At 60.3% G+C, this 114209-nt stretch carries 106 protein-coding genes, 2 tRNA genes, 1 other RNA gene, 3 pseudogenes and 1 riboswitch (1 of these 113 running past the window's edge); of the genes and pseudogenes, 50 read left to right on the top strand and 62 right to left on the bottom strand.

Annotated features, from left to right (window positions below; translation table 11 throughout):
• Together AC1DKH_RS15930 and AC1DKH_RS15925 are read right to left on the bottom strand one after the other, a co-directional pair.
• A protein-coding gene (locus AC1DKH_RS15930; RefSeq protein ID WP_477798628.1) for an FUSC family protein crosses the window boundary here: on the bottom strand, positions 1–110 show its start. 2083 nt of this gene lie to the left of the window's left edge; 110 of the gene's 2193 nt are visible here — the first part of the coding sequence; its start codon is at positions 108–110; its stop codon lies beyond the left edge, outside the window.
• A gap of 138 nt (positions 111–248) precedes the next feature.
• Positions 249–1748, bottom strand: coding sequence for an efflux transporter outer membrane subunit (locus AC1DKH_RS15925; protein ID WP_477798627.1), 1500 nt, complete (start codon positions 1746–1748; stop codon positions 249–251).
• A 191-nt stretch (positions 1749–1939) separates the two neighbouring features.
• On the opposite strand from AC1DKH_RS15925, the gene AC1DKH_RS15920 reads away from it, so the two are divergent.
• From AC1DKH_RS15920 to AC1DKH_RS15890, 7 genes are all read left to right on the top strand, one after another.
• A complete protein-coding gene (locus AC1DKH_RS15920; protein WP_477753193.1) occupies positions 1940–2908 on the top strand; it encodes a LysR family transcriptional regulator in 969 nt (322 codons plus the stop codon).
• A gap of 387 nt (positions 2909–3295) precedes the next feature.
• Positions 3296–4456: an efflux RND transporter periplasmic adaptor subunit gene (locus tag AC1DKH_RS15915; protein ID WP_477798626.1), complete on the top strand. Its 1161-nt coding sequence runs from the start codon at positions 3296–3298 to the stop codon at positions 4454–4456.
• Positions 4453–7554 carry a multidrug efflux RND transporter permease subunit gene (locus tag AC1DKH_RS15910; protein ID WP_477798625.1) on the top strand — a complete coding sequence of 1034 codons (3102 nt, stop codon included), beginning with the start codon at positions 4453–4455 and terminating at the stop codon, positions 7552–7554. Before AC1DKH_RS15915 ends, AC1DKH_RS15910 begins: the two co-directional genes overlap by 4 nt.
• Positions 7555–7563: 9 nt before the next feature.
• Positions 7564–8241 (top strand): heavy metal response regulator transcription factor, encoded by a 678-nt coding sequence (locus AC1DKH_RS15905; RefSeq protein WP_477798624.1) that lies wholly within the window; start codon positions 7564–7566, stop codon positions 8239–8241.
• The gene (locus AC1DKH_RS15900; RefSeq protein ID WP_477762658.1) at positions 8231–9595 is read left to right on the top strand and encodes a heavy metal sensor histidine kinase; all 1365 of its coding nucleotides are present in this window, start codon (positions 8231–8233) and stop codon (positions 9593–9595) included. Before AC1DKH_RS15905 ends, AC1DKH_RS15900 begins: the two co-directional genes overlap by 11 nt.
• A gap of 248 nt (positions 9596–9843) precedes the next feature.
• The gene (locus AC1DKH_RS15895) at positions 9844–10068 is read left to right on the top strand and encodes a hypothetical protein (protein ID WP_477760640.1); all 225 of its coding nucleotides are present in this window, start codon (positions 9844–9846) and stop codon (positions 10066–10068) included.
• A gap of 247 nt (positions 10069–10315) precedes the next feature.
• The gene (locus AC1DKH_RS15890; protein WP_477798623.1) at positions 10316–11818 is read left to right on the top strand and encodes a diguanylate cyclase; all 1503 of its coding nucleotides are present in this window, start codon (positions 10316–10318) and stop codon (positions 11816–11818) included.
• Between the two features lie 70 nt (positions 11819–11888).
• On the opposite strand, the gene lpxC is transcribed toward AC1DKH_RS15890, so the two are convergent.
• From lpxC to rsmI, 18 genes are all read right to left on the bottom strand, one after another.
• The gene (lpxC, locus tag AC1DKH_RS15885; RefSeq protein ID WP_007939852.1) at positions 11889–12800 is read right to left on the bottom strand and encodes a UDP-3-O-acyl-N-acetylglucosamine deacetylase; all 912 of its coding nucleotides are present in this window, start codon (positions 12798–12800) and stop codon (positions 11889–11891) included.
• Between the two features lie 112 nt (positions 12801–12912).
• On the bottom strand, positions 12913–14106 hold the full coding sequence (gene ftsZ / locus AC1DKH_RS15880; RefSeq protein WP_477762656.1) for a cell division protein FtsZ: 1194 nt from the start codon (positions 14104–14106) through the stop codon (positions 12913–12915).
• A 73-nt stretch (positions 14107–14179) separates the two neighbouring features.
• Complete coding sequence (ftsA, locus tag AC1DKH_RS15875; RefSeq protein WP_007989901.1) at positions 14180–15439, bottom strand: cell division protein FtsA; 1260 nt, start codon at positions 15437–15439, stop codon at positions 14180–14182.
• A 15-nt stretch (positions 15440–15454) separates the two neighbouring features.
• On the bottom strand, positions 15455–16324 hold the full coding sequence (locus AC1DKH_RS15870) for a cell division protein FtsQ/DivIB (RefSeq protein WP_477753058.1): 870 nt from the start codon (positions 16322–16324) through the stop codon (positions 15455–15457).
• A 4-nt stretch (positions 16325–16328) separates the two neighbouring features.
• A complete protein-coding gene (locus tag AC1DKH_RS15865) occupies positions 16329–17312 on the bottom strand; it encodes a D-alanine--D-alanine ligase (RefSeq protein WP_477798622.1) in 984 nt (327 codons plus the stop codon).
• Positions 17309–18769, bottom strand: a complete 1461-nt coding sequence (gene murC, locus AC1DKH_RS15860) for a UDP-N-acetylmuramate--L-alanine ligase (RefSeq protein ID WP_150727953.1) — start codon at positions 18767–18769, stop codon at positions 17309–17311. The genes AC1DKH_RS15865 and murC overlap by 4 nt, the downstream gene beginning before the upstream one ends.
• Positions 18762–19832: an undecaprenyldiphospho-muramoylpentapeptide beta-N-acetylglucosaminyltransferase gene (murG, locus tag AC1DKH_RS15855; RefSeq protein ID WP_477798621.1), complete on the bottom strand. Its 1071-nt coding sequence runs from the start codon at positions 19830–19832 to the stop codon at positions 18762–18764. The genes murC and murG overlap by 8 nt, the downstream gene beginning before the upstream one ends.
• Entirely contained in the window at positions 19822–21039 is a 1218-nt protein-coding gene (ftsW, locus tag AC1DKH_RS15850) for a putative lipid II flippase FtsW (RefSeq protein ID WP_477753055.1), read from the bottom strand. The genes murG and ftsW overlap by 11 nt, the downstream gene beginning before the upstream one ends.
• Complete coding sequence (gene murD / locus AC1DKH_RS15845) at positions 21036–22382, bottom strand: UDP-N-acetylmuramoyl-L-alanine--D-glutamate ligase (RefSeq protein ID WP_477798620.1); 1347 nt, start codon at positions 22380–22382, stop codon at positions 21036–21038. Before murD ends, ftsW begins: the two co-directional genes overlap by 4 nt.
• A gap of 6 nt (positions 22383–22388) precedes the next feature.
• Positions 22389–23471, bottom strand: coding sequence for a phospho-N-acetylmuramoyl-pentapeptide-transferase (gene mraY, locus AC1DKH_RS15840; protein WP_007998264.1), 1083 nt, complete (start codon positions 23469–23471; stop codon positions 22389–22391).
• Positions 23471–24838 carry a UDP-N-acetylmuramoyl-tripeptide--D-alanyl-D-alanine ligase gene (locus AC1DKH_RS15835; protein WP_477798619.1) on the bottom strand — a complete coding sequence of 456 codons (1368 nt, stop codon included), beginning with the start codon at positions 24836–24838 and terminating at the stop codon, positions 23471–23473. Before AC1DKH_RS15835 ends, mraY begins: the two co-directional genes overlap by 1 nt.
• A complete protein-coding gene (locus tag AC1DKH_RS15830) occupies positions 24831–26294 on the bottom strand; it encodes a UDP-N-acetylmuramoyl-L-alanyl-D-glutamate--2,6-diaminopimelate ligase (protein ID WP_477798618.1) in 1464 nt (487 codons plus the stop codon). Before AC1DKH_RS15830 ends, AC1DKH_RS15835 begins: the two co-directional genes overlap by 8 nt.
• Positions 26294–28033 (bottom strand): peptidoglycan D,D-transpeptidase FtsI family protein, encoded by a 1740-nt coding sequence (locus tag AC1DKH_RS15825; RefSeq protein ID WP_223459011.1) that lies wholly within the window; start codon positions 28031–28033, stop codon positions 26294–26296. Before AC1DKH_RS15825 ends, AC1DKH_RS15830 begins: the two co-directional genes overlap by 1 nt.
• Positions 28033–28326 (bottom strand): cell division protein FtsL, encoded by a 294-nt coding sequence (ftsL, locus tag AC1DKH_RS15820; protein WP_477798617.1) that lies wholly within the window; start codon positions 28324–28326, stop codon positions 28033–28035. The genes AC1DKH_RS15825 and ftsL overlap by 1 nt, the downstream gene beginning before the upstream one ends.
• Positions 28323–29270, bottom strand: coding sequence for a 16S rRNA (cytosine(1402)-N(4))-methyltransferase RsmH (gene rsmH, locus AC1DKH_RS15815; protein ID WP_477753051.1), 948 nt, complete (start codon positions 29268–29270; stop codon positions 28323–28325). Before rsmH ends, ftsL begins: the two co-directional genes overlap by 4 nt.
• The gene (gene mraZ, locus AC1DKH_RS15810; protein ID WP_221731512.1) at positions 29267–29722 is read right to left on the bottom strand and encodes a division/cell wall cluster transcriptional repressor MraZ; all 456 of its coding nucleotides are present in this window, start codon (positions 29720–29722) and stop codon (positions 29267–29269) included. The genes rsmH and mraZ overlap by 4 nt, the downstream gene beginning before the upstream one ends.
• A gap of 355 nt (positions 29723–30077) precedes the next feature.
• Positions 30078–30431: RNase P RNA component class A (gene rnpB / locus AC1DKH_RS15805), an RNA gene on the bottom strand.
• A gap of 75 nt (positions 30432–30506) precedes the next feature.
• Positions 30507–31412: a 16S rRNA (cytidine(1402)-2'-O)-methyltransferase gene (gene rsmI, locus AC1DKH_RS15800; protein WP_162130270.1), complete on the bottom strand. Its 906-nt coding sequence runs from the start codon at positions 31410–31412 to the stop codon at positions 30507–30509.
• A gap of 177 nt (positions 31413–31589) precedes the next feature.
• Between rsmI and AC1DKH_RS15795 the strand changes: the two genes are divergently transcribed.
• From AC1DKH_RS15795 to AC1DKH_RS15780, 4 genes are all read left to right on the top strand, one after another.
• Positions 31590–33401 (top strand): penicillin-binding protein activator, encoded by a 1812-nt coding sequence (locus AC1DKH_RS15795; protein ID WP_477798616.1) that lies wholly within the window; start codon positions 31590–31592, stop codon positions 33399–33401.
• A complete protein-coding gene (locus tag AC1DKH_RS15790; protein ID WP_008045939.1) occupies positions 33401–33763 on the top strand; it encodes a YraN family protein in 363 nt (120 codons plus the stop codon). The genes AC1DKH_RS15795 and AC1DKH_RS15790 overlap by 1 nt, the downstream gene beginning before the upstream one ends.
• 104 nt (positions 33764–33867) lie before the next feature.
• Positions 33868–34461, top strand: coding sequence for a phosphoheptose isomerase (locus AC1DKH_RS15785; RefSeq protein ID WP_477753048.1), 594 nt, complete (start codon positions 33868–33870; stop codon positions 34459–34461).
• The gene (locus AC1DKH_RS15780) at positions 34458–35036 is read left to right on the top strand and encodes a BON domain-containing protein (RefSeq protein WP_477753047.1); all 579 of its coding nucleotides are present in this window, start codon (positions 34458–34460) and stop codon (positions 35034–35036) included. The genes AC1DKH_RS15785 and AC1DKH_RS15780 overlap by 4 nt, the downstream gene beginning before the upstream one ends.
• Before the next feature lie 160 nt (positions 35037–35196).
• Here AC1DKH_RS15780 and AC1DKH_RS15775 read toward each other — a convergent pair whose 3' ends face one another.
• The 7 genes from AC1DKH_RS15775 to rplM form a co-directional block, all read right to left on the bottom strand.
• Positions 35197–35610, bottom strand: a complete 414-nt coding sequence (locus tag AC1DKH_RS15775; protein ID WP_007998247.1) for a ClpXP protease specificity-enhancing factor — start codon at positions 35608–35610, stop codon at positions 35197–35199.
• Positions 35611–35626: 16 nt separating this feature from the next.
• On the bottom strand, positions 35627–36244 hold the full coding sequence (locus AC1DKH_RS15770) for a glutathione S-transferase N-terminal domain-containing protein (protein ID WP_060539471.1): 618 nt from the start codon (positions 36242–36244) through the stop codon (positions 35627–35629).
• A 150-nt stretch (positions 36245–36394) separates the two neighbouring features.
• Positions 36395–37177 (bottom strand): cytochrome c1, encoded by a 783-nt coding sequence (locus AC1DKH_RS15765; RefSeq protein ID WP_477753046.1) that lies wholly within the window; start codon positions 37175–37177, stop codon positions 36395–36397.
• On the bottom strand, positions 37177–38388 hold the full coding sequence (locus AC1DKH_RS15760) for a cytochrome b (protein ID WP_310053977.1): 1212 nt from the start codon (positions 38386–38388) through the stop codon (positions 37177–37179). Before AC1DKH_RS15760 ends, AC1DKH_RS15765 begins: the two co-directional genes overlap by 1 nt.
• Positions 38388–38981, bottom strand: coding sequence for a ubiquinol-cytochrome c reductase iron-sulfur subunit (gene petA / locus AC1DKH_RS15755; RefSeq protein WP_477760572.1), 594 nt, complete (start codon positions 38979–38981; stop codon positions 38388–38390). The genes AC1DKH_RS15760 and petA overlap by 1 nt, the downstream gene beginning before the upstream one ends.
• 267 nt (positions 38982–39248) lie before the next feature.
• Positions 39249–39641 (bottom strand): 30S ribosomal protein S9, encoded by a 393-nt coding sequence (gene rpsI / locus AC1DKH_RS15750; protein WP_003228056.1) that lies wholly within the window; start codon positions 39639–39641, stop codon positions 39249–39251.
• 14 nt (positions 39642–39655) lie between these two features.
• Positions 39656–40084 (bottom strand): 50S ribosomal protein L13, encoded by a 429-nt coding sequence (gene rplM / locus AC1DKH_RS15745; protein ID WP_007917032.1) that lies wholly within the window; start codon positions 40082–40084, stop codon positions 39656–39658.
• Positions 40085–40329: 245 nt separating this feature from the next.
• On the opposite strand from rplM, the gene AC1DKH_RS15740 reads away from it, so the two are divergent.
• Positions 40330–41370: an NADP(H)-dependent aldo-keto reductase gene (locus AC1DKH_RS15740; protein ID WP_477798615.1), complete on the top strand. Its 1041-nt coding sequence runs from the start codon at positions 40330–40332 to the stop codon at positions 41368–41370.
• Positions 41371–41473: 103 nt separating this feature from the next.
• Here AC1DKH_RS15740 and AC1DKH_RS15735 read toward each other — a convergent pair whose 3' ends face one another.
• The gene (locus AC1DKH_RS15735) at positions 41474–42610 is read right to left on the bottom strand and encodes an acyl-CoA dehydrogenase family protein (protein WP_046041911.1); all 1137 of its coding nucleotides are present in this window, start codon (positions 42608–42610) and stop codon (positions 41474–41476) included.
• A 221-nt stretch (positions 42611–42831) separates the two neighbouring features.
• Here AC1DKH_RS15735 and AC1DKH_RS15730 point away from each other — a divergent pair, with 221 nt between their 5' ends.
• Entirely contained in the window at positions 42832–43752 is a 921-nt protein-coding gene (locus tag AC1DKH_RS15730; RefSeq protein WP_477753065.1) for a GlxA family transcriptional regulator, read from the top strand.
• A gap of 133 nt (positions 43753–43885) precedes the next feature.
• Here the strand turns inward: AC1DKH_RS15730 and zapE are convergent, their stop codons facing one another.
• The 3 genes from zapE to AC1DKH_RS15715 all read right to left on the bottom strand — a co-directional run bounded on the left by zapE (position 43886) and on the right by AC1DKH_RS15715 (position 47080).
• The gene (zapE, locus tag AC1DKH_RS15725; RefSeq protein ID WP_095943473.1) at positions 43886–44980 is read right to left on the bottom strand and encodes a cell division protein ZapE; all 1095 of its coding nucleotides are present in this window, start codon (positions 44978–44980) and stop codon (positions 43886–43888) included.
• 90 nt (positions 44981–45070) lie between these two features.
• Positions 45071–46426, bottom strand: a complete 1356-nt coding sequence (locus AC1DKH_RS15720; RefSeq protein WP_477753042.1) for a tryptophan--tRNA ligase — start codon at positions 46424–46426, stop codon at positions 45071–45073.
• Positions 46427–46450: 24 nt separating this feature from the next.
• Positions 46451–47080 carry an alpha/beta hydrolase gene (locus tag AC1DKH_RS15715; RefSeq protein ID WP_477760570.1) on the bottom strand — a complete coding sequence of 210 codons (630 nt, stop codon included), beginning with the start codon at positions 47078–47080 and terminating at the stop codon, positions 46451–46453.
• Positions 47081–47224: 144 nt separating this feature from the next.
• On the opposite strand from AC1DKH_RS15715, the gene AC1DKH_RS15710 reads away from it, so the two are divergent.
• Positions 47225–47659, top strand: a complete 435-nt coding sequence (locus AC1DKH_RS15710; protein WP_007989833.1) for a Z-ring associated ZapG family protein — start codon at positions 47225–47227, stop codon at positions 47657–47659.
• 260 nt (positions 47660–47919) lie between these two features.
• Here the strand turns inward: AC1DKH_RS15710 and AC1DKH_RS15705 are convergent, their stop codons facing one another.
• The 7 genes from AC1DKH_RS15705 to AC1DKH_RS15675 form a co-directional block, all read right to left on the bottom strand.
• The gene (locus AC1DKH_RS15705; protein ID WP_477798614.1) at positions 47920–48660 is read right to left on the bottom strand and encodes a YiaD family glycine zipper/OmpA-like lipoprotein; all 741 of its coding nucleotides are present in this window, start codon (positions 48658–48660) and stop codon (positions 47920–47922) included.
• Between the two features lie 103 nt (positions 48661–48763).
• The gene (locus AC1DKH_RS15700; protein ID WP_108215462.1) at positions 48764–49405 is read right to left on the bottom strand and encodes an MBL fold metallo-hydrolase; all 642 of its coding nucleotides are present in this window, start codon (positions 49403–49405) and stop codon (positions 48764–48766) included.
• An 86-nt stretch (positions 49406–49491) separates the two neighbouring features.
• Positions 49492–52230, bottom strand: coding sequence for a winged helix-turn-helix domain-containing protein (locus AC1DKH_RS15695; RefSeq protein WP_477798613.1), 2739 nt, complete (start codon positions 52228–52230; stop codon positions 49492–49494).
• 175 nt (positions 52231–52405) lie between these two features.
• Positions 52406–53770, bottom strand: coding sequence for a DUF1329 domain-containing protein (locus AC1DKH_RS15690; RefSeq protein WP_477760568.1), 1365 nt, complete (start codon positions 53768–53770; stop codon positions 52406–52408).
• 28 nt (positions 53771–53798) lie between these two features.
• On the bottom strand, positions 53799–55700 hold the full coding sequence (locus AC1DKH_RS15685; RefSeq protein WP_477756219.1) for a DUF1302 domain-containing protein: 1902 nt from the start codon (positions 55698–55700) through the stop codon (positions 53799–53801).
• A 339-nt stretch (positions 55701–56039) separates the two neighbouring features.
• On the bottom strand, positions 56040–57722 hold the full coding sequence (locus AC1DKH_RS15680) for a fatty acid--CoA ligase (protein WP_477756220.1): 1683 nt from the start codon (positions 57720–57722) through the stop codon (positions 56040–56042).
• A 243-nt stretch (positions 57723–57965) separates the two neighbouring features.
• Positions 57966–58595: a LysE family translocator gene (locus AC1DKH_RS15675; protein ID WP_477798612.1), complete on the bottom strand. Its 630-nt coding sequence runs from the start codon at positions 58593–58595 to the stop codon at positions 57966–57968.
• Positions 58596–58686: 91 nt separating this feature from the next.
• On the opposite strand from AC1DKH_RS15675, the gene AC1DKH_RS15670 reads away from it, so the two are divergent.
• The 3 genes from AC1DKH_RS15670 to AC1DKH_RS15660 all read left to right on the top strand — a co-directional run bounded on the left by AC1DKH_RS15670 (position 58687) and on the right by AC1DKH_RS15660 (position 61533).
• Positions 58687–59652, top strand: coding sequence for a 2-hydroxyacid dehydrogenase (locus AC1DKH_RS15670; RefSeq protein WP_477798611.1), 966 nt, complete (start codon positions 58687–58689; stop codon positions 59650–59652).
• Positions 59653–59684: 32 nt separating this feature from the next.
• Complete coding sequence (locus AC1DKH_RS15665) at positions 59685–60683, top strand: methyltransferase (RefSeq protein WP_477798610.1); 999 nt, start codon at positions 59685–59687, stop codon at positions 60681–60683.
• A gap of 51 nt (positions 60684–60734) precedes the next feature.
• Positions 60735–60859: riboswitch (yybP-ykoY riboswitch) on the top strand.
• A gap of 89 nt (positions 60860–60948) precedes the next feature.
• Positions 60949–61533 carry a TMEM165/GDT1 family protein gene (locus AC1DKH_RS15660; RefSeq protein ID WP_223461170.1) on the top strand — a complete coding sequence of 195 codons (585 nt, stop codon included), beginning with the start codon at positions 60949–60951 and terminating at the stop codon, positions 61531–61533.
• A 146-nt stretch (positions 61534–61679) separates the two neighbouring features.
• On the opposite strand, the gene AC1DKH_RS15655 is transcribed toward AC1DKH_RS15660, so the two are convergent.
• Complete coding sequence (locus tag AC1DKH_RS15655) at positions 61680–62498, bottom strand: M48 family metallopeptidase (RefSeq protein ID WP_477798609.1); 819 nt, start codon at positions 62496–62498, stop codon at positions 61680–61682.
• Positions 62499–62770: 272 nt separating this feature from the next.
• Here AC1DKH_RS15655 and AC1DKH_RS15650 point away from each other — a divergent pair.
• Together AC1DKH_RS15650 and AC1DKH_RS15645 are read left to right on the top strand one after the other, a co-directional pair.
• Positions 62771–64057, top strand: a pseudogene (locus AC1DKH_RS15650) (methyl-accepting chemotaxis protein); the annotation flags it as partial.
• Positions 64058–64069: 12 nt separating this feature from the next.
• Positions 64070–64912 (top strand): methyl-accepting chemotaxis protein, encoded by an 843-nt coding sequence (locus AC1DKH_RS15645; protein WP_405046320.1) that lies wholly within the window; start codon positions 64070–64072, stop codon positions 64910–64912.
• Between the two features lie 107 nt (positions 64913–65019).
• Here the strand turns inward: AC1DKH_RS15645 and AC1DKH_RS15640 are convergent, their stop codons facing one another.
• From AC1DKH_RS15640 to AC1DKH_RS15630, 3 genes are read right to left on the bottom strand one after another with little or no spacing between them, the layout of a single operon-like run.
• Entirely contained in the window at positions 65020–65643 is a 624-nt protein-coding gene (locus AC1DKH_RS15640; RefSeq protein ID WP_108214888.1) for an SOS response-associated peptidase, read from the bottom strand.
• A gap of 35 nt (positions 65644–65678) precedes the next feature.
• Complete coding sequence (locus tag AC1DKH_RS15635) at positions 65679–65939, bottom strand: putative signal transducing protein (RefSeq protein ID WP_477755328.1); 261 nt, start codon at positions 65937–65939, stop codon at positions 65679–65681.
• A 9-nt stretch (positions 65940–65948) separates the two neighbouring features.
• A complete protein-coding gene (locus AC1DKH_RS15630; protein ID WP_218426687.1) occupies positions 65949–66131 on the bottom strand; it encodes a CPXCG motif-containing cysteine-rich protein in 183 nt (60 codons plus the stop codon).
• A gap of 139 nt (positions 66132–66270) precedes the next feature.
• Here AC1DKH_RS15630 and AC1DKH_RS15625 point away from each other — a divergent pair, with 139 nt between their 5' ends.
• Positions 66271–67437 (top strand): 1-acyl-sn-glycerol-3-phosphate acyltransferase, encoded by a 1167-nt coding sequence (locus AC1DKH_RS15625; protein WP_477798608.1) that lies wholly within the window; start codon positions 66271–66273, stop codon positions 67435–67437.
• 150 nt (positions 67438–67587) lie between these two features.
• Here the strand turns inward: AC1DKH_RS15625 and AC1DKH_RS15620 are convergent, their stop codons facing one another.
• Positions 67588–67866 carry a hypothetical protein gene (locus tag AC1DKH_RS15620; RefSeq protein WP_477755326.1) on the bottom strand — a complete coding sequence of 93 codons (279 nt, stop codon included), beginning with the start codon at positions 67864–67866 and terminating at the stop codon, positions 67588–67590.
• Between the two features lie 190 nt (positions 67867–68056).
• On the opposite strand from AC1DKH_RS15620, the gene AC1DKH_RS15615 reads away from it, so the two are divergent.
• Positions 68057–68263: a hypothetical protein gene (locus AC1DKH_RS15615; protein ID WP_085613384.1), complete on the top strand. Its 207-nt coding sequence runs from the start codon at positions 68057–68059 to the stop codon at positions 68261–68263.
• A 124-nt stretch (positions 68264–68387) separates the two neighbouring features.
• On the opposite strand, the gene AC1DKH_RS15610 is transcribed toward AC1DKH_RS15615, so the two are convergent.
• Entirely contained in the window at positions 68388–68972 is a 585-nt protein-coding gene (locus tag AC1DKH_RS15610; RefSeq protein WP_007973847.1) for a YajG family lipoprotein, read from the bottom strand.
• A gap of 205 nt (positions 68973–69177) precedes the next feature.
• On the opposite strand from AC1DKH_RS15610, the gene AC1DKH_RS15605 reads away from it, so the two are divergent.
• Both AC1DKH_RS15605 and mqo read left to right on the top strand, forming a co-directional pair.
• Positions 69178–69417, top strand: a complete 240-nt coding sequence (locus tag AC1DKH_RS15605) for a hypothetical protein (RefSeq protein ID WP_477798607.1) — start codon at positions 69178–69180, stop codon at positions 69415–69417.
• A gap of 738 nt (positions 69418–70155) precedes the next feature.
• Positions 70156–71664: a malate dehydrogenase (quinone) gene (gene mqo, locus AC1DKH_RS15600; protein WP_477762644.1), complete on the top strand. Its 1509-nt coding sequence runs from the start codon at positions 70156–70158 to the stop codon at positions 71662–71664.
• A gap of 67 nt (positions 71665–71731) precedes the next feature.
• On the opposite strand, the gene AC1DKH_RS15595 is transcribed toward mqo, so the two are convergent.
• From AC1DKH_RS15595 to AC1DKH_RS15580, 4 genes are all read right to left on the bottom strand, one after another.
• Complete coding sequence (locus tag AC1DKH_RS15595; protein ID WP_218426680.1) at positions 71732–72019, bottom strand: PA4642 family protein; 288 nt, start codon at positions 72017–72019, stop codon at positions 71732–71734.
• A gap of 63 nt (positions 72020–72082) precedes the next feature.
• On the bottom strand, positions 72083–72568 hold the full coding sequence (locus AC1DKH_RS15590; protein WP_477760567.1) for a hypothetical protein: 486 nt from the start codon (positions 72566–72568) through the stop codon (positions 72083–72085).
• A gap of 129 nt (positions 72569–72697) precedes the next feature.
• Complete coding sequence (locus tag AC1DKH_RS15585; RefSeq protein ID WP_477756264.1) at positions 72698–73171, bottom strand: WbuC family cupin fold metalloprotein; 474 nt, start codon at positions 73169–73171, stop codon at positions 72698–72700.
• 3 nt (positions 73172–73174) lie between these two features.
• Positions 73175–73732, bottom strand: a complete 558-nt coding sequence (locus tag AC1DKH_RS15580; protein WP_008045996.1) for a hypoxanthine-guanine phosphoribosyltransferase — start codon at positions 73730–73732, stop codon at positions 73175–73177.
• A 174-nt stretch (positions 73733–73906) separates the two neighbouring features.
• Between AC1DKH_RS15580 and upp the strand changes: the two genes are divergently transcribed.
• Both upp and AC1DKH_RS15570 read left to right on the top strand, forming a co-directional pair.
• Entirely contained in the window at positions 73907–74545 is a 639-nt protein-coding gene (gene upp / locus AC1DKH_RS15575) for a uracil phosphoribosyltransferase (protein WP_007997094.1), read from the top strand.
• A gap of 2 nt (positions 74546–74547) precedes the next feature.
• Positions 74548–75822, top strand: coding sequence for a uracil-xanthine permease family protein (locus AC1DKH_RS15570; RefSeq protein WP_477756262.1), 1275 nt, complete (start codon positions 74548–74550; stop codon positions 75820–75822).
• Between the two features lie 123 nt (positions 75823–75945).
• Here the strand turns inward: AC1DKH_RS15570 and hemH are convergent, their stop codons facing one another.
• Together hemH and AC1DKH_RS15560 are read right to left on the bottom strand one after the other, a co-directional pair.
• Positions 75946–76968: a ferrochelatase gene (gene hemH / locus AC1DKH_RS15565; RefSeq protein WP_477798606.1), complete on the bottom strand. Its 1023-nt coding sequence runs from the start codon at positions 76966–76968 to the stop codon at positions 75946–75948.
• Positions 76969–76981: 13 nt separating this feature from the next.
• Positions 76982–77884, bottom strand: a complete 903-nt coding sequence (locus tag AC1DKH_RS15560) for a TIGR01777 family oxidoreductase (RefSeq protein ID WP_477762642.1) — start codon at positions 77882–77884, stop codon at positions 76982–76984.
• A 196-nt stretch (positions 77885–78080) separates the two neighbouring features.
• On the opposite strand from AC1DKH_RS15560, the gene AC1DKH_RS15555 reads away from it, so the two are divergent.
• The 7 genes and pseudogenes from AC1DKH_RS15555 to AC1DKH_RS15525 all read left to right on the top strand — a co-directional run bounded on the left by AC1DKH_RS15555 (position 78081) and on the right by AC1DKH_RS15525 (position 83875).
• Positions 78081–79067 (top strand): NAD(P)/FAD-dependent oxidoreductase, encoded by a 987-nt coding sequence (locus tag AC1DKH_RS15555; protein WP_477756333.1) that lies wholly within the window; start codon positions 78081–78083, stop codon positions 79065–79067.
• Between the two features lie 158 nt (positions 79068–79225).
• The gene (locus tag AC1DKH_RS15550) at positions 79226–80185 is read left to right on the top strand and encodes a YbgA family protein (RefSeq protein ID WP_477798605.1); all 960 of its coding nucleotides are present in this window, start codon (positions 79226–79228) and stop codon (positions 80183–80185) included.
• Positions 80185–81126 (top strand): MerR family transcriptional regulator, encoded by a 942-nt coding sequence (locus AC1DKH_RS15545; protein ID WP_477798604.1) that lies wholly within the window; start codon positions 80185–80187, stop codon positions 81124–81126. Before AC1DKH_RS15550 ends, AC1DKH_RS15545 begins: the two co-directional genes overlap by 1 nt.
• Positions 81127–81147: 21 nt before the next feature.
• The gene (phrB, locus tag AC1DKH_RS15540; RefSeq protein WP_477760536.1) at positions 81148–82590 is read left to right on the top strand and encodes a deoxyribodipyrimidine photo-lyase; all 1443 of its coding nucleotides are present in this window, start codon (positions 81148–81150) and stop codon (positions 82588–82590) included.
• Between the two features lie 2 nt (positions 82591–82592).
• A pseudogene (locus AC1DKH_RS15535) lies at positions 82593–82691 on the top strand (transcriptional regulator); the annotation flags it as partial.
• Entirely contained in the window at positions 82688–83470 is a 783-nt protein-coding gene (locus AC1DKH_RS15530; RefSeq protein ID WP_477798603.1) for an SDR family NAD(P)-dependent oxidoreductase, read from the top strand. The pseudogene AC1DKH_RS15535 and the gene AC1DKH_RS15530, both read left to right, overlap by 4 nt.
• A 99-nt stretch (positions 83471–83569) precedes the next feature.
• A complete protein-coding gene (locus tag AC1DKH_RS15525; protein ID WP_007981864.1) occupies positions 83570–83875 on the top strand; it encodes a YkgJ family cysteine cluster protein in 306 nt (101 codons plus the stop codon).
• Between the two features lie 141 nt (positions 83876–84016).
• Here the strand turns inward: AC1DKH_RS15525 and AC1DKH_RS15520 are convergent, their stop codons facing one another.
• From AC1DKH_RS15520 to hemA, 6 genes are all read right to left on the bottom strand, one after another.
• The gene (locus AC1DKH_RS15520) at positions 84017–84535 is read right to left on the bottom strand and encodes an acyloxyacyl hydrolase (RefSeq protein ID WP_477798602.1); all 519 of its coding nucleotides are present in this window, start codon (positions 84533–84535) and stop codon (positions 84017–84019) included.
• A gap of 124 nt (positions 84536–84659) precedes the next feature.
• Positions 84660–85451 (bottom strand): glutamate racemase, encoded by a 792-nt coding sequence (gene murI / locus AC1DKH_RS15515; RefSeq protein ID WP_477788575.1) that lies wholly within the window; start codon positions 85449–85451, stop codon positions 84660–84662.
• Positions 85444–86199 (bottom strand): molybdopterin-synthase adenylyltransferase MoeB, encoded by a 756-nt coding sequence (locus AC1DKH_RS15510; RefSeq protein ID WP_477754147.1) that lies wholly within the window; start codon positions 86197–86199, stop codon positions 85444–85446. The genes murI and AC1DKH_RS15510 overlap by 8 nt, the downstream gene beginning before the upstream one ends.
• Positions 86193–87023, bottom strand: a complete 831-nt coding sequence (gene prmC, locus AC1DKH_RS15505) for a peptide chain release factor N(5)-glutamine methyltransferase (RefSeq protein ID WP_477754148.1) — start codon at positions 87021–87023, stop codon at positions 86193–86195. Before prmC ends, AC1DKH_RS15510 begins: the two co-directional genes overlap by 7 nt.
• The gene (prfA, locus tag AC1DKH_RS15500) at positions 87024–88106 is read right to left on the bottom strand and encodes a peptide chain release factor 1 (RefSeq protein WP_477798601.1); all 1083 of its coding nucleotides are present in this window, start codon (positions 88104–88106) and stop codon (positions 87024–87026) included.
• Positions 88103–89392, bottom strand: coding sequence for a glutamyl-tRNA reductase (gene hemA / locus AC1DKH_RS15495; protein WP_429389579.1), 1290 nt, complete (start codon positions 89390–89392; stop codon positions 88103–88105). Before hemA ends, prfA begins: the two co-directional genes overlap by 4 nt.
• Before the next feature lie 302 nt (positions 89393–89694).
• On the opposite strand from hemA, the gene AC1DKH_RS15490 reads away from it, so the two are divergent.
• The 8 genes from AC1DKH_RS15490 (at position 89695) to ychF (ending at position 96612) form a co-directional block, all read left to right on the top strand.
• Positions 89695–91419 (top strand): tetratricopeptide repeat protein, encoded by a 1725-nt coding sequence (locus AC1DKH_RS15490; RefSeq protein WP_477754150.1) that lies wholly within the window; start codon positions 89695–89697, stop codon positions 91417–91419.
• A gap of 4 nt (positions 91420–91423) precedes the next feature.
• The gene (gene lolB, locus AC1DKH_RS15485; protein WP_477754151.1) at positions 91424–92041 is read left to right on the top strand and encodes a lipoprotein insertase outer membrane protein LolB; all 618 of its coding nucleotides are present in this window, start codon (positions 91424–91426) and stop codon (positions 92039–92041) included.
• Between the two features lies 1 nt (position 92042).
• On the top strand, positions 92043–92894 hold the full coding sequence (gene ispE, locus AC1DKH_RS15480; RefSeq protein WP_477754152.1) for a 4-(cytidine 5'-diphospho)-2-C-methyl-D-erythritol kinase: 852 nt from the start codon (positions 92043–92045) through the stop codon (positions 92892–92894).
• A 36-nt stretch (positions 92895–92930) separates the two neighbouring features.
• A tRNA-Gln gene (locus tag AC1DKH_RS15475) sits at positions 92931–93005 on the top strand.
• Between the two features lie 46 nt (positions 93006–93051).
• Positions 93052–93993, top strand: coding sequence for a ribose-phosphate pyrophosphokinase (locus tag AC1DKH_RS15470; protein ID WP_003208392.1), 942 nt, complete (start codon positions 93052–93054; stop codon positions 93991–93993).
• A 142-nt stretch (positions 93994–94135) separates the two neighbouring features.
• Positions 94136–94735, top strand: coding sequence for a 50S ribosomal protein L25/general stress protein Ctc (locus AC1DKH_RS15465; protein WP_008046051.1), 600 nt, complete (start codon positions 94136–94138; stop codon positions 94733–94735).
• A 169-nt stretch (positions 94736–94904) separates the two neighbouring features.
• Positions 94905–95489 (top strand): aminoacyl-tRNA hydrolase, encoded by a 585-nt coding sequence (gene pth, locus AC1DKH_RS15460; protein WP_008153430.1) that lies wholly within the window; start codon positions 94905–94907, stop codon positions 95487–95489.
• A 22-nt stretch (positions 95490–95511) separates the two neighbouring features.
• The gene (ychF, locus tag AC1DKH_RS15455) at positions 95512–96612 is read left to right on the top strand and encodes a redox-regulated ATPase YchF (protein ID WP_223501897.1); all 1101 of its coding nucleotides are present in this window, start codon (positions 95512–95514) and stop codon (positions 96610–96612) included.
• A gap of 187 nt (positions 96613–96799) precedes the next feature.
• On the opposite strand, the gene AC1DKH_RS15450 is transcribed toward ychF, so the two are convergent.
• On the bottom strand, positions 96800–98017 hold the full coding sequence (locus AC1DKH_RS15450) for an MFS transporter (protein WP_477754155.1): 1218 nt from the start codon (positions 98015–98017) through the stop codon (positions 96800–96802).
• 332 nt (positions 98018–98349) lie between these two features.
• On the opposite strand from AC1DKH_RS15450, the gene AC1DKH_RS15445 reads away from it, so the two are divergent.
• Complete coding sequence (locus AC1DKH_RS15445) at positions 98350–100407, top strand: methyl-accepting chemotaxis protein (protein ID WP_477798600.1); 2058 nt, start codon at positions 98350–98352, stop codon at positions 100405–100407.
• Between the two features lie 15 nt (positions 100408–100422).
• Here the strand turns inward: AC1DKH_RS15445 and AC1DKH_RS15440 are convergent, their stop codons facing one another.
• Complete coding sequence (locus tag AC1DKH_RS15440) at positions 100423–101328, bottom strand: LysR substrate-binding domain-containing protein (RefSeq protein ID WP_477798599.1); 906 nt, start codon at positions 101326–101328, stop codon at positions 100423–100425.
• Between the two features lie 228 nt (positions 101329–101556).
• Here AC1DKH_RS15440 and AC1DKH_RS15435 point away from each other — a divergent pair, with 228 nt between their 5' ends.
• The 6 genes from AC1DKH_RS15435 to AC1DKH_RS15410 all read left to right on the top strand — a co-directional run bounded on the left by AC1DKH_RS15435 (position 101557) and on the right by AC1DKH_RS15410 (position 107170).
• On the top strand, positions 101557–102675 hold the full coding sequence (locus AC1DKH_RS15435; protein WP_477798598.1) for an ABC transporter ATP-binding protein: 1119 nt from the start codon (positions 101557–101559) through the stop codon (positions 102673–102675).
• Positions 102676–102690: 15 nt separating this feature from the next.
• A complete protein-coding gene (locus AC1DKH_RS15430) occupies positions 102691–103611 on the top strand; it encodes an ABC transporter permease (protein WP_477762628.1) in 921 nt (306 codons plus the stop codon).
• Positions 103611–104417, top strand: coding sequence for an ABC transporter permease (locus tag AC1DKH_RS15425; protein WP_007981818.1), 807 nt, complete (start codon positions 103611–103613; stop codon positions 104415–104417). Before AC1DKH_RS15430 ends, AC1DKH_RS15425 begins: the two co-directional genes overlap by 1 nt.
• A 27-nt stretch (positions 104418–104444) precedes the next feature.
• Complete coding sequence (locus AC1DKH_RS15420; protein ID WP_477788578.1) at positions 104445–105491, top strand: ABC transporter substrate-binding protein; 1047 nt, start codon at positions 104445–104447, stop codon at positions 105489–105491.
• A 60-nt stretch (positions 105492–105551) separates the two neighbouring features.
• Positions 105552–107006 carry an amidase gene (locus tag AC1DKH_RS15415; protein ID WP_477798597.1) on the top strand — a complete coding sequence of 485 codons (1455 nt, stop codon included), beginning with the start codon at positions 105552–105554 and terminating at the stop codon, positions 107004–107006.
• Positions 107007–107093: 87 nt separating this feature from the next.
• Positions 107094–107170 (top strand) — tRNA-Met (locus AC1DKH_RS15410).
• A 154-nt stretch (positions 107171–107324) separates the two neighbouring features.
• Here AC1DKH_RS15410 and AC1DKH_RS15405 read toward each other — a convergent pair.
• Positions 107325–108428, bottom strand: a complete 1104-nt coding sequence (locus AC1DKH_RS15405) for a DUF2817 domain-containing protein (protein ID WP_477798596.1) — start codon at positions 108426–108428, stop codon at positions 107325–107327.
• Between the two features lie 166 nt (positions 108429–108594).
• On the opposite strand from AC1DKH_RS15405, the gene ggt reads away from it, so the two are divergent.
• Positions 108595–110427 (top strand): gamma-glutamyltransferase, encoded by a 1833-nt coding sequence (gene ggt, locus AC1DKH_RS15400; protein ID WP_477798595.1) that lies wholly within the window; start codon positions 108595–108597, stop codon positions 110425–110427.
• Between the two features lie 79 nt (positions 110428–110506).
• Here ggt and ddlA read toward each other — a convergent pair whose 3' ends face one another.
• On the bottom strand, positions 110507–111601 hold the full coding sequence (gene ddlA, locus AC1DKH_RS15395) for a D-alanine--D-alanine ligase (protein ID WP_477798594.1): 1095 nt from the start codon (positions 111599–111601) through the stop codon (positions 110507–110509).
• A gap of 165 nt (positions 111602–111766) precedes the next feature.
• Between ddlA and AC1DKH_RS15390 the strand changes: the two genes are divergently transcribed.
• Both AC1DKH_RS15390 and AC1DKH_RS15385 read left to right on the top strand, forming a co-directional pair.
• Positions 111767–112576 (top strand): AraC family transcriptional regulator, encoded by an 810-nt coding sequence (locus AC1DKH_RS15390; protein WP_477798639.1) that lies wholly within the window; start codon positions 111767–111769, stop codon positions 112574–112576.
• Positions 112577–112652: 76 nt separating this feature from the next.
• Complete coding sequence (locus tag AC1DKH_RS15385) at positions 112653–113021, top strand: cupin domain-containing protein (protein WP_477762622.1); 369 nt, start codon at positions 112653–112655, stop codon at positions 113019–113021.
• Positions 113022–113033: 12 nt separating this feature from the next.
• On the opposite strand, the gene AC1DKH_RS15380 is transcribed toward AC1DKH_RS15385, so the two are convergent.
• On the bottom strand, positions 113034–113633 hold the full coding sequence (locus tag AC1DKH_RS15380) for a flavin reductase family protein (RefSeq protein ID WP_477756074.1): 600 nt from the start codon (positions 113631–113633) through the stop codon (positions 113034–113036).
• 223 nt (positions 113634–113856) lie between these two features.
• Positions 113857–114036, bottom strand: a pseudogene (locus AC1DKH_RS15375) (phospholipase); the annotation flags it as partial.
• Between the last annotated feature and the right edge of the window lie 173 nt (positions 114037–114209).

The raw sequence follows: 114209 nt of genomic DNA, 5'->3' as shown, positions 1-114209 counted from the left end.
ACCTTGAAGATGTAGACCCAGGTCACGCCGTCGCTGCGTGCCCAGTCGAAGAAACCCCGGCGCCATTCCAGGGAGTACAGCCAGCGCAAGGGTGCGGGCAAGGGAGTCATCAAATCCTGCTCAATAAATTCCAGTGAAACCCGGAACCTGTGGGAGCGAGCTTGCTCGCGATAGCGGAGTATCAGCCGGCATCAATGTTGGATGTGCCGCCCTCATCGCGAGCAAGCTCGCTCCCACAGGTTTTGTGTTCAACGCAAAAGGCTCGGGGTTTTCGGTGCTGCTGTCTGGCTGTCTTTCGGCACATCGTTGCCCGCCCCCAGACCGCCGCCCAACGCCGTCACCAGCTCTGCATGAGCACTCAACCGCGCCGCCTGAACCTGCTGCTGCACTTGCTGCTGCTTGAACAGCAGGGTCTGGGCGTTGAGCACGTTGAGGTAGTCGGTCAGGCCACGCTGATAGGCGATCATCGCGATGTCGTAGGTCTTCTGCGCAGTGGCCACCGATTCGGCGGCGAAAGCCTGCTGCTTGTCCATGGACTCGCGACGGATCAATTGGTCGGAAATGTTTTTCAGCGCGTTGACCAGGGTCTGGTTGTACTTCGCCACGGCTATGTCATAACCCGCCGAGGCTTCACCCAACTCCGCACGCAATCGCCCACCATCGAAGATCGGCAACGAAATCGCCGGCCCCACGCTGTAGTTGAGTTTCTTGCCGGTCAAGAACTCCATTGCCCCACCGCCGGTTGCCATGTAGCCGAGGCTGCCGACCAGGTCGACGTTCGGGTAGAAACCGGCATGAGCGACATCGATGCCCCGCGCCTGCGCCGCCACTTGCCAGCGACTGGCGACCACATCCGGGCGTTGGCCGAGCAATTGCGCCGGCAGCGACGACGGCAGTTTCAGCGGCGCACCCAGTGACAGCGTTGGCCGCTGCAACTGCGCGCCCTCCCCCGGGCCCTTGCCGGCGAGGGCGGCGAGCTGGTTGCGGCTCAAGGCGATTTCTTCGTCGAGGGCGTCGATCTGGCGATGGGTTTCCGGCAGCGGCGTCTCGGCCTGACTGACCTCGAAATGAGTGCCGATACCCCCGCTCAGGCGTTTTTGCGCCAGCTCAAGGATCTGCTGTTGCTGCTTCAAGGTCGCCTCGACGATGTCCCGCTGGGCGTAATGCAACGACAACTCGATGTAGACCCGTACGATGTTGTCCTGCAATTCGAGCTGGGCCTGGCGCGCTTCGGCGACGCTCATGTGCGCCATGTCCAGGGCGCGCTCGGTGGCATTGCTTTCGCGGCCCCAGAGGTCGAGGGCATAACTGAAACCCAACGCCGCGTTATTGTCCCAGGTGGTGCTGTTGGCCAGCTCGCCGGGGCCGTAGAACTGGTCGGTCGGCCAGTTGTGGCGTTTGAGGGTGGACTCGCCATTGATCTGCAGCGACTCGGCCGCTTCGGCCACGCCGGCCATGGACTTGGCTTGGCGTACCCGGGCGGCGGCCATGGCCAGGGTCGGGCTGCCTTGCAGGGCGAGGTCGATCCAGCGATTCAGTTGCGGGTCGCCATAGGCTTGCCACCAATGCGCGGTGGGCCAGTGCGCATCCTGCGCGGCGCTGTGGATCGCTTCGTCGGTGGCCAGTGAATTGGCCTCCAGCGCCTTGCCCTGCGGGGCAATACCTCCGGTTCCGATGCAGCCGCTGATTGCCAGGGTTAAAGCCAAAACACTGAGCGGCTGAAGCGCTCTGCTGATGCGACGCGGCACTGCTGCGATTTCCTGAGGTGGGGTGTTCTTGAGGTGAGCGCAATTCTATGGGGCGGCCGGAAGGGCGATAAGCTGGGATTCCTGTGAATCTTTGTTACCGTTAACGAGATAATCCGTAGGTAGATCCTTAGTCGCCTGTAAATAAACAGAAACTTCGTGTCACAATTTGTCATTCGACGAGAGAGCACCCCATGGACACTTTGCAAAACATGCGCGCCTTCAGTTACGTGGCCGAAGCCGGCAGCTTCACCGCCGCCGCCGTACAACTGGACACCACCACGGCCAACGTCTCGCGCGCGGTCTCCAACCTGGAAGCCCACCTGCAAACCCGTCTGCTCAACCGAACGACCCGCCGTATCGCCCTGACCGAAGCCGGCAAGCGCTACCTGTTGCGCTGCGAACAGATCCTGGCCTACGTCGAAGAAGCCGAAGCCGAGGCCAGCGACGCCCACGCACGCCCGGCCGGGCAACTGAAAGTGCACACCATGACCGGCATCGGCCAGCACTTCGTGATCGACGCCATCGCCCGCTACCGCAAGACCCACCCGGACGTGACTTTCGACCTGACCATGGCCAACCGCGTGCCGGACCTGCTCGACGAAGGCTACGACGTGTCCATCGTCCTCGCCAGCGAACTACCGGATTCGGGTTTCGTCTCCCAACGCCTGGGCATCACCTACAGCATCGTTTGCGCCTCGCCGGCCTACGTCAAAGCCAACGGCTGCGCACAAAAACCCAGCGACCTGCTCAACCACGCCTGCCTGCGCCTGGTCAGCCCGGTGATTCCGCTGGAAAAATGGGCCTTCGACGGTCCTGACGGCCAGGAAATGGTCACCATCAACAGCTCACCCTTCCTGGTGAACTCCGCCGACGCGATGAAATCCGCGATCATCAGCGGCATGGGCGTTGGCGTCCTGCCGCTGTACGCCGCGATAGAAGGCCTGCGCAACGGCACGCTGGTACGCATGATGCCCAAATACCGCTCGCAGGAACTGAACCTGTACGCCATCTACCCGTCGCGCCAGTACCTGGATGCGAAGATCAAGACCTGGGTCGAGTACTTGCGCGGATCGTTGCCGGAATTGCTGGCGGCGCATCAGGCGGAACTGGCGGCGTATGAATTGAGCGGGAGTCTGGGTGGGGTTCGGGTGGCGAATTGACAGGTCCCACGTAGGGGCTGTCGAGTGAAACGAGGCTGCGATCTTTTGATTTCAAGATCAAAAGATCGCAGCCTTCGGCAGCTCCTACCAGGCCGGGTGTCAGCTCGCCTGCAGCTCTTGATCTTGATCTGTACGCCCCCTTCGAGAGGCCGAGCGGAGGTTCTGCGTAGTGGGCAACCCGGCATGGATGGGCGGACCATAAGCCGCCATTACCGGAGAAACGGATATGTACTCGGTCAACCAACAACCTGGTCGGCCCAGAGGCCGCCAAGACCAGGCCAAACCCCAAACTGACAGCGCCGTCAGTTAGCCGTCACCCTCCTGACCGGCAAACAGGTTTATAAAGGAAAATACCAACCGTCTACCCAGCCCCGGCGCCCCACTCGCATGCGAATCCAGAAAAAATCCGCCCTGCTCGTCGCCCTTCTGATCGTCCTGGCAGCGCTGGGCCTGTGGTACGCCAACAAACCGGCCAAGGCCAAACTCGCCACCCCCACCGCCATCCCCGTGCGCGTGGTCGCCGTCGCCGAAAAAGACGTGCCGCGCTACGTCAGCGGCATCGGCTCTGTGCTGTCCCTGCACAGCGTCGTAGTCCGCCCGCAAATCGACGGCATTCTCACCAAAATCATGGTCAAGGAAGGCCAACTGGTGAAAAAAGACGACCTGCTGGCCACCATCGACGACCGGTCGATCCGCGCCAGTCTCGACCAGGCCCGGGCACAACTGGGCGAAAGCCAGGCGCAACTGCAAGTGGCGCAAGTCAACCTCAAGCGCTACAAGCTGCTGAGTGTCGACGACGGCGTGTCCAAGCAGACCTACGACCAGCAACAAGCCCTGGTCAACCAACTCAAGGCCACCGCCCAAGGCAACCAGGCCTCGATTGATTCCGCCGAGGTACAGCTTTCCTACACACAAATTCGCTCACCGGTCAGCGGCCGTGTCGGTATTCGCACGGTGGACGAAGGCAACTTCCTGCGCATGACCGACACCAAGGGCCTGTTCACTGTGACCCAGATCGACCCGATCGCCGTGGAGTTCTCCCTGCCGCAGCAAATGCTGCCGACCCTGCAAGGCCTGATCAACGACCCGCAACACACTCAGGTAAAGGCCTACATCGGTGCCGACACCGACGGCGAAACCGGCAACCTGCTCGGCGAAGGTCACCTGACCCTGATCGACAACCAGATCAACGCCAACACCGGCACCATCCGCGCCAAGGCCGAATTCGACAACGACGCACAGAAGCTCTGGCCGGGCCTGCTGGTGACGATAAAGATTCAGACAGCCCTGGATAAAGATGCGCTGGTGGTGCCGCCGACAGTCGTACAACGCGGCCTCGACCAGCACTTCGTGTACCGGGTCAATGGCGACAAGGTCGAAGCCGTGCAGGTGCAGATGGTCTATCAAGGCAGCGGCCAGGACATCATCAAGGGTGTGAAACCGGGTGATGTACTGGTCAGCGATGGTCAGTCGCGGCTCAAGCCCGGCGCTACCGTGCAAGTGCTGACCGAGCCGCCGCAAGTGGTGCGATCGGAGGCGGCGCAATGAAGGGCCATGGTTCGGTTTCAGCCTGGTGCATCGACCACCCGGTGGCCACGGTCCTGCTGACGTTCGCCCTGGTGCTGCTGGGTGTCATAGCGTTTCCGCGCCTGCCGGTAGCGCCGTTGCCGGAGGCAGAATTCCCGACCATCCAGGTGGCCGCGCAACTTCCCGGCGCCAGCCCGGAAACCATGGCTTCCTCGGTGGCCACGCCCCTTGAAGTGCAATTCAGTGCCATTCCCGGCGTAACCCAGATGACCTCGAGCAGTGCACTGGGCTCGACCAACCTGACCCTGCAATTCACCCTCGACAAAAGCATCGACACCGCCGCCCAGGAAGTGCAGGCGGCGATCAATACTGCCGCGGGCAAGCTGCCCAAGGACATGCCGAACCTGCCGACCTGGCGCAAGGTCAACCCCGCGGACAGCCCGGTGCTGATCCTCAGCGTCAACTCCTCGCTGATGCCCGGCCCGGAGCTCAGTGACCTGACGGAAACCCTGTTGTCCCGTCAGCTCAGTCAGGTCGACGGTGTAGGCCAGGTCGTCATCACCGGTCAGCAGCGTCCGGCGATCCGCGTCCAGGTTTCGGCGGACAAGCTCGCGGCCATCGGCCTGACCCTCGCCGACATCCGCCTGGCGATCCAGCAGACCAGCCTCAACCTGGCCAAGGGTGCGCTGTACGGGGAGTCGAGCATCTCGACCCTGTCCACCAACGACCAGTTGTTTCACCCGGAGGACTACAGCCAGCTGATTGTTTCCTACAAGGACGGTGCACCGGTTCATCTGCGCGATGTCGCCAAAGTCGTCAACGGTTCGGAAGATGCCTACATCCAGGCTTGGGCGGGCTCGCAACCGGGGGTCAACCTGGTGATCTTCCGCCAGCCTGGCGCCAACATCGTCGAGACCGTGGACCGCATCCAGGCCGCCTTGCCGGCACTGGAAGCGATGCTCCCCGCCTCGGTGCAGGTCAAGACGCTGATCGACCGCACCCAGACCATCCGTGCCTCGCTGCATGAAGTGGAAATCACCCTGCTGATTGCAATCATGTTGGTGGTGGCGGTAATGGCACTGTTCCTGCGCCAACTGTCGGCCACACTGATCGTGTCGGCAGTGCTCGGCGTGTCACTGATCGCCAGTTTTGCGCTGATGTATGTGATGGGCTTCAGCCTGAACAACCTCACGCTGGTAGCGATTGTGGTCGCCGTGGGGTTCGTGGTCGATGATGCGATCGTGGTGGTGGAGAACATTCACCGCCATCTCGAGGCCGGCGAAGGCATGCGCGAGGCCGCGATCAAAGGCGCTGGCGAGATCGGATTTACCGTGATTTCGATCAGCTTCTCGCTGGTGGCAGCGTTCATTCCGCTGCTGTTCATGGGCGGCGTGGTCGGGCGACTGTTCAAGGAGTTCGCCCTGACCGCCACTTCCACCATCATGATTTCAGTGGTGGTTTCGCTGACGTTGGCACCGACCCTCGCTGCACTGTTCATGCGCGCGCCAGTGCATCATGCCCACGACAAACCGGGTTTCGGTGAGCGCCTGTTGGCGTGGTACGAAAAAGGCTTGCGTCGTGCCCTCGCCCACCAGAAGTTGATGATCGGCGTGTTCGGCCTGTCGCTGGGGTTGGCGGTCGCCGGTTACATATTTATCCCTAAAGGTTTCTTCCCGATCCAGGACACCGGTTTCGTCCTCGGCACCACCGAAGCCGCTGCTGACATTTCCTACGGCGACATGGTGAAAAAACACCTGGCGATGGCCGAAATCGTCGCTGCCGATCCCGCAGTCGAAACGTTTTCACATTCCGTCGGTGTCTCGGGCAGCAACCAGACCATCGCCAACGGCCGCTTCTGGATCACCCTGAAAAAACGCAGCGACCGCGATGTCTCCGCCAGCCAGTTCATCGACCGGATTCGTCCGCAACTGATGAAAGTGCCGGGTATCGTCCTGTACCTGCGCGCCGGCCAGGACATCAACCTCAGCTCCGGCCCGAGCCGCGCCCAGTATCAATATGTGCTCAAGAGCAACGATGGCCCGACCCTGAGCACCTGGACCCAGCGCCTGACGGAAAAACTGCGCGCCAACCCGGCCTTCCGCGACATTTCCAACGACCTGCAACTGGGCGGCAGCATCACCCACATCAGCATCGACCGCAGCGCCGCCGCACGTTTCGGCCTCACCGCCAGCGACGTCGACGAAGCCCTGTACGATGCCTTCGGCCAGCGCCAGATCAATGAATTCCAGACCCAGGTCAACCAGTACAACGTGATCCTGGAGCTGGACACCAAGCAACGCGGCAAGGCCGAGAGCCTCAATTACTTCTACCTGCGCTCGCCCCTGAGCGGGGAAATGGTGCCGCTGTCGGCCCTGGCCAGGTTCGATGCGCCGACCATCGGCCCGCTGTCCATCGCTCATGACGGCATGTTCCCGGCGGCCAACCTGTCGTTCAACCTGGCCCCCGGCGTGGCGTTGGGCGATGCGGTGATCATGCTCAACCAGGCCAAGGCCGACATCGGCATGCCGACCGCCATCAGCGGCAACTTCCAGGGCGCGGCCCAGGCGTTCCAGAGTTCGCTGGCCAGCCAGCCGTGGCTGATTCTGGCGGCACTGGTGGCGGTGTACATCATTCTCGGCGTGCTCTACGAGAGTTTCGTGCATCCACTGACGATCATTTCGACCTTGCCTTCGGCGGGCCTCGGCGCGGTGATCATGCTGTGGATTTGCGGCCAGGACTTTTCGATCATGGCCTTGATCGGGCTGGTGTTGTTGATCGGTATCGTCAAGAAAAACGGCATCCTGATGATCGACTTCGCCCTCGAAGCGCAGCGCAATGGCGGGCTGTCGCCTGAGGAAGCGATCTTCAAGGCCTGTATCACGCGTTTCCGGCCGATCATCATGACCACCCTCGCCGCCCTGCTCGGCGCCCTGCCGCTGATGCTCGGTTACGGCACCGGCGCCGAACTGCGCCAGCCCTTGGGGATCGCGGTGGTCGGCGGCTTGCTGGTGAGCCAGGCGCTGACGCTGTTCACCACGCCGGTCATATACTTGTGGCTGGAGCGGCTATTCCATCGGCCTAAAGCAGCACCGGATCCGGCGCTGGCGACCACAGACTGAGGCGGGGTCATGCGCGTTCTGATTATCGAAGACGAAGAAAAAACCGCGGACTATCTGCATCGCGGCCTGACGGAACAGGGTTTCACCGTGGATATGGCCCGCGATGGTGTGGAAGGCCTGCACCTGGCGCTGGAGAGCGACTACGCGGTGATCGTCCTCGACGTGATGCTGCCGGGCCTCGACGGCTTCGGTGTGTTGCGCGCCCTGCGTGCGCGCAAGCAAACCCCGGTGATCATGCTCACCGCCCGCGAGCGTGTGGAAGACCGCATCAAGGGCCTGCGTGAAGGCGCCGATGACTATCTGGGCAAACCGTTTTCCTTCCTTGAACTGGTGGCACGCCTGCAAGCGCTGACCCGGCGCAGCGGTGGTCATGAACCAGTGCAAGTGAGCATCGCCGACCTGTGGATAGATTTGATCAGCCGCAAGGCGACCCGAGGTGGCGCACGGCTGGATCTGACTGCCAAGGAGTTCTCGCTGCTCAGTGTGCTGGCCCGGCGCCAAGGTGAAATCCTCTCGAAAACCGCCATTGCCGAAATGGTCTGGGACATCAATTTCGACAGCGACGCCAACGTCGTCGAAGTCGCGATCAAACGCCTGCGGGCCAAGCTCGACGGGCCGTTCGAAGAGAAGCTGCTGCACACCATTCGTGGCATGGGTTATGTGCTGGAGAGCCGTGGTGTCCGGTAACTCGATCGCGCTGCGTTTAAGCGGGATGTTTACGCTGGTGGCGCTTCTGGTCTTTCTGTTGATCGGCTGGGCTTTGTACCAACAGGTCGACAAAGGCCTGGGCCTGTTGCCGGAAGCCGAACTGGATGCGCGCTACAGTGTGCTCGAATCCACGGTGGGTCGTTACGGCACGCCCGAGCATTGGGTGAAGATCAACAACAAGCTCAATCTGCTGAGCGAAGAAGACAAGCGCATCAGTTTCTGGATCATCAGCGGCGATCCACACTACGAATACGGCAACCTGACACCGCAAATCCGCGCCTTTGCCCAAGGGCCGCTGGGCACCCGCGACATGCATCTGCCGGATCACCCCTATCCGCTGAAAGTGCTGGTCAGCGAATTCCCGGCCAAGGATCAGCGCCCAGCGCTGCGCTTCATGATCGCCATCGATACCGAGACGTTTTTCCACACCCAGCATCAATTGCTGATCGCGCTGATCAGCCTGGCGATTGTCGGCGTGCTGCTGGCCTCGGCACTGGGTTACTGGGTGGCTCGGATCGGGCTCAAGCCGCTGATCAAACTGTCCCAGGAAGCCCAGCGCCTGGCCCCGCCGTTGCGCTCGGGGCGCTTGCGATTGTCACCGTTGCCGCCGGAACTCGATCAATTCGTCAGCTCGTTCAACTCGACCCTGGAACGGGTCGAGCAAGCCTACTCGCGCCTTGAATCGTTCAACGCCGACGTCGCCCACGAACTGCGCTCGCCACTGACCAACCTGATCGGCCAGACCCAGGTCGCGTTGACCCGCGGACGCTCCGCCGAGCATTACTTCGAAGTGCTGCAATCGAACCTCGAAGAGCTTGAGCGACTGCGTTCGATCATCAACGACATGCTGTTCCTCGCCAGCGCCGATCAGGGCAGCAAGGCGACCAAACTCACCTCAACCTCGCTGGCTGATGAGGTGGCCACGACCCTGGAGTATCTGGATTTCATTCTCGAGGACGCTCAGGTCCGGGTTGAGGTCAGTGGTGACGCACAAGTGCGGATCGAGATCGCTCATCTGCGCCGGGCGTTGATCAATCTGCTGAACAACGCGGTGCAGCACACCGCGCCCGGGCAGGTGATTCTAGTGCGGATCGAAGCCCAGGAGCATCAAGTCAGCATCGGCGTCGCCAACCCCGGTTCGCCGATTGCCCGTGAACACCTGCCACGGCTGTTCGAGCGCTTCTACCGGGTCGATGCCTCGCGCAGCAACAGCGGCCACAATCACGGATTGGGGCTGGCCATCGTCAAGGCGATAGCGTTGATGCACGGCGGCGATGTGTTCGTGCGCAGTGACCATGGGATGAATACCTTCGGGATTCATCTGCCCGTCTGAAACCCCATTCCCTTGTGGGAGCGAGCTTGCTCGCGATACAGGCGACTCGGTGCAACTTCGGAACCGAGGTGATGCTATCGCGAGCAAGCTCGCTCCCACATTGGATTCAGGTGCACTTAAATGTGTGCTCAACCCACTATTGCTAGTACCGCAACAGTCCTTTCATGAATCCGCTCTTTTTCCCCTCGCCTCATATCCTTATCTTTGCCCGCACCAAACAGCACTTGCCAAGCAAGAAGGTTTTAAAGATGTCCAACAGTATGGGTATTGCCAGCGCTTTCGTTTTGTCCTCTTTGTTCCTGTCGCCCTTGGCGATGGCGGAAGAATCGCAGACTTTCGTCGCGCATAACGCTGCACGCGCTGCGACGTTCGGAGAGCATCAGATCGAAATGACCGCCAAGGCTGCGCAAGACGCCCAGGCCCCGCAAGCATCCAGCACTCAGGCGCAGCCACAGGCCGAGAAAGACAGCTGATCTGCACCGATCACTCCCGTTTCCCTCGACACTTTTCTTCGGCTCTTCCCTTTGAAAAGTTGTCTTCAAGGCCGCTGCTGTCAGCGGCTTTTTTTATAGTGGCGACTCAACCTTCATTGCAATTTTTGCAACGAAACTCACTGACGCCCACGCCATCGATCAATCGTTCGAGCAACAGGAACGATTCACTCGGCTGCTACGTTTATGCAACTACGCTTACAACGTCCCTCTAGCAGACGTCAGCCCTATGACCGCAAGCCGCACCCCGCATTTTCAAGGCCCGCCCGGGCGACCCGAGATCATGGTGATCCTCGGCAGCACCCTGACTGTCATCTCGATCCTGTGCATCGTCACTTACCTGCTGATCCGCGAACACGCCTACGCCCAGCAGACCGCCACACGCAGCGCGACTACCATTGCGCAACTGATCGATGCCGATGTCCTGCGTACGGTCGAGCTCTATGATTTGACCTTGCAGGGTCTGATCGCCGCCGCCCAACGGGACGACCTGAAACAGGTTTCGCCGCAGATCCGTCATCTGGTGCTGTTCGAGCGCTCCACCACCGCGCGCTACAAGGGCGACATCCTGCTGCTGGACAAGCACGGCGACGTGCTGGCCGACTCATCATTGATCGAGCCGAAACCGGGCAACTTCGCTGACCGCGATTATTTCCTGGCCCATGTCTTCAATCGCGGCACCGGCATGTTTATCAGCCGACCGTTCAAACCGCGCTGCGACTGCGATGACAACGACGAATGGCGCATCAGTTTCAGCCGGCGCATTTCCTCTCCCACGGGAGAGTTTCTGGGGGTCGCGGTGGCGTCGATGCGCATGAGCTATTTCGACCAGCTGTTCAGCAGCCTCGACATCGGCACCGGCAGTACGCTGGGCATCATCAACGATGACGGGATTCTCCTGGCGCAGAAACCGTACCGGGAAAAAAACGCCATCGGCAAAAGCTTCTCCAGCCGCCCCAACGTCGTACGCATGCTGCAGGAGCGCAGTGGTACCTTCGAAAGCGTGTCGAGTGTCGACCATCAACAACGCCTGTACACCTTTTCCCGGGTCGGCAACCTGCCGCTGACCGTCATCGTGGCCCTTTCCATCGATGAAGTGTTCGCCACCTGGAACCGCACTGCCTATGTGATCAGCGGTGCTACCGGGGTTTTGTGCATCGGTTTGTTATGGCTGACCTGGCTGCTCTGCCGCGAGCTGCGCCTGCGCCAACATGTCGAGCAGGAATTGGCGCAGTTGGCGGCCACCGATGCCTTGACCGGCGTGGCCAACCGTCGATCCCTCGATCAGACCCTGCGCCATGAATGGTTTCGTGCGCAGCGCAGCGGCAAGCCGTTGTCGTTGCTGATGATTGATGCCGATCACTTCAAGGCCTTCAATGATCGGCACGGGCATCAGGCCGGCGACGATGCCTTACGGGCATTGGCCGAGGTTATCCGCGCCAATGTCCATCGCCCGGCAGACCTGGTGGCTCGCTATGGTGGCGAAGAGTTTTCAGTGGTCCTGGCCGAAACTGGCAGTGAAGGCGCGCAGCAGATCGCCGAACATATCCGCGAGGCGGTGCAAAAACTGCCACTGGTGGACGCCGGCGAGCGACCGATGAGCGTGAGTATCGGTATTGCCACCTGGACGGCGGGCAGCGATATCAACCTGGAGCAATTGCTGTTCAGTGCGGACAAGGCGTTGTATCAGGCCAAGGAAGGGGGGCGTAATCGGGTTGTTTGTGCGGATTAAAGCAAAGATCTTTTGCTTCATAAAAAAAGGCCACCCGAAGGCAGCCTTTAAAAACTAGAGAGGTTTTTACTTACACGGCCGCAACCGGACGCATGTAAGAGATCGGTGCAGTGCTGGCGTCTTCGAACGTCACGACTTCCCAGGCATCTGTCTGCTCAATCAACTTGCGCAGCAGCTGGTTGTTCAGTGCGTGGCCGGACTTGAAGCCCTTGAACTCACCAATCAGGCTATTGCCCAGCAGGTAGAGGTCACCAATTGCATCGAGAATCTTGTGCTTCACGAATTCGTCTTCATAGCGAAGGCCGTCTTCGTTCAGTACGCCATCGGCGTCGACCACAATAGCGTTTTCAACACTGCCGCCGAGTGCGAGGTTGTGCTTGCGCAGGTACTCGATGTCACTCATGAAACCAAAGGTACGGGCGCGGCTGACTTCTTTTACAAACGAAGTGCTGGAAAAATCCACGCTTGCACTTTGGGTGCGGTCACGGAAAACCGGGTGATCGAAATCGATCTCAAAGCTCACCTTGAACCCTTCGAAAGGGACGAAAGTGGCGCGCTTGTCGCCGTCTTCCACTGTCACTTCACGCAGGATGCGGATGAACTTCTTGGCAGCGTCCTGTTCTTCCAGGCCAGCCGATTGAATCAGGAATACGAAAGGTCCAGCGCTACCATCCATGATCGGGACTTCGGACGCGGAGAGCTCGACGTAGGCGTTATCGATGCCCAGGCCTGCCATGGCCGAGAGCAAGTGCTCTACCGTGTCCACTTTGACGTCACCGTTAACGAGCGTGGTCGACATAGTGGTTTCACCAACGTTTTCCGCGCGGGCAGGAATCTGCACCACGGGGTCGAGGTCGGCGCGACAAAACACAATGCCGGTGTCGACGGGCGCTGGCTTGAGGGTCAGGTAGACCTTCTCCCCGGAGTGCAGGCCGACACCTGTGGCACGGATAATATTCTTCAGGGTGCGTTGTTTAATCATGGCATGGGCCGCTTCAGCGCAAATTGCGAACTGGTATCAACAAAGGCTGGCGATGATAGCAGACCAGACCTTTGCTGAACACCAATCACCCTAATACCCCTGATACATTTCATCAATCGGCCTGACGACGCAGGAATGCCGGGATGTCCAGGTAGTCCAGGTCATCTTGCGGATTCATCTTCGCGGCAGTCGCAGCACCGGCCTGAGCCTGGTTGCGCATGACGGTCGGACGGTCCAGGTCACGGTAGTTCACCGCTGGAGCTTCCTGACGAACAGAGGTCTGTTGTTGCGGCTGGGAAGCCATCGACGTGTGCACGGTATTGTCGATGATCTTCACCGGCTTCTCGATTTTAGCGCCTAAACCTGTGGCAACGACAGTCACGTGCAGCTCGTCGCGCATGTCCGGATCGATAACGGTACCGACCTTGACCATGGCGTGCTCGGAAGCGAACGCCTCGATGATGCTGCCCACGTCGGAGTATTCACCCAGGGACAGATCCGGACCGGCAGTAATGTTCACCAGGATGCCGCGAGCGCCTTGCAGGTTCACGTCTTCGAGCAACGGGTTGCGAATGGCCGCTTCGGTGGCCTCACGTGCACGGTTCGGACCGCTGGCGCAGCCAGTGCCCATCATCGCCATGCCCATTTCGCTCATCACGGTACGCACGTCGGCGAAGTCGACGTTGATCATGCCCGGACGCTTGATGATGTCGGAGATACCGCGAACAGCACCGGCCAGTACATCGTCGGCCTTGGCGAAAGCCGACAAGAGGCTTGCGTCTTTACCGAGGATGGTCAGCAGCTTCTCGTTGGGAATGGTGATCAACGAGTCGACGCTTTCAGACAGCAGACGGATGCCTTCGTCGGCGATCTGCATGCGCTTGCGACCTTCGAACGGGAACGGACGAGTCACCACCGCAACGGTGAGAATGCCCATTTCCTTGGCCACTTCAGCAATGATTGGCGCAGCACCGGTACCGGTACCACCGCCCATGCCCGTGGTGATGAACACCATATTGGTGCCCTGCAGGACTTCGGCAATGCGCTCACGATCTTCCAGAGCGGCCTGACGACCTACTTCAGGGTTGGCGCCAGCGCCGAGACCTTTGGTCACGCCGGTGCCCAGTTGCAGGATGGTCCGCGCGCCGATGCTTTTCAGCGCTTGGGCATCAGTGTTGGCGCAGATGAATTCAACGCCTTCAATGTTGCTCTTGACCATGTGGTTGACAGCGTTGCCGCCGCCACCGCCGACACCGATAACTTTGATTACCGGGCTTGCGGGGATGTTGTCTACGAGTTCGAACATTTTCCCTCTCCTTTACATTCTCTAGTTTTTTCGCCTACTGCGTGCTTCGGTGTAACGGTGTTGCGGTAAATCTTCAGAAATTGCCCTGGACCCACTTCTTCAGGCGGTCCAGCAGCGGAGCCTGTGGCTCTTCGTTGCTGTAGCTGTCGCGGCTGCCGATGCCCGAGAACGAGATGCCGTCGGACTGCTTCTGCAGGCCGTACATCAACAGGCCGACGCCGGTGGAATAGATCGGGTTGCGCACCACGTCATCCAGACCTTTCACGCCGTGAGGCACGCCCAGGCGCACCGGCATGTGGAAGATTTCCTCGGCCAGTTCAGTAGCGCCTTCCATCTTCGACGTACCGCCGGTCAGCACGATGCCGGCCGGGATCAGGTCTTCGTAGCCGCTGCGGCGCAGTTCGGCCTGGATCAGCGTGAACAGTTCGTCGTAGCGCGGCTCGACCACTTCGGCCAGGGCCTGGCGGGACAGCTCGCGTGGTGGACGGTCGCCAACGCTTGGCACCTTGATGGTTTCACCGGCACCGGCCAGTTTGGCCAGGGCGCAGGCGTAGCGAATCTTGATTTCTTCGGCGTACTGGGTCGGAGTGCGCAACGCCATGGCGATGTCGTTGGTCACCTGGTCACCGGCAATCGGGATCACTGCGGTGTGACGGATCGCGCCTTCGGTGAAGATCGCGATGTCGGTGGTGCCGCCGCCGATGTCCACCAGGCACACGCCCAGCTCTTTCTCGTCATCGGTCAGTACCGAGTACGCGGAAGCCAGTTGCTCGAGAATGATGTCGTCGATTTCCAGGCCACAACGACGCACGCATTTTTCAATGTTCTGTGCGGCATTGACGGCGCAGGTGACCACGTGGACCTTGGCTTCCAGACGCACGCCGGACATGCCCAGTGGCTCGCGGACGCCTTCCTGGTTATCGATCACGTAATCCTGCGGCAGGGTGTGCAGTACGCGCTGGTCAGCCGGGATCGCCACGGCCTGGGCCGCGTCGAGTACACGCTCAAGGTCCGCCGAGCTGACTTCGCGATCACGAATCGCCACGATGCCGTGGGAGTTCAGGCTGCGGATGTGATTGCCGGCCACACCGACGAACGCCGAGTGAATGCGGCAACCCGCCATCAGCTGCGCTTCTTCGATGGCGCGCTGGATCGATTGCACGGTGGATTCGATGTTCACCACCACGCCTTTTTTCAGGCCACGGGACGGATGGGTACCGATCCCGACGATTTCCAGCGTGCCGTCGTCCGCGACCTCGCCCACCAGCGCCACCACCTTGGAGGTGCCGATATCGAGACCGACGATCATTTTGCCGCTTTGCACGTTTGCCATGGGTCCTGCCTCTTCTTAATTCTTCGCGACAGCGGGTTGGGCTGCCGTGGGCGCTACAGGTTCCCGCCAGCCAACAGCGAGGCCGTTGGCGTAGCGCAGATCGATGCGCGCAATGTTCGTAATCTGTTCTTTGAGCGTCTTGTCATAGATGGCGATGAAACGGCGCATCTTTTCCACCTGGTTGCCGCGTCCCAGCAGCAGTTCGATCCCGGGACCCGCGCTGCCGGGGCCGGTGGTCAGGAACCAGCTGCCACGATCACGCAGTTCCAGGCGTGCAATCGAGAAGCCCAGCGGCCTGAGCATCTGGCTCAGCACCTGGTATTGCTGCATCACTTGCTGTTGAGCCCGCTGCGGGCCAAACAGCTGAGGCAAGTGTTCGTAGTTCGCCAGCTCGCGCGGGGTGAAGGCCTGGCCCTGGTTGTTCAACAGCGACTCGTCACCCCATCGGGCCACCGGCAGTTGTTCTTCCAGGCGGATCACCACTTGATCCGGCCACACCCGGCGCACTTCGGCGTGGGCAATCCATGGCATCGTTTCCAGCTCGGTGCGCATGCTCGCCAGGTCGATGGTGAAGAAGCTCGACGCCACGTACGGGGCGATCCGCTGCTGCACCGCTTGCTGGCTGATGTAACTCAAGTCGCCCTGCACGTTGATCCTGGTGATCGGCCGGTCGGCATACGGCAACAGCCGTGTCGCGCCTTCGTAAGTACCGAACCCCAAAGCCACCAGCACTACCGGCCAGAACAACGCTTTGAGAAAACCGAAGTTGGCTTTCGGCAGGCGCGCGGACATCGGCTCTTTGGCCACCATTCGGCTGGCACCCCGCGGCACCGGCTTGCGGCCGGGCGATGCGGGGGGCTGATGTCTGAGCTGAGCGCCTTGCATGGCCTTAACCTCTCGTCGACTCTTGGTTACCGGCAGTGTTGCCGGCAACGCTCTCGGCCAGAATGGCCAGAACCAGTTGCTGGAAATTCAGACCGGCAGCACGGGCCGCCATCGGCACCAGGCTGTGATCGGTCATGCCCGGTGCGGTGTTGACTTCCAGGAACCAGAACTGCCCGTCGGCGTCCTGCATCACGTCTGCCCTGCCCCAACCGGCGATACCCAGCGCTTCACAGGCTTTCGCCGTGAGGTCCATGAGTTCCTTTTCCTTGGCGCTGTCCAGACCGCACGGAATGCGGTACTGGGTATCGTTGGCGATGTACTTGGCGTCGTAGTCGTAGAAGCTGTGCGTCGTGCCCAGGGCAATCGGTGGCAACACCTGGTCACGCAGGGTGGCGATGGTGAACTCCGGACCGTGAATCCATTGCTCGACCAGCACTTGCGAATCGTAGGTACTGGCCGCTTTCCATGCGTCGATCAATTCGGACGCGGAACTCACTTTGGCCATACCGATACTTGAACCTTCATGGGCCGGTTTGACGATCAAAGGGAAGCCCAGTTCCGTCGCCGCCGAAATACAATCGGCCTCGCTGCTGAGTACCGCGTGACGTGGGGTCGGAATGCCCAGGCTGTGCCAGACCTGCTTGGTGCGCAGCTTGTCCATGGCCAGGGCCGAAGCCAGGATGCCGCTGCCGGTGTACGGAATGCCCAGGCATTCGAGCAGGCCCTGCATGCTGCCGTCTTCACCGCCACGGCCGTGGAGGATGATGAAGGCGCGGTCGATTTTTTCGCTCTGCAAACGCTGCAGCAGGTCATCGCCCACGTCGAGGCCGAACGCGTCCACACCGGCGCTTTGCAGTGCGTCCAGAACGGCGTTACCCGACTTCAGGGACACTTCACGCTCGGCACTCTTGCCGCCGAACAGCACGGCGACGCGGCCGAAGTCTTTCGGCGCGATCGTGGAGACCAGGTTGGCGTAGGCAGCAGTCATTTCAACTTCCCCTTCTCCGGCGCGGCAACGGCACCGGCGAACAACTCACTTTTCAACAGTTTTGGTGCGAGACCGCCGATATCGCCGGCGCCCTGGCACAGCAGGATGTCGCCGGCGCGCAGCAGCGGCTTGACCACTGGCGCAAGGTCGACACCACGCTCGATGTAGATCGGGTCGAGCTGGCCACGCTGACGGATGCTGTTGCACAGCTTGCGGCTGTCGGCGCCCGGGATCGGCTCTTCGCCGGCCGGATAGACTTCCATCAGCAGCAGTACGTTGGCGTCGGCCAGTACATTGACGAAATCGTCGTACAGGTCGCGGGTGCGGCTGTAGCGGTGCGGCTGGTAGACCATCACCAGGCGGCGCTCCGGCCAGCCACCGCGTACGGCCTTGATCACTGCCGCGACTTCCGTCGGGTGGTGACCGTAGTCATCGACCAGCATTACATTGCCGCCGTCTACCGGCAGTTCGCCGTAGACCTGGAAGCGTCGGCCGACACCCTGGAACCCGGACAGGCCCTGGACGATGGCTTCATCGCTGACGCCTTCGTCGGTGGCGATGCAGATAGTCGCAAGGGCGTTCAATACGTTGTGGTTGCCCGGCATGTTCACCGAAACATCCAGTGGCTCGCGGTCGGGACGCAGTACGGTGAAGAAGGTCTGCATGCCTTGCTGGCGCACGTTGATCGCACGTACGTCGCAGTCTTCGCCGAAGCCATAGGTGACCGTCGGACGTTTGACCTGCGGGAGGATTTCACGCACTACCGGATCGTCCAGGCACACCACCGCCAGACCGTAGAACGGCAGGTTGTGGAGGAATTCGACGAAGGTTTTCTTCAGCTTGTTGAAGTCACCGTCGTAGGTCGCCATGTGATCGGCGTCGATGTTGGTGACCACGGCCACCAGCGGCTGCAAGTGCAGGAAGCTGGCGTCGCTTTCGTCGGCTTCAGCAATCAGGTAACGGCTGGTGCCGAGCTGGGCATTGGTACCCGCGGCATTCAGACGGCCACCGATTACGAATGTCGGGTCCAGGCCACCGGCGGCGAACACCGACGCGATCAGACTGGTGGTCGTGGTTTTGCCGTGGGTACCGGCAACGGCGATGCCGTGGCGATAGCGCATCAGCTCAGCCAGCATCTCTGCACGCGGCACCACCGGAATACGGCGTTCCAGTGCGGTTGCGACTTCCGGGTTGGACGTGTTCACGGCACTCGACACCACCAGCACGTCGGCGGCAGCGGCGTTCTCGGCGCGGTGGCCGATGAAGATCTGCGCGCCGAAGGACTCCAGGCGCTCGGTGACCGGCGAAGCCTTCAGGTCGGAACCGGACACTTCATAGCCCAGGTTCAACAACACTTCAGCAATCCCGCACATGCCCACACCGCCGATACCAACGAAGTGGATGCGACGGATGCGGCGCATTTCCGGTTGTGGCATGGCTTTCTGATTCTCAACCATGGGCCACCTCCAGGCAGCTATCGACCACGTTACGGGTGGCATCGGGTTTGGCCAGGCGGCGTGCCGCAGTAGCCATTTCGTTGAGTCGTTGTGGTTGCATCAGGACCTCTGTCAGGCGAGCGGCAAGATCCGCTGCACCAGTCGTTCTTTGCGGCATCAGGAAGGCTGCGCCTTCACGGGCCAAATATTCGGCGTTGCGGGTCTGGTGATCGTCGATGGCATGAGGCAAAGGCACCAGCATCGAGGGCAGACCGGCGGCGGCCAGTTCACTGATGGTCAGCGCGCCTGCGCGACAAACCACCAGGTCGGCCCAGCTGTAGGCTTGGGCCATGTCTTTGATGAAGGGCTGCACCTGCGCCTCGACGCCAGCCGCGCGATAGCGCTCTGCAGTCACTTCATCGTGGTTTTTGCCGGCCTGATGGAACACTTCCGGACGCAAATCGGCAGCGACTTGCGACAGGGCTTCAGGCAGCAACTTGTTCAACGGTTCTGCGCCCAGGCTTCCGCCCAGGATCAGCAAACGCGCCTTGCGACCAGCCAGGGCAGGTCGCGATGTCTCGAGGAACAGCTCGGTGCGCACCGGATTACCGGTGGTCCGGCGGCTGTCCGACAGGGTAAAGGTGTCGGGGAACGCTTCACAGACTCGGGCGGCCAACGGCACCAGCAACCGATTGGCGGTACCGGCCACGGCGTTCTGTTCGTGAACGATCACCGGCACGCCGGCCAGTTTGGCGGCAACGCCACCAGGACCGGTCACATAACCACCAAAGCCAACCACGCAGACCGGCCGCAGCCGACGAATGATCGCCCGCGCCTGCCAGACCGACTTGAGCAACATGAACGGCGCCTTTAACAGGGACAGCTTGCCCTTGCCGCGCAGACCGCTGGCATTGATCCGGTGCAACTCGATACCGGCCGCCGGCACCAGATCGTTCTCGATGCCACGCGGAGTGCCGAGCCAGTGCACGGTATAGCCGCGTGCCTGGAATTCGCGGGCACAGGCCAGTGCCGGGAACACGTGGCCACCGGTGCCGCCAGCCATGATCATGACGTTAGCGCCCATGGTTCGGCTCCTCGGCGAAGTCGCTCTCATGGAACTCCATCTCTTCACTGCCCAGGTGGGTTCGACTTTCCCACTCGATGCGCAGCAACAAGCCGAGACAGGCACAGCAGATCACCAACGAACTACCGCCATAACTGAGGAACGGCAAGGTCAGACCCTTGGTCGGCAGCAGACCGACGTTTACACCAATGTTGATCAGGAACTGACCAATCCACAGGAACGACAGACCGTAGGCCACGTAAGCCGCGAAAAACTGCTTGGCCTTTTCAGCCCACAAACCGATGTACATGCCACGAATGCACACGAAGACGAACAGTGCCACGGTGCACAACGAACCCACCGCCCCCAGCTCTTCGGCCAGGACCGAGAACACGAAGTCAGTGTGGGCTTCCGGCAGGTAGAACTGTTTCTGCACGCTGTTGCCCAGGCCGACGCCCAGCCATTCACCGCGACCGAAGGCGATCAACGCCTGGGACAACTGATAGCCGGCGCCGAACTGGTCGGCCCATGGATCGGCAAAGTTGGTCAGGCGCGCCATTCGATACGGCTGCATTTGAATCAACAGCACCACCGCGCCGACAGCCAGCACCACCATCAGGGAAAAGCGGAACAGCCCGACGCCGCCAAGGAACAGCATCGCCGCCGCGGCACCCATCATCACGACGGTGGCACCGAAGTCCGGTTCCATCAGCAGCAGGCCCGCCATTGGCAGCAGCACGATGAACGGCTTGAAGAAGCCCATCCAGCTTTCGCGCACTTCTTTCTGGCGGCGCACCAGATAACCGGCGAGGTAGATCACCACGAACACCTTGGCGATCTCGGAAGGCTGAACGTTGAAGAAACTGAAGCCGATCCAGCGCATCGAGCCGTTAACCTCACGGCCGATCCCCGGAATGATCACCATCACCAGCAAGCCGAACGCACCGAGCAGCATCAGCCAGCCCAGCCGTTGCCAAGTAGCGATCGGGATCATCATGGTGACGATGCAGGCACCCAGGCCCAGCACCACGTAAATAAGGTGGCGAATCATGTAATACAGGGCGCTGCCCGACTGCACGGCCGCCACTTCGGTCGATGCCGAGGCAATCATGATCAGCCCCAGGCCGAGCAACGTCAGGCAACCGGCGAGCATCGGGAAGTCGAGGTCGATACCGCGCCCGGTGATGATCGGCGAAGGGTATGGCTTGATGATGTCTCTCAGGCTCATGCCAGATCCTCCACGGCTTGGACGAACTGGTGACCACGGTCTTCGTAGTTCTTGAACATGTCGAAACTGGCGCAGGCTGGCGACAGCAGCACCACGTCGCCCGGCTGGGCGGCGGCGCGGCATTGCTCGACGGCCTCGGCCAGGGAGCCGGCGCGGATCAGCGGTACGGCGTCGCCGATAGCCTCGCCGATCCTGTCGGAGTCGCGCCCCATCAGCACCACGGCGCGGCAGTTGGCCGCCACCGGATCGTGCAGGTCCTTGAACTCGGCACCTTTGCCATCGCCACCGGCGATCAGCACGACTTTGCCGTCGATGTCTGCGCCCAAACCTTCGATGGCCGCCAGTGCGGCGCCGACGTTGGTGGCTTTGGAATCGTTGTAATAGCCCACGCCGTCAAGATCGCGGACCCATTGGCAGCGATGCTCGAGACCGGCGAAGGTGCGCAGGCTCGACAGCATGGCATCGAACGGCAGGCCGACCGCATGGCCCAGGGCCAGGGCTGCCAGGGCGTTGGACTGATTGTGGGCGCCGCGAATCTTCAATTCGCGCACCGGCATCAGGTTCTGGAATTCGAAGGCCAGGTATTTCTCGCCGTCTTCTTCACGGATACCAAACGCCTTGAAATCGGGTTTGCTCAGGCCGAAGGTCCAGCATGGCTGCCCTTCGCCCATCAACGGACGACTCAGGGCGTCCTGGCGATTGACCACGAACTGCCTGGCGCCACGGAAGATCCGGTGCTTGGCCAGGTGATAGGCCGGCAGACCGCTGTAACGGTCCATGTGGTCTTCGCTGACGTTGAGCACGGTCGCCACTTCGGCATTGAGCTGATCGGTGGTTTCCAGCTGGAAACTCGACAGTTCCATCACGTACAACTCGATGTCGTCGCTGAGCAAGTCCAACGCCGGGGTGCCGAGGTTGCCACCGACGGCAACTCGCTTGCCGGCTGCAGCCGCCATCTCGCCGACCAGCGTGGTAACGGTGCTTTTCGCGTTGGAGCCGCTGATGGCCACGATCGGCGCCTTCGCGTTACGCGCGAACAGTTCGATATCACCGGACAATTTCACGCCACGGGCGGCGGCGGCCTGCAGGGCCGGGGTCGCCAGCGCCAGGCCGGGGCTGACGTAGAGCTCGTCGGCACGGCACAGGAATTCGACGTCCAGCTCGCCACAACGCACTTCCACATGCGGATAGTCACACTTGAGCGTGGCCAGTTCCGGTGGGTTTTCCCGCGTATCGGCCACTGCAAACGCCACGCCCCGGTTCGCCAGGAAGCGAACCAGGGACATGCCGCTCTTGCCGAGGCCGACAACGATGCGGAAGTGGTCAGAAGCGATCAGAGACACGTATTTCTACCTCAGCTTCAGGGTGGCAAGGCCAATCAGCACGAGAATCACGGTGATGATCCAGAAACGGACGATCACGCGCGGCTCGGGCCAGCCCTTGAGTTCAAAGTGGTGGTGAATGGGCGCCATGCGGAATACGCGGCGACCGGTCAGCTTAAAAGAGGCAACCTGAATGACGACTGACAGGGTTTCCATCACGAACACGCCGCCCATGATGAACAGGACGATTTCCTGACGGACGATCACCGCGATGGTGCCCAGGGCCGCGCCCAGCGCCAGTGCGCCGACGTCGCCCATGAAGACTTGTGCCGGATAGGTGTTGAACCACAGAAAGCCCAGGCCTGCTCCGATCAACGCGCCACAGAACACGATCAGCTCGCCTGCGCCCGGCACATAAGGAATCAGCAGGTATTCGGCGAATTTCACGTTACCCGACAGGTAGCAGAAAATGCCCAGGCCGCCGCCCACCATCACCGTCGGCATGATCGCCAGGCCGTCTAGGCCGTCGGTCAGGTTGACCGCGTTGCTCGAACCGACAATCACGAAGTAGGTCAGGACGATGAAGCCGGCACCCAGTGGAATGCTGTAGTCCTTGAGCATCGGCAGGATCAGTGTGGTTTCCACCGGCGTGGCAGCGGTCACATACAGAAAGATCGCCGCGCCCAGGCCGAACACCGATTGCCAGAAATATTTCCAGCGGCTCGGCAAGCCACGGGAGTTTTTCTCGATGACCTTGCGGTAGTCGTCGACCCAGCCGATGGCGCCGAACAGCAGGGTCACCAACAGTACGACCCAGACGTAACGGTTGCTCAGGTCAGCCCAAAGCAGGGTGCTGACACCGATGGACGACAGAATCAGTGCGCCGCCCATGGTCGGTGTACCCGATTTGGACAGGTGCGACTGCGGGCCGTCATTGCGAACGGACTGACCGATCTGACGGTTCTGCAGGGTGCGGATCATCCACGGGCCATAGCACAGCGACAAAACCAGCGCGGTCAGTACACCGAGAATCCCGCGCAGGGTCAGGTACTGGAAGACCGCGAAGCCTTTGTAGAACTGTTGCAGATACTCCGCTAGCAGCAGCAGCATTAATGTTTCTCCAGACTGGACCCGCACAAGGCGGCGACGACGTTTTCCATCGCAGCGCTGCGCGACCCCTTGATCAAAATGGTGGTGTTTGTGTCTTGTTCGGCGTCCAGGGCCTTGATCAGCTCAGCCTGTGTGCTGAAGTGAAAAGCCTGTGGACCGAATGCGTTCACGGCGTGAGCCATCATTGGCCCGACGGCGTACAGAGCAGAAACCTTGCCACGGGCGTACTCGCCCACGTCGCGGTGCCCCTGCTCCGCCCATTCGCCCAACTCGCCGATATCCCCGAGCACCAGGACGGTGCGACCGGAAAAGCCGGCCAGTATATCAACGGCAGCGCACATGGAGGTGGGATTGGCGTTGTAAGTGTCATCGATCACGCGCATGCCATTGCTGGCCAATTGCGCAACGGTGCGACCCTTGACCGGTTGCACCGCGCCAAGGCCGGCGGCGATACCGAACAGCGACACACCCAGGGCATGGGCGGCAGCGGCGGCGGCCATGGCATTGGCGACGTTGTGGGTGCCGAGCAGGTTCAGTTGAACGCGCGCCACACCTTCAGGGCCGTGCAGGTTGAACGCCGGGCAGCCGCGAGCATCGGTGGCCAGGTCACTGGCATGGAAATCGGCGCTGGCGTTGCTCAACGCAAACGTCAGCACTTTGCGGTCACCGGCGCGCGCCTTCCAGATACCGAATGCCTTGTCGTCGAGATTGAGAACGGCGACGCCATCGGCATCCAGCCCTTCGATAATCTCGCCCTTGGCTTCGACGATTTTTTCCGGACCGCCGAACTCGCCGACGTGGGCGGTCCCGGCGTTATTGAGAATGGCTACGTGCGGCTTGGTCATGCTCACGGTGTAGGCAATTTCGCCCAGGCGCGAGGCACCCAGCTCGATCACTGCGGCAGCGTGTTCCGGCGCCAGTTCAAGCAAGGTCAGCGGCACGCCGAGGTCGTTGTTCAGGTTGCCACGGGTGGCCAGCACCGGACCACGGGTGCGCAGGATGCTCGCAAGCATTTCCTTGACCGTGGTCTTGCCGCTGGAACCGGTGATGGCCGCGACCGGATGGGTGTAGGCGGCGCGATTCAGCGCGCCCAACTGGCCCAGGGCCTGGCGAGTGTCGCTGACCAGCAATTGTGGCAGCGTGCTGTCGGCGACTTCACGCTCGACCAGCGCGGCCACGGCACCCTTGGCGGCGACTTCATTCAGATAATCATGACCATCGAAGCGCGGACCGGCCAGCGCGATAAACAGTTGACCAGGCTTGATTGCGCGGCTGTCGATGCTGACACCGTCGAAACTGGCATCGGAGGACACCAGGCGAGCATTCAGCGCACCGGTCAGTTCGCTCAGTTTCAAGGCCTTAAGCATGGGCCACCTCCCACGCGGTCAAGGCATGATCGGCCTCGACCAGATCGGAAAAGGCATGACGCTCGCCGTTGATTTCCTGATAGTCCTCGTGACCTTTACCGGCCAGGACAATCACGTCATCCACCGAAGCGCTGGCGATCAGTTGGGCAATCGCCTGGCCACGACCGGCAACGAACTCCACTTTATCCACAGCCGTGAAACCGGCGCGGATGTCATCGAAAATCACTGCCGGGTCTTCAGTACGCGGGTTGTCATCGGTCACCAGCACGCCATCAGCCAAGCGCTCGACCACTTCGGCCATCAACGGGCGCTTGCCGCGATCGCGGTCGCCGCCACAGCCGAACAGGCACAGCAACCGACCCTTGGCGTGTGGACGCAGGGCCAGCAATACTTTTTCCAGGGCATCCGGGGTGTGGGCGTAATCGACCACCACCAGCGGCTGCGAACCACCGCCCAGACGCTGCATGCGACCGGCAGGGCCTTCAAGCTGCGGCAGCACCTTGAGGATTTCGTCCAGGGCGTAATCAAGACCGAGCAACGCGCCGACCGCCGCCAGGACATTGCTCAGGTTGAAGCGACCGAGCAAGGTGCTGCGCAAGAGGTGCTCGCCCTGCGGCGTGACCAGTGTGGCGCGCACGCCTTCGTCGTCGAATTGCGCCTGGCGGCAATACAGGTAAGCACTGGAATTTTCCAGGCTATAGGTGATCAGCCGCGATTCGCACTTGTCGGCAGCCAGTTGCCGGCCGAACTCGTCGTCGAGGTTGACCACGCGGCATTTCAAGTCATTCCAGGCAAACAGCCTGGACTTGGCTTCGCCGTAAGCCTGCATGGTGCCGTGGTAATCCAGGTGATCGCGGGACAGGTTGGTCATCACCGCCACATCGAAGGCCAATGCGGTCACGCGGCCCTGGTCCAGGCCATGGGAGGAAACCTCCATCGCCACGGCTTTGGCCCCGGCCTTTTTCAGGTCCGCCAAGGTCGCTTGCACGGCAATCGGGTTTGGTGTGGTGTGCAGGCCGCTTTCCAGCGCGCCGTAGAAACCGCAACCGAGTGTGCCGACCAGGCCGCAGTGCTGGCCGAGCAGGTCCAGTGCCTGGGCGACCAATTGCGTCACGCTGGTCTTGCCGTTGGTGCCGGTTACGCCCAACAGGTTCAGGTGATGACTCGGCTCGCCATAAAAACGCCCGGCGATGTCCGACAGTTGAGCCGCCAGGCCCTTGACCGGAATCAGCGGCACTTCAGTGATCGGCAGGATCGTGGCGCCTTCTACTTCATAGGCCACCGCAGCAGCACCGCGCTGCAAGGCGTCGGCAATATGCGCGCGCCCATCGAATTTCCCGCCCGGCACGGCGAGGAACAGATCACCCGCGCGCACATTGCGGCTGTCCAGGGCGAGTTCGCGAATCAGCAGATCGTGGCCGGCGTGAGGGAAAATCTTGTTCAGGCTCAGAGACATCAGCCGCGCCCTCCATTGGCTTTCAGCGGAACGACCGGTGTTGCGTTCGCTTGTTGAGTAGGTGGCAGGTTGTCCGGCGTAATGTTCATCAGGCGCAGAGTGCCCGACATCACACGACTGAACACCGGCGCGGAAACCAGGCCACCGAAGTAACCGGCCTTGGTCGGCTCGTCGATCACCACCACGATGGCGTAACGCGGATCGCTCATCGGGCCGAAGCCGGCGAACAGCGAACGGTAGGAGTTCTCGGCGTAGCCCTTGGTGCCAACCGAGGTTTTACGCGCAGTACCCGACTTGCCGCCCACGTGATACGCCGGCACCTGCGCACGGAACACACCGCGCGGGGCCTCGATCACTTGTTGCAGCATGCCTTGCATGGTTTTCGCGACGGCCTCCGGCAACACCTGGGTGGTTTGCGGTGCCTTGTCGGTCTTGATCAGGGTCAGCGGTGCGAGGCGACCGTTGTTGGCCAGGGCCGAGAAAGCGTGGACAAGCTGGATTGCGGTCACGGAGATACCGTAGCCGTAGGACAGCGTGGCGGTTTCTGCCTTGCGCCATTCGCGGTAGTTCGGCAGGTTGCCGACGCGCTCGCCCGGGAAGCCCAGGCCGGTGTCCTGGCCGAGGCCGACTTTCTGCGCGAGACGGAAAATGGTTTCGCCGCCAATGTCGAAGGCAACCTTGCTCATGCCGACGTTACTGGAGTTGATCAGGATGCCGGTCAGGTCGAGTACCGGGCCTTCGGTCTTGGATACGTCCTTGATGGTGTACTTACCAATCTGCAAGGATCCCGGATACACCTCGACGGTGTCGCTCGGTTTCCAGCGGCCGGTTTCGATCGCAGCGCTCATCGAAATCGCTTTCATGGTCGAACCCGGCTCGAACACGTCGATCATCGCGCGGTTACGCATCATCGCCGGTTGCAGGTTGCGACGGTTGTTCGGGTTGTAGGTCGGCTGGTTGACCATCGCGAGAATCTCGCCGGTCTTCACGTCCATGATCACCAGGCTGCCGGCCTTGGCGCCGTTCTCGATGATCGCGTTGCGCAATTCGCGGTTGGCCAGGTATTGCAGGCGCAGGTCAATGGACAACGCCAAGGGCTTGCCGGCCTTGGCGTTTTTGGTGACCTGGACATCCTTGATCAGCCGGCCGCGCCGGTCCTTGATCACCTGACGCTTGCCAGGGACCCCGGCCAGCCATTCGTCGTAGGCCAGTTCGACGCCTTCACGACCGTGATCGTCGATGTCGGTAAACCCGACCATATGAGCAGTGACTTCGCCGGCAGGATAAAACCGCCGAAACTCTTCGATGCCATAGACACCCGGCACCTTCAGGTCGAGCACGGCCTGACCCTGCTCAGGCGTCAGCCCGCGCACCAGGTAAATGAATTCTTTGTTGGCCTGGGCTTCAAGACGCTCGGTCAGGGCTTTGGGATCTTGTCCCAGTGCAGCGGCCAGTGCTGGCCACTTGTCTTTTTCCAGCTGCATTTCTTTGGCGTTGGCCCACAGCGTGGTCACCGGGGTGCTGACGGCCAAAGGCTCGCCGTTACGGTCGGTGATCAGACCACGGTGAGCCGGAATCGGAATATGACGAACGCTGCGCGCATCGCCCTGACCTTTAAGGAAGGCACGATCGACCACTTGCAGGTCAATGATGCGCCAGGCAATCGCGGCCACCATGACGCCAAGCAAACCCAGCACCACGCGGAATCGCCAAGGAAAGAGTGCACCTTCGAGTTTCATCATGGCGCCACCATCTTCACGTCAGCGGCACCGGGGATGTGCATTTTCAATTGTTCGGTGGCCAGCACTTCGATACGGCTGTGGGCGGTCCAGGTGCTCTGCTCCAGAATCAACCGGCCCCACTCGGCTTGCGCCTTGTCGCGCACGCTCAATTCGTTGTACAGCGAATTCAATAGCTGACGGTTCCAGTGCGCGCTGTAGGACACGCCGATGGCCGACACGAGCACGCCGACAAATAACATCAGCATGAAGAAGCTTCCGCCGGGCAATGGCTTGGCGAAAAGCTTGCTCACCGCAGCTTCTCCGCCACACGCATGACAGCACTACGGGAACGTGGGTTGGCTTTGAGTTCGGCGTCGGAGGCCGTCTGCGCTTTGCCATGGACTTTGATTTTCGGTTCGAAGGCGACATGCCGAACCGGCAGGTTGCGCGGCAGGTTGTCGGCTTCGCCTTTCACCAGCTTGCGCATGAACAGTTTGACGATACGGTCTTCCAGCGAATGGAAGCTGATCACCACCAGGCGACCGCCCACTTCCAGGCACTCCAGCGCGGCTTCGAGGCCGGTCTGCAGATCACCCAGTTCGTTGTTTACGTGAATGCGCAATCCCTGGAAGGCGCGGGTTGCAGGGTTTTTTCCCTTTTCCCATGCCGGGTTGGCGACCTTCAGGACTTCTGCCAGGTCACCGGTGCGCTCGAATGGCTTGATGTCTCGGCGCTCGGCCACGGCACGGGCCATGCGACCGGAGAAACGCTCTTCGCCGTATTCCTTGAACACCCGTGCGATTTCTTCCACGGGCGCGGTGTTGACGAATTCGGCGGCGCTGATGCCACGGGACGGATCCATGCGCATGTCCAGCGGGCCGTCGTTGAGGAAGCTGAAGCCGCGCTCAGGGTCGTCGAGCTGTGGCGAAGACACGCCCAGATCCAGCAATACGCCGCTGACCTTGCCGTTCATCCCGCGTTCGGCGACTTCCGAACCGAGCTCGGCAAAGCTGCGCTGCACAACGACAAAGCGGCCGTCTTCGGCCGCTAGCGTCTGCCCGGTGGCAATCGCTTGTGGATCTTTATCGAATCCGAGCAACTGACCATCGGGACCGAGCTGGCTGAGGATCAACCGGCTGTGTCCGCCGCGCCCGAACGTGCCGTCCAGATAGCAGCCATCAGGACGTACGGCGAGAGCCTCGACAGCTTCGTCAAGCAGTACGGTGATGTGGTTAAAGCCGCTATCAATAGTCACAGGATCAAATCACGCAGTTCATCAGGCATCGCGCCCGGTTGTTGAATGGCAGCCAGGTCAGCGGCAGAAACCGCGTTCCAGGCATCCTCGTCCCACAATTGGAACTTGTTCAGTTGGCCTACCAACATCGCGCGCTTATCCAACTTGGCATATTCACGAAGACGCGGCGGAACCAGAAAACGACCACTGCCATCGAGCTCGAGGTCGACGGCATTACCAATCAATAAACGTTGCAGGCGGCGGTTCTCTTCGCGAAGCGAAGGCAGTGCGCGCAGTTTGGTTTCAATAATTTCCCACTCATCGAGGGGGTAAACACACAAACAAGGATCAACGGCATCAATTGTCACGATCAATTGACCGGAACTGCGCGATTCGAGCTCGTCACGGTACCGGCTCGGCATTGCGAGACGGCCCTTTGCATCGAGACTGATAGCGTTGGCTCCGCGAAACACGTCAGCGTTTCTCCAAATTCTAGCGTTTTGAGTTCAAAAAACCCACTTCATGCCACTTTCCGCCACTTGCGCACACTATAGGAATGCGCCCACCACACCGTCAAGGCGCGGAGCAAAGGAAAACCCTTACAGAACTGAGATTTAGGAGCATTAACGGAGAGGCAACGAGAATCCGGCAGATGAAACTGATCGATAACTTGAATCAGCACAGAAGGCTGCGTTCGAAAGTTAAAGTGATTTATTAAGAGTAAGATTTTTTTGGTATTACAAAAGAGGTTCTGCTGATGATTGTGTAAGGAGGGAAATTGCTATCACTTGCCCCCTGCTCAATGATTCAAGCAGAGGAAAGAAAAAGGTGGAGAGTCGATCTGTAAGCCGGGTTCTGTCTTGAACAGTCATTCGTCTACGATGGCCATCACTGGACATCTTTAGCAACCTACCCGGTCCCAGCGCGGGCCACGCCTTGGGACCCTATTTGGTCTTGCTCCAAGTGGGGTTTACCTAGCCACGAACTGTTGCCAGACGTGCGGTGCGCTCTTACCGCACCTTTTCACCCTTACCGGCGCCGAAGCGCTTAGGCGGTTATTTTCTGTGGCACTTTCCGTAGGCTCACGCCTCCCAGGCATTACCTGGCACTTCGCCCTATGGAGCCCGGACTTTCCTCCCCCCCCTAATTTTCATAGAGGGCAGCGACTGTCCGATCGACTCTCCGCCGCGAAGGTTACCGGCACAGCGCCCGAAGAACAAGCGCCAAGCGCCATTGAGCACGCCTGTGCGTCGGGTTTTACTCGCCCTTCTGCTGATCCAGCGCGATCTGGTACAGCACATTCTTTCGTTCGCCGGTGATTTGCGCCGCCAAAGCCGCCGCTCGCTTGAGCGGCATTTCTTCGAGCAACAGGTTGAGGATGCGCATCGCCTCACTGCTGACGGCGCCCTCCTCCTCGGGCGCAGACCAGCCCGCCACCAGCACCACGCACTCGCCGCGCTGCTGATTGCTGTCCGACTCGACAAACTCGCGCAGCTCAGCCAGCGGCAGCCCCTTGAGAGTCTCAAACGTCTTGGTCAGCTCACGGGCAAGCAGCGCCGGGCGCTCGGGACCGAACACCAGTTCCATGTCTTGCAGGCACTCCAGGATGCGATGTGGGGCCTCATAGAAGATCAAGGTGCGAGGTTCTTCCTTTACCTGTTCGAGACGCGCACGCCGCCCCACCGCCTTGGCCGGCAGAAAACCTTCGAAAATGAATCGATCGGAAGGCAGCCCTGCTGCCGACAGCGCGGCAATCAACGCGCAGGCACCCGGAACCGGCACCACATTGATGCCCGCCGCCCGGGCCTGCCGCACCAGGTGATAGCCCGGATCGGAAATCAGCGGCGTCCCGGCATCCGAGATCAACGCCACGTTGTCACCGGCAAGCAGGCGAGTGATAAAGCGGCTACCTTCATCCCGCTCGTTGTGCTCATGGCAGGCCGCCAATGGCGTCGAGATGCCGAAGTGCTGCATCAAACGCTGGGAATGACGGGTGTCTTCCGCGGCGATCAAGGCCACTTCACGGAGAATCTTCAGCGCCCGCGCACTGATGTCATCCAGGTTGCCGATGGGCGTCGCCACCACATAAAGCGAGCCAGCAGCGGAATTCAAAGCACCTGGAGCAGTCAAAGCGCACACCTCATGATCGGTAAAAGTCGCCATTGTAGCGCGTAGCGAGGTTCACGATACGCGCAACCAATGGAGGTCTCGGCGACTGTTTGTGCGCTGGCGCAACATTTACACCAGCTAAATTGATCGATTCACACCAGTAACATCGCGCCCCGGCCAGTGCTTGGGTACAATTCCACGCTAATTTGATCGAGTATCAGGAACGCTTACATGATCGCTTGCCTGCGGCTGTTATCTGCCCTCTGCCTCGCTGCCTTGCTGGCGGCTTGCGCCAGCTCGCCCTCCTCCAGCCTTGGCGAACTTCCACGGACACCGGATGCCAGTATCGAGCAACTGCTTGAGAAGGCCTCCCAAAGCAAATCACCGGAAGATGCCGCCCTGCTGCGCTTGAGCGCTGCCGACCTGGCCTATCGCCAGGGCAATGCCGGCCAGTCCGCGCAAATCCTGCAACAGGTTCCGATCGAACAGCTCAAGCCGGGCCCACAGGTTTTCGCCAGCACCCTGGCGGCTGAACTGGCCATGACCCGCAACCAGCCCAAGGCCGCGCTGACGGCCTTGAGCCATCCGAGCATGCAACGCTTGAGCGAACTGCCCATCGAACAACAGGTCCGCACCGGCACCGTTCACGCCCGTGCACTTGAAGCCGATGGCCAGACCCTCGCCGCCGCTCGCGAGCGCATTTTCATCGCCCCGATGCTAAAAGGTGAGGCCGCGAGCAAAAACCACGAAGCCATCTGGACCCTGATCGCTTCGCTGCCGACCGAGCAATTGCAACCGAACACCACCGACGATCTCGGCGGCTGGATGGCCCTCGCGCTGGCCGTGAAATCCGCCGGCACCCTGGAGCAGCAACAAGCCGCCATCGACAAATGGCGCGCGCAGAACCCGAAACACCCGGCAGCCATTCAATTGCCGCAGCCACTGACCCAACTCAAGGAACTGGCCAGCCAGCCCCTGAGCAAGATCGCCCTGCTGCTGCCTCAGGACGGCCCGCTGGCCTCGGTCGGCAAGGCACTGCGCGACGGCTTCATGGCTGCTCACTACCAGGCACAACAGGCCGGGCAGAAACCACCCGCCATCGAGTTCTATGACAGCTCGCGCCTGACCTCCATGGACGAGTTCTACCGCAAGGCCCAGGCCGATGGCGTGCAACTGGTCGTCGGCCCACTGGAGAAGCCGCTGGTCAAACAGCTGAGCGCTCGCCCGCAATTGCCGATCACCACACTGGCACTGAATTACAGCGAGGGCGATCAAGGCCCGGCGCAGTTGTTCCAGTTCGGTCTTGCCGCTGAAGACGAAGCCCGCGAAGTGTCGCGCCGCGCTCGCGCCGACGGCCTGCATCGCGCAGCCATCATGGTGCCGAAAGGTGAATGGGGCGACCGCGTGCTCAAGGCATTCAGCCAGGATTGGCAAGCTAATGGCGGCACCATCGTCGCCACCGAACGCGTCGATCAGCCGGTCCAGTTGGCCCAGCAGATTGCCGACATGTTCCAGCTGCGCCAGAGCGAAGGTCGCGCCAAGAGCCTGCAAAGCACCGTTGGCTCGCAAGTAGCTGCCCAGCCATCGCGCCGCCAGGATATCGAGTTCATTTTCCTCGCCGCAACACCACAACAGGCCCAGCAGATCAAACCGACCCTGAACTTCCAGTACGCAGGCGATGTTCCGGTCTACGCCACCTCCCACGTGTTCAGCGCCAGCGGTGACGTCAACCAGTACAACGACATGAATGGCATCCGCTTCTGCGAAACGCCATGGCTGCTGGAGGCCAACGATCCACTGCGCCGCCAGGTCACCGCCCAGTGGCCACAAGCCGCCGGCAGCCTGGGGCGCCTGTATGCCATGGGTGTGGACGCTTATCGCCTGGCGCCACGCCTGGGCCAGCTCAAGTCACTGCCAGACAGCCGCATCGACGGTGAATCGGGCAGCCTTGGCATGTCTCAGAGCCAGCGGGTCGTGCGCCAGTTGCCATGGGCCCAGTTCGCCAATGGCCAGGTCCAGCGCCTGCCGGACACCGCTCGCTGATGCCCGACAGGTCACGCCAGCAAAGCGGCAAGGATGCCGAGCGCCATGCGCTCGAGCATCTTCAACAACAGGGTCTGCGCCTGCTGGCGCAGAACTGGTTGTGTAAACGCGGCGAGCTTGATCTGGTCATGCTAGATGGCGATACAGTAGTATTCGTTGAGGTCCGCTACAGAAAAAACACTCAATGGGGTGGCGCGCTCGATAGCATCGATGAGCGCAAACGGCAAAAACTGATTTTCGCCGCGCAATATTTTCTTCAGCGCGAGCCGCGCTGGGCCAATTCCCCTTGCCGCTTCGACGTGATTGCCATCGACAGCAACCTCGATCAATTGAACTGGCTACAGAATGCCTTCGACGGCTGATCGCCGGCATTGCGAACCGGACACTATCACCCAACACTTTTGCTCTTTGCTTTGCGGGCTGCACATTCACGTGCCGAACAGCCGCGCCACTTAAGGTCACACAGATGGACATGCAATCCCGAATTCGCCAGCTTTTTCAGGCCAGTATCGACACCAAGCAACAGGCGATGGAAGTACTTGCACCGCACATCGAGCAAGCCAGCCAGGTCATGGTCAACGCCCTGCTCAACGAAGGCAAAATGCTTTCCTGTGGTAACGGCGGCTCTGCCGGCGACGCCCAGCACTTCTCGTCCGAGCTGCTCAATCGCTTTGAGCGCGAGCGCCCGAGCCTGCCAGCCATCGCCTTGACGACCGACAGCTCGACGATCACCTCGATCGCCAATGACTACAGCTACAACGAAATCTTCTCCAAGCAGATCCGCGCACTCGGCCAACCGGGCGATGTGTTGCTGGCTATCTCCACCAGCGGTAACTCGGCCAACATAATTCAAGCGATCCAGGCCGCACATGATCGCGAAATGATTGTCGTAGCATTGACCGGTCGTGATGGCGGCGGCATGGCGTCACTGCTATTGCCCGAGGACGTCGAGATTCGCGTACCGGCCAACGTCACTGCACGCATTCAGGAAGTCCACCTGCTGGCGATCCATTGCCTTTGCGATTTGATCGACAGCCAAATATTCGGGAGTGAAGAATGACCCCTAATCGCCTGGGCCTTCTGGCCTTGACCCTGTGCCTCGGCATCAGTGGCTGCACCTCGGTGGTGACTGCCAGCCGTGAAGCACCGATTGAAGATGACCGCGGCACCCGCACACTGGGCAGCAAGATCGACGACTCCCTGATCGACACCAAGGTTGGCGTGAACGTCGCCAAGGCCGACCCAGCCCTGGATAAGGACTCGCACATCGTCGTCACCAGCTTCAACGGCGTCGTGCTGCTCGCCGGGCAAACGCCACGCGCAGACCTCAAGGCCAAGGCCGAACAGGCCGCCGCCGCGGTCCAGCGCGTGAAGCAGGTGCACAACGAGCTGCAGGTCCTGCCACCCTCCAGCTTCCTGGCCCGTCAGAACGACACCTGGCTGACCTCCAAGATCAAAGCCCAGATGCTCGCCGACGCCAACATCCCCGGTTCGCGCATCAAGATCGTCACTGAAAACGGCATTGTCTACATGCTGGGCCTGCTGACCAAACAGGAAGCTGCGCAGGCGACCAACCTGGTGCAAGGCGTTTCCGGCGTACAGAAGATTGTGAAGCTGTTTGAGTACATCGACTGATCTGCACACCGCTTACCTATCTGCACGCGGTGTAGGAGCTGCCGAAGGCTGCGATCTTTTGATCTTAAAAAGCCAAATCAAAAGATCGCAGCCTTCGGCAGCTCCTACCCGTTTGAAGGTGGTGAATAAAAAAGGCGATCCGTTCGGATCGCCTTTTTTATTACTTCACCACCTTCAAACTGGGTCGACCGCTTGGACGCGGCGGCTCGCTGTCGGGTGGTGGAAGATCGTCATCGGGCTCGATCTCGTCATCCTCGCCCATCGGCGATTCCAGATCGAACACCATGCCTTGGCCATTCTCCCGGGCGTAGATACCCAGGATCGAAGCAATTGGCACGTACAAGGTGTGCGGCACGCCACCAAAGCGCCCCTCGAAACTGACCGCCTCGTTGTCCATGTGCAGATGACGCACAGCCTGTGGCGACACATTCAGGACAATTTGTCCGTCACTGGCAAAACCCTGAGGCACCTGGACCGACGGATACTCGGAATTGACCAGCATGTGCGGGGTGCAATCGTTGTCCACAATCCACTCGTAGAGCGCGCGGACCAGATAAGGTCGACTGGAGTTCATAGCGGCTCCTTAAGCCTTAGCGCATATCGCGTTCGACACCAGACAGACTCGCCTGGAAAGCCTCACGCGCAAACGAGCGCTCCATGTAATCAAGCAGCGGCTTGGCAGGCCGCGGCAGTTCTATACCCAAAATCGGCAATCGCCAGAGTATTGGCAGTAGGCAGCAGTCCACCAGACTTTGTTCCTCACTGAGGAAAAACGGCTTGTCGGCAAACAGTGGCGACACACCCGTCAGGCTTTCGCGCAACTCTTTCCGAGCCACGGCACGGGCCGCCTCCTTGGTCCGCGAATCCAGAATCAGATCCACCAGGCCACACCAGTCACGCTGAATACGATGAATCAGCAGACGACTGTTGGCACGCGCCACAGGATAAACCGGCAGCAAGGGCGGGTGCGGGTAACGCTCATCCAGATATTCCATCACCACAGTCGACTCCCACAACGCCAGGTCGCGATCGACCAGGGTGGGCAAGCTGCCGTAAGGGTTCACCTCAATCAGTTTAGGTGGCTGACGCCCAGCTTCCACGTAAATGATCTCGGCGCTGACACCCTTCTCTGCCAGTACGATGCGCACTCGGTGGGAATAGTGGTCGGCGGGGTCGGAGTAACAGGCCAACCGATTGGTCACGCCCATGGCGATCCTCCTCGCTTGTAGAAATTATCGAACGCGGAAAAACGAGCGCGCCCAGAGGACGCCTCCCGTAACGACTGGATAACCAGGCTCGCTACATCTTCAGAGGCGCCCTTGGGCGCGCGCGATTAACAGCAATAGCTTGAAGCTTTATCAGTGCACGTCTTTCCAGTATTCGCGCTTGAGCAGGTAAGCGAAGACGAAGAAGAACGCCAGGTACAACAATACGTACGTACCGATGCGCTGATGTTGCAGCTTAACCGGGTTAGCCGAGTAAGCCAGGAAGGTTACCAGATTCTTGACCTTCTCATCGAACTGCTCTTCAGTCAGAGCACCGCTTTTCGGCACGATGGTCAGTTGATCGCATGCTTCATGAGTCAATGGCGTACCGGTCAGCGGATCAAATTGCTTTTTGCCGCCTTCGACGATCTGAACCTGTTTGCAACCAACCACCTGGCGACCTTGCAGGCCGGCCAGGACGTTTGGCATGCCCACGTTCGGGAAGACCTTGTTGTTCACACCCCATGGACGCGACGGATCTTCGTAGAACGACTTCAGGTAACCGTAGAGCCAGTCGGTACCGCGAACACGAGCAACCAGGGTCAGGTCCGGCGGAGCGGCGCCAAACCAGGCCTTGGCGTCCGCTGGCTGCATGCCGATGCTCATGTGGTCGCCGATCTTGGCGCCAGTGAACATCAGCTTCTCCAGCATCAACTCATGGGGAATGCCCAGGTCGTCGGCAACTCGCTCATAGCGTTGGAACTTGGCACTGTGGCAACCCATGCAGTAGTTGGCGAACGTACGTGCACCATCCTGCATGGCTGCTTTGTCGGAAACGTCAACGTCGACTTTTTCCAGCTCGGGGCCACCGTGCTCAGCTGCGAAAGCGAACACTGGCAACGCAGCAAGCATCAATACAGCAAATAGTTTTTTCATCAGCCAGTCACCCTTTCCGGAACCGGTTTGGTCTTCTCGAGCCGGGTGTAGAACGGCATCAGAATGAAGTAGGCGAAGTACAGGAAGGTACATACCTGCGACAGCAACGTACGCTCAGGGGTTGGCGCCAATACGCCCAGCACACCCAGAATCACGAACGCGATGCAGAACACCCAGAGCCAGATCTTGCTCAGCCAGCCTTTGTAGCGCATCGACTTGACCGGACTGCGGTCGAGCCATGGCAGGACGAACAGCACAGCAATGGCCGCGCCCATGGCGATCACACCGAAGAGCTTGTCCGGAATCGCGCGCAAGATGGCGTAGAACGGGGTGAAGTACCAGACCGGAGCAATGTGCTCTGGGGTCTTGAAGGCGTTCGCCACTTCAAAGTTCGGCTTTTCGAGGAAGTAACCGCCCATTTCCGGGAAGAAGAACACGATCGAGCAGAAGATGAACAGGAACACCACCACACCGACGATATCTTTCACGGTGTAGTACGGGTGGAAGGCAATGCCATCCAGCGGTATGCCGTTTTCGTCCTTGTGTTTCTTGATGTCCACGCCGTCCGGGTTGTTCGAACCGACTTCGTGCAACGCCAGGATGTGCAGCACCACCAGACCCAGGATAACGATCGGCAGGGCAACCACGTGCAAGGCGAAGAAGCGGTTCAGGGTAATACCGGAAATCAGGTAGTCACCACGAATCCACTGGGTCAGGTCGTTACCGATGACCGGGATCGCACCGAACAGCGAGATGATCACCTGGGCACCCCAGTAGGACATCTGCCCCCACGGCAGCAGGTAACCCATGAAGGCTTCGGCCATCAGCGCCAGGTAGATCAGCATGCCGAAGACCCACACCAGCTCACGCGGTTTCTGGTACGAACCGTAGAGCAGGCCACGGAACATGTGCAGATAGACCACGATAAAGAACGCAGAGGCGCCGGTGGAGTGCAGCAGACGCAGGATCGAGCCGTACTCGACGTCGCGCATGATGTATTCGACGGAGGCAAACGCCTCTTCCGCCGACGGGTTATAGCTCATGGTCAGCCAGACGCCGGTAACGATCTGATTGACCAGAACGAGCAGCGCCAGGGAGCCAAAGAAATAGAAGAAGTTGAAGTTCTTCGGAGCGTAATACTTGCTGAGATGGTCTTCCCACATCTTGGTTGCGGGAAAGCGTGCATCAACCCAATCCATGAATTTGCTCATCACGCCTTCTCCGTATCGACGCCAATGACAATGATGTCGTCGGTCTCATAGGAATGCGGGGGAACTGGCAGGTTCAAAGGCGCAGGTTGCGACTTGTAGACGCGACCAGCCAGATCGTAGTGGGAACCGTGGCAAGGGCAGAAATAACCGCCTACCCAGTCTTTCCCCAGATCCGCAGGTGCCACTTCGGGACGGAAGGTCGGCGAGCAACCCAGGTGCGTGCAGATACCGATCAGCAGCAGAACCTCAGGTTTGATCGAACGGGTTTCCGGATCAACGTAAGTCGGTTGTGTCGAGTTCTTGGAGGTCGGGTCAACAAGCTGGCCCTCGATCTTCTTCAGATTCCCCAGGATTTCCGGCGTACGGCGGACGATGAACACCGGCTGGCCGCGCCACTCAGCAATCATCTGCTGGCCTGGCTCGACTTTGCTGACATTCACTTTCACCGGTGCACCTGCGGCTTTCGCCTTGGCACTGGGAAACCATGACCCCACGAACGGGACCGCAGCCCCCACCGCTCCTGCAGCACCCACCACGGATGTGGCTGCTACCAAGAAGCGACGCCGGCCTGCATTCACGCCGTCATTGCTCATTCAGTCCTCTCCATCAGCTTTGTGGCCTGTTAAATCAGGCGTCTACTAAGTAAATCTATGTACTTATAAAAATTTTGCCGAATGGTAATGAAAAGCCCCAATTCTGACAAGGTAATTACCGGAGCCCATCATCCCCAAGCCTTGTAGTATAGGGCGCCTGCGGATGTGGCAAGTTGTCACAGCGCAATTCTTTGATAAATCGCAGACACAAAAAAACGCCCAGCTCCGTGAGGAAACTGGGCGTTCTTTTTTGAACGTGAAAGCGAATTAACGCTTCGAGTACTGCGGACGCTTACGCGCCTTACGCAGACCGACTTTCTTACGTTCAACTTCACGAGCATCGCGGGTTACGAAGCCGGCTTTACGCAGGGCGCTGCGCAGAGTCTCGTCGTAGTCCATCAGAGCGCGAGTGATGCCGTGGCGGATTGCGCCAGCTTGACCACTTACACCACCGCCGATCACGGTGACGTAGATGTCGAACTTCTCGACAGTCTCAGTCAATTCCAGCGGCTGACGAACTACCATGCGGGCAGTTTCGCGGCCGAAGAAATTATCCAGCGAACGGTTGTTGATGGAGATGTTACCAGTACCCGGACGCAGGAAAACGCGTGCGGTTGCGGTCTTGCGACGGCCAGTGCCGTAATTTTGAGTCGCCGACATAATGTACTATTCCGTTAAAACTTCAGTTCTTGGGGCTGCTGAGCAGTATGTGGGTGTGCAGCGCCCGCATAGACTTTCAGCTTACGGTACATGTCGCGACCCAGCGGGTTCTTAGGCAGCATGCCTTTGACCGCGGTCTCGATCACGCGCTCAGGGGCCTTGGCGATCAGCTTTTCAAAGTTGATCGACTTGATGCCGCCCGGGAAACCGGAGTGGGAGTAGTACATTTTGTCAGTGGTTTTAGCACCGGTAACACGGATCTGCTCAGCGTTGATTACGACGATGTAGTCGCCGGTGTCAACGTGAGGAGTGTACTCAGGCTTGTGCTTGCCACGCAGACGGCTCGCGATTTCGGTGGCCAGACGACCCAGGGTCTGACCAGCAGCGTCGACGACAAACCAGTCGCGCTTTACTGTTTCCGGTTTAGCAGTAAAAGTTTTCATTCTTTATAGCCTCAGGGGCCGCCCTGTAAATTAGACGGCGGATCTTACTGAATAGTGCGTACTTTGACAAGTCAAAGGCAGCCGGATACAGACGCTTTCGGGGGCTCGGGTCGGCGCGTCCGTTCAACGGCAAGATTCTTCGGCGGCGGCGCATCACTTCCACTGCAGAAAGAGGTGCGCAATTATGCAGATTGCGAAAAATAATTCAACCTGCTTTTATGATTGTTTTGCCCAAGGAGCACCCGATGGACTATCGCCAGCTAGGCCGAACCAATCTGAACGTGAGTGCCCTCTGCCTCGGAACCATGACCTGGGGCGAGCAAAACAGCGAGGCAGACGCCTTCGCCCAGATCGAGCGGGCCAAGAGCGCCGGAATCAACTTCATCGACACCGCCGAGATGTACCCGGTGCCACCCAAGGCTGAAACCTACGCCACCACCGAACGCTACATCGGCAATTACTTCAAGAGCCGCGGCGACCGCGCCGACTGGATCCTGGCCAGCAAGATCGCCGGCCCCGGCAACACTATCGACTACATCCGCGATAAAAACCTGCGCCACAATCGCCAACACATTACTGAAGCGGTTGATGCCAGCCTCAAGCGCCTGCAAACCGACTACATCGACCTGTACCAGTTGCACTGGCCGGAGCGCAGCACCAACTTCTTCGGTCAACTCGGCTACAAGCACAAGATCGAGGCCAACCTGACCCCGCTGGAGGACACCCTCGAAGCGCTGGACGAGCAGGTCCGCGCCGGCAAGATCCGCCACATCGGCCTGTCCAACGAGACGCCATGGGGCACCATGCGCTTTCTGGCCCTGGCCGAAGCCCGAGGCTGGCCGCGTGCCGTGTCGATCCAGAACCCGTTCAATCTGCTCAACCGCTGCTTTGAAGTCGGCCTGGCGGAAATCGCCATCCGCGAGCAGTGCGGCCTGCTCGCCTATTCGCCGCTGGCGTTCGGCTTCCTTTCAGGCAAGTACGAAGGTGGCGCCCGCCCGCCAAAAGGTCGCCTGAGCCTCTACAGCCGCTTCAGCCGCTATTTCAACGCGCAGTCGCAAGCTGCCTGCAGCCGTTACGTGGCCCTGGCTCGCGAGCACGGCCTGGACCCGGCGCAAATGGCCCTGGCATTCGTGACGCAGCAGCCGTTCGTGACCAGTAACATCATTGGCGCGACCACGATGGAGCAACTGGAGAGCAACATCGCCAGTTTCGACTTGAAACTGTCGGAGGAAGTGCTGGAAGGGATCGAGGCGATTCACAAGGATCATCCGAATCCTGCTCCATAACCCCCACTTGTAGGAGCGAGCTTGCTCGCGAAAAACCTGAGCACACCGTTGGGTGTCAGGTTTTCAACGTTATCGTTGACGACCATCGCGAGCAAGCTCGCTCCTACAATGACCTGGCGATGATCTCCTTCATGATCTCGTTCGTCCCGGCATAGATCCGCTGCACCCGCGCATCCGCCCATGCCCGCGCGATCGGGTACTCCCACATGAACCCGTAACCACCGTGCAACTGCACACACTCGTCGAGCACCTTGCATTGCAGGTCGGTGCCCCAGTACTTGGCCATCGCCGCCGTCGGCACGTCGAGCTTGCCTTGCAGGTGCAGTTCCAGGCAGCGGTCGACAAAAACCCGGCCGATCTGGATTTCCGTGGCCATCTCCGCCAGTTTGAACCGGGTATTCTGGAAATCCGCGATCGACTTGCCGAACGCCTTGCGCTCGCGGGTGTAGTCCAGCGTCCATTGCAGCGCCGCTTCAGCTGAAGCCAGCCCGCCAATGGCCACCGTCAGGCGCTCTTGGGGCAATTCCTGCATCAGGTAGGCAAAGCCCATCCCGGCCTGGCCCAGCAGGTTCTCCTTGGGTACACGCACGTCCTGGAAGAACAGCTCCGAGGTGTCCTGGGCTTTCATCCCGACCTTTTCCAGGCGCTTGCCCTTGTCGAAGCCTGGCGTATTGGCTTCCACCAGAAACAAACTGGTGCCCTTCGCGCCGGCCTTCGGATCGGTCTTGGCGACGACGATCACCAGATCGGCCAGGTAGCCGTTGGTGATAAAAGTCTTGGAGCCGTTGATCACATACTCATCGCCATCGAGCACGGCCGTGGTTTTCACCCCTTGCAGATCGGAACCGGCGCCCGGTTCAGTCATGGCGATCGCGGTAACCATCTCACCGGACACCAGCTTCGGCAGGTATTTGTGCTTCAGCGCTTCACTGCCGTAATGCAGGATGTACGGCGCCACGATGTCCGAATGCAGGGAAAAACCGATGCCGGTCAGGCCAAGTCGCCCCACTTCTTCGATCACCACCGCACTGTAGAGAAAGTCCGCCCCCAGACCGCCGTACTCCTCCGGCAAGTGTGAGCACAGCATCCCCGCCTCCCCTGCCTTGTTCCACAGTTTGCGGTCGATATAGCCCTGTTTTTCCCATTGCCCATGGAACGGCACCGCCTCTTTTTCGAGGAACGTTCGCACGCTGTCGCGGAAAAGCTCGTGCTCGGAACTGAACAGGGTTCTGGGGATCATGCGGCACCTTTTCTTTGTTTTTAGAAGGAGTTGACCTTCAGAGACTATGCCTCGCTTCCGATACAGGACACTGGACACATCCGACAAAAAATAAGACGATCCAGCCGTCTGGTGACCACTTCCCCCTATAAAAATAAAGTTGAATTATGTCTAACCAAGCCTCCACGCCCCTGCGGCGCGTCAGCATCCTGGCCATTGACCGGGTTTTCGCTTCCACCCTCATGCAAGCCAAGGATTTCTTCCACCTCGCCAGCCTGCGCTACGGCAAACAGCTGGGCCATGGCCTGACACCGGCGTTCGAAACCCGCCTGGTCAGCCCCGATGGCAAACCGGTCAACACCTTCAGCGATGTGCTGATTCCAGTGGATGGCGGGCTGGAAAACGCCGACATCATCGTTCTTCCCGCGTTCTGGGACGATTTCGACAGTCTCTGCAAACGTTACCCGCAAGTCCTGCCCTGGTTGCGCCAGCAACATGCGCGCGGTGCCGTACTGTGCGGCGAGGCCACCGGTGTTTTCTGGCTGGCCGAAGCCGGGCTGCTCAATGGCAAGGAAGCGACCACCTACTGGCGCTTCTTCAATGCCTTCGCCGAACGCTTCCCCCAGGTCCAGCTCAATCAGGACAAGCACCTGACCGACGCCGATAACCTGTACTGCGCCGGCGGCACCACCTCGGCGTGCGATTTGTACATCTACCTGATCGAGCGCTTCTGCGGCGCCAATGTGTCCCAGGCCGTAGCGCGGGACATTCTGTATGAGGTGCAACGCAGCTACGCGCCTGGACGCATCGGGTTTGGTGGCCAGAAGCTGCACCAGGACGTGATCATCCTGCAGATCCAGCACTGGCTCGAAGAACACTTCGCCGACAAGTTCCGCTTCGAAGACGTCGCCCGCGAACACGGCATGAGCATCCGCAACTTCATGCGCCGCTTCCAGACCGCCACCGGCGACAAGCCACTGCATTACCTGCAACGCCTGCGCATCGAAACCGCCAAGGGCTTGCTGTCCGGCAGCCGCAAGAGCATCAAGACCATCAGTTACGAAGTCGGCTACGACGATGCGAGCTTCTTTGCACGGCTGTTCCGCCAACACACGGAGTTGTCGCCAAACCAATATCGGCAGCAGTTTCAGCAGGCAGCTTAAAAGATCGCAGGCTTCGCCAGCTCCTACAGAATGGTGTGTACCTGTAGGAGCTGGCGAAGCCTGCGATCTTTTGATCTTCGGCGCACAAAAAAAGGCCTGCAATCGCAGGCCTTTTTTTATTTCCAGAATCGTCCTACGGCTTGTGCGCCCGGGCCAGGAATTCGTGGGATTGCATTTCCAGCAGACGACTCAAGGTACGCTGGAACTCGAAGTTCAGGCGGCCACCCGTGTACAGGTCTTTAAGCTCGACTTCAGCAGAAATGATCAGCTTTACGTTACGGTCGTAGAACTCGTCGACCATGTTGATGAAGCGTCGGGCGATGTCGTCGGTGGTGACGCTCATCTGCTCGACATCGCTGAGCAACACGGCGTGGAAGATCTTGCCCAGCTCGATGTAGTCGTTCTGGCTGCGTGGGCCGTCGCATAGTTCGCGGAAGTTGAACCAGGCCACGTCATCGCAGGTGCGCAGGGCACGGATTTCACGGTTCTCGATCATCAGCACGTCATTTTCGACCGCCGCCGTGCATTCCGGTGTCAGCGCACGGAAGCTCTTGCGCAGGCTTTCGTTGGCGGCTTCGTCGAGTGGATAGTGGAACAGCTCGGCTTGTTCGAGGTGACGCAGACGATAGTCGACGCCGCTGTCGACGTTGACGATCTCGGTGTTCTGCTTGATCAGCGCAATGGCCGGCAGGAAGCGCGCGCGCTGCAGGCCGTCCTTGTACAGGCCGTCCGGCACGATGTTCGAGGTGGCGACCAGGGTCACACCGTTCTTGAACAGTTCTTCCATCAGCGTGCCGAGGATCATGGCGTCGGTGATGTCGGAGACGAAGAATTCATCGAAGCAGATGACCCGGGCTTCGGTGGCGAAGCGCTTGGCAATGATGGTCAGCGGGTTTTTCTCGCCGCCCAGGGTCTTCATCTCTTCGTGCACGCGCTTCATGAAGCGGTGGAAGTGCGTACGGGTCTTTTCCTTGAAGGGCAACGCTTCGAAGAAGGTGTCCACCAGGTAAGTCTTGCCGCGACCTACGCCGCCCCAGAAATACAGGCCCTTGACCGGGGTCTGATCCTTCTTGCCAAACAACTTGCCCAGCAGGCCCGGCTTGTTTTGCTCGGCCGCGACCAGATCGTCGTACAGGCGCTGCAAATGACGCACGGCGGTTTCCTGCGCGGCGTCATGGAAGAATTCCGGGCGTTTCAGATCAGCTTGATATCGTTCTAGGGGCGTCATAATTCGTTAGCAAGGCAACAAAAACGGGCCGACACTGTAGCGACGGCCCGCAGGAATGGCAATCGGCCCTTGGTCGGGCCGAGCCGTTGATTATTCCTGAATCGGCGTCAGGGCAATGCGCAAGGCCTCGATAGCCGCGTCGCGTGCGGCGCTGTCGGCGAAGGTCGGGCTGTCGGCAACGCATTGACCTTCGAGCCAGACGCTGAAGCCCAGATCTTCACTGCGCACGTCCAGATCCTGGCCCGCTTGCAGTTGCTTGGTCACCTGCCCCGCGGTTTTACCGTCGGCGAAGTTGCGCGACAGCAGCAGTTGTTCGCCATCGGCCGCCAGCAGACGGAAGCGGAAACTGCCGTCGTCTTCACGGAAGCTGACAAACCGCGCAGCCTTCACGACTTTCTTCTTGGTGGTCGCAGCCACTTGAGTCTGGGCAACGAAGGAGCGCAGGCCTACCGCTTCACGCAGTTCGTTGAGGAAGGGTGTCGCCACCGCGCGGGCCTTTTTCGCGCCGTGTTGCAGGATGTCTTCCAGATCCGCCGGGCGCTCGATCAACAGGTTATAACGCTCGCGGGACTCGCCCAATTCGTTGTCCAGTAGCTGGAACAGACGACTCTTCGCCTCGCCCCAACCCAGACCCTGCAACAGTTCGCTGCGGAACTCGTCGGACTGCGCCGGGGTGGCGAACGCCTGGAACAAGGTGAACAGGTGTGAATTGTCCGGATCCTTGGCTTCGCCCGGCGCGCGGGAGTCGGTGACGATCCGTGAAATCGCATCCTTCATTTCTTTGGCGCTGCTGAACAGCGGAATGGTGTTGTCGTAGCTCTTCGACATCTTGCGGCCATCCAGGCCCGGCAAGGTGGCGACGCTCTCTTCGATCAACGCCTCGGGCATGGTGAAGAACTCTTTGCCCTGGCCAAACAGATGGTTGAAGCGCTGACCGATGTCCCGCGCCATTTCCACGTGCTGGATCTGGTCACGACCGACCGGCACCTTGTGCGCATTGAACATCAGGATGTCCGCGGCCATCAGCACCGGGTAGCTGTACAGGCCCATGGTGATGCCGGCGTCCGGGTCTTCACCGGTCTCGACGTTCTTGTCCACCGAAGCCTTGTAGGCGTGGGCGCGATTGAGCAGGCCCTTGGCGGCAACGCAGGTCAGCAGCCAGGTCAGTTCGGGGATTTCCGGGATGTCGGACTGGCGGTAGAAGGTCACGCGATCGACATCCAGGCCACCGGCCAGCCAGGTCGCGGCGATTTCCAGACGCGAGCGCTGGATGCGCAGCGGGTCATCGCACTTGATCAGGGCGTGGTAGTCGGCCAGGAAGTAGAACGAATCTGCATTGCTGTCACGGCTGGCGACGATCGCCGGGCGGATGGCGCCAGCGTAGTTGCCCAGGTGCGGCGTGCCGGTGGTGGTGATGCCGGTGAGGATACGGGTACGAGTCGTCATGGGTAATCGCTTGTCAGACTGCAATCAATTCGAGAGACGCGGCAGGATCAGATCCTTGAGATCGGTCAGCTTGCCATGAAAAAAGTGTCCGCATTCTGCCACTTTCAGCAGCTCATGGGGGCGTTCGAGCTTATCGGACCATTCGTAAACCAGCTGCGGATCGATCACTTCATCGGTTTCCGGCTGGATCAGGGTCAGTTCGCCCTGCTGTGGCAGTGGGTCCTGAGCGCCGAGGCGCATGACTGCCGGCGCGACCATGAACAGGTGCTCGACCTGCTCACCCTTGGCCTCAAGGCGTCCGCCGAGACTTGCGGCAACAAAACCGCCGAAGGAGAAACCGAACAGGGTCAGCGGCAATTGCGGGTGTCTGGCGCGAAACCATTCGGCGACAGCCTGGGCATCATCGACTTCACCGGTGCCCATGTCGTGGGAGCCTTCGCTGGCGCCGACGCCACGGTAGTTGAAGCGCAGGGTGATCAAGCCTGCATCGCGCGCAGTGCGCTGCAGGGTCGAGACCACTTTGTTGAGCATGGTGCCGCCCTGCACCGGATTCGGATGGCAGATCAGTGCCAGGCCGCGAGGCTGCTCATTATCCAGATAAAGAGCTTCCAGTTGGCCAACAGGGCCATCAATCACTACAGGGGTTTCACGCATAAGCAAGGAAGGAACTCCGTGACCTCGAATCGGGTCGACTCGTCTAGCAAATTGTCTGTGGCTGTCTATTGCGAGTGAATCGCGGTATACAGCGCAGGTTCGAGCCGTTAACGTAAAGCAAAGCCGTTTATAGAGGAAGGACTCGTGGAACACTCGCTCTTAGTTTGGTTGTTACCGACTCTTGCCCTGGTTGTGGGTGTCGCCATTGGGTTCCTGATCGCCCGCGTTGCACCGAACGCCGCGCCGAGCCGCACGCAGCGTCAGCTGGACGATATTCAGGAACGTTTCGACAGTTATCAGAACGAGGTGGTGACCCACTTCAACAGCACCGCGACACTGGTCAAGAAACTGACTCAGAGCTATCAGGAAGTGCAGGACCATCTCGCCGAGGGCGCCAACCGCCTGGCCCTGGACGAACAGACTCGCCAACGCCTGCTGGCCTCCCTGCACGCCGATGCAGCTCAGGCTCCACGGGAGCGCCTGACGCCGCCACGCAATCAGGAACCGCCTCGCGACTACGCACCGAAAGCCCCGAACGCGCCGGGCATGCTCGATGAGCATTACGGCCTGAAGAAGTAAGCAGGCCCGCACGCAAAAGCCCCCGGACAGGTAATTGTCCGGGGGCTTTTTTGTTTCTGATCCTGTATCTCTGCTGCCCACACTGGCCTCTTCGCGGGCAAGCCCGCTCCCACAGTTTCCGAGGTCGACCCAGAACCCTGTGGGAGCGAGCTTGCTCCGGGCGGCGTTCCGACGATGGGACCGGAACTGATGACAAAAAAAACCGCCCGATCTGTAGAGGATCGGGCGGGCCTTTTTACGCCTGGGGTTCAATCAGACGATCAAGGGTACTGCTGAACCTGACCTTGTTGCTGGGCACCATACTGCTGGCCCGGAATCGCCTTGAGGTTAACCTCGACACGGCGGTTCTGCGCACGGCCATTGACGTCAGCGTTGCTGGCAACCGGGCCATCCGGGCCGGCACCGCGAGCGCTCAGGTTGGCACCGCCGACACCTTGCGAGGTCAGGTAGGTTGCCACGCTCTGGGCACGACGCTGGGACAGGTCCATGTTGTGCTGGCGGCTGCCGGTGCTGTCGGTATAGCCGACGATCTCGATCTGGTTCTGGTTGAACTCTTTCAGCGAGCCCGCCAGGTTGTTCAACGGCTGATAGAAACCTGGGGCAATGTTCGCCGAATCGGTAGCGAACGTGATGTTGCCCGGCATGATCAGCTTGATCTGGTCGCCCTGGCGCTGTACTTCAACACCGGTGTTGGCCATGCTGGCGCGCAGCTTTTTCTCTTGCTGGTCGGCGTAGTAGCCGTAGCCGGCGGCGGAAGCACCGACCACTGCGGCACCGATCAGCGCGCCCTTGCCACGGTTATCGTGGTTGATCGCAGCACCGGCCAGCGCACCGGCCAGAGCGCCGAGGCCACCGTATTTCGCGGTCTTGCTCATGCCTTCGGAGCCGCTATCCGCCTGGCCCTGGGCCTGGCCTTGACCACCGTAAGGGTTAGGCGAGGCGCAACCGGACAAAACGGCCACAGCCGTAGCGACAATAATCAAACGACGCGTGGTGAACATGTAAAGCTCCTACTTTTTTGCATTCTGTGGTGCAACGGGCCAAGGCATCAGCCTTTGCGGGCGTTGGATCATGTTAATGGGTAAAAATTCCGAATGTTACAAATCAGCCCCGAACAAAGGGGTTCTCGCGCATTTCGTCGCCCAGACGGGTATCCGGACCATGCCCGGTCACCACCGTCGCCTCTTCGTCGAGGGTGTACAAACGCTGCTTTATCGAACGCACGATGGTGGCCTGGTCGCCCCCCCACAAATCCGTGCGCCCGACGCCGCGACGAAACAGCGTATCACCGGCAATCAGCAACTTGGCCTCTGAAAACCAGAAGCTCATGGAGCCTGGCGTATGACCCGGCGTGTGCAGCGCCACGCCACATCCGCAGGCCAGTTCTTCATCATCGGCCAGCCAGCGATCCGGGGACGGCACCGGGGTATAAGGAACGCCGAACATCTGGCACTGCATTTCCAGGTTGTCCCACAGAAACTGGTCTTCCTTGTGCAGATGCAGCGTCGCGCCGGTTTTCTCCTTGAGTTGACCGGAAGCCAGGAAATGATCGAGGTGCGCATGGGTGTGAATGATGCTGACCACTTTCAGCCCCAGGGCATCGAGACGCGCCAGGATCAGTTCATGATTGCCACCCGGATCGACGACGATGGCCTTTTTCGTCACCGGATCGCCGATGATCGTGCAGTTGCACTGCAAAGGACCGACGGGGAAGGTTTCGCGGATGAGGGTGGGTTGCTGGGACATCGGGGCCTGCTCGATAAACGGGGACGAGCGATTTTCGCACAATTGAGTATCCAGCCAATGGCCGCGATGTGTAACGTGAAAAATCCTTAACCCAGCACCCCCAATTCCTTGGCCCGCGCCACGGCCTGCGTGCGCCGCTCGACCCCGAGTTTGCTGTTGATGTGGCTGGCGTGGGTCTTGACCGTGTGTAAGGAAATAAACAGCTGATCGCTGATTTCCTGGTTCGAACAGCCCTGGGCGATCAATCGCAGGACCGCCAATTCCCGCGTGCTGAGCTGCTCCGCGGCCGCGCAGGACTCCAGTCCGGGACGGGCAGCCAATGCCGGCAGTTTTTCACTGAGACTCAGGGAAACAGGGGTTGGCGGGCAAAGTTGAAGTTGCCCACGCAGCCAGTCCGGATGCTCGGCCAGCAGGCCCTCAAAGGGTTGCAGCACCCCTCCGCCAGCAGCATCCAGCGCCTGAGCCAGTGCCTTGCGGGCTTCCGGCTCCCTTCCGCTGCCCAGCAATAACGCCACTTTCTGGGTCAACGCCATGGCACTGAGCATCTGCCGGCCGCTTTGCTGGCCATGTTCGAGCAGCGCATTCAAACGCCCTTCGGCCAGCATCGGTTGGCCCTGGATGACGTCGAGCAAGGCTTGTTGCAATTCGATATGCAGCGGCAATTGCGGGTGGAATTCCGGTGGTGCCGCCCCGTTTTCGCCGTTATAGGTCTGCCCCAGGCGCGACAGCCAGGCTTCGGCCAGATCGGTGCGCCCCTGGGCCAGCCAGAGTTCACATTTGACCAGGGTGATCATGGCCAGGTAGTAGATGGGTGGCACGTCCCAGATGTGCATGAGCCGTTCAGCTTCAGCAAGTTCGGCAAAGGCTTTGGCGAACTCGCCGCTGCTGCCTTCCAGCCTGGCAATCACACAATGGCCGATCAGCACGCTGATGTCACGACAGGCGCGCGCCTCGCTCAAACCGGCCTGCAATCGCAGCCGCGCCGCCTGCGGCTGCATGCGCAGGGCCAGCAGAAAGCCTTCATACAAGGTCAGCCGGGCTCGAACTGCATACAGCCGCTGCGCAGACAAGCTCTGCAGGCGTTGCATCCCCTGACGGACCTCCTCCAGCGCCCGACAGATTTCTCCGCGCGCTTGCAGAACCCGGGCGCGGTCGTAGTGCGCCAGCGCTTCGAACAACGGGTTGCCGACCCGTTGCGCCAGCTCCAGCGATTCGCGGTTCAGCCCCCGCGCCCGCCACAAATCACCGTCGGCAATGGCCAGGTTGGACAGGGTCGAGAGGCACATCAGGCGCTGGCCGTAACGCTTGGACGGAAGACTGTCCAACGCTTCGCGGCAGTACTGCAGCGTCAGTTCGCGGTTGCCGCGCCCACGGGCAATGATGCCGCTCAACGCCAGCCATTGAGCGAGCATGGACTTCTGGGCGGTGGCCGACGGCGCAGGCAGGAAACGGCTCAAATGGCTGGCCAGCTCCTCGGCGGCATCCAGCTGGCAAGCCATCCCCAGCGCCCAGCTATAGAGCACAATCAGTCGCGGCGTGCTGATCAGCAAGCTGTCAGGCAAGTCCATTTTCCAGCGCAGCAACATGCCGACGTTCTGCTCGGCCAGCAGTTGCTCTTCGGAGAGGTTCTGCACCAGGTTCGCCGCGACGTCCAGGTGACCGGCACGCAAGGCCTGCTCCACGGCCTCATCGAGCAATCCCTGGGCATTGAACCAGCGGCAGGCACGCAAGTGCAGGCTGGCGGCCGGCACCATCGACTGGGAAGCAGGCCGTGTGCGCAACAGATCGGAAAACAGGTGGTGGTAACGATACCAATGGCCATGCTCGTCCAGTGGCACCAGGAACACCTGGTGGGCAAGCAGGAAGCGCAGGATCTCCCCGCTGTCATGGGCGTCGCGAACGGCGTCGCACAGTTCGCTGCAAAATCGTTCCTGGGGTGCCGTGTCGTAGAGGAACGACTGGACCTCGGCAGGCAGGCAATCGATGACTTCTTCGAGCAGATAATCGCGGATCAGCCCTTCCCCACCGTGCAACGATTGCGGCAGCGCGCCATCGGTGCCTGCCTCGGAGGCGGCCAGCAGCCAGAAGCGCAACCCAGCGACCCAGCCTTCGCTGCGCTGGATCAGGTTTTCCAGCGCTTCGCCACGCAAGGAACTGCTGTGGCGATCAAGCAGGCTCAAGGCTTCGTCGTGGGTCAGGCGCAGATCCTGTTCATGCAACTCAAGTAGTTGCCGTGACAGCCGCAGCCGCGCCAGATGCCAGTCGGGACGTTGGCGACTGGTGACCATCACCAGCAAGCCATCGGGAAGATGATTGAGGAAAAACTGCAGGCAGCGGTCCAGCACCGGCCCTTGGGCCAGATGGTAATCATCCAGCACCAGCAGTAATGGCGTCGCTGTAGACAGGTGCACGGCCAGTTCGTCAAGCAGGCCGTCCAGCCACTCTTCGAACGCGAACGGCTGATGGCGCTGGCGCATTTTCAACAGCCCGAGGGATTGCCTGCCCAGATGCGGGAAATAGTCCTGAAGACCTTCCAGCAGGCGCTCGAGAAAACGCCCCGGGTCACTGTCGCGCGGGCTCAACCCCAGCCAGAGACTTTGCCAATGCGCCGGCAACCCCTGACAAAACTCCACCGCCAACGAACTCTTGCCGAACCCTGCCGGTGCGCTGACCAGCAATAACCTGCCGCCGAGCCCGGCACTCAGTCGTTCGCACAAACGTGGACGCAGCACATGGCCGTCGGGCAACGGCGGGCGGAAGAAGCGCCCGTCGAGTGTCGCGACGGCGATGTTTGCAGAACCTGGGGATGTAGACAAATCAGTCATAGCCGGCTCTTGTTTGAATTGCGGGTGGCGGCGTTGCAGATGTCCGCAGACTAGCCGTAAACGGATAGGGAATGAAGGTAGTTGCTACAAATGGCTACAAAAAGTCTACAAACAAAAAAAACGCCCCGAACCAGTCGGGGCGTTTTCAGAGGGTGCGGCCTCTACTCAGTTCACCTTAGCGAACACCATCCTGACGCAAGGCGGCCGGGGTGAAGTCGCTGGTGGTGGCAGTGAAGCCGAAGTCATAAGCCGACTTCTCTTCGTTCTTCATGCCCAGCGCCAGGTAACGTCCCGATTGCAGGTCATACAAGGCTTCGAGGGCATACCACGGCACTTGCTTGTCGTAGTAGTTCTCGGCGTGGGCCTCGGCGACGCGCCACAGTTGACCGCGACCGTCGTAATGGTCGATGACCGCTGCTTGCCAGGTGTCTTCGTCAATGTAGAAGTCACGCTTGGCGTAGATATGACGCTGGCCTTCCTTCAGGGTTGCAACCACATGCCACACACGGCGCAACTCGTAACGAGCCAGGTCCTGGTTGATGTGACCGGCCTTGATGATGTCGGCGTACTTGAGCTTCGGATCGTCGAGCTTGTAGGCATCGGAGCCGATGTACATCTCTTTCTTGCCTTCGAGCTTCCAGTCGTAACGATCCGGTGCACCATTGAACATGTCCAGGTTGTCGGAAGTACGCAGGCCGTCGGCTGCAGTACCCGGGCCGTCATAGGACACTTGCGGTGCACGGCGCACACGACGCTGACCGGCGTTGTAAACCCACGCCGAGCGCGGCTCCTTGACCTGATCGAGGGTTTCGTGAACCAGCAGCACACCACCGGCCAGACGTGCCGGCGCGGTCACTTTCTGCTTGAAGTAGAACAGGATGTTGCCCGGATTTTTCGGGTCGTAATCCTTCATCTTGTCGCGGAACACGAACTGGTCCTGGAAGTACACCAGGCTGAACGAACCGTTCGGCTGTGGTGTGGCCTGTGTCACCAGGCGGGTCACGCTACCGCCGCGATAACGGGTGATGTGGTTCCAGATGACTTCCACGCCGCTTTTCGGAATCGGGAACGGAATGGCGGTTTCAAAGTTCTCCAGACCGTTACCGCCAGACACCAGATTGGTGTTGGTGGCGTTGCGCTTGATGGCGGCGAACACGTCATCCGGCACAGTGGCACCGCGGTGGGACGGATACACCGGCATCTTGAAGGTTTCCGGGTAGCGCTTGAACATCGCGTACTGGCCCGGGGCGAGCTTTTCCTTGTATTGGTCGACGTTCTGCGCCGTGATGGTGAACAGCGGTTTTTCACCCGGGTACGGATCGGACAGGAAGCCTTTGCTGTCGACGCTGCCGGCGTTCTTCGGCAGCGGTTTCCAGGCCGGGATCGAACCGTCGGCGTTACCCGCCATTTCGGCGCCCATCGGGGTCAGGCTCTTGCCCAGTTTGTCGGCCTCGGCCTGAGGAACCGCTGCGATGACGCTGGTCGCCAGCAGCGAAAGACCCAGAACACCGGCGTGGAACAGACTCTTTGTTATTTTCATTTATGCGTTCGTCCTGAAAATACTGTGCTTAGAAGTTCACGCCGAGGCTGAGCGCAACGAAGTCGCGGTCATCCACGGTGGTGTACTTGCCGTCGAAGAAGTTGGTGTAAGCCAGGCTCGCGGTGTAGGTGTTCTGGTACTCGGCGTCGACACCCAGGCTCACCGCCTTGCGGCCTTCCTCGAAGTTGCCGCCAGGGCCAGGGGAGTAACCGCTCACGTCATGGGACCAGGCAACGTTCGGCTTGAGGTTCACACCGGCAAACACGTCGTTGTATTCCCAGATGGCGCGACCGCGGTAGCCCCACGAAGTCGGGGTGGTGAAGCCTTCGTTGGTGCAGTTGCGGCTGCGGTTGTTGGTCGGCGTACCCGGGCCGGCACCGTTGATGGTGCTGGTGTTGAGCGCCACGCAGGTATCGAGCGCGCCAGAGGCTGGCAACTCACCCGGGCCGTAGACCGGATCGCGGCCATAACGAACGTCGGAAGTGCTTTCCAGGCCGCCAACGTGGGTCACGCCCACCTCACCCACCAGGGTCAGACGGCTGGCGCCCATGACCTGATCGAAGAAGTGCGTCAGGGTAGTCTGGAACTGGGTGACTTCCTTGCGACGATACCCGTGCAGGTCTTGACCCGGCACGCCGGTAAGCAGCGATGCATTGGTCAACGGATTGTTCGGGTTGTTATTGCCCAAAGGACGTACACCGGAGAACAGGATGTCGGTGGAGTTGAGCTGCACCGGAGCGTTCGGACGGTAGCTGATCTCACCGCTCCACGCCGTACCGGTAGGCAGGGTGGTGGAGAAGCTCAAGCCATACAGGCGAATGTCTTCGGGGTATTCGATGAAGTATTGCGAATTACCTGCCACCAGCAGTGGCCCGAGTGCCGCGAACGGGCCTGGAAGTCCCGCTGCAGTGTTGTAGACCGACTGAGGCGCACCGGTGGCGCTGAAGATCGGCGCACGGCTGTGGTAATTCATGAAGTAGGCGCCGAACTCGGTGTCCAGCGGATCGAACATGTACTTGAAGGACGCACCCCACTGACCGCTGTCGCGGGCATCACGATCGGGGCCACGACGCACCAGGACACCCTCTTCGTTGACGTCGACGCCGTTGGCGGCCAAAGGCCCCAGGGCAACGGCCGGAATTTGCGAGCGCTTGTTCAGCACGCGCAGGTTGTTGTCGCAGCCGTCGGCAACGATGTCTGGCTGGGAGAAAAACGTGCCGCAGTTGTCGACGACGGTCTGGTCCCATTCAATTTGATAGAACGCTTCGGCCGAGAGGTTTTCGGTCAGGCTCTGGGACACATAGAACATGTTGACCGGGATCAGGCCTTCCTTGATCTCGGCACCCGGACGGCGGAATGCCGACACGTCGATCGGGTTGATCGAGTTGATGCCACCACCGATGAAGGTACTTTCACCCCAGCTCACGACCTGCTTGCCCAGACGCACGGAGCCTGGCTGATCGGCAATGGAGTAGTTGTGGTAGACGAAGGCGTCGAGGAGTTGAGTGCCAGCGGACTTGGCGCCTTCCTTGCGACCGTCGTCGCTGATGTCCTTGAACGGACGACTTTCGTCTTTCAGTTCAAAGTCGTACCAGTATTTGCCACGGACGAAAACACCGGTATCGCCGTATTTCAGTTCAAGGTCATGGATGCCCTTGAAGATCTTCGAGAAGGTTTCCCCGCTCTTGAAGTTCAGGTGACCGTCATCAGAGGTCTGGGACAAACCCTTGCCGCCGTTGTTGACGCCGATGAGGTTCTTGTTCGGCTGCTGAGTAGACCAGCTGGCACCAATCGACAGGGATGAGTCGAACTGACCTTCGATTTCACCTACGTTGAAACTGACGCCGAATGCTGGCCCGGCGAGCGTAGAGGCAAGACTGACAGCCAGGGGCAGTTTCGCCCGGCGCCAGAACTGGTTTACTGATGTCATCGACGCTACTCCATGTGCATTTTATTTTTATGGCAATGAGCACTTCTAAAAACGCTGTGGATAACCGGGAGCCATGGCATCCCAAAGTCATTCCAAAGTTGCATCGCCCCGGTTCGTGCGGTTGCTCCGTTCTTAAAAATCCTTGAACGGACTATAGCCAGCAGGTCGTAGTGCTTGATCCCTCTAAAGTGTGATTTGCAGTTGCCAGCCACTCTGGAACAGTCCTTTCGCCAGTCCGACACCCGTCGGCACGGCAAGGATGGCTGAAAAATTCGATTTGACAAGCCAAGCGCTTGCTTGGTGGGGCTGGCGTGCCCTTTCGGGCACGCCAGGAGGCGCTTAAAGCGTCGAGAGGAAGGTGCTGTTGGTGGCTTGCCATTCGGTGATGTCGACACGAATGCGCTTCTTGTCGAGTTTGCCGACGCTGGTCTTGGGAATTTCAGTAACAAGGGCGATCTGGCTCGGAATCGCCCACTTGCTCAAGTGCCCCAGCTCCACAAACGGCTTGAGGTGCTCCTTGAGTTCCCGGGCTCCGATTGCGTACCCCTCACGGAGCACCAGCAGGGCAAACGGCCGCTCGCCCCACTGCGGATCGGGGATCCCCACTACTGCTACTTCACGTACCGCCGCATGACGGCTGATCAGGTCTTCGAGGTCCAGGGAGGAAATCCACTCGCCACCGGTCTTGATCACGTCCTTGATCCGGTCACGAATGTCGATCACGCCCATGCTGTCCAGGGTCGCCACGTCGCCAGTGTGCAACCAGCCGCCGGCCCAGAGCTCGGCGCCCTTCTGGGGTTCATTGAAATAACCCTCGGTGAGCCACGGTGCACGCAGCACCAGTTCACCCTGAGTCTCGCCGTCAGCGGGCAGGAAGTTGCCCTCGGTGTCGACGATCGCCGCCTCCACCAGCGGCCCTGGCACGCCGGCCTTGATCCGGTAAGTGGTGCGTTCGTCTTCAGTGCCGGCCATCAATTCGTCGTTGAGGTGCGCACACGACACCAGCGGCCCGGTTTCCGACATGCCGTACGCAGCGGTCAACTGAATGCCCTTGGCTTTGGCCGCCTCGTACAACGTACGGTTCAGGGCGCTGCCGCCGATGACGATTTTCCAGCCGCCGAAGTCGACATTCTGTGCGGCCTTGGCATTGAGGACCATCTGCAGGATGGTCGGCACGCAATGGGAGAACGTGACCTTCTCCTTGCGCCACAATTCCACCAGGTATTCCGGGTCATAGCGGCCGGGATACACCTGCTTGAGCCCGAGCATGGTCGCCACATACGGCAAGCCCCAGGCGTGGACGTGGAACATCGGGGTGATCGGCATGTACACGTCGTTGGTGCCCAACAGGCGCACGCTATCGATCGCGCCCATGATGGTCGACACGCCCATGGTGTGCAGCACCAGTTGCCGATGGGTGAAGTACACACCCTTGGGGTTGCCGGTGGTGCCGGTGGTATAGAACGTGGTCGCGACCGAGTTTTCGTCGAAATCCTCGAAGTCGTACTGCGGGCTCGCCGCGGCCAGCAGTTGTTCGTATTCGCCGACGAGGTTCGGCAGGTCCGCGGTTTTTTCCGGCAGGTCAGTCAGCAACAGGGTTTTGTCGACCGTCGTCAGATGCCCTTCGATGGCCTTGTAGAGACCGACGAACTCGCTGTTGACCAGCACGAAGCGGTCCTCGGCGTGGTTCATGGTGTAGAGGATCTGTTCCGGCGACAGGCGCACGTTGATGGTATGGATCACCGCACCGATCATCGGGATGGCGAACATGCATTCCAGGTAACGATGGCTGTCCCAGTCCATCACACCCACGGCATCCCCGGGCTTGACCCCGGCCGCTGTCAGCACGTTGGCCAGTCGGGCCACCCGTTCGATCAGGGTCGGGTAGCTGTAGCGCAACTTGTCGCGGTAGATGATCTCGCGGGTTTTCTCATAACGGGCACCAGACATCAGCAGCCGCTTGATCAACAGCGGGTACTGGTAAGCGCCTTCGGCCGGGGGGATAACGCGAGTCTGCAACATAAGAATCCCTTTTTCTGACTGCACGGTCGTGACTGAAAGTACGCACTGTAGTGCCCTTGATCGTCAGCCAAATCAGCCAAAGGAATGATTTGCAGAGCTCCGTAAATGCTAGCGTTGCGCCATCACTCGTAGGCTTTCATGACAGGAACTGTAGGAGCTGCCGCAGGCTGCGATCTTTTGATCTTGAAAAAGCAACATCAAAAGATCGCAGCCTTCGGCAGCTCCTACGGGATGTGTGATTGATCAATGCATCTCGGTGAACGCGAGTTTCACGCCAATCGCAATCAGCACCGCGCCCATGGTCCGGTCGAACCAGTGACCCATGCGCGCAAAACCGGCGCGCACGCGCTGCTGGCTGAACAGCATCGCCACCAGGCAGAACCAGGTTGCCGTCGCCACCGCCAGGTAAACCCCGTAACCGGCCTGCACGGCCAGTGGCGTTTGCGGATTGATGACCACGGTGAACAGCGAGAGGAAGAACAGCGTGGCTTTCGGGTTGAGACCGTTGGTGACGAAACCTGAGGTGAAGGCACCACGGGCGGTGCGCCCGCCGGCTTCCTTGTGCAGATCGTCCGCCACAGGCTTGGCCGGTTGCGCGCGCAGTGCCTTGTAACCGATGTACAGCAGGTAAGCGGCGGCGGCCCATTTCAAGGCATTGAACAGCACGATCGACTGGGACACGATCAGGCCGATACCCAACAGCGAATAACCCACGTGCAGGAAAATCGCCGTCCCCACACCCAGCGCGGTCCAGGTGCCCGCGCGGCGACCGTGGGTAACACTCTCACGCACCACCACGGCAAAGTCCGGGCCGGGGCTGGCCACGGCCAGCAGGTGAATCAGGGCAACGGTCAAGAACTCTGTCCAGTACATGGGGGCTCCTTCAGGCCAAGCGTAATGATTTATTTCATCTGGTAGGCTCGGCAGATTACGCCTTCAGTTCATTGCACAAAAGGTACAGTTGATGACGAACACTCGCCGCGCCGTTTTCCTCGACCACCCGTCCCTGGACCTCGGCGACCTTGACCTCAATCCGCTGCGCAGTTGTTTCAACGATTTGCAGCTGTTCGCCCAGACCTTGCCCGATCAAGTCATCGAACACCTCAAGGGCGCAACCGCTGCCATCAGCAACAAAATTGTCATCGATGCCGCCGCCATGGCCGCCAGCCCTGATCTCAAGCTGATCCTGATCACCGCCACCGGTACCAACAATGTCGACCTCGCCGCCGCTCGCGCCCACGGGATTACCGTGTGCAACTGCCAGGGTTACGGCACACCGTCGGTGGCGCAGCACACGATCATGCTGCTGCTCAACCTGGCCACGCGTCTGGCCGATTATCAAAAAGCCGTCGGCGCAGGCCGCTGGCAGCAGGCCAAACAGTTCTGTTTGCTGGATTACCCGATTGTCGAACTCGAAGGCAAAACCCTTGGACTGCTGGGCCACGGCGAATTGGGCGGCGCAGTCGCACGGCTGGCCGAAGCCTTCGGCATGCGCGTTCTGCTGGGGCAAATTCCCGGACGCCCCGCCCGGCCGGACCGCTTGCCGTTGGATGAACTGTTGCCACAGGTCGATGCCCTGACCTTGCACTGCCCACTCAACGAACATACCCGCCACTTCATCGGTGCCCGTGAACTGGCCTCGATGAAGCCCGGTGCATTTGTGGTCAACACCGCACGCGGTGGTCTGATCGACGAACAGGCACTGGCCGACGCCCTGCGCAACGGGCATCTGGGCGGCGCCGCCACGGACGTGCTGAGCGTCGAGCCACCCATTAATGGCAATCCGCTGCTGGCCCACGATATTCCGCGCCTGATCGTCACCCCGCACAACGCCTGGGGCAGCCGCGAAGCGCGCCAGCGAATCGTTGGCCAAGTGACCGAAAACGCACTGGGATACTTCAGCGGTAAGGCGCTGCGGGTCGTCAGTTGATAAACTGCGGCACTTTTTCCACGGGAGCAGTTATGGATCCGCGCAGTGAAGTACTGCTTCGTCAGGCCGAGTTATTCCAGGGTTCGGTGCTGCTGGCCGGTTTGCCCGCCGACGATTTGCTGGGCCGTCTGCCCGACGCTCACGGCTGGTGCTGGCACGCCGGCGATCAGGCCGCGCTGGACGCCCGCTTTGCCGAGCGCAGCCATTTTGGTGTGAATGCGCCTGAGCGCGCGTTCGATACCGCCGTGGTGTTTTTGCCCAAGGCCAAGGACCTGACCGACTACATCCTCAACGCCCTCGCCTCGCGGCTGGCCGGCCGCGAGCTGTATTTGGTCGGCGAGAAAAAAAGCGGCATCGAGGGTGCCGCCAAACAACTCAACCCGTTCGGCAAGCCACGCAAGCTCGACAGCGCGCGGCACTGCCAGCTCTGGCTGGTCACCGTGGCCAACGCGCCTGAAGCCAAACCGCTGGAAAGCCTGGCGCAGACCTATGAACTGCCACTGGCCGAAGGCCCGTTGAAAGTCATCAGCCTGCCGGGTGTGTTCAGCCACGGTCGTCTGGATCGCGGCAGCGCGCTGCTGCTGGAGCATCTGGACAAACTGCCCAGCGGTCACTTGCTCGATTTCGGTTGCGGCGCAGGGGTTCTGGGCGCGGCGGTGAAACGTCGTTACCCGCACAACCAGGTCACATTGCTGGATGTGGATGCCTTTGCCGCTGCCAGCAGTCGCCTGACCCTGGCGGCCAATGGTCTGGAAGCCGAGGTGATTACCGGTGACGGCATCGATGCCGCCCCCATGGGCTTGAATGCGATCCTCAGTAATCCGCCGTTCCATGTCGGCGTCCATACCGATTACTTCGCAACTGAGAACTTGCTGCGAAAAGCAGCCAAACATCTGAAAAACGGTGGCGAACTGCGCTTGGTGGCGAACAGCTTCCTGAAGTACCAGCCACTGATCGAAGAGCACCTGGGCACCTGCACGATCAAGGCAGAAGGCCAGGGTTTTCGCATCTACCGGGCCAAACGCAGCTAAGGCTTTTTTTGAAAAAGAAGGCTTGCCGAATGGATTTTGCCTAGGCAGAATCCGCTCCGTCCTAGGGGAGTAGTCTCCCACGAGCGCCACGCTCGTCCGGCATGCGTCAACATACTTGGTCAAAAGATCATGGCGCATGCGACCCAAGCATCCACATCAGATGGATCGCAGGGTTTGACAAGACCTATGACACGAACACCTTACCCGGGGCGGGAAGGCTGTACGTGTCATAGCCGTGTCGACCCGCCCCTTAGGAAAACCCCTGATGCTGGATTCACTACTCGTACCTACCGCAATCGTTGCCTTGGCCGAAATCGGCGACAAGACGCAACTGCTCGCGCTCATTCTCGCTGCCCGCTTCCGCAAGCCCTGGCCGATCATCGCCGGCATCGTCGCCGCGACCCTGGCCAACCACGCTGCAGCCGGTGCGATAGGCGCCTGGGTCGGCAGTTTCTTCTCGGATACGATGCTGCACTGGATCCTCGCCGCGAGCTTCGCCGCGACCGCACTGTGGACCCTGGTCCCGGACAAGATGGATGACGACGAAGCCAGCACCGCCCGCAAGTTCGGGCCATTCCTGACTACGCTGATCGCGTTCTTCCTGGCGGAAATCGGCGACAAGACTCAGATCGCTACCGTGATGCTGGCTGCGCAATATCCGGAGTTGTGGCTGGTGATCATCGGTACCACCCTCGGCATGTTGATTGCCAACGTACCGGTGGTTCTGGCGGGTAACTTTGCCGCCGACAAACTGCCATTGACCCTGATCCGTCGACTGGCGGCGTCGGCGTTCTTCATCCTGGCGATTGTCGCGGTGTACAAGGCGATGCAGAGTAGCGGGTGGGTTTGACGGTTTAGGTCGATAGACCGAGTTATCGTTCATCGTCGGAACGCCGCCCGGAGCAAGCTCGCTCCCACAGGGTTCGGCGTCGAGCACAAAACCAATGTGGGAGCGAGCTTGCTCGCGATGGCGGTAGCGGCCTCACCGCATAGACATCAGGACTTCTTGGCCTGCTCATACAAAGGCATGACCTTCGGAATCGCCGCCTGCAATGCCGCAATACGACTCGACGACGCCGGGTGAGTACTCATGAACTCCGGTGGCGCACCTTCCGACACCTTGCTCATCTTGTTCCACAGGGTGATTGCGGCATTCGGGTTGTAGCCGGCACGGGCCGCCAGTTCCAGGCCGATCAGGTCCGCTTCGTTTTCATTGGCGCGACTGTTGGGCAAGGTCATGCCGTAGTTGGCCACGGTATCGGCCAGGGCCATGGTGTCCTGCCCCAATCCCAACAAGGCACCGGCGCCCTGCTTGGCCATTTCGATGCCATAAGCCTTGGACATCGCTTCACGACCGTGCTCACGCAGGGCGTGGGCGATTTCATGGCCCATGATCGCGGCGATTTCATCGTCGGTCAGTTTCAGCTTGTCGATCAGGCCGGTGTAAAAGATGATTTTGCCGCCAGGGCCGCAGTTGGCGTTGAGTTCATCGCTCTTGATCAGGTTGACTTCCCACTTCCATTGGGCCGCGTCCGGACGGAAGTTCGGTGCCTGGGCAATCAGCCGGTCGGCAATCGCCTGAACCCGCCGGGCTTCATTGCTGGTCTTGTCCAGCACACCTTTGCTGGACGCTTCGCCCACTGTCTTCTGATAGGACTGGGCGTACATCTGGTCGACCTCTTGCGAGGACAACATGCTGAACATGTACTGCTTGCGCTCAATGCCCACGGCACCGCCGCTGGTGGTATTGACCGACTGACAACCGGTGAGCAGCAGCGCTGCGCTCAGTGCACTGACAACCAAAATCTTGTTCATCAAAAAATTCCCTGAAAACATGCCGCGTATCCTAGGCGTGGAAATGTGTCGACGCCAGATACAATGGACGTAAGACGCACAATTCGGACAAAGCTCTCATCGCCGTAGAAAACAATTCACATACGCCGACAACCCGCAGTCCATCCCGCCGTGCATTGATTCAATTACGACATCCAACAACCGAAAACAGTCATTTCAACTGCCCGCGCTCATGCCCGCCCGACACCCTGCCGATACACCTGGGCAGACGTCCTTTCGCGTGCGGAGCCACCATGAAATTCAAATCGATCCAGTTTTCCGTGGCGGCCCTTGCCGGCGCCATTGTCCTTAGTGTCGTGGTAGCGCTGGTGATGTACGCGCTGTTTTCCGGCGCCCGGACGCAAGACATGGTCCAGGAACGGACCCAGGCACAATTCGAGCAAGTCATCGAACAACGCCTGACGTCCCTGGCGCAAACCCAGGTCAGCCAGATCCAGCGTGAACTCGAAGCACCGCTGCTGATTGCCGGCGCACTGGTGCGGGTCAACGCCCTGATTGGCACACCGGGTGCCAATGGCCAGCCTGCGCTGAGCCTCAGCCGCGAGCAATTGATCGGCCTGATCAAGGAAAACGTAGCCAAGAACCCGAAAATCCTCGGCACCTATATCGGTTGGGAGAAAGACGCACTGGATCACAACGATGCGGCCTACGTCGGCACCCAGGTAGTCGGCATCGACGCCGCCAACGGGCGCTTCCTGCCCTGGTGGTTCCGCAACGACGATGGCACCCTGGGCCTGGACAAACTGGTGGACGTCGACGACCAGAAAACCCTGTCCACCGGCGTGCGCGCCAGCGAGTACTACCTGTGCTCAAAAGAAACCAAAAAATCCTGCGTGATCGATCCGGCGCCTTATAAGGTGGGCGACAAAATCGTCATGCTGGCCTCCTTTATTGAACCGATCATGCTCAACGGTGCCTTCCAGGGCATCGTCGGCGCTGACCTGTCGGTGAACTTCATCCAGGAAATGCTCCTGGGCGCCAACCAGAAACTCTACAGCGGCGCCGGGGAAATGGCCCTGATCGGCGGCAATGGCCGGATCGTTGCTTACACCAAGGATCCGAGCAAATTCGGCGAGAAGGTCAGCGACATCCTCGACAGCAAGCAGATCGCCAACATGGCCAATCTCAAGCGCGGCGAAGTCACCTATTCCGTCGACAAGACCCAAGGCCGGATCGAGTTGTACCTGCCGTTCGGCATCGGCCAGACTGACGCCCGCTGGACCTTGATGCTGCAGCTGCCGCTCAATGCGGTCATGGCCGACCTGCAAAAACTCCAGGCCGACCTGAACGCACAGCGCAAATCCGACACCTTCGGCATGGCGATGGTCGGTCTGGTGATTGCCGGTATCGGTTTGCTGGTGATCTGGCTGGTGGGCCACGGCATCGCCCGTCCGCTCAAGCAGATGGTGGCCATGCTCGACGATATCGCCCAGGGCGAAGGTGACCTGACCCGGCGCCTGACCAGCGACCGCACCGATGAACTGGGTTCCATCGCCAAAGGTTTCAACACGTTCCTGGCCAAGTTGCAGGCGATGATCACCCAGGTGGTGACGTCGGTGCAGAGCGTCAGCGATTCGTCGGAACACACCGCCGACATCGCCATCCGCACCAACACCGGTGTACATAAACAAATGGCCGAGATCGATCAGGTGGCCACCGCCGTGCAGGAAATGACAGCCACCGCCCAGGACGTGGCGCGCAATGCGACCCAGGCCGCACAGGCCGCCAGCCATGCCGATCAGGCCGCCAGCCAGGGCATGCAGATCGTGCGCGACACCTCGAACTCGATTGGCGCCCTCGCCGTGGAAATCGGCCGCGCCGTGGGCGTGGTGCAAACCCTGGCCAAGGACAGCGAAAACATCAACGCCATCCTCACCGCCATTCGCGGGATCGCCGAGCAGACCAACCTGCTGGCCCTGAACGCAGCCATCGAAGCCGCCCGCGCCGGTGAACAGGGCCGAGGTTTTGCGGTAGTGGCCGACGAGGTGCGCAACCTGGCGCAGAAGACGCAAAAGGCCACCGAAGAAATCCAGACCATGATCCAGCAACTGCAGCAAGGCACGCGGGATGTGGTGCGGGTCATGGAAGACAGCCAGAACCGTACGGACGAAAGCGTACAGCACGCGGCCAAGGCCGCCGAAGCACTGGAAACCATCACTCAGGCGGTGTCGGTGATCAACGACATGAACACCCAGATCGCCAGCGCGGCCGAAGAGCAAAGTGCGGTGGCGGACGACATCAACCGCAACGTGATCAACATCGGCCAGGTGGCCAATGAAGTGGCCGGCGGCGCCGATGAGTCGAGCGCGGCCAGTGCGGATTTGACCAAGCTGGCCGAGCAGCAGCGGCGGTTGATCAATCAGTTCAGGGTTTGATTCAAGGACCCCTTCGCTGGCAAGCCAGCTCCTACAATGGATTTGCTTGCGCCGCAGCACCCTGTAGGAGCTGGCTTGCCAGCGAAGGTGTCAGCGCAGCCAACACATCAACCCGGCGTCAGACACTCCGGTCCATTGAGCTTCGGATCATTCACCATGTTGGCCAGGACCCGTTCGCGCAATGCGGCAGGCTCACTGGCCAGCAATCCTTGCAAGACATGCAACGGCGTCTCGGGATCCAGCCACGCGGCCTGCCCCGCCTCATCCAGAATCAACGGCCGCCGCTGGCTTGCCGCCGGTTGGGTAATCACGGCGGTACTCAGCCAAACCTGCTCTTGCACCGGATACGCCTCCCAGATCGCCGCAAAAAATAATGACGAGCCCTCCCCCGGTGTCAGCCAGTACGGGCGCTTGCGCGTTGTGCCGCGCCATTCGTAGAAACCATTGGCCGGCAACAGGCAGCGGCGCTCGCGCAAAGCCTGGCGAAACATTGGCTGTTCGGCAACGGTTTCGGCGCGGGCATGGGCCGGGGTGCGGGACAGATCGGTCAGCCAGGGTGGCGTCAGCCCCCAGCGGGCACGGGCCAGCGTGCGCTGGCCGTCAGGCCCGGCCCGCAGCATCAACACCGAATCATTGGGGGAAATGTTCCACTGCGCCTGCTGGTCGGCGGGAAAACCGGGCAGCGCCGCGAAGGCGGGGTTCCAGCGAAACAGGGCATAACGTCCACACATGGGGCAATACGGCTCTTGATCAAACGAACGCCAGCCTAACAGACCAGCGTGCCGGGAAAGCTGTCCGGTTCATCGCCGGACAGCGGCAGCGCGGCATTGTACGCGGTGATCAGCTCGCGGGCGTATTCGGCCTGATCGTTCTCGACCGACAACCCGAGCAGGCCATAGATCGGCAACTCCCCGGAGCCGCCGAGCAAATCACGGCCCACCAGATACGCCTCGATGCCCTCACTGGCGAGCATGCCTTGCAGCAATTCGCCTTCCATCAGGTTCTCCGGATCGTAGATGCGTTGCATACATGCCCCTCAGTCGTTTTCACTGAACACTTCGAGATGCCATTCCTCTTCATGAACCTGCAACACGAAGGTTATCGGCCGGCAGCACACCTGACAGTCTTCAATATACGTCTGATCCCCGCCGGACAGATCCAGGGTGGTCTCGACTTCCTCACCACAATACGGACATTCATATTGCGCAGTTTCCAGCATCGCGGTCTCCCAGGTGACTTGTGCGTATAATCGCCGGTCTATTTGCAGGGCTATTTTTGTCTGGCTACTTTTTCAGACCGTGCCCCGCCGGTTTTCGATCAGAACCTTTACTTACCCTAGCCGTTTCTAACAAGAGAGCATGATGGGCGAATTCGATGCCATCCGACCTTACGACGACAGTGAAGTCCCGGCAGTGCTGGCACGACTGCTCGGCGACAAGGCGTTTCTAGATATCCTCACCCACTTCCGCTTCCCGCGTTTCGCCGGCGCTTTAGGCTGGGCACTCAAACCTCTTATAGCCCATCGGTTGCGCCGTGAGTTTGCCGGCATTACCTCCGTGGCCACGTTACAGGACAAAGTCGAGGTTTACGTCGACCACACCATCGAGCGCGCCACCGACGGTGTCACTTATACCGGGGTGGAGCAATTCAAGTCCGGCAATGCCTACCTGTTTATCGCCAACCACCGCGATATCGTGATGGACCCGGCCTTCGTCAACTATGCCGTGTACCACGCCGGCCTGCCGACCCCGCGCATCGCCATTGGCGACAACCTGCTGCAAAAGCCTTTCGTCAGCGACCTGATGCGCCTGAACAAGAGCTTCATCGTGCACCGCTCGATCAGCGGTCGCCGGGAGAAAATGGCGGCCTATCAATTGCTGTCGGCGTACATCAACCATTCGATCCGCAACGATTGCGCCTCGATCTGGATTGCCCAGGCCGAGGGCCGCGCCAAGGACGGTGACGACCGTACCGAATCGGCGATCCTCAAGATGTTCCACATGAGCCGCAAGGACGAGCCGTTCGGCGAGGTCATCCAGTCGCTGAACCTGACCCCGGTGTCGATCAGCTACGAATACGACCCCTGCGATCAGGCCAAGGCCCGCGAGCTTTACATCCGCGCCACCACCGGCAGCTACACCAAGGTGCCCGGCGAGGATGACGTAAGCATTGCCAAGGGCATCACCGGCTACAAGGGTCGGGTGCATGTGAACTTTGCCGCGCCGATCAGCGAACGGTTCGAAGACACCAAGCAGTTGGCGGTCGAGATGGACAAGCAAATCCTCAGCGGCTATCGCTTGTTCCCGGTGCACTACCTGGCGTACGCACAGTGGAAAGACGCCGATACGCAGTTGCAGGTGCCAAAAGCCGCCGAAGTGTTCCCGGCCGAGGAACTGGCCAAGGCCCAGGAAGAATGGCAACGCCGCCTGGACGCCTGCCCTGAAGAGCATCGTCCGTTCCTGGTGCTGCAATATGCGACGCCGGTGCGCAATCAGTACCGGGTGAAGGCAGGGTTGCCGCTGTAAGCGGTTTCGACTGGATACGAGAACGGCGCCTTTGGGTGCCGTTCTTTTTAGATCAAGATCAAAAGATCGCAGCCTTCGGCAGCTCCTACACAGGATTGATGTACACCCGTAGGAGCTGCCGAAGGCTGCGATCTTTTACTTTGAAAAGGTTCAGACCTGAGTGCTGACCCACGACACCAGCAGCGCCATCCCCATGCAGGCAAAACCGAAGATGTAGAAAAACCGGTTCTTGCGCAAGGTCGCCCAGTCCAGCGCGGGCTCTACATTGGAGCTGCTCTGCCGCTGCACCTGCAAACTGGCCATCGCGCGCAGTTCGCGGCGACGGGTGGCGTGCAGCAGCCAGCCGCCCGGGAAGGCAAAGAGCAAGGCCAGCAGATTGATCAATTTGGCGGGATGGGCGGTAAACAGCGTCATCAAGTGCAGCGACATCACAAACCTCAAGTCAAACAGGTGGCAGGTGCCGGACCGGCGACCGCGGCGCGGATTCTACCGAAAGCCTGCGCGCCTGCCCTCTGTTTCCGACAAATAACGAAGTAATTGATCAATGGCTGTCCTGCGTCACGGCTTCGTCATCTGTATCGGCGACCATGCGCGCCTCGAAACCGACAGGGACTACGTCATGCTCCACGCCGAAAACCAGGATCGTCTTTACCTCATCAGCCCCAGCGACGAACAGCAAGCCCTCGTCGGCAGCCTCGCTTTCAACGTTCAGGATCGCCATTGGCTGGTGTATTGCGCCCTGGGCGGGCATCAACATGCGGATTTGCCGGAAACGGATTTGCTGACGGGTGTGAGTGTGCTGGATTTTTACTCTCAAGCGGCCTGACACCCCCGATCTCCTGTGGGAGCGAGCCTGCTCGCGATGGACTTGAAGACGCCGCGGGGTATCAGATTCCCCGCGTAATCGTTAACGACCATCGCGAGCAGGCTCGCTCCTACAGGGGCTCGCATTACTCGCCGAGAATCTGACCCACGGTCGGGTCCTTGAACAGGCGGGTCAACGCATCGCTCAGCACATCGCTGACCAGCTTGGTGTTGGTTTCCTGGTTCGGCGCCATACCGAAGCGCTGGTCCAGGGACGAACCATAACGGCCGCTGTAGCGACGGTTGGCGTTCTGTACATCGGAGCGGAACGTCGCGCCGATGGTGGCTTCGGTCACGTACATGCCTTCCTTGGGCGACTGGTACTTCAATTCCGCCAGGGTCACGGTCAGTTGCGGTGCATTCATGGCATTGTTCGTCGGGGTAAAGCCCAACAGACGCACGGCGGCTTCAGCCTGGGCCTGCAGCTTCGGCAGGATCTGCGCGCCCTGCACGGTGATCGCGCTGGTCTCCGGATACAGGCCGCCACGGGTACCCAGCGTCGGTGACGGACGACCGTCCACTACGCGCACCACGACAGGCTGGCCATGGCCGACCGGGGCCAACTGGGCGGTCAGCTTGGGTTCCGGGCTCAGTTGTTGCGGGCTGTGGGCGCAGCCAACCAGGGTCAAACTGGTCACAGTGATCAAACCGAACAACAGGCGTTGCAACATGCTCTTCTCTCCAGAATCAGGCACAAACAGGCCGGCAGTATAGCGGTGCGCCACTGCAGGGAACCAGCACCTCACAGTGTTTGATGAAATCTCTGACAACCCCCCAGGCAATGCGGTTCCTGTCACACAGATGTCACCACTCATACACTTGCATGTAATCGCCTACAGGCTATCTTGTCAGTAGTCGCCCACACGGTACTTCACCATGCGCCATCTGATCTCTCTGTTCGCGCCACGCCCACTGCATCGCTGCTTCGCCCTGCTCGACCACAACGGCCACTGCCAGGCCTTCAAGCAGTGCAGCCTCCAGCCCATGGGCGATGGCTGGGTTGAAATCGAAGAGATCCGCCTGAACTGGCTGAATCAACCGTTGCCTACCGGCGCCCGGGTCGTTTCGCAGCAGCAACAGCCACGCTCGCGAGCACAGCAACTGATGACGACCTGACCAAACACCTAATAAAAGTCATTAAACACGACCATTTCCCTGCGTTTCTTAGATACAATCTCCCCCCGATTATAAGGACGTCTCCTGATCGGGCCTCGCAGCATCGTCAATGCGCTTGTATTGACACCCCGCACCGCCCACAGAGAGCCGCCCACACAGATCGAGTGAAGCTGGCGCGCTTGCTGTTTTGTTGAGCAAAACCTCCACTTTTCGCGAATCTGCAGAGCTGTCATTACGCTCGGTCACTGAGTTGTCTGCCCGTTTTGCCTGCCTTGCATCCCATGGCGGCAATTTCATCCGGGCACGGTGCCAGGCTGGGACAGCCCTTTTTGAGGTTCACGTCTTCAAAAGAGCGTGAAAAAAACGGGTTTTCACAACTTCACAAGAGTGTGGCGAGCAAATGAATAGTTTTGCGTCTGAACATGCACCATTAGCGTCTACAACAGCCCAACGACACAGGACCGAGTATTCCTCGAACACCGGAGCCTGAAGCCTGTCCGCTACGGATTTGGTTGCACAAACGGATGTATCGACCATAAGTCGAATTGCCTCCCGCGCGCTGAAATGAGTTCATATGGCTCATAGGCACGGCAGGTAGCGTCCGTCGAAGTTGCGATAAATTGCGAAGATTCGGACATGGCGATCCTGCCATGGGTACCTGGGGCAACACTGACACGCCCCGTCACTCCTGGCAGCCATGCCGACAATTTGGTGCTGCAGATTTTGGAGACGCGTTAAATGGCGCATAACGAAGCAGTCGACGTAGTACTGGTTGGGGCCGGCATCATGAGTGCCACCCTTGCAGTACTGCTCAAAGAGCTCGACCCCGCGATCAAGCTGGAAGTCGTCGAGCTGATGGATTCCGGTGCCGCGGAGAGTTCCAACCCGTGGAACAACGCCGGTACCGGTCACGCCGGGCTGTGTGAGCTCAACTACACGCCGCAGGCAGCCGATGGCGCCGTCGACATAAAGAAAGCCGTGCACATCAACACCCAGTTCGAGGTGTCGAAGCAGTTCTGGTCGTACCTGACCAAAAAAGGCACGTTCGGCTCGTGCAAATCGTTTATCAGCCCGGTGCCACACCTGAGTTTCGTGCAGGGCGACAGCGGCGTGTCCTTCCTCAAGGAACGCTTCAAGGTGCTGAGCAAGCACCACGCCTTCGCCGACATGGAATACACCGAAGACAAGGCCAAAATGGCCGAGTGGATGCCTCTGATGATGCCTGGCCGCGATCCTGGCGAAACCCTCGCCGCGACCCGCGTGATCAATGGCACCGACGTCAACTTCGGCGCCCTGACCAATCAGTTGCTCAAGCACCTGACCAGCGCCCCCGATGCCCAGGTCAAGTACTGCAAGCGCGTGACCGGCCTCAAACGCAGCAACGGCGGCTGGACTGTCAGCATCAAGGACGTCAACAGCGGTAACAGCCGTGAAGTCGATGCCAAGTTCGTCTTCCTCGGTGCTGGCGGGGCGGCATTGCCATTGCTGCAGGCTTCGGGCATCGAAGAGAGCAAAGGCTTCGGCGGTTTCCCGATCAGTGGCCAATGGCTGCGCTGCGACAACCCGGAAGTGGTCAAGCACCACCAGGCCAAGGTCTACAGCCAGGCTGCCGTAGGCTCGCCACCGATGTCCGTGCCGCACCTGGACACCCGTGTGGTCGACGGCAAGAAATCCCTGCTGTTCGGACCGTACGCCGGTTTCACCACCAAGTTCCTCAAGCACGGTTCCTTCATGGACCTGCCGATGTCGGTTCGCGCCGGCAACATCGGTCCGATGCTGTCCGTGGCGAAAAACAACATGGACCTGACCAAGTACCTGGTCAGCGAAGTGATGCAATCGATGGAGCAGCGCCTGGAATCCCTGCGTCGCTTCTACCCGCAAGCGAAAGCCGAAGACTGGCGCCTGGAAGTCGCCGGCCAACGGGTGCAGATCATCAAGAAAGACCCGAAAAAAGGCGGCATCCTGCAATTCGGTACCGAACTGGTCGCGGCCAAGGACGGTTCCCTGGCGGCACTGCTCGGCGCTTCGCCTGGTGCCTCGGTGACCGTTTCGATCATGCTTGAGCTGATCGAAAAATGCTTCCCGAGCAAAGCCAAGGGCGAATGGGCCACCAAACTGGCCGAAATCTTCCCGGCCCGGGAAAAGGTTCTGGAAACCGACGCTGCGCTGTATCGCAAGATCAACTCGCAGAACAACGTTGCTCTGGAACTGGTTGAAGCCAGCAGCGAGACCGAAAGCTACGCTTGATTCGGCTGCATAAAAAACGCCCCGTCCTCATTGAGAGCGGGGCGTTTTTTTGTGCCTTTAAAAGATCTTAACCGCGAGCCTTGTTGATCAGCTCGATGTACTCGGCGGCATTGCGCTGATCCTTGATCAGGGCAACGAAGTCATTGCCGTGCTCATCCTTGCCATTCACGTCGTAACCCGCTTCGACGAAGAACGTCAGGAAACGCTCGAAATCGTCGATGCGCAGGCCACGGTAGGCCTTGACCAGTTTGTGCAGGGACGGGGAAGTCGCGTCGACCGGCTCGAAATCGAGGAACAATTTGATCTGCTCATCGCCGATCTCGTCACCAATCACTTGTTTTTTATCTTTACGCATTGCCGACTCCAGCTCGCAGACATTACACGGGGCGGGCAGTTTACCCCCGCGCAGGCACAGGGCTCAACGCGGACGAGTGCTGCCGGTGTGCAGATCGGCCCAAACATGCCCATTGGCGTAGCTGAGAAACTGGCAATACACCGTGTCATTGCGCAGCAAATCGATCACCACGCGGTATTGAGCGAGCGGGTAATAGAGGGTCAGGGTTTTGCTCTTATCGTCGTAGACCGGCTTCTTCAGGCTTTTGCTTTCACCATCGAAGTTGACCAGCACCTGACTGATGGTGGCGCCCTTGTTCAGGGATTTGCCCTTGAGACGAATCATTAAAGGCGACGTGACCGGAATCGGCTGTTGATTGGATTGACGCTGGGCACCGACCACCACCGAATAATCGGTGACTTGCATCAGTTGCTGCTGTTCGGGGTCGGCATCGCGCAGAGCGAGATCGTCCGGCGGCAGGAATTGACTGTGCATGGGCGCCGGCGCGGCAGCCAAGGGCAAGCTGAGGGTCAGCAACAGGGCGGCGCAGCTGCGGATAAAAGGGCTCATGGCAGGCTCCGAAATGGGGCCGGGCACTCTACCATGGGTTTCAAAGCAAAAGATCGCAGCCTGCGGCAGCTCCTACAGGGTGTACATCAACCCCCTGTAGGAGCTGCCGCAGGCTGCGATCTTTTGATCCTAATCGAAATGCGCGCGCATCCAGGCCTGATACTCGGCAACACCGGGCTCGCCTTCGCGCGGCGCCCAATGTGCCAGCTCACCTTCACCGACCGGACGGTAAGGACCAGCCTTGCATTCGAACATCAGGCTGTCGGCCTCCAGCACCACCAAACCGTGAAACACACCGGTTGGCAGGTCCACACCAACACAGTCGCCACCGGCCTGCAGCACGGTCTTGCTCAGCACCGCACCGGTCTCATCGAAGATCAACACGCCCAGCCGGCCCTTGAGGACCAACAGGGTTTCGGCCTTGTTGTCGCCCAAATGCCGGTGAGGCGGGATATACGTGGACGGCTGCAACCCCACCGCCATGCGATGGCATGCGTCTTCCATCTGATGGAAGTTGTGATGCTGACGCCCACGAGGATTGGCCGCAGCTTTCCCGGCCAGCTCGGCGAACAAGGTCTGATCCAGAAAACGAGGCGTATCCATGTCTTACATTCCTTTAACGGCGAAAATCCCGTTGGCGTTACGCCAGTAGCCTTTGTAGTCCATGCCGTAACCGAAGATGTAGCGATCGATGCACGGCAGACCGACGAAATCGGCCTTGAGGTCCGGACGGGCCTTGCGGTCGTGGTCTTTGTCGATCAGCACAGCGGTGTGCACTTTACGTGCGCCAGCGTGTTTGCAGAAGTCGATGATCGCGCCCAGGGTGTGACCTTCGTCGAGGATGTCGTCGATGATCAGCACATCACGGTCGATGAAGGACACTTCCGGCTTGGCTTTCCAGAACAGGTCACCGCCGCTGGTTTCGTTGCGATAGCGGGTGGCGTGCAGGTAGGACGCTTCCAACGGGAAGTGCAAATAGGTCAGCAGCTTGCCGGAGAAAATCAGCCCGCCGTTCATCACGCAGAACACCACCGGATTGCTGTCCGCCAGTTGATCGTTGATTTGTGCACCGACGCGGGCGATGGCCGCCTCGACTTCAGCTTCGGTGTACAGGCAGTCAGCCTCTCGCATGATTTGACGGATATGCTCGAGATCAGCGGACATGGCGCTCTCCAGGGGTTTGAGGGGAGGGACGGATTCGGAAAAGCGGGCAAAGGTACGCATCAAGCGAGGCCAGATCAAGCCTTTGTGGACTAACGTACTGTATGTCTATAGGACAACACCCTCGGATAGATTAACCTAGGCCGGTTTTTTTGCCCGCCGCCGGAGCCTTTCCCCATGCCCATTCATGAGATCCGCCACCCGCTGATCCGTCATAAACTTGGCCTTATGCGCCGCGCAGACATCAGCACGAAGAATTTCCGTGAGCTCGCTCAGGAAGTCGGCGCCCTGCTGACCTATGAAGCTACCAAAGACCTGCCGCTGGAAGCCTACGATATCGAAGGCTGGTGCGGCACCGTATCGGTCGAGAAAATCGCCGGCAAGAAAATCACCGTGGTGCCAATCCTGCGTGCCGGCATCGGCATGCTCGAAGGCGTACTCAGCCTGATCCCGGGCGCCAAAGTCAGCGCCGTCGGCGTGGCCCGTAACGAGGAAACCCTCGAAGCCCACACCTACCTGGAAAAACTGGTGCCGGAAATCGACGAACGCCTGGCCATGATCATCGACCCGATGCTCGCCACCGGCGGCTCGATGGTCGCCACCATCGACCTGCTGAAAAAAGCCGGCTGCAAGGACATCCGCGCCATGGTGCTGGTCGCCGCGCCAGAAGGCATCGCCGCCGTAGAGAAAGCTCACCCGGACGTGATCATCTACACCGCTTCCATTGATCAAAAACTGAACGAACACGGCTACATCATCCCAGGGCTTGGCGACGCCGGTGACAAGATCTTCGGCACCAAGCAGAAGGACGCGTGAGCATGCAGCAAGAGTTCAACGATCCGCTCTGGCGCACGGTGCTGTCCGGCGCACAGATGCTGTTCGTGGCCTTCGGCGCCCTGGTGTTGATGCCGCTGATCACCGGCCTTGACCCGAACGTGGCGCTGTTCACGGCCGGCCTGGGGACGATCCTGTTCCAGATCGTCACCGGGCGTCAGGTGCCGGTGTTCCTGGCATCGAGCTTTGCCTTCATCACCCCGATCATTCTCGCCAAGGGCCAATTCGGCCTCGCCGCGACCATGGGCGGTGTGATGGCGGCGGGTTTTGTCTACACCTTCCTCGGCCTCGCGGTGAAGATCAAAGGCACCGGTTTCATCGACCGCCTGCTGCCGCCGGTAGTGATCGGACCGGTGATCATCTCGATCGGCCTGGCCATGGCGCCGATTGCCGCCAACATGGCCATGGGCAAGGCCGGCGACGGCAGTGAATTGATTCATTACCAGACGGCGATGATGATCTCGATGCCTGCACTGCTGACCACGCTGATCGTCGCGGTTTTCGGCAAGGGCATCTTTCGCCTGGTGCCGATCATCTCTGGCGTGCTGGTCGGTTTCGGCATGGCGTTCTACTTCGGCGTGGTCGATACCGCGAAGATCGCAGCGGCACCATGGTTCGCCATCCCGAACTTCACCGCGCCGGAATTCAACTGGCAGGCGATCCTGTTCATCGTTCCGGTAGCCCTGGCTCCGGCCATCGAACACATCGGCGGCGTGATTGCCGTGGGTAGCGTGACCGGTCGCGATTACCTGAAGAAGCCTGGCCTGCACCGCACCCTGCTCGGCGACGGCATTGCCACCACGGCGGCCGGTCTATTCGGCGGCCCGCCCAACACCACCTACGCCGAAGTGACCGGCGCAGTCATGCTGACCAAGAACTACAACCCGAAAATCATGACCTGGGCGGCGATCTTCGCCATCAGCCTGGCGTTTATCGGCAAGTTCGGTGCGCTGCTGCAAAGCATTCCGGTACCGGTGATGGGCGGGATTCTCTGCCTGTTGTTCGGTTCGATTGCGGCGGTGGGGATGAACACGCTGATCCGCCACAAGATCGATCTGGCCGAGGCGCGCAATCTGGTGATTGTTTCGGTGACCCTGGTGTTCGGGATCGGCGGCGTGCTGATCGGCACCGGCACCGGGCCGGACGATTTCGGCCTCAAAGGCATTGCGCTGTGTGCGGTGGTGGCGATTGGCTTGAACCTGATCCTGCCGGGCAATGACAGCTGGAAGCACAAGAAGGCGAATGAGCCGCTGATCTGACTGGGTGAATACCTGAGACCGTTGTTGTCAGTCCCATTGCATTCGCGGGCAAGCCCGCTCCCACAGGTTTCGCACTGACCTTGTGGGAGCGGGCTTGCTCCGGGCGGCGTTCCGACGAAGCTTTTAAAGCACCAACGGCGCACGCTCGCACAACGCACTCAACGCCCGAGCCCAACGCGGGTCATCGTTAAGGCACGGTACCAGCACCAACTCCTCTCCCCCTGCTGCGCGGAATTGCTCCTTGCCGCGATCTCCGATTTCTTCCAGGGTCTCGATACAATCGGCAACGAACGCCGGGCACATCACCAGAATCTTTTTCACGCCGCTTTTGGCCAACTCATCGAGGCGCGCTTCGGTGTAGGGCTCGATCCATTTGGCGCGTCCCAGACGCGACTGGAACGACACCGACCACTTGCCCTCCGGCAACCCCATGCGCTTGGCAAACTCTGCCGCCGTACGCAGGCACTGGCCGCGATAACAGGTGTCGACCACCTCAGGTGGCGCCCCGGCGCAGCAATCGCCGCCCCCTTCGAAGCTGTGACCGGGGTTGAGCTTCTTCAGATGCCGCTCCGGCAATCCATGAAAACTCATCAATAAATGATCGTAGTCCTGCTGCAAATGCGGCCGCGTCGTGGCGACCAGCGCATCGAGGTATTCCGGTTGATCGTAGAAAGGTTGAAGAACCGACAATTGCACGTTGAGGTTTTTCTCGCGTACCACGCGTTTGGCTTCCTCGATGACCGTGGTGGTGGTGCTGTCGGCGAACTGTGGATAAAGCGGCGCCAGCGTAATCCGCTTGTGCCCTGCGCCGACCATGCGCACCAGTGTCGATTCGATCGACGGCTCGCCATAGCGCATGGCCAGTTCGACCGGGCCGTGGTGCCACTGGGTGGTCATGGCTTGTTGCAAACGACGGCTGAGTACCACCAGCGGCGAGCCCTCGTCCCACCAGATCGAGGCATAAGCATGGGCCGACTGCTCGGGACGCTTAATCAGGATCAGCGACACCAGCAAGCGTCGAACCGGCCATGGCAGGTCGATCACGTACGGGTCCATCAGAAATTGGTTGAGGTAGCTGCGCACATCCGCCACCGAGGTGGAGGCAGGTGAGCCCAGGTTGACCAGAAGCAACGCGTGATCAGTCATGCAACGTCCTATTTCAAAGGCGACTGGACAGATCGTCCAGAGCCGCGCGCAAATCCATGAACTTAAAAGTGAAACCAGCCTGTAACAAACGCACCGGGGTGGCGCGCTGGCCGCCCAGCAACAGTAAGGACAACTCACCCAGCCCCACCTTCAATACGAAGGCAGGCATCGGCATGAACGCCGGGCGATGCAGTACGCTACCCAGCGTCTTGGCAAACTCGCGGTTGCGCACCGGTTTGGGCGCGCACGCATTATAGGGACCGCTGGCCTCGTTGCGATGCAGAAGAAAATCAATCAGGGCGATTTGATCGTCGATATGAATCCACGGCATCCACTGCCGGCCGTTGCCGATCGGCCCTCCCAGACCCAGTTTGAACGGCAGTAACAGCCGCGACAAAAAGCCACCCTCCGCCGACAGCACCAACCCGGTACGGATGTGAATGACGCGAATGCCCATCGCTTCGGCCCGCTGTGCAGTCTCCTCCCAGGCGATGCATAACTGGCTGGCGAAGTCTTCACTGATCGGCCCCGAATCCTCGGTCAGTTCACGCTCGCCGCCGTTGCCATACCAGCCGACAGCTGAACCGGAAATCAGGACCCGGGGTTTCTGCTCGCGACTTTCGAGCCACGCCAGCAGGGTTTCGGTGAGCGTGATGCGACTGCTCCACAACAAGGCTTTTCGCTTGTGCGTCCAGGGTCGGTCGGCAATCGGCGCTCCGGCCAGATTGACGATCGCATCCACTGGCTCCTGCCCCAGATCCTCCAGCCGGGCAATTCCACGCACTTGGGTACCACATGTTTTCGCGACTTTTTCAGGCTGGCGACTCCAGACTGTCAGGCGATATCCCTGACCCGACCAGTGCCGGCAAAGCTGACGTCCTATCAAACCAGTACCGCCGGTCAGCAATATGTGCATGACTTCTTCCTCGCGTGGCGTTTTACCCTGTCCATTAGTCTATTTTTATAAGCAGGGATCTTTGGTATCGAGCAGGCTCTATGTTTAACAATAGGCCAAGCTGTCAGAACGAGAACGCTAAAAGTTATACCAACAAACAATATTGTACAGGTTTGAACCCCGGCGTAGTCTGTACAGAAAGGTAAACGAGGCACCTATGACTGTACCTATCGCAATCATTGGCACCGGCATTGCCGGACTCTCCGCCGCCCAGGCCCTGACTGACCTCGGGCATGTGGTTCAACTGTTCGATAAAAGCCGCGGTAGTGGCGGGCGCATGTCGAGCAAACGCAGCGATGCGGGCGCTCTGGACATGGGTGCGCAGTATTTCACCGCCCGTGACCGTCGCTTTGTCACCGAAGTCCAGCGCTGGCAGGCCAAGGGCTGGGTTGCCGAGTGGACGCCGCAGCTGTACACCTACCATGGTGGCCAGCTTAACCTGTCGCCAGACGAGCAGACCCGTTGGGTCGGCACGCCGCATATGAGCGCCATCACCCGCGCCCTGCTTGGTGAACTTGAAGTGCATTTCGCCTGCCGGATCACCGAGGTCTATCGCGGTGAAGAACACTGGCATCTGCAGGACGCCGAGGGCTTCACCCACGGACCGTTCAGCCACGTGGTCATCGCCACGCCAGCCCCGCAGGCCACGGCTTTGCTGGCATCTGCGCCGAAACTCGCCGGTGCCGCCGCCGGGGTGAAAATGGACCCGACCTGGGCCATCGCCCTCGCCTTCGAAACGCCACTGGAAACGCCCATGGAAGGCTGCTTCGTGCAGGACAGCCCCCTCGACTGGCTGGCTCGCAACCGCAGCAAACCCGGGCGTGACAACACTCTCGACACCTGGGTGCTGCACGCAACCAGCGCCTGGAGTCGCCAGCACATTGACCTGTCCAAGGAAGCCGTGATCGAACAACTGCATGGCGCCTTCGCCGAACTGCTGCACGATTCCATGCCCGCACCGACCTTCAGCCTCGCCCACCGCTGGCTCTACGCCCGCCCCGCCAGCAGTCACGAATGGGGCACCCTGGCCGATGCAGACCTGGGGCTGTATGCCTGTGGCGACTGGTGCCTGTCCGGGCGCGTCGAAGGGGCCTGGCTCAGCGGTCAGGAAGCCGCTCGCCGCTTGCATGAACACCTGCAGTAAGCAAAGGCATCAACCCGAGCAAATCGCTGCTGTCGCCATGGACAGCAGCCCGCCACAATACTTATACACAACATTTGACTTGTACAACTTCGAATCTATGATGAAGTTATCCTGTACAGACTCGACCGTCTGCACCGGTTCAGATTCGAGGTGCTCCGATGTCCCACGCCCACGCCAAACCGAAAATCGCCATCAGCGCCTGCCTGATGGGGCTCGACGTGCGCTACAACGGCGGGCACAAGGAATCGCGGTTGTGCAGCCGCACCCTCACTGATTACTTCGATTTCATCCCGGTCTGCCCGGAAGTGGCCATCGGCCTGGGCGTGCCCCGCCAACCGATTCGGCCAGTGGGCAGCGCAGATCAACCCGAAGCCGTGGGCACCCTCGACCACAAGCTTAACGTGACACAACCGTTGGCCACCTACGGCCGGGACATGGCAGCGCAGTTGGGGGATATCTGCGGCTACATCTTCATGCAAAATTCCCCGTCCTGTGGCCTGGAGCGGGTCAAGGTCTACCACGCCAACGGCGCACGGGCGGATATTGGCGGGCACGGGATCTACGCCCGGGCCTTCTGCCTGCGGCACCCGGACTTGCCGGTGGAGGAAGACGGCCGGCTCAACGATCCGGTGCTGCGGGAAAACTTCCTCACCCGGGTGTTCGCCTACAGCGCCTGGCAGCAGCTACGTCAAGAGGGCATGACCCGGCACGGTCTCACGGGCTTTCACTCGCGCTACAAATACCTGCTGATGGCCCACAACCCGGTGCAATACAAAACCCTGGGCAATCTGCTGGGCAACATGGGCAAAACCGATCCGCAGGAACTGGGCCCCCGCTATTTCAGCGAACTGATGTCGGCACTGAAAAAATGCGCCACCCGCCGTACTCACACCAACGTCCTGCAACACCTCAGCGGCTACCTGAAACAGGCCATCAGCGGCGAAGACAAGCAGGAAGTGCAGCACGTAATCAGCCAATACCGCCTGGGTATCGTGCCGCTGATGGTGCCGCTGACGCTGCTCAAGCATCACTTTCGCCAACACCCCGATCCGTACATCGCACAGCAGGTTTACCTGCAACCGCACCCGGAAAACCTCAGCCTGCGAAACGCCATCTGATGAAAAAAAAACTCGACACCAGCGCCCGCGAAGACCTCGGCGATGACTGTGAAAAGGCGTTGGACGAAGGCTGGCTGCCGATCCGAGAAGTGGCGCGGCAAACCGGCGTCAATGCCGTGACCTTGCGCGCCTGGGAGCGGCGCTACGGTCTGATCGTGCCGCAACGCACACCCAAGGGGCATCGGTTGTTCTCGGCCGACCATGTACAACGCATCCAGGCCATTCTCACCTGGCTCAACCGTGGCGTTGCCGTCAGCCAGGTCAAGCAACTGCTCGACACGCCGCAAGCCTTCAGCGAGTCCGTCGACAACGATTGGCACGCCTTGCTGCAAACGTTGCTGCAGGCGGTCAGCGGATTGCAGGAGCGCACTCTGGATGACAGCGTCAATCAGGCGATGGCGTTGTATCCGCCGCGAACCCTGTGCGAACAGTTGCTGATGCCCTTGCTGGCCGCTCTGGAGCAACGCTGGCAAGGCCAGTTCGGTGCGCAGATGGAGCGGGGCTTTTTTTGTGCCTGGCTGCGTAGCAAGTTCGGTGCACGCATCTACCATAACAATCGTCAGTTGTGCACCGCGCCGCTGCTGCTGATCAACCACTCGGACCTGCCCATGGAGCCGCACCTTTGGCTAACGGCCTGGCTGATCAGCAGCGCCGATTGCCCGGTGGAAGTCTTCGACGGGCCACTGCCGGTCGGCGAACTGGCATTGGCGGTCGAACTTCTGCAACCCCGTGGGATTCTGCTGTACTCAAGCAAAGCCCTGAATCCGGCGCAGCTGCCGAAACTTTTCAAAGGTGTCAGTTGCCCAAAAATGATTGCCGGACCAACGGTATGCATCCACCACACCGAGTTGTCTGTCAGTACTGCCGAGATCGCTGATTTGTACCTGGCCGAAGATCCGCTGTCGGCACATCAGGCACTCGTTCAGCGCGGGCTGATTTAAATGAATCGCGTGGATACCAACATGCAATTGATCTGGCTGCGCAGCGACTTGCGCCTGCATGACAACACCGCCCTCTCGGCTGCCGCGGCTCGCGGCCCGTGCGTGGCGGCATTTCTGTTGAGCCCGGAACAATGGCTGGAACACGACGATGCGCCCTGCAAAGTGGACTTCTGGCTGCGTAACCTACGCGAGTTGAGCCGCGAACTGGGTCAACTGAACATTCCCCTGCTGGTCCGCCTGGCACCTCGCTGGGATGACGCACCCAGCGTATTGCTGAACCTGTGCCGACAGTTGCAGATCGAAGCTGTGTACCTCAACGAAGAGTACGGCATCCACGAATCCCGTCGCGATGCAGCCGTCACCCAGACGCTGAAGGCTGAAGGCATCGAAGTTCGCCGCTACCTCGATCAATTGCTGTTCAAGCCCGGGAGCGTGCTGACCCGGACCGGCACTTACTTTCAGGTCTTCAGCCAGTTCCGCAAAGTCTGCTACGAACGACTGCACCGCTCGCTGCCCAGCCTGGTCTGCGCGCCGCACAAACAAACGCCGCTGAACATTGCCAGCGATGCGATCCCCGTGAGTGTCGACGGCTTCGCAACACCCGATGAGAACCTGCGCAACCTGTGGCCGGCGGGCGAAACCGAAGCCCGGCATCGCCTCGACAGCTTTAGCGATGTGCAGATCGCGCGCTATCAAAGCGAACGGGATTTCCCGGCGAAGCCCGGCACCAGTCAGCTCTCGGCCTATCTGGTCGCCGGGGTGATTTCTGTGCGCCAATGCCTGCACGCGGCCTTGAACAGCAATCAAGGTGAATTCGAAAGTGGCAAGACTGGCGCCGTCACCTGGATCAACGAACTGCTGTGGCGCGAGTTCTACAAACACATCCTGGTGGGCTACCCTCGGGTTTCCCGACACCGCGCGTTTCGTCCGGAAACCGAAGCATTGGCCTGGCGCAACGCCCCCGAAGAACTGGCCGCTTGGCAACAGGCGCGTACCGGTTTGCCGATTATCGACGCCGCCATGCGCCAACTGCTGGCAACCGGCTGGATGCACAACCGCCTGCGCATGGTGGTGGCGATGTTCCTGACCAAGAACCTGTTGATCGACTGGCGCGAAGGCGAACGCTTTTTCATGCGTCACCTGATCGATGGCGACCTGGCGGCGAACAACGGTGGCTGGCAGTGGAGTTCCTCCACCGGCACCGACTCGGCGCCTTACTTCCGGATTTTCAACCCGCTGAACCAGTCGGAAAAATTCGACCCCGAAGGCGTGTTCATCAAGCAATGGCTGCCGGAACTGGCCGGGCTGAATAAAAGAGAAGTGCACAACCCCGCCAATCTCGGCGGCCTGTTCGGTGTTGTGGATTACCCCTCACCGATCGTCGACTTGAGTACCTCCCGTACTCGCGCGTTGACGGCGTTCAAAAATCTACCCTCACGGCAGTACGCCGCAATTGGGTCATGAGTTACCGCTACCGGGATTGCCTCGATGCCGGGGCTCTGTTTTATGAATATTTACCCGTATTGGGCCGGGCAATTGCCTGGCTGAAAAGGAGATTGGGATGAGTTGCGCACTCGCACGACGATACTGGCTGACCGGTGCCAGCAGCGGCATCGGTGCCGCCCTGGCCGAAGAAATCCTGAAAACCGGTGCGCACCTGGCCGTCAGCTCGCGCATCGTGGCCCCCCTCAAAGACTTGTCGCAACGTTATCCGGGACAGGTGCTGGTGGTCGCCGGAGACCTGACCAACAGCCAGACCGTGCGCGAGATCGGCGAGCAGATTGCCGAGGACTGGGGCTCGCTGGACACCGTGATACTCAATGCCGGCACCTGCGAGTACGTGGATGCCAAACAGTTCGACGCCTCGATTGTCGAGCATGTCGTGCGCACCAACCTGCTGGCCAGCAACTATTGCATCGAAGCGGCCCTGCCCCTGCTGCGTGCCGGCACCGCACCGCACATGGTAGCCATGGCCAGTACGGTGACTTACCTGCCACTGCCCAAGGCAGAAGCGTACGGCGCCTCGAAGGCCGGGCTGCGTTATCTGTTCGAATCCCTGCGCATCGACCTGGCCCCGGAAGGTATTGAACTCACAGTGATCAGCCCCGGGTTTGTCGAAACGCCGCTGACGGCGAAAAACGACTTCCCCATGCCCTTGAGCTGGCCGGTGGAGAAAGCCGCACGGCACATCTTCGAAAAACTCAAGGAGCGCCCGCTGGAAATCTCTTTCCCGGCAGCGTTCATGGCCGCCCTCTGGCCGCTCTCCAAACGGCCGGACCGAGTGAAACTGGAGATCGGCAAACCCATGGTGCGCAGCCAGCCACCGATCAAGGATCAACCCTGAAAATCGCCACCATCGGCATCGGTATCGCGGACGTTCCGATACTTGAGCGTCCGTCAGACCTTTCACACAGCACCCGGCGACTGCCTTACACTGCGCGCCATGAAAACCATCCCCCATACGCAAATCGCGGAACCCGCGGTCACGTGCTCGACCTGTGCAGCCTGCTGCTGCCAGCTCGAAGTCATGCTGATCACCGATACGGGTGTGCCTGAACGGTTCATCGATACCGATGACTGGGGCGGGGAAGTCATGCTGCGCCTGGACGACGGATGGTGTGCCGCACTGGATCGCAACACGATGATGTGCACCATCTACGAAAAACGCCCGCTGATCTGCCGGGAATTCGAGATGGGCGCACCGGAGTGCATCGACGAACGCCAGGGGATTTCGACGGCGTATCGCTGAACTGGAAAACAACGCGCCCCTGTGGGAGCGAGCTTGCTCGCGATGACGATGTTTCATTCAACATCAATGTTGAGTCTGAAATCGCTATCGCGAGCAAGCTCGCTCCCACAGGGGATTTGCAACCCGCTGAAACCGTGGTGCTTACAGCGGCAACGTGTAATGCAGCGAGTAGCTTTCTACACCGTCGTTGGAACTGGCGAGCCCGGCGTTGGAATAGTGCGTCGCACGGATCCCGACTTCATGGCCGCCGTTGAAGCGCAGGCCAAAACCGAACCGGTCTTCAAACTGGAAGGCACTGCCGATGTTGTTGTCTTCGAGTCGGGTATTGGAGAACACCGCCACGCCAATGCCTGCTTCAACGTAGGGCTTGATGTTCTGACCGGCAAATTCGTAAACGAACACCGGAGAGAACGACAGGCTGTTATTGCTCGAGGTCTTGTCGCCTTCCCAATAGGTGTAGGCGCCGCTCCAGTAACCGGTCACGCGACCGACGTCACTTTGCCACCAGCTCTGGTCCCAATCGAACTGCATGCCCAGTCGATACGTCATGGTCGAATCGCTGGTCTGACCAACCGCGAACTCCACACCTGCCGCCTGCGCGGTAAAGGTGTGCCCCATTAATGCGGCCGCAATCGCGGCCAAGCAGAATAGTCGCTTCATTAGAAACTTCCTTTCCCGAACAATTTCGTATGGTTTTTTTTGTTGCTCAGCCCTGAAAAGCTATGGAAATCGGCTATTTATCAGAAGCTAACCCCAATTTTTCGTTTGATTCCCCGGAACTTTCTTACCTGTTGAAGCTTCGCACAATGCCAGCCGTATTCCACAGTATCGGCAAGATATTTCTGAAATGAACCGGATCGGCGCTGGTCCAGAACTGCGCTTCTCGGGCAGGCCCCTCGGCGAGCAGCTCGCCTTCGACCAAAAGCCGCTGGAGTTGCCGTGCGACGGCGGCACCGGTATCGATCAAGCTGATGTCCTCGGGGATCATCTGCCGGAGCATCGGCTTGAGAAAAGGGTAATGGGTGCAGCCGAGAATCAGGGTGTCCGCGCCGGCAGCCAGCAGTGGTTCGACATACCCGGCCAACAGCTGACGCAGCTCGGAACTGCGCAGATCGCCGTTTTCAATCAGTTCAACCAGACCGGGACACGGCTGGGTGATCACTTTCACGTCCGTGGCGAAGCGGTCGAGCAATGCGGCGAACTTGGCGCTCTGCAAGGTGCCGGTGGTGGCCAGCACCCCCACCACGCCGGAGCGGGTTGCGGCGGCGGCCGGTTTGACTGCCGGCTCCATGCCGACAATGGGCCATTCGGGATAGTCACGGCGCAAGTCGGCGACGCCAGCCACCGTCGCCGTGTTGCAGGCCAGCACCAGGGCCTTGGCGCCCTGTTGCTGAAAGAAGTCGGCCATCACGCTGCAACGCTGCTGGATAAATTCCGGGGTTTTCTCGCCATAGGGAATATTCCCGCAGTCGGCGACGTACATCAGCGTCTCGTTGGGCAGCAAGCACTGGATCTCGGCCAGCACCGAGAGCCCGCCGACACCGGAGTCGAACACACCAATCGGCGCTTCACGCATGTTTCGACCCACAGACGCTGCAACCCGGATCGCGCTTGACCCGCAATTCACGGAAGCGCGTGCCCAAGGCATCGATCAACAGCAGGCGCCCCACCAGCGGCTCGCCGAATCCGGCCAGCAATTTCAGCGCTTCAAGCGCTTGCAGACTGCCGACCAGCCCCACCAGCGGACCGACCACGCCGGCTTCGCTGCAGGTCAGTTCGGCTTCGCTGCCGTGCCCGTATAGGCAGTGGTAGCACGGACTCTCCGGCCGACGCGGATCGAACACCGACAGTTGCCCTTCGAGGCGAATCGCCGCGCCGCTGACCAGCGGTTTGCCGGCGGTTACGCAAGCGGCGTTGACCGCTTCACGGGTGGAAAAATTGTCAGAACAATCGAGGACCAGATCCACCCCGGCCACCACGGCGGCCAGGGAGTCTTCGTCCAGCGCCGCACGATGGGCGATCAACTGGATCTCGGGATTGATCGCGCTCAGGCGCTTGATTGCCGAATCGACCTTGGACATGCCGACACTGTCGGTGTCGTGAATGATCTGGCGTTGCAGGTTGGTCAGATCGACCGTGTCGAAGTCCGCCAGGTGCAATTCACCCACACCTGCCGCCGCCAGATACAGCGCCACTGGTGCGCCAAGGCCGCCAAGACCGACGATCAATACGCGGCTTTCCTTGAGCCGCAACTGACCGTCGATATCGATGTGTTGCAGTAGAATCTGCCGGCTGTAACGCAGCAACTCCTGATCATTCAGCACGGCAGGCGCCCCAGACTGATGCGTTGGTGACCGCCCAGATCGGTGCGGCTGTGGACTTCTTCAAATCCGCGGGTCAGCAGCAAATCGCGGACCGCCTCGGCCTGATCGTAGCCGTGTTCGAGCATCAGCCAACCGCCGGCGTCCAGATGGTCCGGCGCCTGGGCGACGATCAGGCGCAGATCCTCGAGCCCGTCGACACCGGCCACCAAAGCACTGGCCGGTTCAAAGCGCACATCGCCCTCAACCAGATGCGGATCGGCCGCTGCGATGTAGGGCGGATTGCTGATGATCAGTTGAAAACGCTGACCTTCCAGGGCACTGAACCAATGGCTGCTCAGCACGGTGGCGTTGCCCAGGTGCAGACGCTGGCGATTGCGTTCGGCCAGGGCCACGGCTTCCAGAATTCGGTCCACGGCAGTGACGCTCCAGGCCGGACGTTCGCTGGCCAGGGCCAGGGCAATCGCGCCGCTGCCGGTGCCGAGGTCGAGTACTTTAGCCGGTGTGGCCGGCAACAGTTCCAGCGCGGCCTCCACCAGCAGTTCGGTGTCCGGGCGCGGGATCAATGTGTGCGGTGCCACTTCCAGATCCAGCTTCCAGAAACCCTGCTGGCCGAGGATATAGGCCACCGGCTCACCGTTGCGGCGGCGCTGCAAATATTCGGCGAACGTCAGCGCCGCTTCGCTCGGCACGATGCGCTCCGGCCAGGTGTGCAGGAAACTGCGGGACTTGCCCAAGGCCGCCGCCAGCAGCAATTCGGCATCCAGACGCGCCGTGGGCGAGTCGGGCAAATCGGCGGCGCGCAACAAACTGGCAATGATCGTCATTTACTCACCTATCGCTGCCAGTTGATCGGCCTGGTATTCGGCCAGCAACGGCTCGATCACCGCCTCTACACCGCCGGCGAGGATCTCGTCGAGGGAATACAGGGTCAGGTTGACGCGGTGGTCGGTGACCCGGCCCTGGGCAAAGTTATAAGTGCGGATGCGCTCGGAGCGATCACCGGAACCAACCAGCAACTTGCGCTCACTGGCGATGGCGTTGGCCGCGGCGGAGGTCTGTTGATCGTTCAGCTTGGCCGACAACCAGGACATCGCCCGGGCGCGGTTCTTGTGCTGTGAACGTTCTTCCTGGCACTCGACCACGATGCCGGATGGCAAGTGCGTGATGCGGATCGCCGAGTCGGTCTTGTTGACGTGCTGGCCACCGGCGCCAGAGGAGCGATAGGTATCGACGCGCAGGTCGGCCGGGTTGATCTCGATGGCTTCCTGCTCGTCCGGCTCGGGCAACACCGCCACGGTGCAGGCCGACGTGTGGATGCGGCCCTGGGATTCGGTCGCCGGAACCCGCTGCACGCGGTGCGCGCCGGATTCGAATTTCAGCTTGCCGTAGACGTTGTCGCCCTCGACCCGGGCAATCACCTCTTTATAGCCGCCGTGTTCACCCTCGTTTTCCGAGAGGATCTCCACTCGCCAGCCACGGCGCTCGGCGTAGCGCGAATACATGCGGAACAGGTCACCAGAGAAAATCGCTGCCTCGTCGCCGCCGGTGCCGGCACGGATTTCGAGAAACACGTTGCGCCCGTCGTTCGGGTCCTTGGGCAGCAGCATGCGCTGCAGGTCGGCTTCAAGCGCGACCAGGCGTTCCTTGGCCTCGCGGACTTCTTCCACGGCCATTTCACGCATGTCCGGGTCGCTGTCCTTGAGCAGTGCCTGGGCGCCTTCGAGGTCGTCCTGCACTTTCAGCAGTTCTTTATAGACGCCCACGATCGGTTCGACTTCCGCGTACTCCTTGGAATAGGTGCGGAACTTGTTCTGATCGGAAATGACCTCGCCGTCGCCCAGCAGGGCAGTCAATTCCTCGAAACGGTCCTGGAGGATATCCAGCTTATTGAGCAGTGACGCTTTCATTGCGGTTTTTTATCCGAAAAGCTATCCGATGAGCCCTCACCGAGGGCAAAGAGTTCCTGGGCCATCGCCAGCGCATCCAGGCGACCTTCGGCAGAAAGCTTTTTCAACTGCACGCTCGGTGCGTGCAACAGTTTGTTGGTCAGGCCGCGCGCCAACTGCACCAGCACTTCTTCGGCGCTGGTGCCGTTGGCCAACAGGCGTTGGGCCTTTTGCAGCTCTTCGTCGCGCAGGCGCTCGCTTTGTTGACGATAGGCCTTGAGTACGTCCACCGCCGCCAACTCACGCAGGCGGACCATGAAGTCTTCGGCGCCGACCGAGACCATCTCTTCGGCGGCCTGGGCTGCGCCCTGACGGCTCTTGAGGTTCTCGGCAACCACCTCGTGGAGATCGTCGACGCTATAGAGGTAAACGTCGTCCAACTCGCCGACTTCTGGCTCGATGTCGCGGGGAACGGCGATATCCACCATGAAAATGGGTTTGTGCTTGCGCAGTTTCAAGGCGCTTTCCACTGCACCCTTACCCAGAATCGGCAATTGGCTGGCAGTGGAACTGATGACGATATCGCTGCGCACCAGCTCTGCCGGAATATCCGACAGCAACACCGCATGGGCACCGAACTGTTCGGCCAGAATGCTCGCGCGCTCCAGGGTGCGGTTGGCGACCACGATGCGCTTTACACCCAGGTCATGCAGATGGCGGGCGACCAGGGTGATGGTCTCGCCGGCGCCGATCAACAAGGCCTGGCTGCGTTGCAGGTCGCTGAAAATCTGCTTGGCCAGGCTCACCGCGGCAAACGCCACCGACACCGGGTTCTCGCCGATGGCAGTGTCGGTGCGCACCTGCTTGGCCGCATTGAACGTGGCCTGGAACAGCCGCCCGAGCAACGGCCCGATGGTGCCGGCCTCGCGGGCCACGGCATAGGCCGACTTCATCTGGCCGAGAATCTGCGGTTCGCCCAACACCAGCGAGTCGAGCCCGGAAGCCACCCGCATCATGTGACGAACTGCCGCATCATCTTCATGCACATAGGCGCTTTCGCGCAGCTCGTCGTAGCTCAAATGATGATATTCGGCCAGCCAGCGCAGCACGACATCCGCCGACAGGTGATCCTGTTCTATATAGAGCTCACTGCGATTGCAGGTGGAGAGGATCGCAGCTTCGCGGCTGTCGGTGAGTCGGCAGAGCTGCTGCAAGGCCTCAACCAGCTGCTCAGGGGTAAAAGCCACGCGCTCGCGGACGTCTACTGAAGCAGTCTTGTGGTTAATACCGAGTGCAAGGAAGGCCATTCAAAGTCGCTGATGGTGACGTGAAGCCGGTAATTGTCCTACTTCGACGGAATCAGAACAACCACTCGATATCTATCGCTTCGGTAGATGGCACCAACGTTGCGAGCGGTTCTCGTTTACACCCCTGTAGGAGCTGCCGAAGGCTGCGATCTTTTGCCTTCAAAGATCAAGATCAAAAGATCGCAGCCTTCGGCAGCTCCTACACGGGGACCGGTGTTCTCGGGAAAATGCCAGGCCGGTTATGTTTGGCCGAAAGCTTGTGTCATGATGATCCGACCGCAGGTTAGTCGTCCTCTTCCTATATGAATAGATCTTCCGCGTTGCTCCTCGCTTTTGTCTTCCTCAGCGGCTGCCAGGCCTTGGCACCCGTTCCGTCGGACGGTACGTCGCCGGTTGAAGACAGCACCCCGGTCCCTGAAAAGCCCAAGGTCTACAGCTCATTCAGCGAGGACACCATCTTCAGCCTGTTGAGCGCCGAACTGGCTGGCCAGCGCAATCGTTTCGACATTGCCCTGGACAACTATGTGACCCAGGCCATCAATACCCAGGATCCGGGCATTTCCGAGCGGGCATTCCGTATCGCCGAATATCTGGGCGCCGATCAGGCAGCCCTGGACACCGCGCTGATCTGGGCCAAAAACGCCCCCAACGACCTCGAAGCGCAACGCGCCGCCGCCGTGCAACTGGCACGCGCCGGGCGTTATGACGACTCCATGGTCTATATGGAGAAAGTCCTGCAAGGCAAGGGTGACACGCATTTCGACTTCCTCGCGCTGTCCGCGGCCGACACCGACCAGGACACCCGCAACGGCTTGATGAAAAGCTTCGACCGTTTGTTGCAGCGTCATCCGGACAACAGCCAGCTGATTTTCGGCAAGGCGCTGCTGATGCAACAGGATGGCGATACCAAAGGCGCGCTGAAGCTGCTGGAAAACAATCCGCCGGACGACGGCGAAATTGCCCCGATTCTGCTGCGTGCACGCCTGTTGCAAACCCTGAATCGCGGTGACGAGGCCTTGCCGCTGCTGCAAAAAAGCATCAAGAAATACCCGGACGACAAGCGCCTGCGCCTGACTTATGCGCGGATGCTGGTTGAACAGAACCGTATGGACGACGCCAAGGCCGAGTTCTCGAGCCTGGTTCAGCAATACCCGGAGGACGACGAACTGCGTTACTCCCTGGCACTGGTCTGCCTGGAAGCCAAGGCCTGGAACGAGGCCAAGGGTTACCTGGAAGACCTGATCGCCCGGGAAAGCCACGTCGACTCGGCGCACCTGAATCTCGGTCGCATCGCCGAAGAACAAAATGACCCGCAAGGCGCGCTGATTGAATACGCCAAGGTTGGCCCGGGCAGCGACTTCCTGCCGGCGCAATTGCGTCAGGCCGACATCCTGATGAACAACGGCAGGACCGCCGAAGCCCAACGCAAGCTGGCGGCAGAGCGCGACGAGCAGCCGGATTACGCGATCCAGTTGTACCTGATCGAAGCCGAAACCCTGTCTGCCAACAATCAGGGCGACAAGGCCTGGAATGTTCTGCAACAAGCCTTGCAGCAATATCCGGACGATTTGAACCTGCTCTACACCCGCGCCATGCAGGCGGAAAAACGCAATGACCTGGCGCAGATGGAAAAAGACCTGCGCACGATCATCAAGCGCGACCCGGACAATGCCATGGCGTTGAACGCCCTCGGCTACACCCTGTCCGACCGCACCACGCGCTACGCCGAAGCCAAGGCCCTGATCGAACAGGCGCACCAGATCAGTCCGGAAGACCCGGCGGTACTCGACAGCCTTGGCTGGGTGAATTACCGCATGGGCAATCTCGACGAAGCCGAGCGCCTGTTGCGTCAAGCCCTGGATCGCTTCCCCGATCAGGAAGTCGCCGCTCACCTGGGCGAAGTCCTGTGGGCCAACGGCAAACAGCGCGAAGCCAAACAGATCTGGGGCAAGTTCCTCAAGGAACAACCCGACAGCCCGACCCTGCGCGGCACCATCAAACGCCTGACCGGATCAGAGACTCTTTAAGATTATGTTTTTGCGCCATTTCATCGTTTTCAGTTTTATCGCCCTACTTGCCGGTTGCGCGGGCCTGGGTCCACGCGAATCGGTCGAGGGGCACGGCAATCCCGCCCAGTGGCGCGAGCACAAAGAGCAACTCACTGCCCTCGATGGCTGGCAGATCGACGGCAAGATCGGCATCCGCGCCCCGAAAGACTCGGGCAGTGGCACGCTGTTCTGGTTGCAGCGCCAGGATTACTACGACATTCGCCTGTCCGGTCCGTTAGGCCGCGGCGCGGCTCGCCTGACCGGACGTCCGGGCAAGGTGTCGCTGGAGGTTGCCAACCAGGGACGTTACGACGCGCCGAATCCGGAAGTGCTGCTCGAAGAACAGCTGGGCTGGAAGTTGCCGGTGTCCAACCTGGCCTGGTGGGTGCGTGGGCTTCCGTCTCCGGACAGCAAAAGTCGCCTGACACTGGATGCCGACAGTCGCCTGGCCAACCTCGAACAGGATGGCTGGCAGGTCGAATACACCGACTACACCCAGCAAAACGGTTACTGGCTGCCCGAGCGAATCAAGCTGCATGGCTCCGACCTTGACGTCACACTGGTGATCAAGGCCTGGCAACCACGCAAACTGGGGTCATGACATGCCAGCCAATCGCCTGACTTTGCCATCTCCGGCCAAACTCAATTTGATGCTGCACATTCTGGGGCGCCGCGAAGACGGCTACCACGAACTGCAGACGATGTTTCAGTTTCTCGATTACGGCGACGAAATCACCTATGCCCTGCGCGATGACGGTGTCATCCGACTGCACACCGAATTCCCAGGCGTCCCCCACGACAGCAACCTGATCGTCAAGGCCGCGAAAAAACTTCAGGAGCAGTCCGCTTGCTCGCTGGGCGTCGATATCTGGATCGACAAGATCCTGCCCATGGGCGGTGGTATCGGTGGCGGCAGTTCGAATGCCGCAACGACTTTGCTCGGCCTCAATCACCTGTGGCAATTGGGCTGGGATGAAGATCACCTGGCTGGCCTGGGGTTGACGCTGGGCGCCGACGTCCCGGTTTTCGTACGTGGCCACGCGGCTTTTGCCGAGGGCGTGGGGGAGAAACTGACCCCTGTCGACCCGGAAGAACCGTGGTATCTCGTGCTGGTGCCGCAAGTCTCTGTAAGTACGGCAGAAATTTTTTCAGATCCGTTGTTGACACGTAACACTCCTCCCATTAAAGTGCGCCCCGTTCCCAAGGGAAACAGTCGTAATGACTGCTTGCCGGTGGTAACAAGGCGTTATCCAGAGGTACGTAACGCTTTGAATTTGTTAGGTAAATTTACCGAAGCAAAACTCACCGGAACTGGAAGTTGTGTGTTTGGGGGCTTCCCAAGCAAAGCTGAAGCTGATAAAGTCTCGGCCCTTCTTACAGAGACCCTTACAGGTTTTGTAGCAAAAGGAAGCAACGTTTCGATGTTGCATCGCAAGCTTCAAGGTCTGCTCTAAAGGAACCGATTACTGGGTAATCGTTGCAACAGATACAGGGGCGTCGCCAAGCGGTAAGGCAGCAGGTTTTGATCCTGCCATGCGTTGGTTCGAATCCAGCCGCCCCTGCCATTTTCCTATACTCATCCAGGTTACCCTCAGCCTTCAGGTACTGCGCGTGTCCAAGATGATGGTCTTTACGGGGAACGCTAACCCCGATCTGGCTCGGCGTGTCGTACGTCAGCTGCATATCCCTCTCGGTGACATCTCTGTCGGTAAATTCTCCGATGGCGAAATTACAGCCGAGATCAATGAAAACGTCCGCGGTAAAGACGTTTTCATTATTCAGCCGACTTGCGCTCCGACCAACGATAACCTGATGGAACTGGTAGTGATGGCTGATGCCTTCCGCCGCTCCTCGGCTACTCGTATCACTGCTGTTATTCCTTACTTTGGTTATGCCCGTCAGGATCGCCGTCCGCGTTCCGCACGTGTGGCTATCAGCGCGAAAGTCGTGGCTGACATGCTTACCGTAGTCGGCATCGACCGTGTTCTCACGGTTGATCTGCATGCTGACCAAATCCAGGGTTTCTTCGATATTCCGGTAGATAACATCTACGGCTCCCCGGTTCTGGTGGATGACATCGAAGATCAGCGCTTCGAAAACCTGATGATCGTGTCCCCGGACATTGGTGGCGTCGTGCGTGCACGTGCCGTTGCCAAATCCCTGGGCGTGGATCTCGGGATCATCGACAAACGCCGTGAGAAAGCCAATCACTCTGAAGTGATGCATATCATCGGTGATGTCGAAGGGCGTACCTGTATTCTGGTCGATGACATGGTCGATACCGCCGGCACCCTGTGCCACGCGGCCAAGGCCTTGAAAGAGCATGGCGCTGCCAAGGTTTTCGCCTACTGCACACACCCTGTGCTGTCCGGTCGGGCGATCGAAAACATCGAAAATTCCATGCTGGATGAACTGGTGGTGACTAACACCATCCCGTTGTCCGCTGCTGCACAAGCCTGCTCGCGTATCCGTCAACTGGATATCGCGCCGGTAGTTGCCGAGGCGGTTCGCCGCATCAGCAATGAAGAATCGATCAGCGCGATGTTCCGCTAAGGGCCCTGCCCTTCTCGAAATGTCTCGTTGACGAAAAGCGCCCCGCCCCGGCATTCCTGTCGGGGCGGGGCTTTTTTGCCCATATCGCCTTTAGCGCTGGTCGCAAACGCTGGGGCGAATGTGGTTATTTTGGAGATACAACATGAACGATTTTACCCTGAATGCTGAAGTGCGTTCCGACCTGGGGAAAGGTGCGAGCCGCCGCCTGCGTCGTCTCGCAAGCCTGGTTCCAGCTGTAGTTTACGGTGGCGAAAAAGCCCCTGAATCCATCAGCATGCTGGCCAAAGAAGTTGCCAAACTGCTCGAAAACGAAGCGGCTTACAGCCACATCATCGAGCTGAACGTTGGTGGCACCAAGCAGAACGTCGTGATCAAAGCCCTGCAGCGTCACCCGGCCAAAGGCCACGTGATGCACGCTGACTTCGTACGCGTAGTAGCTGGCCAGAAACTGACCGCTATCGTTCCAGTGCACTTCATCAACGAAGAAGCACCGACCAAGAAAGGCGGCGAAATCTCGCACGTTGTTGCCGAGATCGAAGTTTCCTGCCTGCCGAAAGATCTGCCTGAGTTCATCGAAGTCGACCTGGCTAACGCTGAAATCGGTTCGATCATTCACCTGTCGGACCTCAAGGCTCCTAAAGGCGTTGAGTTCGTGGCCCTGGCACACGGCGATGACAAGGCTGTTGCCAACGTCCACGCTCCACGTGTTGCTCCAGAAGCTGCAGAAGGCGCTGCAGAGTAATTTTACTCTGTACGCCGGAGTGACCGGAAACATCGCGGACTAGAGCATAGCGAGAAAGCGGGCGAGAACGCGGAGTTTACATCATGGTAAATGAGCAATTTTCGTCCACTTTCGCCGCTCTCCCTGATTGCGGCGATGTTTTCCACCACTCCAATGAAGGGCCCCTATCGTGACTGCCATCAAACTGATCGTTGGCCTGGGAAATCCAGGCGCTGAATACGAACAGACCCGGCATAACGCAGGGGCCCTTTTTGTTGAGCGCATCGCGAACGCACAAGGCGTGAACCTTGTGGCGGACCGCAAATATTTTGGCCTGACCGGGCGCTATTCGCATCAGGGTCAGGATGTTCGTCTGCTGATTCCCACCACGTACATGAACCGCAGCGGCCAGGCCGTAGCGGCACTCGCCGGTTTCTTCCGCATCACGCCTGAAGAAATCCTCGTGGCGCACGACGAACTCGACCTGCCACCCGGCGTTGCCAAGCTCAAGCAGGGCGGCGGCCATGGCGGTCACAACGGGTTGCGCGACATCATTGCGCAACTGGGCAATCAGAATACCTTTCATCGCTTGCGGCTTGGCATTGGCCACCCGGGCGTTGCCAGTATGGTTTCAAATTTCGTCCTGGGTCGTGCGCCACGCGCCGAACAGGAAAAACTCGATGCCAGCATCGACTTTGCCCTCGGCGTGCTGCCGGATATCCTCGCCGGGGAATGGAACCGCGCGATGAAAAACCTGCACAGCCAGAAGGCCTGACTCTTATCCGAGGGGAAACACCATGGGATTCAATTGCGGCATCGTCGGCCTGCCTAACGTCGGCAAGTCCACCCTGTTCAACGCCCTGACCAAATCCGGGATCGCGGCCGAGAACTTCCCCTTCTGCACCATCGAGCCGAACAGCGGTATCGTGCCGATGCCGGATCCGCGTCTGGAAGCTCTGGCAGCCATCGTCAATCCAAAGCGCATCCTGCCGACCACCATGGAGTTCGTCGACATTGCGGGCCTGGTAGCCGGTGCGTCGAAAGGCGAAGGCCTGGGCAACAAGTTTTTGGCCAACATCCGTGAAACCGATGCCATCGCCCACGTGGTCCGCTGCTTCGAAGACGAGAACGTGATTCACGTTTCCAACAGCGTCGACCCGAAACGCGACATCGAAATCATCGAGCTGGAACTGATCTTCGCCGACCTCGACAGCTGCGAGAAGCAACTGCAGAAAGTCGCGCGTAACGCCAAGGGCGGTGACAAGGATGCAGTGGTCCAGAAAGGCCTGCTGGAGCAACTGATCGCTCACTTCACCGAAGGCAAGCCAGCGCGCAGCCTGATGAAGAACATGGGCACCGACGAGAAAGCGGTGATCAAGGGCTTCCACCTGCTGACCACCAAGCCGGTCATGTACATCGCCAACGTCGCTGAAGACGGTTTCGAGAACAACCCGCACCTGGACGTTGTACGCGCCATCGCTGAAGAAGAAGGCGCCGTGGTTGTACCGGTGTGCAACAAGATCGAAGCGGAAATCGCCGAACTCGATGACGGCGAAGAGAAAGACATGTTCCTCGAAGCCCTGGGCCTCGAAGAGCCTGGCCTGAACCGCGTGATCCGTGCCGGCTACGAAATGCTGCACCTGCAGACCTACTTCACCGCTGGTGTCGAAGAAGTCCGCGCCTGGACCGTCCGCGTCGGCGCCACCGCACCACAAGCCGCTGGCGTGATCCACACCGACTTCGAAAAAGGCTTCATCCGCGCCGAAGTGATCGCCTACAACGACTTCATCCAATACAAGGGCGAAGCCGGTACCAAGGAAGCCGGTAAATGGCGTCTGGAAGGCAAGGACTACATCGTCAAAGACGGCGACGTGATGCACTTCCGCTTCAACGTGTAAGCCGCAACGCCCAAGAAAAAGCCGCGTTTGATACGCGGCTTTTTTGTGCCTGATACATTCATCCGCCACACCACCGAACCACTGTGGGAGCGAGCTTGCTCGCGATAGCGGACTGTCAGCCAACTGATCTGCAAGCTGATACACCGTCATCGCGAGCAAGCTCGCTCCCACAGGGATTTGTGTTGGGTCAGGTCTTCTTCGTGCGCGGCAGGAAGATCGCCAACACCCCGAACAACGGCAGGAACGAACACAGGTAGTACACGTATTCGATACCGCGAATGTCCGCCAAATGCCCAAGCAGCGCCGCGCCAATCCCGCCGAAGCCGAACATCAAGCCGAAGAATACCCCGGCGATCATCCCGACATTACCCGGCACCAGTTCCTGGGCGTACACCACGATGGCCGAGAACGCCGAGGCGAGGATGAAGCCGATGACCACGCTGAGGATGCTGGTCCAGAACAGGTCGACATGGGGCAGCAGCAGTGTGAAGGGTGCAACACCGAGGATCGAGAACCAGATCACTGCCTTGCGCCCGATCCTGTCGCCAATCGGCCCGCCAAAGAATGTCCCCGCGGCTACTGCGCCGAGAAACAGGAACAGGTGCAGCTGCGAGCTGGCCACCGACAGGTCGAACTTCTCGATCAGGTAGAACGTGAAGTAGCTGGTGAGGCTGGCCATGTAGAAATACTTGGAGAACACCAGCAATCCGAGCACGACCAACGCGCTGGTCACTCGGCCCTTGGACAGGCCGTGAGTCGCCGCCTGGCCTTGCTTGAGCTTGAACAGGTTCAAGTGGTTGGCGTACCAGCGGCTGATCCGGTAGAGCACGAACAGCGCAAACACCGCGAACAGGCCGAACCACGCCACGTGCCCTTGGCCATAGGGAATGATGATCGCCGCCGCCAGTAACGGGCCGAACGCCGAGCCTGCATTACCGCCGACCTGGAAGGTCGATTGCGCCAGCCCGAAGCGCCCGCCTGAAGCCAGGCGCGCCACGCGGGACGCTTCCGGGTGGAAGGTCGATGAACCGATGCCGATCAAGCCTGCCGCCAGCAGAATCAACGGAAAGCTGCCGACCACCGACATCATCAGAATCCCAACCAGGGTGCAGACCGTCCCCGCCGGCAACAACCACGGCTTGGGATGGCGGTCGGTGTAGTAACCGACCCACGGCTGCAACAGCGAGGCCGTCAACTGGAACGTCAGGGTGATCAGGCCGACCTGGGTGAAGGTCAGGCCATAGTTGGCCTTGAGCATCGGATAGATCGACGGCAGCACCGACTGGATCAGGTCGTTGATCAAATGCGCCAGCGCTACCGCGCCGATGATGCGCATCACCAGGGGACTGCTTTGGGGCGTAGTGGAGGCCGGCACTGAGCCGGACTGGGCGTTGCTGATAGCCATGGGGGTTTCCGTACAACAGGTGGGTACAAACAGGCAGATGCATCAATGTGCCATTTTTCAGTGCAGCAACGCCATCCCCTTAGCCTGCTAACGACCTCGTTTTTCATCGCCACAACCTTGATGGCGCAAAGCCATGGTCTGAATCTTGCCTTCCTTGTCTGCTTGAACGCGGCCTCCTTACAAAGGAGACCAAGAATGGGAAGTTTCGCCACAGAGTTGGCCTACAGAGCGGACAAGGGTGAACTTTCGAGGCCTTTTAAGAGGGCACGAGTCGGGGGCAACAACCTCCGGCGCACGCCAATGGTGCGTGGTGTCCAGAGGAGTCATGGGGCATGCAGGCTTTTTTATCACCGGGGATCGGGCTGCTGGGGCGCTTCGGCTTCGCACGCAAATTCCAGCTGTTGTTTCTGCTGTTTATCCTGCCGCTGGCCGGCAGCCTGTGGATGATCGGCCAGGACTATCGCGACAAACTCAGCCTGATCTCCGGCGAACGCGCCGGGGTGCGGCAACTGCTGGCGCTTGATGCGCTGGATGACCTGCTCGGCGCCCAGCGTGATCGTGCCGCCCGGTGGCGCGCCACGGAAACCAATCGCCAGCCAACGCCCGCCACCCTCGCCGCGATGGCCGCCTTCGATGCGGTTCAGCCCGCCGTCAGCCAGGCCACTGCCGAGTTGGGCAACGCCCTGCAAAAAGAAAACGCCGAGGGCGAAACCCTGTTGCGTTATCAGGCCCTGCAAACCGCCCTCGATGGCCTCGACTCAAAAAACCTGAGCAACGTTGGCTGGTGGCCCGATGGCTATGATCGCTTCACCAACGCCTTGAGCGCCCTGCAAGCCTTGCGCGAACAGATCGCCATGGACAATCGCCTGACGCTGGCACCGTGGCTGGAGACTTATTTGCTGACGCAGATTTCCACCCAGCATGCGCCGGACCTGATCGAACGGGTCGGTCGTCTGGCGGCGGTGGGTCAGGCCTCGGTGGTGTCAGGGCAGTTCACCCTGCAAAGCCGCCTGCAACTGCGCGACTTGCGCAGCCGCATCGGTGATGCGCGAGAGCAGCTGGTGAAAACCGCAGGCCTGCTCGAAGCGCGCTTGCCCAGCGCCCTGCAAACCTGGGCCGGGCAATACCACGACAGCCTCAAGCGCCTCGATACCGGTCTGAAGGTACTGGATGACGGCGTGTTCGGCGGCAACATCAACCTCAAGCCGGAGGACTTCGAGCGCAGTCTCGATGCCCTGCTCTCCGACCTAGCCTCGTTGCGCCAGCAGTCGCTGGTGTCACTGGATCAACGCCTGGATTACTACCACGACTCGGCGATCCGCCAGTTCATTGTGGTGGCCGCCGTGTTGGGCTGCCTGCTGTTGGCCGCGCTGTATCTGTTCATCTGTTTGCAGGCCTCGATCCGCCGCAGCGCCAGCGGCATCACGGTGCTGGCCGAGGCCTTGCGCGATGGCAATCTGAGCCTGCAAGTGCCGGTTCAAGGCCGGGACGAACTGGCAGTCATCAGTACCGCGCTGAACGTCGCCGTGGTGCAACTGCGCACCAGCCTTCAAGGGGTGGATCACGAAACCCTGCAACTGAGCAACGCGGTGCAAACCCTCAACCATCATTCCAGCGACGCCCTGGGCGAAGTCGAAGCCCAGCAGTTGCAGATCAGCCAGATTGCCGCTGCGGCGACACAACTGGCCGCCACCTCACAAGGGGTGGCCCACAGTTGCGAACAGGCGTCCGGCAGCGCCCAGCACACCCGGCGCATTGCCGCCGAGAGCAGCCGTGACAGCCAGCGCACCACCGCGAGCATCCAGCAACTCAATCAACGCCTGAATGAAACGGCGGCAGCGCTGGGACGGGTCAGCGAGCAGGGACAGCAGATTCAACTGGTGGTCGACACCATTCGCGGTGTCGCCGAGCAGACCAACCTGCTGGCCCTCAACGCCGCCATCGAGGCGGCTCGGGCGGGCGAACAAGGGCGCGGCTTCGCAGTGGTGGCCGATGAGGTGCGCAGCCTGTCCCAACGCACGCAATCGTCGACTGCACAGATTGCCGGCACGGTCGACAGCCTGCGCAACACGGTGAATGAGGCCGTCAGCCTGATGCAAGCCGCGTGCAGTCAGGCAGAGAGCGATGCACAAGCGGTCACCGGCCTCGGTGAACGGCTCGGGGAGATCGCCAGCGCGGTACAGAGCGTCACCGATACCCTGGCGCAAATCGCCACGGCGGTGGAGGAACAGGCCAGTACCGCCGACGAGGTCAGCGGCAACATCCAGCAGGTCGATCAAGCGGCGGTGCGCCTTCTTGAAGGTGCCCGCGCGGTGAACCAGGCAGCGGACACCCTGAGCCACGGCAGCAAGGCCCTCAGCGACAACACCGGGCGCTTCCGCTTGAGTTGAGTCCGCCAGGACTTCTCAGGCGCGGATCACCGCTTCCGGGAAGTCCTGCTCCAGCTCGGTCTTGAGCCAGTCGATAAACCACGCCACGTCCGCCGAGAGCTCGGCGGACGGCGTCAGCACCCGGTAGCTTTCCAGCTTCACTTGCGCGTCCACCACCCGCACCAGCTTGCCGCTATGGAGTTCTTCGCGCACCAGCACTTCGTTGGCCAGCGCAATGCCCTGCCCGCTCTCGGCCACCGACAGCGCGTGGTCGTTGTTGACGTAGAGCATGTCCGAATTGAGGTGGATGTCGAGGTCGTTGGCGGCGAACCACAGGTTCCACCACTCGCCGTCATCGACGTGGATCAGGTTGTGTTTGACCAGGTCCGCGGGGCTGTCGATGGGCTCGACGCTGGCCAGATAATCGGGGGAGCAGATCGGAAACACCCGAGGACAAATCAGGCTGGTGCGCGAGTGGGCATATTGGCCGTCCACCCCGTAGACGATGCCCAGGTCAGCGCTTTTGCCATCCACTTCGGTAAAGGTCGAATTGGGTTCGATGGCGAACTTCAAGCCCGGGCGCAGATGACGCATGGCCTCGATGCGCGGCATCAGCCAGCGCTTGGCGAACCCCGGCACCACCATGATGCGCAGCCAGCGCTCGGCGTGTTTGGGCTGCGCCTCTTTTCCGGCCTCGATGATCAGCTGCAAGGCGGCGGTGATCTTGCGGTGGTACTTCTCCCCCGCCGTCGTCAGGTTGACCCCGCGAGAGGTGCGCTCGAACAGTTGGATGCCCAGCCAGTCTTCCAGCAACTTCACGTGACGGCCGATGGCCGGCTGGGTCACGTGCAGGGCCTTGGAGGCTTCGACATAGCTGCCCAACCGGGCCGCGGCATCAAAGGCACGCACCGCGTTGAGCGGCGGCAAACGGTGGTCAGGCATGGTTTTCGGGCGCCTTCTGCTGTTAAATTTTTTAACAGCCCCTATGTTAAAATTGAAGTTTCGCCCCCGCAACCCCTCGCTGATAATCGATCCACAGCAGAACAAAAAAACAGCTGATTACAACACCCGAACGCAATCTCGATCCTGCCCAGAAAAATAATATCCATGGCCCGACGACACAGCTGTTTTCAGCATGTGTGCAGGCGATGGGGGAATCGGAGGTAACGCATGAATGCCCTGCATTCGCTGCAAACGCTGGCGGTGTCCATCCGCTCAGTGCGCAAAGTCTACGGTGATCCAAAGACTGGCCCGGTGGCGCTCAAAAGCATCGACCTGGACATTCGCGACAACGAGTTCTTTACCCTTCTCGGCCCTTCGGGCTGCGGCAAAACCACGCTCCTGCGGATGATCGCCGGGTTCGAATTCCCTACCGAAGGCGAGATTCTGCTCTACGGCGAAAACATCGCCGACCGCCCGCCCTTCCAGCGCCCCGTCAACACGGTGTTCCAGCATTACGCGTTGTTCCCGCACATGACCATCGCCGAGAACCTGGCCTTCGGCCTTGAGTCCCACCCGATGGGCAAAGTCCTGAACAAAACGCAAATGGCCGAACGAGTGCGCGAGATGCTCGCCCTGGTGCAGATGGAGCGGTTTGCCAACCGCAAGCCGGCACAACTGTCCGGCGGTCAGCAACAGCGTGTCGCCCTGGCTCGTGCATTGGCGCCGCATCCCAAAGTCTTGCTGCTCGACGAACCGCTCTCGGCGCTGGACCTCAAGCTGCGCCAGGCCATGCGCGAAGAGCTGAAAACCATTCAGGCCCGCACCGGCATCACCTTCATCTTCGTCACCCATGACCAGGAAGAAGCCCTGACCATGTCCGACCGCATCGCCGTGTTGTCCGAAGGCGAGGTGCAGCAGGTCGGTCGTCCGGAAGACATCTACGAACGCCCGCGCAATCGCTTTGTCGCGGACTTCATCGGTGAGACCAACTTCATCGAAGGCACGGTCACCCGCGTCGAAGACGGCCTGGCCTGGTTCTCCGGCCCCGCCGGACATCCGCTGCCTGCACAGCCGTGCAGCGATGTGCGAGTCGGCGCCAACGTCGCATTGTCCGTGCGCCCCGAGCGTTTGCATCTGGTGCCAGCCACCACTGAGACCGCTCTGCCGTGCCGGATCGAAGCGCAGATCTACCTCGGCACCGACCTGCAATACCAGGTCAGCCTGAACGACGGTTCGCGCCTCACCGTGCGCACCCCCAACTGCGTCGACCAGAGCAAACGCTTCGCCGTCGGCAGCCAGGCCGGTCTGTTGTTCGACCAGGGCAGCGCCAGCGTCCTGCACGATTGAGCACGAGGAATTGCCATGCACGCTTTACCGATTGCCAACCCCCTGGAACGTCGGCGGGCCTTCCAGAGCTTTCTCGGTGTCAGCCCCGCGCTGATCGCCATCGGCCTGTTTTTGATCGTGCCGATCCTGATCGTCATCGGCTATTCGCTGATGGAGGCCAACCCCTACGGCGGGGTGAACAAGGTATTCAGCAGTGACGCCTACACCTCGCTGCTGTTCGAGCGGCAACTGGATGACAGCCTGGCCTTCGCCGACTCCTACCTGATCATCGCCCTGCGCTCGATAGGTATCGCCGGGCTGACCACGCTCATTACCCTGTTGATCGGTTTTCCGGTGGCCGTGTGGCTGGCCATGCAACCGGCCCATCGCCGTGGTCTGCTGATCTTCCTGATCACCGTGCCGTTCTGGGCCAACCTGCTGATCCGCACCTATGCGTGGATTCTGCTGCTGCGCAACACCGGGGTGATCAACAACAGCCTGATGGGCCTCGGGGTCATCGACCAGCCATTGCAACTGCTCTACACCGACGGCGCAGTGCTGCTGGGGCTGGTTTACACCTACGCGCCCTTCGTGGTGCTGCCGATCTACGCCACCCTGGAAAAAATGGACATCCGCCTGCTCGAGGCCGCTCAGGACCTCTACGCCGGACGCGTTCGAACCTTGCGCAAGGTGGTGTTACCGATCGCCAAACCAGGAATTCTCGCCGGCGCCATCCTCACCTTCGTGCCTTGCCTGGGCGCGATGATCGCCCCGGAACTGCTCGGCGGCGGCACGCGGATGATGCTCGGCAACCTGATCTTCCGCCAGTTCAGCGATGCGCGTAACTGGCCATTCGGCGCGGCGCTTTCGCTGGTGTTGATGGCGGCGGTGATGTTGGTACTGACGGTTTATGCCTTGCGTGCCGAGCGCCAGCGCATCGCCAAAGGAGGTGCGTGATGATCGGCCTGTTCAAACGCAATACGCTGGGCGTGCAGGACTTCCCCGGCTTCGGCGGCTTCAGTTTCCTGTTCTACCTGTACCTCTACGCACCGATCGTGGTGCTGGTGGTGTTCTCGTTCAACGCCAACCAGTCGGCCACGGTGTGGACCGGTTTCAGCCTCGACTGGTATCGCGCGGCCTTCGCCAACCAGGCCCTGCGCCAGGCGGCCGGCAACAGCCTGTTGATCGCGGTCTGCGCCAGCATGGTCGCCACGGCCATCGCCACCCTCGCCGCCCTCGGCACTTCACGGGGTGCGAAGTTCAAGGGCCTGCAACTGTCCATGGGCGCGATCATGTTGCCCCTGGTGCTGCCGGAAATCGTGGTCGGCGTCGCCACCCTCGCGCTGTTCTCCACCATCGGCCTGTCCCTGGGCTACGGCAACCTGATCATCGCGCACACGGTGTTCTGTATTCCGTTTGCCTTTCTGCCGATACGGGCACGCCTGAACGACATGGACCTGTCCCTGGAACAGGCCTCGGCCGACCTGTATGCCGGCCCATGGCGGACCTTCCGCAAGGTCACCTTGCCGCTGCTGATGCCGGGGATTTTCTCCGGGCTGATGCTGGCCTTCATCGTGTCGCTGGATAACTTCGTGATCTCGATGATGGTCTCCCAGGCCGGCACCACCACCTTGCCGATCTTCATCTTCGGCCTGTTGCGCATGGGCGTGACACCGGACGTCAACGCCGTCTCGACCCTGATCCTGGGCGTCTCGGTGCTGTTCGTCACGCTCTCTTATCTGCTGGGCAAAAAGAAATCCTGAACCTTCTACGCACTGTGGGGAAATAGCATGAGCAAGTTGATTGCAAGCATCGGCACTTCGTTGTTCCTGACTTTACCGCTGACCATGGCCGGCAGCGTTCAGGCCGCGGAAAAGCTCAACGTGGTGAGCTGGAGCGGTTACTTTTCGCCGGAGATTCTCGCCAAATTCCAGAAGCAGACCGGCATCGAAGTCACCGTCGATTCCTACGATTCCAACGAAACCCTGCTGGCCAAATTGAAACAGGGCGGTGCCGGTTATGACGTGGCGATCCCCTCGCACCAGTTCGTGCCGATCCTGATCAAGGAAAAACTGCTGGAGCGTTTCGACCCGGTCAACGAGCCCTACTACGCCAGCGTCGTCGACAACCTGAAAAAACCCACCTGGGACCCGGAAGGCGCCTACTCCGTGCCGTTCATCTGGGGCACCACCAGCGTGGTGCTCAACACCGAGCGCTACAAGGGCCCCACCGACAGCCTCAAGGCGCTTTACGAGCCGCCGGCCGAACTGCAAGGGCGGATCAACATGTTCGACTCGGTCAGCGACGTGGTGGACATGGCCAGCCTGTACCTGAACATTCCGCTGTGCAGTGAAGACCCGAAGCAGATGCAGCAAATCCTGACCCTGCTCAAGGCGCAGAAACCCTTCGTCAAGACCTACAGTTCCAAGGCCGGCTCGATCCGCGAAAACCTCGCCTCGGGTGAAATCGACATGTCGACCTTCTGGGGCGGCTCGTCGATGCGCGCCCGGGAGATGAAACCGAGCCTGAAGTATCTCTACCCGAAAGAAGGTGTGCTGGCCTGGGTCGACAACATGGTCATCCCGACCGGCAGCAAGAACCCGGCGAACGCCAAGGCCTTCATCGCGTTCCTCAGCCAGCCTGAAAACGCGGCGATGACCCAGAACTTCCTCAAGCACCAGAGCCCGATCAAGGGTGTGGAACCCTTCCTCGATGCGGGCCTGAAGGACGCGCCGGAGCTGCACATTCCCGAAGGCACCAACGTGGTGTTCAGCAAGACCTGCGGCGAAGGCGCGATCCGCCTGGCCGACCGTCTCTGGACCAACCTGATGCGTTGATCTCTACCGCCCCGACGCGATGGCGGGGCGTTTTTCCAGCCGTCTGAAAGGCCGCTTGCAATGAACTCTAATAACATCAGCGAACTGGTCCTGTTGCAGGCCCACGAGCTCGCCGAACGCATCCGCCTGCGCCAGGTTTCCTGCCGGGAAGTGATGCAGACTTATCTTGCCCACATCGAACGCTTCAACCCGCTGGTCAATGCGCTGGTGAGCCTGCAAGCGCCAGAAGACCTGCTGGCCCAGGCAGATATCCGCGATGCCGAACTGGCTCGTGGTCAATACAGGGGCTGGATGCACGGCCTGCCCCACGCCATCAAGGACTTGTCCCTGACCCGGGGCATCCGCACCACACTGGGTTCGCCGCTGTACAAGGACTTCATCCCCGAGCGCGACGGCATCATGGTCGAGCGCATCAAGGCCGCCGGCGCGATCATCATCGGCAAGAGCAACACCCCGGAATTCGGTCTCGGCTCGCAAAGCTATAACCCGCTGTTCGGCGCGACCGGTTGCGCCTACGACCCGAGCAAGACCGCCGGCGGCAGCAGCGGGGGCGCGGCGGCGGCGCTGGCCATGCACCTGGTGCCGGTGGCCGACGGCAGCGACATGATGGGCTCGCTGCGCAACCCGGCCGCCTTCAACAACATCTTCGGCTTCCGTCCGTCACAGGGCCGCGTGCCCTTCGATGACAGCGCTGATCTGTTTATCGATCAGCTCGGCTACGAAGGCCCCATGGCTCGCAGCGTGCGCGATGCAGCGTTGCTGTTGTCGGTGCAGGCCGGGGCCGATACGCGGGCGCCACTGTCCATTGCCGAGTCCGGCAGCGCCTTTGCAGCACCACTGGATCGGGACTTCAAAGGCACTCGTCTGGGCTGGCTCGGCGACTTCAACGGCTATCTGCCGATGGAAAAAGGCATCCTCTCATTGTGCGAAAAGGCCTTCGGCGATTTCGAAAGCCTGGGTTGCCATATCGAACCCGTACAGTCCGAATTCGCGCCAGAGAAGCTGTGGAGCAGTTGGCGGACGTTGCGTCACTGGATGGTCGCCGGCTCGTTGGGCGCGACCTATGCCGACCCGCAAAAACGTGCGCTGTTGAAACCGGAAGCCTGCTGGGAAGTGGAGAACGGCCTGAAACTCTCGGCCACCGAGGTGTTTGCCGCCTCGGTGACGCGCAGCGACTGGTATCGGGCGATCTCCAGGCTGTTCGAAAAATACGACTACCTGCTGCTGCCCAGCGCCCAGGTGTTCCCGTTCGATAAAATCCAACCGTGGCCCGCCACCATCGAAGGCGTGACCATGGACACTTATCACCGCTGGATGGAGGTGGTGATTCCCGGCACCTTGTCCGGTTGCCCGGTGGCTAACGTACAGGTCGGCTTCAACGCCAGCAGCCTGCCCATGGGCCTGCAAATCATCGGCAGACACCAGGCCGACTTCGCTGTCCTGCAACTGGCGCACGCGTACGAACAGGCCAGTCGCTGGTTCCAGCGCTGCCCTTCACCCCTGCTCAGAGGATAGATTTTGATAAACGGTTGAAAGCGCAGAGAAATATTTTAGATTTATGCTTGACGCATCCCCGTTACCGGTGAATAATGCGCGCCACTTGGCTACATAGCTCAGTTGGTTAGAGCATAGCATTCATAATGCTGGGGTCCGGGGTTCAAGTCCCTGTGTAGCCACCAAGTACTAAAAACGGCTTACCGCAAGGTAAGCCGTTTTTTTATGCCTGTAGGAGCGAGCTTGCTCCGGGCGGCGTTCCGACGATGAACTCAAGAGCGCCGCGTTTAACCAGTAAACACGCGTTATCGTTAACGACCATCGCGAGCAAGCTCGCTCCTACACTGCCGGCAATGCAGACAACGCCCGCTCCCAGATCTGCCACGTCCGCAGCCAGACCATCGCCTGCCAATCGCTGTCCGCGGGATAGAACTGCTCGAGCAGATTCAGCTTGATCTCGCGCCCTGTTGCGTCATTCGGGTTGCCATGCAGATGCAGCCAGTGATCATCGCGCAGATGACGGTGAACGTCCGGCCCTGGGTAAGTCCCGCACTCAATGACAAACGGCATCAGCCGCACCTGTGGCAGCGCATTGATCAGCGCCTGCGAGGTGTAGCCGGTGGCCGTTGCGGCCACGCCGGTTTCGCTCAGGGTGTCGGCACCGGTTTGCAGGCTGTAGAGCCACGGGCCATAAATCGCCTGCGCATCCGCCAGCGCCGGATAGGCGGACTCGGTGATGGTCAACAACATCGGATGACCGTACTCGCCAGCGCCCGTGTGCAAGTCGAAACACATGGCGACCTCGGCATGGGCCGCGTGCTTTTGCACGATCTTGTGCAGCGTGCGGTTTGACCAGCTCGGCGCCAGCCCGCCGAAAAACAGGCCGTCGGGATGAGCATGCTGACCGCCCTCGACAATCGACATGACTGCCGGCCAGCCGTGCAGGCGGATCTGCTCGTCGAGCAAGGCATCGGCACGATCACGCTGCGGACCGCGCAACTGCGGGCAGGCATAGATTTCATGCAGGGCGTTGTAGGCCTGGTTGTCTGGCAGCGGTCGCTGGAAATCCAGGTGATTGCGGTTCAAGTCGATGTTGTCTTCGTTGACCCGGCGCAACCACGCCATGCCCCAAGGGTTGATGGCATGGATCATGACTACGGCGACATCCGTTGGCAGGGAACGCTTGCCCAACTCCTGCAGCCATTTGATCTGGCAGCCCGAGCCGTAGAAGCCTTCGACCCCGTGAGTGCCGCTCAACGCAATCAACAGGCGCTTGGCGCCCGGCTCACCCAATAGCGCCACATCCGTGCTCAAGGGCTCACCAAACGGCCCTTTGAGCGGGTGTGGATACTCGGTCAAGGTTGCGCCTGCGGCAGTCGCTGCCGCCAGAAACTGTTCGCGCTGAGTGCGATAACTCGGCTGGGTGGGAAACTCGGTCTGCATGTCTGCCTCTTGTTGATCTTCTGGCCTGTCTGTTGGCAACGACCCTACAGAAAATCCTGCCATTGATGAAGGACAAAAACGTCGGTGCCGTGGGACCTGGTTTGCTTCCCTCCCGGTCGGCCGATAAAGTCCATTGATCGTAGATCCAACGGACGGAGTACCCCACGTGTTCTCAACCTTCCCTTTGCGCCGCTATCGCCTGCCAGCCCTGATTCTGCTCGCCAGTGCCTTGAGCCTGGCCGCGTGCCACAACACTTCGCTGCCGACGCTGCCGCTCGCACCGGAAAGCGCTACCGGTTTCCGCACCGACTTGCGCACCCAGCACGCCGAGAAATACATGGCAGCGGCGGCCAACCCACTGGCGGCCGAAGCCGGGCGAGAGATGCTGCGCCGGGGCGGCTCGGCCATCGATGCCGCGATTGCGATGCAAGCGGTGTTGACGCTGGTCGAGCCACAGTCTTCGGGCATCGGTGGCGGCGCATTGATCGTACTCTGGGATGGCAAAGCCGTGCGCACCTACGACGGACGTGAAACCGCCCCGGCCGGCGCCACCGAGAAGCTTTTCCTGCAGGCCAACGGACAACCGATGGGCTTCACCCAGGCGCAGATTGGTGGGCGCTCAGTGGGTACGCCGGGCGTGCTGCGCGCTCTGGAACTGGCCCATCAAAAACACGGACGCCTGCCCTGGGCACAACTGTTTGAACCGGCCATCCAGCTCGCCGAACAAGGCTTCGCCATTTCGCCACGCCTGCACCAGTTGATCGCCGCGGATTCGTCCATGCCGCATTCAGCGGAAGTGATGGCTTACTTCCGAAATGCCGATGGCAGCCCAAAAGCCGTCGGCACAAACCTGAAGAACCCGGCTTTGGCCGCCGTGTTCAAACGCATCGCCCATGAAGGTCCCGATGCCCTGTACAAAGGCCCGGTCGCCGAGGAAATCGCGGCCAAGGTTCAGGGCCACGCCAACCCCGGCAGCCTGTCCCTGACCGACCTCGCCAACTACCAGGCCAAGGAGCGCGCGCCGCTGTGCACCGACTACAAGCGCTGGCAAGTCTGCGGCATGCCGCCGCCATCGTCGGGCGGGATCGCCGTGGCGCAGATCCTCGGCACGCTGCAAGCCCTGGAGACTCGCGACAAGCGCCTGGCGCTGGCGCCGCTGAAACCGGTCAAGACCGCGGCCCCGGCCGGCATCGAACCCGTCCCGCAAGCCGTGCACCTGATCTCTGAAGCCGAGCGCCTGGCCTACGCCGACCGAGCTCAGTACGTCGCCGACACAGACTTTGTACCCGTGCCGGTCAAGGGCCTGGTCGACCCGGCCTACCTCACCAGCCGCGCCGCCCTGATTGGCGAACGTAGCATGGGCACGGCCAAACCCGGCACTCCGCCGGGCATCCGGGTGGCCTATGCGCCGGACCGTTCGCCGCTGCGGATTTCCACCTCGCAAGTGGTGGCCGTCGATGACGCCGGCGGTGCCGTGTCGATGACCACCACCATCGAGTCAGCGTTCGGCTCGCACATCATGGTTCAGGGTTTCATGCTCAACAACGAGATGACCGACTTCTCATTCATCCCCGAGGAAAACGGGCAAAAAGTCGCCAACCGCGTCGAACCCGGCAAACGCCCGCGCTCTTCCATGGCCCCGACCCTGATCTTCGACCGCCAGAGCGGCGAATTCCTCGCCACCGTCGGTTCCCCCGGCGGCTCGCAAATCATCGAATACGTGGCCAAATCCACCATCGGCCTGCTCGACTGGAACCTCGATGCCCAAGCCGCCATTAACCTGCCCAACTTCGGCAGCCGCAACGGCCCGACCGAACTGGAACAGGGGCAGTTCAGCCCGACGCTGGTTCAGGCGCTGAAAGACAAAGGGCACAGCGTGAGCGAAATCGACATGACCAGCGGGACCCAGGCGATTGTTCGGGTCAAGGATGCCCAAGGCAAAGCGTCGCTGACAGGCGGGGCCGATCCGCGGCGTGAGGGGCAAGCGTTGGGGGATTGAGTCGTACGCGGGAATGAGAAAGGGCTTACCGATGGGTAGGCCCTTTTGTTTTATGAGCAAGCGAAAATCAGCCGCTCACTTATCGACTGATCTTCAACCCCTGCCGAACATGGTGCTTTTCCAGCGCCAGCTCGATCAGTCGCGTCACCAGTTCGCTGTAGGTCATGCCGGTGGCCTGCCACAGTTTCGGGTACATGCTGATGCGGGTGAAGCCGGGCAGCGAGTTGATTTCATTGATCAGCACTTCGCCGCTGTCGGTCAGGAACACGTCGACGCGGGCCAGGCCGGAGCAGCCCAGCACCTGGAATGCCTCGACGGCCAAGGCGCGAATGCGCTCGCTGGCCTCGACGCTGATATTGGCCGGCACCACCACTTCAGCCGCCGCGTCGTCGATGTATTTGCTGTCGTAGGAATAGAACCCGCTGCGCACCACGATCTCGCCGCAGCCACTGGCGATGGCGTCTTCATTGCCGAGCACTGCGCACTCAATCTCGCGGCCGCTGACGGCAGATTCGATCAACACCTTGGTATCGAAACTCAAGGCCAACGCCACCGCAGCAATGTACTCAGCCTCGTCGGTGACCTTGCTCACGCCCACGGAAGAACCTTGATTCGCCGGTTTGACGAACAGCGGCAAACCCAACTTGCCCCGCATCTCGGCAAACCCGGTGCGCGCCGCCGTGGCGCGGGTCAATGTCACGAACGGCGTCACGGCCAGGCCGGCATCGCGCAGCAGGCGCTTGCTGATGTCCTTGTCCATGCACACGGCCGAGCCGAGCACATCGGAGCCGACAAACGGCAGATCGGCCATGCGCAGCAAGCCTTGTAGGCAACCGTCTTCCCCGAGGGTGCCGTGGACAATCGGGAAGATCACATCGACGTGGCCGAGCAATTCCTGGCTGGAGGTTTCCACCAGTTGCTGGCTGGCTTTACCCGGCACCACCGCCAGTTCACGATTGGATTGATTGAGGGCGATCAGCGCCGGGTTTTCCTGGTTCAGCAAAAAATTCGAAGGGTCGTTGAGGTGCCAGTGGCCTTGTTTGTCGATGCCAATCAGCACCGGCTCGAAGCGTGAACGATCCAGCGCATCGACGATGTTTTTCGCCGACTGCAGCGACACCTCATGCTCGGCCGAACGGCCCCCGAAAATGATCCCCACGCGCAGCTTGCTCATGACCTGGCCTCATCCTGAAAAATAAAAAACGACCTATAGAGAATGCGCCCCACAGTGCAGCATTAGCCCTTGGTTTTCTAGCGGACAAATCGCCTTCCGATCAGAAGACAGAGAACCGCTGACTGGGTTACCGTGTTGCGCATCAAGCTCAAGACAATCATCACCATGGCCAAGCGTCCGCCTCGCAATGACTGGTTCCATCGCGCGCCCGATGTCGGCGGGCTGCAGCGTTTCGAGGCGTTTTTTTCCGGCCATGGCTACGACCTTCACCGCCACGACACCTATGCCATCGGCCACACCCTGGCCGGGGTGCAGAGTTTTCAATATCGCGGCGGCTGGCGTCACAGCCTGCCCGGCGCAACGATCGTGCTGCACCCGGACGAAGCCCACGATGGCGAGGCCGGCACAGAGTCCGGCTTCCAGTACCGGATGATGTACATCGAACCGGCGCTGATCCAGCAGATGCTCGGCGGGCAAGCGCTGCCATTCATCAAGACCGGGCTGTCGAACGATCCCCGCTTGTTCGCCGCCACGGGCGCGTTGCTGCGCAGCCTGGATTGCCCGCTCGATCCACTGGAAGAACAGGACGCGCTGTTCGATCTGGCGCAAGCCATGAGCACGGTTTCCGGTGCGCCGGGCAAACGCTCGGGTTTTGATTACGTGGCCGCGCAGCGTGCGCGGGAATACATCCACGGCGCTCTGGATCGCACCGTGACCCTGGATGAACTGGCGCAGCACAGTGGTCGGGATCGCTGGAGCCTGTCCCGGGATTTTCGCCTGTTGTTCGGCACCAGCCCCTACCGCTACCTGACCATGCGCCGCCTGGACATGGTCCGTGCGCTGCTGATTCAGGGGCAGAGCCTGGTCAGCGCCGCGCTGATCGCAGGCTTCACCGACCAGAGCCACATGACGCGGCAATTCAGCAAAACCTATGGCCTGTCACCGGCCCGCTGGATGAACATGCAGCGCCGTTGAGCCACGCACAATCGTACAAGAAGCGCGTTGAGTCGCTGGCTATCGTGGGTTCACCAACCACTGCGAGAGCTGTTTCATGAACGCTTACGAAAGCCTGAACTTCGCTGAAAAAATCAGCCGGATCGATTCCCACTGGTCGCCCCGGGTCATCGCCGAAATGAACGACTACCAGTTCAAGGTGGTGAAGCTGCTGGGAGACTTCATCTGGCACGACCACCTCGATACCGACGAAACCTTCATCGTTCTGGAAGGCCAGTTACGCATCGATTTTCGCGATGGCCACGTGCTGGTCAACGCCGGGGAAATGTACGTGGTGCCCAAAGGCGTCGAGCACAAGCCCTGTGCCGAGCAGGAGGTAAAACTCCTGCTGATCGAACCCAAGGGTGTACTGAACACCGGCAACGAAGGTGGTGAGCGCACGGCCGAGAATGATGTGTGGATATGAGCGCTGACCGGCTTACACCTGCAAGGTCTTGCCGTCCACCGGCTCGCCAATGGTCAGGAAGTGCCCGCCCGCCACATGGTGCAAGGTGCGCAAGGCATCTTGCCCTTCGAAGTGCCAGCGGCCTTCGCTGAACACGCGCTCGTCAGCCTGGGCGGCAATCACTTCGGCCAGGAACAGATCGTACTGCTGGTGGTTGTTCGGCTCCGGCAACAGGCGACATTCCAGCCAGGCCACGCAGCCTTCGAGCATCGGCGCATCAACCGACTGACCGGTGAACGTCTGCAAGTCGTAGGTTTCAAACTTGTCGCGCCCCTGGCCCTGGGTCAACTCCAGGCCGGAGGTCGAACCGACGGTCTGCACAATGTCGGCCTGGGCAGCGCACGGGACGTTCAGCACAAAAGTGCCCGAAGCCTCCAGCAACTGGCGAGTCCAGGTGGACTTGTCCAGCACCACGGCAATTTTCGGTGGTTCGAAATCCAGCGGCATGGCCCAGGCTGCCGCCATGATATTGCGCCGGCCACCGTGGGCTGCGCTGACCAGCACGGTCGGGCCATGATTGAGCAGACGATAGGCCCTGGACAAGGGAACCGGACGGCGGTGGGAAGCGCTCATGGAAGTCTGCTCCTGGGGAAATGAGCCGATTGTAGCGACATCCCAAATGAAAAGATCGAAGCCTGCGGCAGCTCCTACAGAGTGATCCAAAGAAACTGGGCCGCTACACTCTGAACTGGCCGCAGTTCTGCTCCCTAATGCCGAGCCCATCGCTCAGGGACAAGTTGGCAATCTTCATATTCTCGCGAACGCGTCGAACGCGTCGAACACTTCCAGCGCCCCCCCGAACCTTGGCGCCTTTTTTGGCCTTGGCCATGAGCAACTCGCCGATGCTCGACGCTTTGCCATCGCGAATGTAGTACATCGACGGCTGAAAGCCCCAGCAGATGATATCAATGGTCTCTTTAGCCGCGGCGATGGCCTCATGCACGGCCTTGAAAGCTTCCTCGCCGTTGATCAACGGCTAATAGGTGGCTCAGGGCGTAGGGGATCGCCCCTACGCACCAGGGGCATCAAGACACCACCTCCTTCACCCGCTCGACCAACCCGCCACTGCGGGTCAGATAGTCGAGCATCTTCTCCATGCGCAGTGCCTCCTCGGCTTTGACAATGGCCTGCTTTTGCTGCGCCACGACC

This window comes from Pseudomonas sp. 05L36, assembly GCF_056398125.1.
The sequence above is the reverse complement of the archived record's forward strand: the minus strand, read 5'-3'. Positions and strand labels throughout refer to the sequence as shown.

Excerpts from the sequence above, each read along its gene's own strand:
- AC1DKH_RS15735 (WP_046041911.1), bottom strand. The coding sequence starts at position 42,610 with ATGATCCCCAGAACCCTGTTCAGTTCCGAGCACGAGCTTTTCCGCGAC.
- murI (WP_477788575.1), bottom strand. The coding sequence starts at position 85,451 with ATGCGTGAAGCGCCGATTGGTGTGTTCGACTCCGGTGTCGGCGGGCTC.
- AC1DKH_RS15775 (WP_007998247.1), bottom strand. The coding sequence starts at position 35,610 with ATGAACTCCAGTCGACCTTATCTGGTCCGCGCGCTCTACGAGTGGATT.
- lpxC (WP_007939852.1), bottom strand. The coding sequence starts at position 12,800 with ATGATTAAACAACGCACCCTGAAGAATATTATCCGTGCCACAGGTGTC.
- AC1DKH_RS15785 (WP_477753048.1), top strand. The coding sequence starts at position 33,868 with ATGGACATGCAATCCCGAATTCGCCAGCTTTTTCAGGCCAGTATCGAC.
- AC1DKH_RS15905 (WP_477798624.1), top strand. The coding sequence starts at position 7,564 with ATGCGCGTTCTGATTATCGAAGACGAAGAAAAAACCGCGGACTATCTG.
- AC1DKH_RS15870 (WP_477753058.1), bottom strand. The coding sequence starts at position 16,324 with ATGCAAGGCGCTCAGCTCAGACATCAGCCCCCCGCATCGCCCGGCCGC.
- AC1DKH_RS15720 (WP_477753042.1), bottom strand. The coding sequence starts at position 46,426 with ATGACGACTCGTACCCGTATCCTCACCGGCATCACCACCACCGGCACG.
- AC1DKH_RS15695 (WP_477798613.1), bottom strand. The coding sequence starts at position 52,230 with ATGACTGATTTGTCTACATCCCCAGGTTCTGCAAACATCGCCGTCGCG.
- AC1DKH_RS15680 (WP_477756220.1), bottom strand. The coding sequence starts at position 57,722 with ATGTTGCAGACTCGCGTTATCCCCCCGGCCGAAGGCGCTTACCAGTAC.
- AC1DKH_RS15430 (WP_477762628.1), top strand. The coding sequence starts at position 102,691 with ATGCACGCTTTACCGATTGCCAACCCCCTGGAACGTCGGCGGGCCTTC.
- AC1DKH_RS15605 (WP_477798607.1), top strand. The coding sequence starts at position 69,178 with ATGCGCCATCTGATCTCTCTGTTCGCGCCACGCCCACTGCATCGCTGC.
- AC1DKH_RS15770 (WP_060539471.1), bottom strand. The coding sequence starts at position 36,244 with ATGGGCGTGACCAATCGGTTGGCCTGTTACTCCGACCCCGCCGACCAC.
- hemA (WP_429389579.1), bottom strand. The coding sequence starts at position 89,392 with ATGGCCTTCCTTGCACTCGGTATTAACCACAAGACTGCTTCAGTAGAC.
- AC1DKH_RS15630 (WP_218426687.1), bottom strand. The coding sequence starts at position 66,131 with ATGCTGGAAACTGCGCAATATGAATGTCCGTATTGTGGTGAGGAAGTC.
- AC1DKH_RS15795 (WP_477798616.1), top strand. The coding sequence starts at position 31,590 with ATGATCGCTTGCCTGCGGCTGTTATCTGCCCTCTGCCTCGCTGCCTTG.
- AC1DKH_RS15550 (WP_477798605.1), top strand. The coding sequence starts at position 79,226 with ATGTCCCACGCCCACGCCAAACCGAAAATCGCCATCAGCGCCTGCCTG.
- AC1DKH_RS15595 (WP_218426680.1), bottom strand. The coding sequence starts at position 72,019 with ATGCGTAAAGATAAAAAACAAGTGATTGGTGACGAGATCGGCGATGAG.
- ispE (WP_477754152.1), top strand. The coding sequence starts at position 92,043 with ATGCCAGCCAATCGCCTGACTTTGCCATCTCCGGCCAAACTCAATTTG.
- AC1DKH_RS15865 (WP_477798622.1), bottom strand. The coding sequence starts at position 17,312 with ATGACTGCTGCCTACGCCAACCTGGTCTCCACGATCGCGCCGAAAGAC.
- AC1DKH_RS15760 (WP_310053977.1), bottom strand. The coding sequence starts at position 38,388 with ATGAGCAAATTCATGGATTGGGTTGATGCACGCTTTCCCGCAACCAAG.
- AC1DKH_RS15890 (WP_477798623.1), top strand. The coding sequence starts at position 10,316 with ATGACCGCAAGCCGCACCCCGCATTTTCAAGGCCCGCCCGGGCGACCC.
- AC1DKH_RS15715 (WP_477760570.1), bottom strand. The coding sequence starts at position 47,080 with ATGCGTGAAACCCCTGTAGTGATTGATGGCCCTGTTGGCCAACTGGAA.
- AC1DKH_RS15625 (WP_477798608.1), top strand. The coding sequence starts at position 66,271 with ATGATGGGCGAATTCGATGCCATCCGACCTTACGACGACAGTGAAGTC.
- AC1DKH_RS15435 (WP_477798598.1), top strand. The coding sequence starts at position 101,557 with ATGAATGCCCTGCATTCGCTGCAAACGCTGGCGGTGTCCATCCGCTCA.
- AC1DKH_RS15570 (WP_477756262.1), top strand. The coding sequence starts at position 74,548 with ATGCAGCAAGAGTTCAACGATCCGCTCTGGCGCACGGTGCTGTCCGGC.
- AC1DKH_RS15670 (WP_477798611.1), top strand. The coding sequence starts at position 58,687 with ATGACGAACACTCGCCGCGCCGTTTTCCTCGACCACCCGTCCCTGGAC.
- AC1DKH_RS15665 (WP_477798610.1), top strand. The coding sequence starts at position 59,685 with ATGGATCCGCGCAGTGAAGTACTGCTTCGTCAGGCCGAGTTATTCCAG.
- AC1DKH_RS15685 (WP_477756219.1), bottom strand. The coding sequence starts at position 55,700 with ATGACATCAGTAAACCAGTTCTGGCGCCGGGCGAAACTGCCCCTGGCT.
- AC1DKH_RS15425 (WP_007981818.1), top strand. The coding sequence starts at position 103,611 with ATGATCGGCCTGTTCAAACGCAATACGCTGGGCGTGCAGGACTTCCCC.
- AC1DKH_RS15910 (WP_477798625.1), top strand. The coding sequence starts at position 4,453 with ATGAAGGGCCATGGTTCGGTTTCAGCCTGGTGCATCGACCACCCGGTG.
- murG (WP_477798621.1), bottom strand. The coding sequence starts at position 19,832 with ATGGGCGCTAACGTCATGATCATGGCTGGCGGCACCGGTGGCCACGTG.
- upp (WP_007997094.1), top strand. The coding sequence starts at position 73,907 with ATGCCCATTCATGAGATCCGCCACCCGCTGATCCGTCATAAACTTGGC.
- mraY (WP_007998264.1), bottom strand. The coding sequence starts at position 23,471 with ATGCTGCTGCTGCTAGCGGAGTATCTGCAACAGTTCTACAAAGGCTTC.
- AC1DKH_RS15915 (WP_477798626.1), top strand. The coding sequence starts at position 3,296 with ATGCGAATCCAGAAAAAATCCGCCCTGCTCGTCGCCCTTCTGATCGTC.
- rplM (WP_007917032.1), bottom strand. The coding sequence starts at position 40,084 with ATGAAAACTTTTACTGCTAAACCGGAAACAGTAAAGCGCGACTGGTTT.
- AC1DKH_RS15825 (WP_223459011.1), bottom strand. The coding sequence starts at position 28,033 with ATGAAACTCGAAGGTGCACTCTTTCCTTGGCGATTCCGCGTGGTGCTG.
- phrB (WP_477760536.1), top strand. The coding sequence starts at position 81,148 with ATGCAATTGATCTGGCTGCGCAGCGACTTGCGCCTGCATGACAACACC.
- AC1DKH_RS15405 (WP_477798596.1), bottom strand. The coding sequence starts at position 108,428 with ATGCAGACCGAGTTTCCCACCCAGCCGAGTTATCGCACTCAGCGCGAA.
- AC1DKH_RS15525 (WP_007981864.1), top strand. The coding sequence starts at position 83,570 with ATGAAAACCATCCCCCATACGCAAATCGCGGAACCCGCGGTCACGTGC.
- AC1DKH_RS15555 (WP_477756333.1), top strand. The coding sequence starts at position 78,081 with ATGACTGTACCTATCGCAATCATTGGCACCGGCATTGCCGGACTCTCC.
- AC1DKH_RS15690 (WP_477760568.1), bottom strand. The coding sequence starts at position 53,770 with ATGAAAATAACAAAGAGTCTGTTCCACGCCGGTGTTCTGGGTCTTTCG.
- AC1DKH_RS15560 (WP_477762642.1), bottom strand. The coding sequence starts at position 77,884 with ATGCACATATTGCTGACCGGCGGTACTGGTTTGATAGGACGTCAGCTT.
- AC1DKH_RS15660 (WP_223461170.1), top strand. The coding sequence starts at position 60,949 with ATGCTGGATTCACTACTCGTACCTACCGCAATCGTTGCCTTGGCCGAA.
- lolB (WP_477754151.1), top strand. The coding sequence starts at position 91,424 with ATGTTTTTGCGCCATTTCATCGTTTTCAGTTTTATCGCCCTACTTGCC.
- AC1DKH_RS15610 (WP_007973847.1), bottom strand. The coding sequence starts at position 68,972 with ATGTTGCAACGCCTGTTGTTCGGTTTGATCACTGTGACCAGTTTGACC.
- AC1DKH_RS15790 (WP_008045939.1), top strand. The coding sequence starts at position 33,401 with ATGCCCGACAGGTCACGCCAGCAAAGCGGCAAGGATGCCGAGCGCCAT.
- AC1DKH_RS15580 (WP_008045996.1), bottom strand. The coding sequence starts at position 73,732 with ATGTCCGCTGATCTCGAGCATATCCGTCAAATCATGCGAGAGGCTGAC.
- rpsI (WP_003228056.1), bottom strand. The coding sequence starts at position 39,641 with ATGTCGGCGACTCAAAATTACGGCACTGGCCGTCGCAAGACCGCAACC.
- AC1DKH_RS15655 (WP_477798609.1), bottom strand. The coding sequence starts at position 62,498 with ATGAACAAGATTTTGGTTGTCAGTGCACTGAGCGCAGCGCTGCTGCTC.
- AC1DKH_RS15440 (WP_477798599.1), bottom strand. The coding sequence starts at position 101,328 with ATGCCTGACCACCGTTTGCCGCCGCTCAACGCGGTGCGTGCCTTTGAT.
- AC1DKH_RS15635 (WP_477755328.1), bottom strand. The coding sequence starts at position 65,939 with ATGCAACGCATCTACGATCCGGAGAACCTGATGGAAGGCGAATTGCTG.
- AC1DKH_RS15545 (WP_477798604.1), top strand. The coding sequence starts at position 80,185 with ATGAAAAAAAAACTCGACACCAGCGCCCGCGAAGACCTCGGCGATGAC.
- ftsW (WP_477753055.1), bottom strand. The coding sequence starts at position 21,039 with ATGAGCCTGAGAGACATCATCAAGCCATACCCTTCGCCGATCATCACC.
- AC1DKH_RS15465 (WP_008046051.1), top strand. The coding sequence starts at position 94,136 with ATGAACGATTTTACCCTGAATGCTGAAGTGCGTTCCGACCTGGGGAAA.
- AC1DKH_RS15780 (WP_477753047.1), top strand. The coding sequence starts at position 34,458 with ATGACCCCTAATCGCCTGGGCCTTCTGGCCTTGACCCTGTGCCTCGGC.
- prfA (WP_477798601.1), bottom strand. The coding sequence starts at position 88,106 with ATGAAAGCGTCACTGCTCAATAAGCTGGATATCCTCCAGGACCGTTTC.
- zapE (WP_095943473.1), bottom strand. The coding sequence starts at position 44,980 with ATGACGCCCCTAGAACGATATCAAGCTGATCTGAAACGCCCGGAATTC.
- AC1DKH_RS15585 (WP_477756264.1), bottom strand. The coding sequence starts at position 73,171 with ATGGATACGCCTCGTTTTCTGGATCAGACCTTGTTCGCCGAGCTGGCC.
- ychF (WP_223501897.1), top strand. The coding sequence starts at position 95,512 with ATGGGATTCAATTGCGGCATCGTCGGCCTGCCTAACGTCGGCAAGTCC.
- AC1DKH_RS15385 (WP_477762622.1), top strand. The coding sequence starts at position 112,653 with ATGAACGCTTACGAAAGCCTGAACTTCGCTGAAAAAATCAGCCGGATC.
- AC1DKH_RS15530 (WP_477798603.1), top strand. The coding sequence starts at position 82,688 with ATGAGTTGCGCACTCGCACGACGATACTGGCTGACCGGTGCCAGCAGC.
- AC1DKH_RS15415 (WP_477798597.1), top strand. The coding sequence starts at position 105,552 with ATGAACTCTAATAACATCAGCGAACTGGTCCTGTTGCAGGCCCACGAG.
- AC1DKH_RS15590 (WP_477760567.1), bottom strand. The coding sequence starts at position 72,568 with ATGAGCCCTTTTATCCGCAGCTGCGCCGCCCTGTTGCTGACCCTCAGC.
- AC1DKH_RS15730 (WP_477753065.1), top strand. The coding sequence starts at position 42,832 with ATGCAAGCCAAGGATTTCTTCCACCTCGCCAGCCTGCGCTACGGCAAA.
- AC1DKH_RS15920 (WP_477753193.1), top strand. The coding sequence starts at position 1,940 with ATGGACACTTTGCAAAACATGCGCGCCTTCAGTTACGTGGCCGAAGCC.
- AC1DKH_RS15705 (WP_477798614.1), bottom strand. The coding sequence starts at position 48,660 with ATGTTCACCACGCGTCGTTTGATTATTGTCGCTACGGCTGTGGCCGTT.
- AC1DKH_RS15640 (WP_108214888.1), bottom strand. The coding sequence starts at position 65,643 with ATGTGTGGACGTTATGCCCTGTTTCGCTGGAACCCCGCCTTCGCGGCG.
- ftsZ (WP_477762656.1), bottom strand. The coding sequence starts at position 14,106 with ATGTTCGAACTCGTAGACAACATCCCCGCAAGCCCGGTAATCAAAGTT.
- mqo (WP_477762644.1), top strand. The coding sequence starts at position 70,156 with ATGGCGCATAACGAAGCAGTCGACGTAGTACTGGTTGGGGCCGGCATC.
- petA (WP_477760572.1), bottom strand. The coding sequence starts at position 38,981 with ATGAGCAATGACGGCGTGAATGCAGGCCGGCGTCGCTTCTTGGTAGCA.
- AC1DKH_RS15700 (WP_108215462.1), bottom strand. The coding sequence starts at position 49,405 with ATGTCCCAGCAACCCACCCTCATCCGCGAAACCTTCCCCGTCGGTCCT.
- murC (WP_150727953.1), bottom strand. The coding sequence starts at position 18,769 with ATGGTTGAGAATCAGAAAGCCATGCCACAACCGGAAATGCGCCGCATC.
- AC1DKH_RS15490 (WP_477754150.1), top strand. The coding sequence starts at position 89,695 with ATGAATAGATCTTCCGCGTTGCTCCTCGCTTTTGTCTTCCTCAGCGGC.
- AC1DKH_RS15675 (WP_477798612.1), bottom strand. The coding sequence starts at position 58,595 with ATGTACTGGACAGAGTTCTTGACCGTTGCCCTGATTCACCTGCTGGCC.
- AC1DKH_RS15835 (WP_477798619.1), bottom strand. The coding sequence starts at position 24,838 with ATGCTTAAGGCCTTGAAACTGAGCGAACTGACCGGTGCGCTGAATGCT.
- prmC (WP_477754148.1), bottom strand. The coding sequence starts at position 87,023 with ATGACGATCATTGCCAGTTTGTTGCGCGCCGCCGATTTGCCCGACTCG.
- AC1DKH_RS15895 (WP_477760640.1), top strand. The coding sequence starts at position 9,844 with ATGTCCAACAGTATGGGTATTGCCAGCGCTTTCGTTTTGTCCTCTTTG.
- AC1DKH_RS15830 (WP_477798618.1), bottom strand. The coding sequence starts at position 26,294 with ATGTCTCTGAGCCTGAACAAGATTTTCCCTCACGCCGGCCACGATCTG.
- ddlA (WP_477798594.1), bottom strand. The coding sequence starts at position 111,601 with ATGAGCAAGCTGCGCGTGGGGATCATTTTCGGGGGCCGTTCGGCCGAG.
- AC1DKH_RS15390 (WP_477798639.1), top strand. The coding sequence starts at position 111,767 with ATGGCCAAGCGTCCGCCTCGCAATGACTGGTTCCATCGCGCGCCCGAT.
- AC1DKH_RS15380 (WP_477756074.1), bottom strand. The coding sequence starts at position 113,633 with ATGAGCGCTTCCCACCGCCGTCCGGTTCCCTTGTCCAGGGCCTATCGT.
- AC1DKH_RS15615 (WP_085613384.1), top strand. The coding sequence starts at position 68,057 with ATGCTCCACGCCGAAAACCAGGATCGTCTTTACCTCATCAGCCCCAGC.
- AC1DKH_RS15445 (WP_477798600.1), top strand. The coding sequence starts at position 98,350 with ATGCAGGCTTTTTTATCACCGGGGATCGGGCTGCTGGGGCGCTTCGGC.
- AC1DKH_RS15520 (WP_477798602.1), bottom strand. The coding sequence starts at position 84,535 with ATGAAGCGACTATTCTGCTTGGCCGCGATTGCGGCCGCATTAATGGGG.
- AC1DKH_RS15645 (WP_405046320.1), top strand. The coding sequence starts at position 64,070 with ATGATCACCCAGGTGGTGACGTCGGTGCAGAGCGTCAGCGATTCGTCG.
- hemH (WP_477798606.1), bottom strand. The coding sequence starts at position 76,968 with ATGACTGATCACGCGTTGCTTCTGGTCAACCTGGGCTCACCTGCCTCC.
- AC1DKH_RS15740 (WP_477798615.1), top strand. The coding sequence starts at position 40,330 with ATGGACTATCGCCAGCTAGGCCGAACCAATCTGAACGTGAGTGCCCTC.
- AC1DKH_RS15765 (WP_477753046.1), bottom strand. The coding sequence starts at position 37,177 with ATGAAAAAACTATTTGCTGTATTGATGCTTGCTGCGTTGCCAGTGTTC.
- AC1DKH_RS15620 (WP_477755326.1), bottom strand. The coding sequence starts at position 67,866 with ATGTCGCTGCACTTGATGACGCTGTTTACCGCCCATCCCGCCAAATTG.
- AC1DKH_RS15450 (WP_477754155.1), bottom strand. The coding sequence starts at position 98,017 with ATGGCTATCAGCAACGCCCAGTCCGGCTCAGTGCCGGCCTCCACTACG.
- rsmI (WP_162130270.1), bottom strand. The coding sequence starts at position 31,412 with ATGGCGACTTTTACCGATCATGAGGTGTGCGCTTTGACTGCTCCAGGT.
- AC1DKH_RS15420 (WP_477788578.1), top strand. The coding sequence starts at position 104,445 with ATGAGCAAGTTGATTGCAAGCATCGGCACTTCGTTGTTCCTGACTTTA.
- ftsA (WP_007989901.1), bottom strand. The coding sequence starts at position 15,439 with ATGGCAAACGTGCAAAGCGGCAAAATGATCGTCGGTCTCGATATCGGC.